Source organism: Snodgrassella sp. ESL0324, assembly GCF_013344955.1.
GTDB lineage: Bacteria > Pseudomonadota > Gammaproteobacteria > Burkholderiales > Neisseriaceae > Snodgrassella > Snodgrassella alvi.
The window spans coordinates 460,135-554,030 of the sequence record NZ_JAAEDS010000014.1 but is presented as its reverse complement, the minus strand read 5'-3'; the positions used below and the strand labels follow the sequence as shown (position 1 = coordinate 554,030).

Annotated in this window: 88 protein-coding genes, 2 tRNA genes and 1 other RNA gene (1 of these 91 running past the window's edge); 60 read left to right on the top strand and 31 right to left on the bottom strand. The window is 42.8% G+C overall.

Features of this window, described 5'->3' with window-relative positions:
- Positions 1-208: 208 nt before the first annotated feature.
- The 6 genes from GYY70_RS09595 to GYY70_RS09570 all read left to right on the top strand — a co-directional run bounded on the left by GYY70_RS09595 (position 209) and on the right by GYY70_RS09570 (position 2,984).
- Positions 209-685, top strand: a complete 477-nt coding sequence (locus GYY70_RS09595; protein WP_174832176.1) for a hypothetical protein — start codon at positions 209-211, stop codon at positions 683-685.
- The gene (locus GYY70_RS09590; protein WP_041880597.1) at positions 685-1,017 is read left to right on the top strand and encodes a hypothetical protein; all 333 of its coding nucleotides are present in this window, start codon (positions 685-687) and stop codon (positions 1,015-1,017) included. Before GYY70_RS09595 ends, GYY70_RS09590 begins: the two co-directional genes overlap by 1 nt.
- 508 nt (positions 1,018-1,525) lie before the next feature.
- Positions 1,526-1,807 carry a BrnT family toxin gene (locus tag GYY70_RS09585; RefSeq protein ID WP_037393889.1) on the top strand — a complete coding sequence of 94 codons (282 nt, stop codon included), beginning with the start codon at positions 1,526-1,528 and terminating at the stop codon, positions 1,805-1,807.
- Entirely contained in the window at positions 1,804-2,016 is a 213-nt protein-coding gene (locus GYY70_RS09580; RefSeq protein WP_025330149.1) for a BrnA antitoxin family protein, read from the top strand. The genes GYY70_RS09585 and GYY70_RS09580 overlap by 4 nt, the downstream gene beginning before the upstream one ends.
- A gap of 159 nt (positions 2,017-2,175) precedes the next feature.
- Complete coding sequence (locus tag GYY70_RS09575) at positions 2,176-2,649, top strand: M15 family metallopeptidase (protein WP_202984464.1); 474 nt, start codon at positions 2,176-2,178, stop codon at positions 2,647-2,649.
- Positions 2,649-2,984: a hypothetical protein gene (locus GYY70_RS09570; RefSeq protein ID WP_174832175.1), complete on the top strand. Its 336-nt coding sequence runs from the start codon at positions 2,649-2,651 to the stop codon at positions 2,982-2,984. Before GYY70_RS09575 ends, GYY70_RS09570 begins: the two co-directional genes overlap by 1 nt.
- A 175-nt stretch (positions 2,985-3,159) precedes the next feature.
- Here the strand turns inward: GYY70_RS09570 and GYY70_RS09565 are convergent, their stop codons facing one another.
- The 3 genes from GYY70_RS09565 to GYY70_RS09555 all read right to left on the bottom strand — a co-directional run bounded on the left by GYY70_RS09565 (position 3,160) and on the right by GYY70_RS09555 (position 4,868).
- Entirely contained in the window at positions 3,160-3,486 is a 327-nt protein-coding gene (locus tag GYY70_RS09565; RefSeq protein ID WP_174832174.1) for a hypothetical protein, read from the bottom strand.
- Between the two features lie 39 nt (positions 3,487-3,525).
- Positions 3,526-4,320 carry a polymer-forming cytoskeletal protein gene (locus tag GYY70_RS09560; RefSeq protein WP_174832173.1) on the bottom strand — a complete coding sequence of 265 codons (795 nt, stop codon included), beginning with the start codon at positions 4,318-4,320 and terminating at the stop codon, positions 3,526-3,528.
- 134 nt (positions 4,321-4,454) lie between these two features.
- The gene (locus GYY70_RS09555) at positions 4,455-4,868 is read right to left on the bottom strand and encodes a hypothetical protein (protein ID WP_174832172.1); all 414 of its coding nucleotides are present in this window, start codon (positions 4,866-4,868) and stop codon (positions 4,455-4,457) included.
- Between the two features lie 959 nt (positions 4,869-5,827).
- Here GYY70_RS09555 and GYY70_RS09550 point away from each other — a divergent pair.
- From GYY70_RS09550 to GYY70_RS09510, 9 genes are all read left to right on the top strand, one after another.
- A complete protein-coding gene (locus tag GYY70_RS09550; RefSeq protein WP_174832171.1) occupies positions 5,828-7,852 on the top strand; it encodes a prolyl oligopeptidase family serine peptidase in 2,025 nt (674 codons plus the stop codon).
- Positions 7,853-8,100: 248 nt separating this feature from the next.
- Entirely contained in the window at positions 8,101-8,340 is a 240-nt protein-coding gene (acpP, locus tag GYY70_RS09545; RefSeq protein ID WP_025331393.1) for an acyl carrier protein, read from the top strand.
- 95 nt (positions 8,341-8,435) lie between these two features.
- Positions 8,436-9,683, top strand: coding sequence for a beta-ketoacyl-ACP synthase II (gene fabF / locus GYY70_RS09540; protein ID WP_084551727.1), 1,248 nt, complete (start codon positions 8,436-8,438; stop codon positions 9,681-9,683).
- A 326-nt stretch (positions 9,684-10,009) separates the two neighbouring features.
- Positions 10,010-10,987 (top strand): NAD(P)H-dependent glycerol-3-phosphate dehydrogenase, encoded by a 978-nt coding sequence (locus GYY70_RS09535; protein ID WP_084563472.1) that lies wholly within the window; start codon positions 10,010-10,012, stop codon positions 10,985-10,987.
- A 94-nt stretch (positions 10,988-11,081) separates the two neighbouring features.
- The gene (locus GYY70_RS09530) at positions 11,082-11,414 is read left to right on the top strand and encodes a hypothetical protein (protein WP_025331390.1); all 333 of its coding nucleotides are present in this window, start codon (positions 11,082-11,084) and stop codon (positions 11,412-11,414) included.
- Complete coding sequence (locus GYY70_RS09525; protein ID WP_025331389.1) at positions 11,407-11,709, top strand: cell division protein ZapA; 303 nt, start codon at positions 11,407-11,409, stop codon at positions 11,707-11,709. Before GYY70_RS09530 ends, GYY70_RS09525 begins: the two co-directional genes overlap by 8 nt.
- Positions 11,710-11,715: 6 nt before the next feature.
- A non-coding RNA gene (ssrS, locus tag GYY70_RS09520) (6S RNA) lies at positions 11,716-11,895 on the top strand.
- 457 nt (positions 11,896-12,352) lie between these two features.
- Positions 12,353-15,799, top strand: coding sequence for a DNA polymerase III subunit alpha (gene dnaE, locus GYY70_RS09515; RefSeq protein WP_174832170.1), 3,447 nt, complete (start codon positions 12,353-12,355; stop codon positions 15,797-15,799).
- 311 nt (positions 15,800-16,110) lie between these two features.
- Positions 16,111-16,431: a GIY-YIG nuclease family protein gene (locus GYY70_RS09510; RefSeq protein WP_084551730.1), complete on the top strand. Its 321-nt coding sequence runs from the start codon at positions 16,111-16,113 to the stop codon at positions 16,429-16,431.
- A gap of 38 nt (positions 16,432-16,469) precedes the next feature.
- On the opposite strand, the gene GYY70_RS09505 is transcribed toward GYY70_RS09510, so the two are convergent.
- The gene (locus GYY70_RS09505) at positions 16,470-17,486 is read right to left on the bottom strand and encodes a L,D-transpeptidase (RefSeq protein WP_172338511.1); all 1,017 of its coding nucleotides are present in this window, start codon (positions 17,484-17,486) and stop codon (positions 16,470-16,472) included.
- A gap of 116 nt (positions 17,487-17,602) precedes the next feature.
- Between GYY70_RS09505 and rlmD the strand changes: the two genes are divergently transcribed.
- From rlmD to GYY70_RS09490, 3 genes are all read left to right on the top strand, one after another.
- Complete coding sequence (gene rlmD, locus GYY70_RS09500; RefSeq protein WP_174832169.1) at positions 17,603-18,916, top strand: 23S rRNA (uracil(1939)-C(5))-methyltransferase RlmD; 1,314 nt, start codon at positions 17,603-17,605, stop codon at positions 18,914-18,916.
- Between the two features lie 162 nt (positions 18,917-19,078).
- Positions 19,079-19,654, top strand: coding sequence for a YceI family protein (locus GYY70_RS09495; protein ID WP_174832168.1), 576 nt, complete (start codon positions 19,079-19,081; stop codon positions 19,652-19,654).
- 314 nt (positions 19,655-19,968) lie between these two features.
- Positions 19,969-20,415: a GNAT family N-acetyltransferase gene (locus GYY70_RS09490; protein WP_174832167.1), complete on the top strand. Its 447-nt coding sequence runs from the start codon at positions 19,969-19,971 to the stop codon at positions 20,413-20,415.
- Positions 20,416-20,511: 96 nt separating this feature from the next.
- Here GYY70_RS09490 and GYY70_RS09485 read toward each other — a convergent pair whose 3' ends face one another.
- Genes GYY70_RS09485 through GYY70_RS09465 form a run of 5 tightly spaced genes read right to left on the bottom strand, consistent with a single transcriptional unit; the run spans position 20,512 to position 23,332 of the window.
- Complete coding sequence (locus GYY70_RS09485; protein WP_084563478.1) at positions 20,512-21,273, bottom strand: peptidyl-prolyl cis-trans isomerase; 762 nt, start codon at positions 21,271-21,273, stop codon at positions 20,512-20,514.
- Positions 21,274-21,328: 55 nt separating this feature from the next.
- Entirely contained in the window at positions 21,329-22,195 is an 867-nt protein-coding gene (locus GYY70_RS09480) for a SurA N-terminal domain-containing protein (RefSeq protein WP_174832166.1), read from the bottom strand.
- 39 nt (positions 22,196-22,234) lie between these two features.
- Positions 22,235-22,510, bottom strand: coding sequence for a BolA family transcriptional regulator (locus GYY70_RS09475; protein WP_025331380.1), 276 nt, complete (start codon positions 22,508-22,510; stop codon positions 22,235-22,237).
- Positions 22,503-22,796 carry a YciI family protein gene (locus tag GYY70_RS09470; protein WP_037393371.1) on the bottom strand — a complete coding sequence of 98 codons (294 nt, stop codon included), beginning with the start codon at positions 22,794-22,796 and terminating at the stop codon, positions 22,503-22,505. The genes GYY70_RS09475 and GYY70_RS09470 overlap by 8 nt, the downstream gene beginning before the upstream one ends.
- Positions 22,796-23,332 (bottom strand): septation protein A, encoded by a 537-nt coding sequence (locus tag GYY70_RS09465; protein ID WP_174832165.1) that lies wholly within the window; start codon positions 23,330-23,332, stop codon positions 22,796-22,798. The genes GYY70_RS09470 and GYY70_RS09465 overlap by 1 nt, the downstream gene beginning before the upstream one ends.
- A gap of 431 nt (positions 23,333-23,763) precedes the next feature.
- On the opposite strand from GYY70_RS09465, the gene GYY70_RS09460 reads away from it, so the two are divergent.
- From GYY70_RS09460 to accD, 10 genes are all read left to right on the top strand, one after another.
- Positions 23,764-26,127, top strand: a complete 2,364-nt coding sequence (locus GYY70_RS09460) for a FimV/HubP family polar landmark protein (RefSeq protein ID WP_174832164.1) — start codon at positions 23,764-23,766, stop codon at positions 26,125-26,127.
- 468 nt (positions 26,128-26,595) lie between these two features.
- Positions 26,596-27,447, top strand: coding sequence for a tRNA pseudouridine(38-40) synthase TruA (gene truA / locus GYY70_RS09455; protein WP_174832163.1), 852 nt, complete (start codon positions 26,596-26,598; stop codon positions 27,445-27,447).
- Between the two features lie 37 nt (positions 27,448-27,484).
- On the top strand, positions 27,485-28,108 hold the full coding sequence (locus tag GYY70_RS09450) for a phosphoribosylanthranilate isomerase (RefSeq protein WP_174832162.1): 624 nt from the start codon (positions 27,485-27,487) through the stop codon (positions 28,106-28,108).
- A 706-nt stretch (positions 28,109-28,814) separates the two neighbouring features.
- Positions 28,815-30,017 carry a tryptophan synthase subunit beta gene (trpB, locus tag GYY70_RS09445; protein WP_174832161.1) on the top strand — a complete coding sequence of 401 codons (1,203 nt, stop codon included), beginning with the start codon at positions 28,815-28,817 and terminating at the stop codon, positions 30,015-30,017.
- An 18-nt stretch (positions 30,018-30,035) separates the two neighbouring features.
- On the top strand, positions 30,036-31,214 hold the full coding sequence (locus tag GYY70_RS09440) for an MFS transporter (protein WP_084548352.1): 1,179 nt from the start codon (positions 30,036-30,038) through the stop codon (positions 31,212-31,214).
- Positions 31,215-31,303: 89 nt separating this feature from the next.
- On the top strand, positions 31,304-31,579 hold the full coding sequence (locus GYY70_RS09435; RefSeq protein WP_025331370.1) for an ACT domain-containing protein: 276 nt from the start codon (positions 31,304-31,306) through the stop codon (positions 31,577-31,579).
- A gap of 9 nt (positions 31,580-31,588) precedes the next feature.
- Positions 31,589-32,950: a PFL family protein gene (locus GYY70_RS09430; protein ID WP_078475379.1), complete on the top strand. Its 1,362-nt coding sequence runs from the start codon at positions 31,589-31,591 to the stop codon at positions 32,948-32,950.
- Positions 32,951-32,953: 3 nt separating this feature from the next.
- Positions 32,954-33,106, top strand: coding sequence for a hypothetical protein (locus tag GYY70_RS09425; RefSeq protein ID WP_174832160.1), 153 nt, complete (start codon positions 32,954-32,956; stop codon positions 33,104-33,106).
- Positions 33,106-33,891: a tryptophan synthase subunit alpha gene (trpA, locus tag GYY70_RS09420; RefSeq protein WP_078475378.1), complete on the top strand. Its 786-nt coding sequence runs from the start codon at positions 33,106-33,108 to the stop codon at positions 33,889-33,891. The genes GYY70_RS09425 and trpA overlap by 1 nt, the downstream gene beginning before the upstream one ends.
- A gap of 67 nt (positions 33,892-33,958) precedes the next feature.
- Positions 33,959-34,831 carry an acetyl-CoA carboxylase, carboxyltransferase subunit beta gene (gene accD / locus GYY70_RS09415; protein WP_025331368.1) on the top strand — a complete coding sequence of 291 codons (873 nt, stop codon included), beginning with the start codon at positions 33,959-33,961 and terminating at the stop codon, positions 34,829-34,831.
- 108 nt (positions 34,832-34,939) lie between these two features.
- Here the strand turns inward: accD and GYY70_RS09410 are convergent, their stop codons facing one another.
- Both GYY70_RS09410 and GYY70_RS09405 read right to left on the bottom strand, forming a co-directional pair.
- Positions 34,940-35,287 (bottom strand): DUF488 domain-containing protein, encoded by a 348-nt coding sequence (locus GYY70_RS09410; RefSeq protein WP_174832159.1) that lies wholly within the window; start codon positions 35,285-35,287, stop codon positions 34,940-34,942.
- A gap of 218 nt (positions 35,288-35,505) precedes the next feature.
- Positions 35,506-36,360 carry a DsbC family protein gene (locus GYY70_RS09405; RefSeq protein ID WP_174832158.1) on the bottom strand — a complete coding sequence of 285 codons (855 nt, stop codon included), beginning with the start codon at positions 36,358-36,360 and terminating at the stop codon, positions 35,506-35,508.
- A 299-nt stretch (positions 36,361-36,659) separates the two neighbouring features.
- Between GYY70_RS09405 and GYY70_RS09400 the strand changes: the two genes are divergently transcribed.
- Together GYY70_RS09400 and GYY70_RS09395 are read left to right on the top strand one after the other, a co-directional pair.
- A complete protein-coding gene (locus GYY70_RS09400) occupies positions 36,660-37,457 on the top strand; it encodes a 3'-5' exonuclease (RefSeq protein ID WP_084548356.1) in 798 nt (265 codons plus the stop codon).
- A gap of 58 nt (positions 37,458-37,515) precedes the next feature.
- Complete coding sequence (locus tag GYY70_RS09395; protein WP_174832157.1) at positions 37,516-38,379, top strand: prephenate dehydrogenase/arogenate dehydrogenase family protein; 864 nt, start codon at positions 37,516-37,518, stop codon at positions 38,377-38,379.
- 81 nt (positions 38,380-38,460) lie between these two features.
- Here the strand turns inward: GYY70_RS09395 and GYY70_RS09390 are convergent, their stop codons facing one another.
- Positions 38,461-38,676, bottom strand: coding sequence for a hypothetical protein (locus GYY70_RS09390; protein WP_084563486.1), 216 nt, complete (start codon positions 38,674-38,676; stop codon positions 38,461-38,463).
- Between the two features lie 283 nt (positions 38,677-38,959).
- Here GYY70_RS09390 and GYY70_RS09385 point away from each other — a divergent pair, with 283 nt between their 5' ends.
- Entirely contained in the window at positions 38,960-39,370 is a 411-nt protein-coding gene (locus tag GYY70_RS09385; RefSeq protein WP_180214740.1) for an ACT domain-containing protein, read from the top strand.
- 292 nt (positions 39,371-39,662) lie between these two features.
- On the opposite strand, the gene GYY70_RS09380 is transcribed toward GYY70_RS09385, so the two are convergent.
- Entirely contained in the window at positions 39,663-40,166 is a 504-nt protein-coding gene (locus GYY70_RS09380; protein ID WP_084548358.1) for a phenolic acid decarboxylase, read from the bottom strand.
- Between the two features lie 121 nt (positions 40,167-40,287).
- Between GYY70_RS09380 and GYY70_RS09375 the strand changes: the two genes are divergently transcribed.
- Positions 40,288-41,163 (top strand): LysR family transcriptional regulator, encoded by an 876-nt coding sequence (locus GYY70_RS09375; protein WP_174832156.1) that lies wholly within the window; start codon positions 40,288-40,290, stop codon positions 41,161-41,163.
- Positions 41,164-41,212: 49 nt separating this feature from the next.
- On the opposite strand, the gene GYY70_RS09370 is transcribed toward GYY70_RS09375, so the two are convergent.
- Positions 41,213-41,677 (bottom strand): Lrp/AsnC ligand binding domain-containing protein, encoded by a 465-nt coding sequence (locus tag GYY70_RS09370; RefSeq protein ID WP_037474892.1) that lies wholly within the window; start codon positions 41,675-41,677, stop codon positions 41,213-41,215.
- A gap of 177 nt (positions 41,678-41,854) precedes the next feature.
- On the opposite strand from GYY70_RS09370, the gene GYY70_RS09365 reads away from it, so the two are divergent.
- From GYY70_RS09365 to metG, 9 genes are all read left to right on the top strand, one after another.
- Positions 41,855-43,111, top strand: coding sequence for a D-amino acid dehydrogenase (locus tag GYY70_RS09365; RefSeq protein WP_174832155.1), 1,257 nt, complete (start codon positions 41,855-41,857; stop codon positions 43,109-43,111).
- A gap of 257 nt (positions 43,112-43,368) precedes the next feature.
- Positions 43,369-44,427, top strand: a complete 1,059-nt coding sequence (gene alr / locus GYY70_RS09360; protein WP_078475424.1) for an alanine racemase — start codon at positions 43,369-43,371, stop codon at positions 44,425-44,427.
- A 119-nt stretch (positions 44,428-44,546) separates the two neighbouring features.
- Positions 44,547-45,704, top strand: a complete 1,158-nt coding sequence (gene dapE, locus GYY70_RS09355; protein ID WP_172338510.1) for a succinyl-diaminopimelate desuccinylase — start codon at positions 44,547-44,549, stop codon at positions 45,702-45,704.
- Positions 45,705-45,714: 10 nt separating this feature from the next.
- Positions 45,715-46,713 carry an ornithine carbamoyltransferase gene (gene argF, locus GYY70_RS09350; RefSeq protein ID WP_370521180.1) on the top strand — a complete coding sequence of 333 codons (999 nt, stop codon included), beginning with the start codon at positions 45,715-45,717 and terminating at the stop codon, positions 46,711-46,713.
- A 35-nt stretch (positions 46,714-46,748) separates the two neighbouring features.
- Positions 46,749-47,972 (top strand): multidrug effflux MFS transporter, encoded by a 1,224-nt coding sequence (locus GYY70_RS09345; protein WP_025331352.1) that lies wholly within the window; start codon positions 46,749-46,751, stop codon positions 47,970-47,972.
- 70 nt (positions 47,973-48,042) lie between these two features.
- Positions 48,043-49,119: a prephenate dehydratase gene (pheA, locus tag GYY70_RS09340; RefSeq protein WP_025331351.1), complete on the top strand. Its 1,077-nt coding sequence runs from the start codon at positions 48,043-48,045 to the stop codon at positions 49,117-49,119.
- A 63-nt stretch (positions 49,120-49,182) separates the two neighbouring features.
- The gene (locus tag GYY70_RS09335) at positions 49,183-49,788 is read left to right on the top strand and encodes a TIGR00730 family Rossman fold protein (RefSeq protein ID WP_174830618.1); all 606 of its coding nucleotides are present in this window, start codon (positions 49,183-49,185) and stop codon (positions 49,786-49,788) included.
- Positions 49,782-50,345: an SCP2 domain-containing protein gene (locus GYY70_RS09330; RefSeq protein WP_174832154.1), complete on the top strand. Its 564-nt coding sequence runs from the start codon at positions 49,782-49,784 to the stop codon at positions 50,343-50,345. Before GYY70_RS09335 ends, GYY70_RS09330 begins: the two co-directional genes overlap by 7 nt.
- Before the next feature lie 100 nt (positions 50,346-50,445).
- Complete coding sequence (metG, locus tag GYY70_RS09325; protein WP_174832153.1) at positions 50,446-52,503, top strand: methionine--tRNA ligase; 2,058 nt, start codon at positions 50,446-50,448, stop codon at positions 52,501-52,503.
- Positions 52,504-52,649: 146 nt separating this feature from the next.
- Here metG and GYY70_RS09320 read toward each other — a convergent pair whose 3' ends face one another.
- The 4 genes from GYY70_RS09320 to GYY70_RS09305 form a co-directional block, all read right to left on the bottom strand.
- Positions 52,650-53,936, bottom strand: coding sequence for a dicarboxylate/amino acid:cation symporter (locus GYY70_RS09320; RefSeq protein WP_078475366.1), 1,287 nt, complete (start codon positions 53,934-53,936; stop codon positions 52,650-52,652).
- A 334-nt stretch (positions 53,937-54,270) separates the two neighbouring features.
- Positions 54,271-54,347, bottom strand: a tRNA-Pro gene (locus GYY70_RS09315).
- Positions 54,348-54,429: 82 nt separating this feature from the next.
- On the bottom strand, positions 54,430-55,143 hold the full coding sequence (locus tag GYY70_RS09310) for an SAM-dependent methyltransferase (protein WP_174832152.1): 714 nt from the start codon (positions 55,141-55,143) through the stop codon (positions 54,430-54,432).
- Positions 55,140-55,730 carry a nucleoside triphosphate pyrophosphatase gene (locus GYY70_RS09305; protein WP_174832151.1) on the bottom strand — a complete coding sequence of 197 codons (591 nt, stop codon included), beginning with the start codon at positions 55,728-55,730 and terminating at the stop codon, positions 55,140-55,142. The genes GYY70_RS09310 and GYY70_RS09305 overlap by 4 nt, the downstream gene beginning before the upstream one ends.
- A 51-nt stretch (positions 55,731-55,781) precedes the next feature.
- Between GYY70_RS09305 and GYY70_RS09300 the strand changes: the two genes are divergently transcribed.
- The 8 genes from GYY70_RS09300 (at position 55,782) to fabG (ending at position 61,884) form a co-directional block, all read left to right on the top strand.
- Complete coding sequence (locus GYY70_RS09300) at positions 55,782-56,285, top strand: DUF177 domain-containing protein (RefSeq protein ID WP_174832150.1); 504 nt, start codon at positions 55,782-55,784, stop codon at positions 56,283-56,285.
- Between the two features lie 32 nt (positions 56,286-56,317).
- Complete coding sequence (gene rpmF / locus GYY70_RS09295) at positions 56,318-56,497, top strand: 50S ribosomal protein L32 (RefSeq protein ID WP_025331343.1); 180 nt, start codon at positions 56,318-56,320, stop codon at positions 56,495-56,497.
- Positions 56,498-56,660: 163 nt separating this feature from the next.
- Positions 56,661-57,188, top strand: a complete 528-nt coding sequence (locus tag GYY70_RS09290) for a phosphoribosyltransferase (RefSeq protein WP_174832149.1) — start codon at positions 56,661-56,663, stop codon at positions 57,186-57,188.
- Positions 57,189-57,197: 9 nt separating this feature from the next.
- The gene (gene plsX, locus GYY70_RS09285) at positions 57,198-58,217 is read left to right on the top strand and encodes a phosphate acyltransferase PlsX (RefSeq protein WP_174832200.1); all 1,020 of its coding nucleotides are present in this window, start codon (positions 57,198-57,200) and stop codon (positions 58,215-58,217) included.
- A 78-nt stretch (positions 58,218-58,295) separates the two neighbouring features.
- Entirely contained in the window at positions 58,296-59,258 is a 963-nt protein-coding gene (locus GYY70_RS09280) for a beta-ketoacyl-ACP synthase III (protein ID WP_174832148.1), read from the top strand.
- Between the two features lie 24 nt (positions 59,259-59,282).
- Entirely contained in the window at positions 59,283-60,146 is an 864-nt protein-coding gene (locus tag GYY70_RS09275) for a hypothetical protein (protein ID WP_084548368.1), read from the top strand.
- 38 nt (positions 60,147-60,184) lie between these two features.
- Positions 60,185-61,129, top strand: coding sequence for an ACP S-malonyltransferase (gene fabD / locus GYY70_RS09270; RefSeq protein WP_174832147.1), 945 nt, complete (start codon positions 60,185-60,187; stop codon positions 61,127-61,129).
- 11 nt (positions 61,130-61,140) lie between these two features.
- Positions 61,141-61,884 (top strand): 3-oxoacyl-ACP reductase FabG, encoded by a 744-nt coding sequence (gene fabG, locus GYY70_RS09265; protein ID WP_174832146.1) that lies wholly within the window; start codon positions 61,141-61,143, stop codon positions 61,882-61,884.
- A gap of 77 nt (positions 61,885-61,961) precedes the next feature.
- Here the strand turns inward: fabG and GYY70_RS09260 are convergent, their stop codons facing one another.
- The gene (locus tag GYY70_RS09260) at positions 61,962-62,912 is read right to left on the bottom strand and encodes a CysB family HTH-type transcriptional regulator (RefSeq protein ID WP_084551753.1); all 951 of its coding nucleotides are present in this window, start codon (positions 62,910-62,912) and stop codon (positions 61,962-61,964) included.
- 466 nt (positions 62,913-63,378) lie between these two features.
- On the opposite strand from GYY70_RS09260, the gene GYY70_RS09255 reads away from it, so the two are divergent.
- Complete coding sequence (locus GYY70_RS09255) at positions 63,379-64,107, top strand: OmpA family protein (protein WP_174832145.1); 729 nt, start codon at positions 63,379-63,381, stop codon at positions 64,105-64,107.
- A 410-nt stretch (positions 64,108-64,517) separates the two neighbouring features.
- Entirely contained in the window at positions 64,518-65,315 is a 798-nt protein-coding gene (locus GYY70_RS09250) for a hypothetical protein (RefSeq protein ID WP_174832144.1), read from the top strand.
- 220 nt (positions 65,316-65,535) lie between these two features.
- Here GYY70_RS09250 and GYY70_RS09245 read toward each other — a convergent pair whose 3' ends face one another.
- Complete coding sequence (locus GYY70_RS09245; RefSeq protein ID WP_174832143.1) at positions 65,536-66,213, bottom strand: phytanoyl-CoA dioxygenase family protein; 678 nt, start codon at positions 66,211-66,213, stop codon at positions 65,536-65,538.
- Between the two features lie 572 nt (positions 66,214-66,785).
- Between GYY70_RS09245 and GYY70_RS09240 the strand changes: the two genes are divergently transcribed.
- Positions 66,786-67,883 carry a DUF695 domain-containing protein gene (locus GYY70_RS09240; RefSeq protein ID WP_174832142.1) on the top strand — a complete coding sequence of 366 codons (1,098 nt, stop codon included), beginning with the start codon at positions 66,786-66,788 and terminating at the stop codon, positions 67,881-67,883.
- A 732-nt stretch (positions 67,884-68,615) separates the two neighbouring features.
- A complete protein-coding gene (locus GYY70_RS09235) occupies positions 68,616-69,815 on the top strand; it encodes a hypothetical protein (RefSeq protein WP_174832141.1) in 1,200 nt (399 codons plus the stop codon).
- Between the two features lie 91 nt (positions 69,816-69,906).
- On the opposite strand, the gene argG is transcribed toward GYY70_RS09235, so the two are convergent.
- The 3 genes from argG to ychF form a co-directional block, all read right to left on the bottom strand.
- Positions 69,907-71,259: an argininosuccinate synthase gene (gene argG / locus GYY70_RS09230; RefSeq protein ID WP_084586909.1), complete on the bottom strand. Its 1,353-nt coding sequence runs from the start codon at positions 71,257-71,259 to the stop codon at positions 69,907-69,909.
- A 40-nt stretch (positions 71,260-71,299) separates the two neighbouring features.
- Entirely contained in the window at positions 71,300-72,565 is a 1,266-nt protein-coding gene (tyrS, locus tag GYY70_RS09225) for a tyrosine--tRNA ligase (protein WP_174832140.1), read from the bottom strand.
- Positions 72,566-73,017: 452 nt separating this feature from the next.
- Positions 73,018-74,109 (bottom strand): redox-regulated ATPase YchF, encoded by a 1,092-nt coding sequence (ychF, locus tag GYY70_RS09220; protein WP_037393051.1) that lies wholly within the window; start codon positions 74,107-74,109, stop codon positions 73,018-73,020.
- Positions 74,110-74,371: 262 nt separating this feature from the next.
- Between ychF and GYY70_RS09215 the strand changes: the two genes are divergently transcribed.
- Positions 74,372-74,448 (top strand) — tRNA-Met (locus tag GYY70_RS09215).
- A gap of 230 nt (positions 74,449-74,678) precedes the next feature.
- Here GYY70_RS09215 and cysE read toward each other — a convergent pair.
- From cysE to sppA, 4 genes are all read right to left on the bottom strand, one after another.
- Positions 74,679-75,473 carry a serine O-acetyltransferase gene (cysE, locus tag GYY70_RS09210; RefSeq protein WP_025331328.1) on the bottom strand — a complete coding sequence of 265 codons (795 nt, stop codon included), beginning with the start codon at positions 75,471-75,473 and terminating at the stop codon, positions 74,679-74,681.
- A 29-nt stretch (positions 75,474-75,502) separates the two neighbouring features.
- A complete protein-coding gene (gene rng, locus GYY70_RS09205) occupies positions 75,503-76,999 on the bottom strand; it encodes a ribonuclease G (protein WP_174832139.1) in 1,497 nt (498 codons plus the stop codon).
- A 217-nt stretch (positions 77,000-77,216) separates the two neighbouring features.
- Positions 77,217-78,287 carry a quinone-dependent dihydroorotate dehydrogenase gene (locus tag GYY70_RS09200; protein ID WP_174832138.1) on the bottom strand — a complete coding sequence of 357 codons (1,071 nt, stop codon included), beginning with the start codon at positions 78,285-78,287 and terminating at the stop codon, positions 77,217-77,219.
- Between the two features lie 259 nt (positions 78,288-78,546).
- Entirely contained in the window at positions 78,547-79,506 is a 960-nt protein-coding gene (sppA, locus tag GYY70_RS09195; RefSeq protein WP_174832137.1) for a signal peptide peptidase SppA, read from the bottom strand.
- 445 nt (positions 79,507-79,951) lie between these two features.
- Between sppA and GYY70_RS09190 the strand changes: the two genes are divergently transcribed.
- Together GYY70_RS09190 and galU are read left to right on the top strand one after the other, a co-directional pair.
- Positions 79,952-81,601, top strand: a complete 1,650-nt coding sequence (locus GYY70_RS09190; RefSeq protein WP_174832136.1) for a dihydroxyacetone kinase subunit DhaK — start codon at positions 79,952-79,954, stop codon at positions 81,599-81,601.
- Between the two features lie 153 nt (positions 81,602-81,754).
- A complete protein-coding gene (galU, locus tag GYY70_RS09185) occupies positions 81,755-82,636 on the top strand; it encodes a UTP--glucose-1-phosphate uridylyltransferase GalU (protein ID WP_174832135.1) in 882 nt (293 codons plus the stop codon).
- 32 nt (positions 82,637-82,668) lie between these two features.
- Here the strand turns inward: galU and GYY70_RS09180 are convergent, their stop codons facing one another.
- Complete coding sequence (locus tag GYY70_RS09180; protein WP_174832134.1) at positions 82,669-83,664, bottom strand: RluA family pseudouridine synthase; 996 nt, start codon at positions 83,662-83,664, stop codon at positions 82,669-82,671.
- 565 nt (positions 83,665-84,229) lie between these two features.
- Between GYY70_RS09180 and GYY70_RS09175 the strand changes: the two genes are divergently transcribed.
- The 3 genes from GYY70_RS09175 (at position 84,230) to GYY70_RS09165 (ending at position 90,632) form a co-directional block, all read left to right on the top strand.
- Positions 84,230-86,989 carry an Rne/Rng family ribonuclease gene (locus tag GYY70_RS09175; RefSeq protein ID WP_174832133.1) on the top strand — a complete coding sequence of 920 codons (2,760 nt, stop codon included), beginning with the start codon at positions 84,230-84,232 and terminating at the stop codon, positions 86,987-86,989.
- A 518-nt stretch (positions 86,990-87,507) separates the two neighbouring features.
- Positions 87,508-88,605, top strand: coding sequence for a porin (locus GYY70_RS09170; protein ID WP_174832132.1), 1,098 nt, complete (start codon positions 87,508-87,510; stop codon positions 88,603-88,605).
- 878 nt (positions 88,606-89,483) lie between these two features.
- Positions 89,484-90,632 (top strand): porin, encoded by a 1,149-nt coding sequence (locus tag GYY70_RS09165; RefSeq protein ID WP_174832131.1) that lies wholly within the window; start codon positions 89,484-89,486, stop codon positions 90,630-90,632.
- Between the two features lie 179 nt (positions 90,633-90,811).
- Here GYY70_RS09165 and GYY70_RS09160 read toward each other — a convergent pair whose 3' ends face one another.
- Complete coding sequence (locus GYY70_RS09160; protein WP_084586671.1) at positions 90,812-91,375, bottom strand: DedA family protein; 564 nt, start codon at positions 91,373-91,375, stop codon at positions 90,812-90,814.
- Between the two features lie 90 nt (positions 91,376-91,465).
- Positions 91,466-92,104: an orotate phosphoribosyltransferase gene (gene pyrE / locus GYY70_RS09155; protein WP_174832130.1), complete on the bottom strand. Its 639-nt coding sequence runs from the start codon at positions 92,102-92,104 to the stop codon at positions 91,466-91,468.
- Between the two features lie 77 nt (positions 92,105-92,181).
- On the opposite strand from pyrE, the gene GYY70_RS09150 reads away from it, so the two are divergent.
- The gene (locus tag GYY70_RS09150; RefSeq protein WP_174832129.1) at positions 92,182-92,967 is read left to right on the top strand and encodes an exodeoxyribonuclease III; all 786 of its coding nucleotides are present in this window, start codon (positions 92,182-92,184) and stop codon (positions 92,965-92,967) included.
- Between the two features lie 226 nt (positions 92,968-93,193).
- Here GYY70_RS09150 and GYY70_RS09145 read toward each other — a convergent pair whose 3' ends face one another.
- Positions 93,194-93,896: the 3' portion of a sigma 54-interacting transcriptional regulator gene (locus GYY70_RS09145; RefSeq protein ID WP_174832128.1), read on the bottom strand. The gene runs 692 nt beyond the window's last position; only the last 703 of its 1,395 coding nucleotides appear in the window; its start codon lies off the right edge, out of view; its stop codon occupies positions 93,194-93,196.

Below are 93,896 nucleotides of genomic sequence, written 5' to 3'. Positions count from 1 at the left end.
GGGAATTGACCGGTATTCATCTGATTAAAGTGCGCAATGCCATCATGGAAGCACAGACATTCACACTGGAAAATGATGATATCTGGCAGTTTTTTACTGATACCTTGGATATTGATCAGGACAGGCTATTCCGGCTATGGGAAGAAGCTAAAAGCAACTATTAACTGATAACCGCTGAAAAGCGGTTTTTTTACGGAGTAAAGATGTCATGACAAAAGCAATTAAATGGTTGTACTGGTTACTGGACTTCCGGTTTTTACCGGACAGACTGCAGAACTGGCTGTTCGGTACCGGCACGCGAATAATCGAAGTACTAAACGGATTCGCTATGCTGGGGTTTGCGCTGGTGTTCGGCCTGCATGGTGACGAGATAATTAAGGAGGATTTATACGGCAAATTCCCGCATTTATACCCTAAGGTGTTTGTGACCATTTTAATTGTGGTTGCTATCGGGCAGTTATTTACTGCCTTTTGTCATTCCAGCCGCAGCAATATTCTGTCTGGGTGCTGCCTGCTGTGGTCGGCGTTGATTTGGTTTGTAATATCCGGTACCTTTATCGCTGCCTATCCGCCACTGTCCACAGGCATGACCACCTATCCGCTGATTGCCATCATATGCGCATTAGCCGGCAGGAATCTGATTAAAAACACCCAGCAGGCAGAAGATAAAAAAGGCGGGAAATAATGAATGAGGTTTTTACACTGTCCAACTGTTTCGCCCTTGCCGGCGGCTTTCTCGGCTCGCTGGTAGTATCTGATTATCGACGCTATGGGGTAATGCTCACTGTGACATTCATCATTATAGGCATGGTTTTTTCAGCTGCAGTAACAGAGTATTTCTTTACACAGGATCACCCGTGGCTGTTTGCCGGTGCCGGTGTATTTGCCGGAATGGCTTCTAAATCTCTGCTGGACGCATTCAAAGCAACTGCGCCTAAGCTGGCTAAAAAACTGATTAATGCTGTGTGTAACAGGGCGGAAAAGATAATCGGTGATACAGATGATAAGCAGAAATAGAGTGCCGGCTGGTGGCTAACTTGATTCTGTTACGCAATCAAATACTATGATGCCATAGGTTTGGGCACCACCCTAAATTTATAATTATCAAATAGTTAGGGGTAAATATGAGTGATTTGGGCACCACCCTGTTTCAGTATCAGATGTTATAGTGATTTGATTGTGTAACAGATTCAAGCCGGCTAAATGCTGGCTTTTCTATTGCAGCCTCAGAGCAGCTTTTTTACAGGACGTTTAATTATGGCTTATTTAACTATTACAAAGGAATTAATGATTTAACTTCCCAAATAACTTATACAAGGGAATACAATAGGCATCTTTAGTGTCGCCATTGGTGGGTATCATCATTTTGATGACCCCCACCTTTGATTGCTTGTTAGCTTTCTCTGTTGTGGCTGCCAAGTTAGCCCTATACCATGATGATATGAAAAAATCATCTTTATAAAAATTAACTATTTGTTGTATATTTAAAATATAAATATAATATATTTACAACTAAGGGGATAGAATGATTAATGGCTTTGAATGGAATCAGGAAAAAGCAGCAAGTAATATCAAAAAGCACGGCGTCTCATTTGATGAAGCTGTTACAGTATTTTGGGACGAAAATGCCTTGATAATAAATGATCCAGATCATTCCGAAGACGAAGATCGTTTCATATTGCTAGGAATGAGTGAGAATTTACGCATATTAGTGGTTATTCATTGTGAAAGAGGCAATACAATCCGTTTGATTTCTGCAAGAACGGCCACCAAGCAAGAACGCAAACAATACGAGGCACATTTATGAAAAAAGAGTACGATTTTAGTCAAGCAAAACGCAATCCGTATTCTGGACAGTTAAAGAAAACAATCACTATTCGGATTGATGAAGATAGTATTACTTATTTCAAAGATATGGCTGATGAAACCGGATTGCCGTATCAGGTTTTAATGAATATGTATTTAAAAGATTGTGCCGAAAATAAGCGCAAGCTTGATATTAAATGGACTAAGTGAATTTTTGGGAATTGAATAAGCTGCCAGCAGGCAGCTTTTTTATGTCAAAAAAATACCCTCAACACGGAGGAGTATTTGAGGGCTTTAAATGTATTAAAGGGGAAACATGATATTAATAATATATAAATAAATTTAAATAGTCAATACACAGCAGCCGTTATGGCTGCTTTTTTTATTTATGAAAGGTTAGATATGTACAAATTAGGCAATCGTTCTCTGAACAATTTACGCGATGTTGACGCCAACCTGGTTAAGGTCGTTAAGCGAGCCATTGAAATCACTAAGCAGGATTTTACCGTCATTGAGGGGAAAAGAAGCAAGGAACAGTGTTTCATCAATTACGGCAAAGGGCGCACGGCTAATGAATGCGTGAAAAAGGGAGTTGATCCGAAATACGCGCGGCCAAATGAAAGGAAGGTGACTTGGGTAAATACACCGCTGGCGAGTAAACACGCAAAAGGGTGTGCGGTAGATATTTATCCGTACCCTATCAATATGAAAGATAACGACCCGAAGAAATTCGCAGCAATTAACGAGGCTATGCAACAGGCAGCTAAGGAATTGGGGGTGAAAATCAACTGGGGCGGCAACTGGCAGAAAAGCAAGGATTTACCGCATTTTGAGGTGGTGTAATGAAAGAGATTAATTACGTGAGCGTTAGCGTACGAATTCTAGTCATTCTCATGCTGCTGTTCATTATTACCGCAATCGGACGTAAACAATACACGAAAGGCTATAACGCCGGTATAGAGGTAATGCAGAAAAAGCAGCAGGCTGAAGTAGCCAGACAACAGGCGGCACTTAATAAAGCCAGTGCTAACTATGAAAAACAGAAAGAAGTAAGCGAGGTGAAACAAAATGAACGTCAAACGCAGGTTACAAAAATTGTTAGGGTGCCTGTCTATACTAATGTTTGTCTGGACGCTTCCGGGGTGCACATCATCAACGAAGCAATCAGCAGTCGTTAGTCTGCCGGCTAACCTGACAGCACCATGCCCTGAGTTAAGCCCTTTAAACGGGACTACAGGCGCAGATGTTTTACCTTGGGCTGTTGGGGTAGTGGACAAGTATAACGACTGCGCAAGACGGCATAGCGCGCTAGTAAACGCGATTAAGTGAGATAAAGCCAGCTAATTGCTGGCTTTAAAAAACAACATTACCTTGATCGTCTACCCATATTTTACGTTTTTCTATTCGGGTTTCCTCGTGTACCTCAATAGGCTGGGATTCGAAATAAGCATTATATTCATCAATCTGACCCTCGCTACCCAATAGACGTTTCCAATGTATTACGAAATGCCTATCTTGTATTTTTACTATGGACGAGGTGACTTCATAGCCGTATTCTTCCTGAATATATCTATAACGAGTATATTTATTTAAGATTGTTATAAATTCATTTTCTGTTAAATTTACTTCTTCATCAATCCTTTCTAAAACTTCTTTTTCAAATTTTGTTATCTGTGCCATGTTAATCTCCTTAAAATTAAAGCCAGCAACTAGCTGGCTTTATTTATGTTCATCAGAACGCTTATAAGTAATCTTCCCTTTAACTCTACCACCATTAATATTTTCAATGGTGAAAGTGTTAACGTCTCCTCTAATCAATCCGCCATCGTTGATAATTTCATCAGCATCAACATCTCCATGTATCTGACCACCATTGATATTTTTAATTTTAATAGTGTTAATGTTTCCTTTTATTACTCCACCATTAATATTTTCAATTTTAATAGTTTTAACGTATCCCTGAATCTCTCCACTATCATTAATAATTTCATCAGCATCAACGTCACCGTGGAGATAACCGCCATTAACTTTAATAACATTAGCTTTAGTATTCCCGAAAATATGAGCAGAATTACGCAAGCTTATACTATTAGCTTTAATTTGTGAGTAAAGATATGCATATTCACCAAGATCAATCTCATCAGAATTTATAAAGTCTTTATTGGTGGAGGCCTCCCCATATTTGTTGACTGTTAATTTCCCATCTACCTTAAGACTTCCTTTGATATAAAAGAACTCTTGAGTAGAAATATCGCCCTTAATATGAACATCATTGGGGTAGAAAAGATTACCTATTAAATTATTAAGCTCTAAAGGTGGATAAGTGATAGGCAAGATATCTACCAACCATTCCCCAAGATTTCTATAATTGAACTTTTCGCATTGCTTTAGTACCTCTAAAGCTTCTCCACCATTAGGGAAATGCTGTTTAAAAGCTTGAAACCCATCTTTATAAGCCCCCACTTTTTCAATCCATTCTTGAGTAACTATAAATTCTTCTTTTTTAGCTTCCATTTTTATTCTCCAATAAAAAAGCCAGCTAATAGCTGGCATGTCTACTAATCCACACAAGCACACTTGTTTAAATGCGCTTGGATTGATTAGCTTGGTTGCAAAATTAAAGCCACTGTACAGTGGCTTTTCTAGTTCTAAGCTAAGGCTTGAGTTATTAGATTCGTTGCGTTTTTTAAGTCTTCACAAGTTCTATAAAGTCGACGTTTATTGTATAAATCCCGGTGCATTTCGTTATCAAAATCAAATTTTATTGAGTGACAATCGATATCTTGTCCATCCATATAAAGACCATACCAAACTTCACAATGTGATTCAGGTATAGATATGATGTAGTTTAGTTTTTCTGGATTTGATATATAGAAGTTATTTACGAATTCAATAGCTAGTTTAAAATCTTTATCAGTTGCATAAATTCTATGTGTTTTTAGCCAATATAGCTCAGTAGTAGTCCCTTTCCATGAATAAAGATGAAAAGGTGAGACATTCAAAAAGAAGTATAGTTGACCAATCTCTGGTGCCATTTTTAGGTATTTAAATTTTTTACTCATCTCAAATTCCTTTTAATGCGTATTATAAACCTTAATCAAAAAGCCAGCGGTTAGCTGGCTTGGGTTAGTTAATCAGGTTTAGTTAATCAAATTGGTATTGTCTGCTTTAGTAGTTGGCAGACTACGTACATCTTCAACCGTTGCGGAGATCACCACAGTTGAATTCTGGCAAGTTTTCTATCCTAGCATTGGGGAAATATCAAAATTAAAGTCAATCATTACCGTCCCAACCTTCAGAATAAATTGTGTTCATAATAAGCCTCTTTAGTTTCAGTGGAGATTACAATAACTTTAACTCAGTTGTGGTGATATTCACCACAACTGGAATTCGTGAATTACATTCAGTCGTTGTGATGTCCACAACAACTGGATTTTAGAAATTTCACCCAACCGTTGTGATTTCCCCAACGGTTGAATTCTACTAGTTTGATTCAGTTGTTATGATGTGTATAACGACTGAATTTTGTGAACTTCTCAGTTTATACATCTGGTACTATCGATTCATGAATGTATATACTATATATATAGTATATATAGGAGTAGTTCAAAAGGCTCCTATTGTGTGACAGTTTTGTGACACAAAATTAATTTAATATGTATTAATATGTTGTTTTATGTGTTTTCTGAAATTAAGCGGAAAGCCAGTAAATACGGGGATTGTGGCGATATTTGGCGATATAATGCGCCTTGTGTAAAATAGCCGCGTTGCTCGTTGTCGGCACCATATAAAAATTAACAATTTATATTTTGTACATCGTATATACGAATGTGTGTTGCTAGTAAAAGCATAATGAAATTATATTGTTGATTTTATTTAAATAATAGGGCAGCCTGTCTGGGCTGCCCTATTTGTTTATATTTATATCTGTATACCGTCTGATTCGTCCGGCCAGATAAACAGTCTGCTATATCAGAAGTGTTATATGGATTAAAAGATATAAATGATTGGAAAAATAAAGATGACAGATGCTGATCCTTTTGTGCATTTTGAAGACCTGGATAGTGAACTAACTCAGTCTTTTATTCAGCAGGCAGATGCAGCTGCTCAGGCTGAGTTTGCATCGAGTGATGAATATACAGCGGTGCGTGATGATATTGTGACAATGTTGCAGGATGAGCAGCAAATTCCTTTTTGTCAGGAACACCGTGCACGTATGTATCATTTTTATCAGTCAGCGGAATTTCCGAAGGGTGTGTACAGGGTATGTTCTGCGGCCAGTTATCGTGCAGGCTTGCCTGAATGGAAAATTTTGTTTTCAGTAGCTGATTTTGATTCTCTGCTTAACGATGATGTGTACTTACAGGGAGTGGCTCATTATGTGCAGGCACCGGAGCATGTATTAATCAGTCTGAGTGCGGGCGGATCTGATGCTGCTTATACAATTGAATTTAATCTGGCTGAGCGTAAAGTTGTCGAAGACGGTTTTCATTTTCCGCTCAGTAAAAGCATTATTAGCTGGCGTGATACTGAAAGCGTATGGGTATGTCCGGCCTGGGATGAGCGGCAGTTAACGCAGGCGGGTTATCCCAGACAAGTGTGGCTGATGCGCCGCGGACAATCTTTTGCAGAAGCACTGCCGATACTGGAAATGGCCGCAGAAGGCATGATGGTTAATGCCTGGCGTTATCTGGATAGCCAGGGCGCACCGATTGATTTACTTGAAGCAGCAGAAGGGTTTTATCACAAACAGTATTATCAGGTACTGGCTGATTTTAGTGTTAAGCCGCTGGGATTGCCGGATGATTGTGAATTGATGGGTTATCTGTACGGGCAATTGCTGGTGCAGTTACGCAGTGACTGGCAGCGGGCAAATAAATCCTATCCGGCCGGCAGTCTGGTGGCAGTGAAGTTGCACAAAGGTGAACTTGGTGCAGCTGAGCTGATTTTTTTACCAACTGAAACTCAGGCTATTGAAAATATTGAAACTACACGACGGTTTGTGCTGGTGTCCATACTGGATAATGTGCATAGCCGTTTGCTGGCGTGGCATTTTGCAGATAGCCGCTGGCAGGAAATTACTTTGCCGAATTTGCCGGAAGGTGCACTGGAAATTACTGATCAGCCGTGGGGCGGTGATGTGGTGTATCTGGCTATCAGTAATTTTCTTGAGCCTCTGACTTTATATACGCTGGATATACATCTGGGTGAGTTGTGTGTTATGCGCCGCCAGCCACGGCAATTTAATCCGCAAGGAATGCAGGTAAGGCAATTTAATGCAGTTGCAGCTGATGGCACATTTATTCCTTATTTTCATGTTGGTAAACAAATCGGTGAGGATACGCCAACAATTGTTTATGTGTATGGTGGTTTCGCTATGCCGCAACTGCCATATTATCTGGGCAGTATTGGCAGGCACTGGCTGGCCAGAGGCTATGCTTTTGTGCTGGCAAATGTCCGTGGCGGAGGTGAATTCGGACCATTATGGCATCAGGCTGCTCAAGGGATTAATAAACATATTAGTGTTGGTGATTTGCTGGCTGTGCTGCATGATTTATATAAACATCATCGAGCTGTGGCGGCACATACGGCGATACAGGGCGGCAGTAACGGCGGTCTGGTGGTAGCATCTGCTTTCTGCCGTGATCCGCAGAGTATGGGGGCAATGGTGTGCGAAGTGCCACTGACAGATATGTTGCGTTACCCTTATCTTTCAGCAGGTTCTTCGTGGATTGATGAATACGGAAATCCTGAAAATTCTCTGGAAAGACCGGCATTAAAGCTGCTTTCTCCTTATCATAATTTGGGTGATTTGCAACACTATCCGCCGGCATTGATTACTACTAACCGGCACGATGATCGTGTGCATCCGGCACATGCACTGAAATTCTATGCGCGTCTGCGGCAGCTGAAGCAGCGGGTATGGCTGGCAGCACCTGATACTGGCGGGCATGCCGGTGGCGGAACACAGGAAAATACAGCAGCGGAGCTGGCTCTGATTATGAATTTTTTATATAAAACTATTGTTAATAATGATTCAATATAAATCATATTGCTTGTCGCAAAAAATCAGGCTGTGCTAATATGGCTGCCGCTTGCTGTTAAATTTGCACTTGGGTGATAAGTAAAAGTGCGGTGAAAATCACTGAAAACCACGGAAAAGACGGCAAAAAACAATTTAAATGGAAAACTCTATTTTTATTAGGTACAATAATATCAACAACTAAAAAAGTTGATTTATTCAATTAACCCTGTCCGCACTTACTGCTGGGCAAAGAAAAGAAAGATCAGTCAATGGATAATAATATCGAACAACGTGTGAAAAAGATTGTTGCAGAACAATTAGGCGTGAGTGAAGCTGAAGTAAAAAATGAATCTTCTTTCCAGGAAGATCTGGGTGCTGACTCACTGGACACCGTTGAATTGGTAATGGCTCTGGAAGAAGCTTTTGGTTGCGAAATTCCGGACGAAGAAGCTGAAAAAATTACTACCGTACAACAAGCTATCGACTTTGTTGGCGCTCACTTGAATTAATTCCGTGTAGTGTTGGTCAAATTCAAATTCCTCTGTCGAAATAAGGCGCTTTTTTCGTCTGATTCGGTAGAGGTTTTTTTCTTACGAGCAAAATTATGAGTAAAAAAAGAGTAGTCATTACCGGCCTGGGTCAGGTATCTCCTGTGGGTAATGATGTAACCACAGCATGGCAAAATCTACTTGCAGGTAAAAGCGGCATTGGCACTATTACCCATTTTGATGCTTCGTCTTTAGTTTGCCAGATTGCCGGTGAAGTTAAGAATTTTGATGTAACTCAGTACATCAGCGCAAAAGAAGCACGCAGAATGGATTCGTTTATTCATTTTGGTGTAGCTGCTGCGATGCAGGCAATTGCAGATGCTGGGCTGGATGACATACCGGGGCTGGATAAAACCCGGGTGGGGGTGAATATCGGTGCCGGTATCGGTGGATTACCTGCGATTGAAGCAACGGCACGGACTGTTGTGGAACACGGGGCACGTAAAATTAATCCGTTTTTCATTCCCAGTTCTCTGATTAATCTGATTTCCGGTCATGTTACTATTCTTAAAGGCTATCAGGGACCGAGCTATGGTATGGTTTCAGCCTGTACCACCGGTGCGCACAGTATTGGTGATTCTGCTCGTCTGATTAAGTATGGTGATGCAGATATTATGATAGCCGGCGGGGCAGAGGCGGCTATTTGTGAGCTGGGTGTAGGTGGTTTTGCTGCAATGAAAGCATTATCAACCCGCAATGATGATCCGGCTACAGCATCCAGACCATGGGACAAACAGCGTGACGGTTTTGTGATGGGTGAAGGTGCCGGGGTAATGGTGCTGGAAGAGTATGAGCATGCACGTAAACGCGGTGCCAGAATCTATGCTGAACTAGTGGGTTTTGGTATGAGTTCAGATGCATATCATATTACTGCGCCCAATACTGAGGGGCCGGCACTGGGTGTGACCCGTGCTCTGACAGACGGTGGTTTAAACCCTGAAGATATTGATTATGTGAATGCTCATGGTACATCGACCCCGCTGGGTGATGTAAATGAAACCAATGCATTAAAACTGGCTTTGGGTGAGCATGCTAAAAAACTGGTTGTGAATTCAACTAAATCCATGACCGGCCATCTGCTGGGCGGTGCCGGCGGTGTGGAAGCGGTATATACAGTAATGGCTATTCATACCCAAAAATCTCCGCCAACAATCAATATCTTTGAACAGGATATTGAAGCGGGATGTGATCTGGATTATTGCGCCAATGAGGCGCGTGATTTGCCGATTCGTGCAGCTATTTCCAATTCGTTTGGTTTTGGTGGTACGAATGGTTCACTGGCGTTTAAACGCTTTGAGGATTAATCATTTTTAAATGTATTTTATGAGCACAGGTTGTCTGACAACAGGCAGCCTGTGTTTTTCTATTCATGCAGCTATGATTGAATTGAGCGGATTAATACCCGAAGTGCTCTTTGCAGACTGGTGCATGATGTGAATCAGCTGTATTCTGCTAATTTGGTACGGTATTTCAAGCAGCCTGAATCTGAGTTTTTGGATACAATATGTTTCGTTAAAGCTGTTTGTGCCGGTAATGAATGAAATGCTGTATTTGTAAGTTGTCTGGCTTCTGAAAGTATTGAGAAACAGGGTAGTTATCTGCTGATAGTTTGTTAAAGGGAATATTTGACATGAATATTGGTGTGCTGGGTGCCGGAGCGTGGGGAACGGCTCTTGCCATTCACTTTTCTCTGCATGCACACAAGGTCTGGTTATGGACACACAATATCCGGCATGTGCAGCAATTACAGCAGGAGCGGGTAAACAAACGGTATCTGCCTGATTTTGTTCTGCCGGAAAATCTTTCTGCTGTTGATGCATTTGCGCCGGCAGATTTAATCATTATTGCCACACCGGTATCTGCTTTGCGGGAAAGTGCCCGGAAGCTGGTTGAGGCCGGTATGGGTGAAGTACCTGTTATTGCAGCCTGTAAAGGATTTGAACAGCAAACCGGCTTGTTACCGCAACAGGTACTGGCAGAGGTTATGCCCGGGAATAACTGCATCGGTGTGCTGTCCGGACCAAGTTTTGCACAGGAACTTGCTCAGCAGTTACCTTGTGCTGTTACGCTGGCATCGGAAAATTTTGCCTGGATTCAGTCTCTGGCGGCTGCACTGAATAATACTGTTTTGCGTTTATATGCGAATGCTGATGTGATCGGGGCGGCAGTAGGCGGGGCGGTAAAGAATGTCATGGCTATTGCAACGGGGATTGCAGATGGTCTGCACTACGGGATTAATGCCAGAGTGGCATTAATGACACGGGGTATGGCAGAAATATCGCGCCTGAATCATGCTCTGGGTGGTCAGGCAGCAACGTTAATGGGTTTGTCCGGTATGGGGGATTTAATTCTTACCTGTACGGGATCACTGTCGCGTAATCGCCGGGTAGGTTTATTGCTGGCAGAGGGTAAATCACTGCCTGAAGCATTAACTGAACTTGGACATGTCGCCGAAGGTGTATATACTGTAGAAGAGGTTTGCAGGCAGGCAGATTCACTGGGGGTAGATATGCCGATTGCCAATATCCTGAAGCAACTGTTTCATGGTCGTACTGAAGTACAGGCAATGGCAGAAATTCTGATGGAAAGAGCGCCTAAAGCGGAATAATAATTATTTGTTATAACGAAAAATAACCGGATTAGCAGTATTGATAAAGCAGGTAATTCATGCTGCATTAATTAAGGACGGAAGCGGGTAGGGAATGGAAAATCAATTAGAACAACTGGAAGATAGTGTTAAGCGACTGGTAATACAATTCAATTCTCTTTTGGCAGAAAAACATCAGCTGACTCAGCAGCTGGCAACTGCGAAAGAACAATTACACAAACAAAATGAAGATTTTCAGTTAGAACGTGAACGGATACGTAGTCAGCATGAGAAGGAAAAGTTTCATTTACAGGAAAGCATGCAAACTACTATTGATGGGCTGATTGCTGAAAAGAACCGATATACTTCGGTAGTGAAAGCATCCAGTGATGAGCTGCGGCGGTTACTGCAACGGCTACCTCAAATGCAGGAGGATTTAAATGGATGAAATTCAACAGGTTCGTGTGGAAATTCTTGGTCGTCCTTTTAATATAGGCACGCCCAGAAGTGAACACGAAACGTTGATGCAGGCAGTAAAAATGCTGAATGAAAAAATTACTGCTATTCAGAGTTCCGGAAGAATTGTTGAAACAGATAAAATTGTAATTATGGCTGCGCTCAATCTGGCTCACGATCTGCTCAAACTGACCGTGCACGGAAATTTGGCAATTGGCGATTATGAGCGTAAAATGCAGGATATGATACAGTTGTGTGAAAGTACTCTCACACTTGTGGTAAAATAAAGTTTTCTTCCCCTGCGGTGTTCGTAAGGACATATATTCCTTTGAACCAATAATTCGCTTTTTTGGCGGTTGGGTAATGGTGGGCGTGAGCATTCCCTGTGAATGAACCCGAAGCCATTCGATACTGCCAGCCTTGTCCTAAAGGTTCAAGCGGATGGCGTCCAAACCGGCACCTGCGGGGGAAACTTTCTTAAACAGGCTGTCTGATGATTCAGGCAGCCTGTTTTCATTAGCCGATTTGCTGGATGTATCAGTTAGCTGCGTAACACTCGCTGAATTTCCAAGCTCCGGCGGCTCAGTTAAATGACAAAGGTTTTATGGGTAGTTTGGTGGCCGGATATATTTCTTTCAACTGTAGAAGTATGAATTAATGCTTTTTGGTCTGTATATTTATATTACTACCCGATTTACTACTGCTGAATAAACAACTAGCCATTTTTTAACCCGGATTATTGCTGTTTACTTGAACAAATCAGGTAAAATTAACGCTGTAATAATGCGCTTGTGCACTGGCTGATCCACTGAATGCTGTTATTTGTAATTTTCAGCATATCGCTCAGAAAGCTGAAAGTTCAGCCAGCCGGTTTTCTCTCTTTTTATTTCGGATAAACCAGATAACAATTGTTCTGGTATGAAAAGTACTATGTCCAAAAATTTTTCCTATGTTCCATTGCGTCTGCATACTGAATTTTCTATTGAAGACGGTATTGTACGGATTAAAGAGGCAGTTAAAAGAGCCAGTGCTTTGGGAATACCTGCATTAGGTATTAGCGACCTGATGAATGTATTTGGCATGGTGAAATTTTATAAAGCATGCCGTAATGCGGGAATCAAGCCGATTATGGCGGTAGACGTGCGTCTGGAGAATCCGGAACAGCCGGACAAGCCTTTTCGCCTGATGCTTGTGGTCAAAAATCATGCAGGTTATTTGCGTCTGAATGAGTTACTGACAAATGCTTATGTGGGTGAAGACCGCAATCCGCATCAGGCAATAGTACGTCAGCAGTGGCTGGCAGAAGGAGACAATACTGGCTTAATCTGTTTATCCGGAGCACAGTATGGTGAAATTGGTCAGGCTTTACTGTCACAGAAACCTGAGCAGGCTGCACAAGCTTTAATTAAATACCGGCAATGGTTTGGTGATGGTTTTTATCTGGAAGTGCAGCGTTTACCTGAGCGGCCGGAATGGGAGGCTGTGGTAGCCGGTAGTGTGGCACTGGCGGCTGAGCATCAGATAGCCGTGGTGGCAACCCATCCGGTACAGTTTATGGATACTGATGATTTTCAGGCACATGAAGCACGGGTTTGTATTGCCAGTGGATATGTACTGGCTGATAAACGCCGTCCGCATGATTTTGTGCCCAGTCAGTATTTTGTTACGCCTGAAGAGATGGCGGCACGTTTTACCGACATACCTGAAGCTTTATCCAATACGGTGGCTATAGCTCAACGCTGTAATCTGACGCTGACACTGGGGAAAAACTATTTGCCGCTTTTTCCGACACCGGAAGGGATGACGCTGGACGATCTGTTGGTTCAGCTGAGTAATGAAGGATTACGTGAGCGCATGTCATTTCTGTATCCGGATGAAACTGAACGGGCACAGAAAATGCCGGAATATCAGCAGCGACTGGATTATGAGCTGGGAATTATTATTCAGATGCAGTTTCCCGGTTATTTTCTGATTGTGCAGGACTTTATTAACTGGGCTAAGCAGAATGGCTGTCCGGTAGGTCCGGGACGTGGTTCTGGTGCCGGTTCGCTAGTGGCGTATTCATTGAAAATTACTGATTTGGATCCGTTGCGTTATAACCTGCTGTTCGAACGTTTTCTGAATCCGGAACGGGTATCAATGCCAGACTTCGATATTGATTTTTGTCAGGAAAACCGTGGTCGGGTTATTCAGTATGTACGCCATAAGTATGGTGTGCCTGCGGTCAGTCAGATTGTCACTTTCGGTACGATGTCGTCGAAATCTGTAGTACGCGATGTCGGGCGTGTGCTGGATTTACCGTTTGGTTTGTGTGACCGTTTGTCCAAACTGATACCGGTTGAAGCAAATAAACCACTCAGTCTGACAAAAGCAATGGAAGCAGAACCGCAAATCCGGCAACTCTTGCAGGAAGAAGAAGCTGAAGAGCTAATGACGCTGGCCCTGAAACTGGAAGATCTGACGCGCGGTCTGGGTATGCACGCAGGCGGGGTGCTGATGGCTCCGGGAAAAATTGCCGATTTTTGCCCGATTTATCAGGCAAGCGGTGATGATGCGTCTCCGGTTTCGATGTTTGATAAGGATGATGTTGAGCAGATTGGTTTGGTGAAATTCGACTTTCTCGGACTGCGCAACTTAACCATCATCGAAATGACGCAAAAATTTATTCTGGAAACCACTGGTCAGAAGGTTGATGTTAATCATATTCCGCTGGACGATGCAGAGACGTATGCCAGTATTTTTGCTAAAGGTAATACCACAGCAGTATTCCAGTTTGAGTCGGTGGGTATGAAGAAGATGCTGGTGACAGCACGTCCGACCAAATTTGAAGAAATTATTGCGTTTGTGGCTCTGTATCGTCCGGGGCCGATGGATCTGATTCCGGATTTTATCCGGCGTATGCATGGTGAGGAAAAAGTAGAGTATCTGCATCCCAATCTTGAACCGGTATTAAATTCTACTTACGGGGTAATGGTTTATCAGGAACAGGTAATGCAGGCAGCACAGGTTTGCGGCGGCTATACACTGGGTGGTGCCGATTTGCTGCGTCGTGCTATGGGTAAGAAAAAAGTTGAGGAAATGGTGAAGCATCGTGCCATTTTTGAGGCTGGTGCCGCTGAAAAAGGCATAGATAAGCAAACGGCCAATGAAATTTTCAATTATATGGAAAAGTTTGCCGGTTATGGTTTCAATAAATCGCATGCTGCGGCTTATGCTCTGGTGTCTTATCAGACTGCATGGCTTAAATGCCATTATCTGGCTGAGTATCTGGCCGGTACGATGTCCAGTGAATTGACTAACACGGATCAGCTGAAAATTTTTGTTGATGATGGTATTGAAAACGGAATTACTTTCCTGCCACCGAGTATTAACGAATCCTTTTACCGGTTTACCCCGAATAATAAAAAACAGATTCGTTATGCACTTGGAGCAATTAAGGGAACTGGCGAAGGTGCTGTAGAGGCCATTGTACGTGCGCGTGAAACAGGTGGTGCATTTACAGATTTATTCGATTTTTGTCAGCGAGTAGATCGCCAGCATCTGAATCGTCGTACGATTGAGGCTTTGGTGCGCGCCGGTGCCTTTGATGAATTGAATCCGAATCGGGCTCAATTGCTGGCCAATATCGGTCTGGCGATGGAGAATGCTGAACAGGTGGCTGCCAATGCGAATCAGGGCGGGCTGTTCGATATGGTTGAAGATGCTATAGAGCCTTTACAAATGGAAAAGGTGGCACCATGGTCACTGGCAGTAAAGCTGGCTGAAGAGAAACAGGCAATGGGTTTTTATTTTTCCGGCCATCCGTTTGAACCATATGCTGATAAAGTACGTGCACTGGTTAGCAGCAAACTGGCAACACTGAAACCATCTAATAATAAGCAGAAAGTAGCCGGTTTTGTTACTGGTGTCCGTTATATTATGGGAAAACGCGGCAAATTTGCTGTGGTGCAGCTTGAGGATGGTACCGCTAAACAGGAAGTTGTAGTAGCTGGGCAGGCGCTGGAAGAATACGGAGCCAGCCTGAAAGCAGATCAGGTATTAATTATGGAATGTAAAGTTGCTGTTGATGAATACAATGGCGGTGACGGATTACGTATCACTGCTGATGATGCATTCACGCTGGCACAAGCCAGCGCCCGCTATGCACGCAGTCTGCATTTACACATTACTGCGGATACTCCTGTCGGACAATTGGCCAGATTACTGGAACCATACCGTGAACAGCAGGCTCATGTGCCACTGAAATTTTGCTGCCGGCATCAGCAGGCATATGGTGAATTGCGTGCGGATAAAAACTGGCTTATCAAGCCTGAGGCTACCTTATTTGATGAACTGTATACCTTGCTTGGCGATGAGGCGGTACAGGTGAGTTTCTGAGTGTAAACCGAAAAATTGAGCGTATTTATGTACGATAAGTACCCTCTTGTCTGAATGCATGATAAAGATAATTATTTGAAGTTTTATGTGTTATTGGCAAATGTTAAAGAACATCGGCGAAGCGCGGCCGGGTGTTCGGCCTGTATTTAGTATCTGTAAAATTTGAAATTATCGGTTTTTGCTTAAAATTATATTATTTTATTGCTGTGAAATAAGTGTGTTTATTATTAACACTCTGTATATCATAATTTTTGCCGGAGTTTGGAATAACTGAATTTCAATCAGCCCGGGATTGCGGTTTATATTGAATTATGAAGCTGATTTTGTCTGCATCTGTTCTGAATGCATTACCACCCTTACCCCAGATAGATGCTGATTGGGCTGTCTATTTTTTATACTGTGCTAATGATACATTTTATTGCGGGATAACTAATCGGCCGTTAAAGCGCTGGCAGGCGCATTATGCGGGTAAGGGGGCAAGATATACACGCATGTATCCGCCACTTGAGATGCGTCTGATTTGCCGGAACATTACTAAAGCCGCTGCAGCACGATGTGAATATCGGCTGAAGCGGCTTAAATCTTCAGACAAGGCAGTTTTATGGCAATTGCTGGAAAATTATCTTCCTTAAAACTGAGTTTATATATCAGTTAAACTGCTAGTCCGATGTTACATCAGAGAATCAAAACCTTCATCGGATGAGGCAGGAATGGTTGTAATTGGAACCTTCTTTACTGATGTGGGTTGTTTTTTTGCAGGTGTGGTGGTTGGATGTAACGGAGTAATATTTTGTTGCTTAGGTGTTTCGTCCGTGTCCTCATCTACTTCAATACTACTGCTTTCCGGTGTGATTTCCTGTTTAGAATTGATATTGTCTGGATTAACGTTTTTGAATTCTACAGTTTCACCTTTACCGCTTGTCCACTGTAGTGAGCTCAGATTGCCGCTAACTTTGGTTTTGCCAGTACTGCAGGTAAGACAAATCAAAGTATTGGCCGGTTTGCCAAGAGCATTGTTTAAACGTTGCTGGTCAACCCGAAGCTGATGCTGTTCTGCCCATGAACTGATACTCTGGTTTAAGAGCTTTTTGTTCAGATTTCGTTTATTATAAGGATCACGATAAACGGCAATCCAGATATCATTTTGTTCATCTATATTAACTGATACCTGCTGGTAAATGACAGCAGCATCAGCTCCGCTTTGTACTGTTGCGGCAAAATCCAGTGCATTCGGGCTGCGTAAACGCACACAGCCATGGCTGCGTACTCCGGGCACACTGCTGGGTACATTGGTACCATGAATGCCAAGCCCTAGTCGAGGTTCACCAAGACGGACAAATACCGGTCCGAGTGGATTATTCGGGCCGGGTGGTACGGATTTCTGTACAGCTTTACCGCTAGCTGCCATTTCTTTCTGGATACTGAGCGGAACACTCCAGGTAGGCTTGTTTACTTTGGCACCAATTTTGTATTCACCCAGCGGTGTTTGTGTGCTGGCTTTACCTACAGTTATGGGATAAGTTTTAATTAATTTTCCGTCCTGAAACAGAAATAGCCGCAATTGCGGAACATTCAGGATAACTTGCTGTCCCTGACTGGGTACTGCGTAGTCAGGCATGGGAATGGCAGCATATGCACCTGTGGAGATAAGGGTAGTGGCCACTGCATAAAGTATTGGTTTTAACATTATTCTTAAAATCCAGTATGGCAATATGGATATAATCATAACGTAATTTGTCTGTAATGTGAGAAATTAAATACAATTAAATTTATTTAATTTCATTTCTGGCTTGAGGTTATAGCTTGGAACAACGATTTACAGCACAAATTACAGACTGGAATCAGGAAGGCCGCGGCGTTGCCCGGGTAGACGGTAAGGCGGTATTTATTGATGAGGCATTACCGGGTGAATTAGTAGAATGGCAGCCGGTGCGGATAAAAAAATCCTATACTGAAGGTAGGATTAGCCGAATACTGATGCCGGCTAATGCTCGTGTACAATCGCCTTGTGATTATTATGCTCATTGTGGCGGTTGTAACAGCCAGCATATCGAGTTTACTGCTCAGGTGGCACTAAAACAGCGTGCATGGCTAAGTCAGATGCGGCGTCTGGGTAAGGTTTTGCCTGATGAACTGATGCCGCCTGTCTATGGCTTAGCATGGCATTATCGCCAACGAGTGCGATTACATGCAGTCTATGAAAAAGGCCGGTTAAAGCTGGGTTTTCAAGCCAGACAAAGCCATGCAATTGTAGATATTGATTATTGTCTGGTATTACCTGAGGTAATGTCGAAAGCTTTAAAGCCAATTAAGCTTTTTTTACAAAACTGGTCTGCAAATACGGTTAAGGGCATTATGCTGCATCAGGGTAATGATGCTATTGCACTCACTATACAGGCTGATGAGTTAAACCAGACCAAACGTATGCAGATTGATGGTCTGCTGCAACAGTTACAGCAGCAAAGCGGTTATGTGTGGCAGTGCTGGTTACAAAAAGGTAATAAAACCACTTTAATATCTTCATCTGCGACTGCGGTTCTTGCTTATCGTCTGCCTGAATATCAAATTGAGATTCCATATCAGCCTGAAGATTTTACTCAGGTTAATCATGTGACTAATGCGCTTATGGTACAGCGGGCAATGCAATGGTTGCAGCCATGTGCCGGCGAGCGGATTATTGACTGGTTTTGTGGTTTAGGGAATTTTAGTTTACCGATTGCACGGATGCAGGCAGAGGTGCTGGGTATTGAGGGTGTTGCTGCTATGTGTCAGCGTGCTGCGCGTAATGTCAAGCATAATGGTTTGGCCAAACTTGTACGTTTTCAGCAGGCTAATCTTTTTGCTATGAGTACGCAGCGTCTGCGTGAGCTGGGTTATGCGAATAAATGGTTGCTTGATCCGCCACGTGCAGGTGCTCAGGCATTAATACAGTCTTTAAATGAAATTGAAGAACGGCTGTTACCACGCCGGATAGTTTATATTTCCTGCGATCCGGCTACTCTGGCACGAGACGCAGGTTTACTCGTTAAGCGCGGTTACCGTTATCGCGCCGGCGGTATTATGAATCTGTTTGCGCAAACAGCACATGTGGAGTCGATCGCTGTATTTGACTGGTAAAACAATAATAATGAAACAGGTAAAATTATCTGGTTAAAAGTAGATGAATATTCTGTAATTATTTCCTGATAAGAAATAATATTTTTACTCTTCGAGATGTTGTTATCTGGTTATTCACGTTAATATTGTTGCTGTCAGACAAATGTTTAGAGGTGTTTCTTCATGAATAAATTAGCCAGTATTTTGATGGCAGCGTTGCTGGGAATAACCGTGCCGGCTGTAGCTGCAAATTATAAAATCGATCCTTTGCATGCCAATGCCCGTTTTACACTTGATCACTTTGCAACCTCCAGTAATGTGGGTGGTTTTTATAATCTTAATGGTGAACTCCAATATGATGCAGGTGCGAAAACTGGCTCTGTAGATATAACCATCCCGCTCAGTACCCTGGATACTGGCCGCAGTGAGTTCACGAAACACCTGCAAAGCGAAGCTTTTTTTAATGCGGCAAAGTATCCGAATCTGCGTTTTTCTTCACACGACTGGATTTTTGATAAGCAAGGCAAAGTTAGAGCATTACGCGGCCAGCTGACTATGGTTGGACGAACTCATCCTGTGACATTACGGGCAACTAAGTTTAATTGTTATAAAAGCCCTATGACTCAGTCTCAGGTGTGCGGCGGTGATTTTGAGGCTATTATTGATCGCTCACAATGGGGGATCGATGAATATCTGACGGCCATGCCAGCCAGCCGGTATGTTAAAATTAATATTCAGATTGAAGCAGCCAGACAGTAAATTAATTGGGTAATTTACACGGATTATCTGTTTTAATAGCAGATAATCCGTTTGTGCTTTGCACAATACTCAGTTTTTAGCCGCACAGGTATTTAATATACCGGATTTGTAATACTTAACCGAGTGCATTTTGATTAAAAGGTTGCTTCTTTTGAAAATAATATTAGATCACAGAATGGATTTTAAGCTAGAAACAGGTGGAAAGCTGAAATGTTGATTCAAAGATTTGATATTGGTACTTTGTTAATATTATGATTAGGGTTATGGTGTGAATAATCAGATATTCGTTCTTAATGTAAAAGGTGGAAATCGTTATGTGGTGTATCAAAAAATTTAATGAACTTTCATCACACGATTTTTTTCATATTGCTCGCTTGCGTATCGATACTTTCATAGTAGAACAACAACGTATTTATCCTGAGCTGGATGATTGGGATTTGCAGGCTAAACATGTCTATTATCAGCGGGGCGGGCAAATACTGGCTTATGCGCGAATGTTTCTGGCTGGTGTTCACTTTACCTTTGGTCGGTTTGTGATACATCCAACGGTACGGGGTACCGGACTGGGTGATCAGCTGGTTAAGCTCATTCTGCATTACGCAAAAAATCATTATGCTGAATATCCGGTTAAAATTGAGGCTGACCGGCGAGTACTTAAATTTTATCAGCGGCATGATTTTCAGATACAGGGAACACCCTATATTTCTAATGGAATCCCTTACGTACAAATGCTGTATCAGCCAAAAAAAGCAACGGGCTGAACAGAGTCGGTTATTAGAACTTGTTTATCGCAGTGATTAATATTCTGGCAATAAAAAAACCGGTACGATTGTACCGGTTTTATTTTTCAGCAAAACTTATTGTTCATTCAGACTAATACCATTTTTTTGTAAAAGCTGATTAATTTGTTCCTGTACCTTTTGCTGTTTGGCCTGTTCACGCAACTGCTCTTTAATCTGATTAAATGCAGGTGCGTTAGGGGCCTGACGCATACCGGCTACTTTCAGCAGAAAAAAATGACCATCAATGTTGATAACATTAGGTGATATCTGACCATTCTTCAGCTGAGAAGCTAACTGAGCAAATTCAGGCGGCAACTGTTGCGGGTTCGTCCAGTTGCTGGCAGGAGCTTCCGGATTAACCTGTTTATACAGGGTTTCGTAAGCCAAACCTTTTTTCAGTTTAGTTAAGCCTTCTTCAGCCGCTTCTTTGCTTGGAAAAACAATTGGCAGTAAATTGATTTCCTGACTTACCTGCTCATATTGCCGGCGCAAATCACTGTCGTTGATTTCAGTTTTGGCAGCTAGATAATCCACATACTGGGCAGCATAAAATTGTGCCTGTACATTTTGCCATGCAGCCTGAGTATCAGGTTGTTTATCAAGCCCGGCCTTAATAGCTTCAGCTTTTAATATTTCAGCTGATTGCAGGCGCAAGGTGATTTCTTTCTGAATTTCTGCCTTATCCGGTGCCGGAGCATCTGGCTGAGTCTGCATCTGACGCTCAATCTGTTTCAGCATAACGTTAATACGCTGGCTGTCAATTTTGGGCGCATCTGCAAAAGCGAGCCCGGCCGCCATGATACTCAGCCCGGCCAGCCAAGGAATGCTTTTTTTCATGTTGAGTATTCCTTATTTTATCTTCTGATTAGTCAATCAAACCAGAGTTAAATTATTATTTGATTGTTGCATTTTTATAAAGCTGATCAATTGCCTGTGCTATTAAAGCGCTTTGCAGACGGCGTGACAGAACAGGCGTCATTTCTTTCTGACTCGGCAGTTTAACATTGCGCTTATCGTTTACATAGAATACAGCATATATATTGCTGTTACCCTGTACTGGTGTGGCAGTGTACTGACCTTTTTTCAGGTCTTTAATTGCGTTATAAACCGGAGTGGCACTTTCCTGTAAATCTTTAATGGCAACGTAACCTTTAGGAATGCCTCCGTTTTCGCGACCGGCAGGATCAATAGTGTATTCTTTAGCTACAGTGCTAAAGTTTTTATTCGCTTTTAACTGAGCAATGGCTTTATTTGCAGTATCAGCATCACGGGTAATGATTTCACCTAATTGTACTTCCTGTGTGCCGCTGTAATATTTGACCATGTCGTTATATGCATTACTTACATCCTGAGGTTTTACCGGGTTGTTTTTTGCCACGCTGGCCAGATAGGCCTGAGTCAGCAAATTGTCTTTAAAGAAAGACCATTCTTCTTTGAAACCCGGTTTTTTATCATCGCCCAGACGTTTAGCTTCAGCTTCAGCCTGACTTAATGCTTTCAAGTATTCAGGATCTTTATCGAGATTCTGGTTTTTTGCAGCCTGAATCAGCAAAATTCGGGTAATCAGGCGGTTGGTAATATTTTTACGCAATTCAGGGGAGTCCTGAATCTGATTCTGGCTTTCCTGTACCAGTATGGCTACCTGATTATCGACTTCTTTGCTGTCAATTTTGGTTCCGTTAACAGTGACTACTGTCTGGGCGGCAGCAAGACCGGTTAATCCAAACATAATGGCAGCAGCAATAAATTGTTTTTTCATGGTTAACTCTCTTTTAGTTTATGTAGATAAAGTAAATTATTATCTGGTTAAATATTCAATGTTTGTGCATGCCCTGATGCTTAAAGCATGAATGGTATTTGTTCTGAATAAATCTTCAAGTAATTGATGGATCTTACGCTGTCGGGCCAGGCGTGATAAACCGATAAAAGCATCGCTGACAATCAGCAGGCTGTAATGTCCGCCACCCCTGTGACCTTTATGTCCTGCATGTAAATGACTGTCATCGGTCAGTTCCAGTTGCTGCGGAGCCAGTATTTGCAGACGCGTTTGAATAATAGTCTGAATATCAGTCATTTGGCAGAATTTTTTTAAAAGGACGGATGAGAATTTCTTCAAATACTCCGGCATCAACATAAGGATCCTGCTCAGCCCATGCCTGAGCTTCATCCAAAGATTCAAATTCGGCAACAATCAGACTGCCGGAAAAATGGCTGTCGTCGTCCGGAAGGGGGTTGGGACCTGCCAGAACCAAACGGTTTTGTGCCTTTAGTTCTTCTAAACGCGCCAAATGTTTTGGCCGTGCTTTCATACGTGCTTCGTGACTGTTATCGGCATCAGTGGCCATTAACATAAACAGCATTACAACTCATCCTTTTTAGTATACTGACTAATATATACTGCTTGTCCAATAAGAAATAAAAATAATATGGTGGTACTGCCAAAGAGTTTGAAATTAACCCATTGTGTTAGAGTAAAGGTATAAGCCACCCAAAGATTAAGCGAACCCAGTGCCAGCAGAAATACTGCCCAGATATAGGTAAGTTTACGCCATGCAGGTTCAGGCATATTTATTTCTTTGCCAATGGTATTTTTCAGTACATTTTTACCACACAAATGTGAAATCATCAGACCGACGGCCATAACCCAGAACAGAACGGTCGGCTTCCACATAATGAAGTGCTCATTTTCTAAAATTATAGTCGCTCCGCCCAGTATGACGACCAGTAACAGACTAACCCACTGCATTGTTTGCAGGCGCCGGTATTTGAACAGGCACCACACAGCCTGAATAATACCTGCTGCGACGGCTACTTCGGTGGCAAGAATAATATTTTTAGTTAAGGTATAGGTAGCAAAGAAAAGAATGACTACCAAAAATTCAAATGCAGCTTTCATTATCAGGACTGGATATCTTTATTTTCCGGTTACGGGTTAAATTAAAGGTGACAGATAGTTGCCATGATACCCTGAGTTTTTACACTTGGCACGTGTTAAAGCAAGGTATTAAACAAAATTTAACTATTGTTGTATATTGGTTTCAGACCTTCCTGAGTGTGGTTCGTATGAAAATGTCCACAGATAAATACAGTTAGAAAGCAAATCAGGTACAGGTAAGTTGGCATTAAAGTGTCGCAAAAGCTATTATAGCGTGAGATAATATAAAAACAGGTTTAGTGAAAGTTAAACGCCAATTGCATTTATTTAAGTATACTTGTAGAAATTTTCATAATGAATAGGCACACGCCTGACGGCATTGGTGCATTACCGGTGAGGGTACGGGATTGAAAAACGCAAATAATTTAAAGATCATCGCACTGTCTTTATGTATGTTGGCCAGTGCACCTGCATGGGCAGGTCTGGGTAGCTTACAGGTTAATTCGGCGCTGGGAGAGCCGTTCTCAGGTAGTATTGTAGTAACTGGTGATGAAGCCAAAGCAGCATTACACGGGCGGCCTGCTGTTTCCGGAGCTCCGTTACAGGTGCGTGTATCAGCACAAGGACAGAATGCCGTAATTCATTTGCGCTCCAGTAAACCTGTGCATGATCCGATGCTGACTTTCAGTCTTGTTACCGGCAGTCAGGGGCGGCAGTATACTGCGTTGCTGGATCCGCCTGAACGCCATCATTCAGCAGGAAAAAATAAAGCAGCCGGCAAACATCATAAGCCTGTACATTCTGCACCAGTGCGTTCTGCAAGAGAAAAATCAGCAGCACGGGCAACTGTCGCACTGCAAAACGGTCTTGCTTCCGAAAATGCGGTAGTGAAATATAATGTCGATAATAATGAAACCTTGATGGATGTTGCGCGTAAGGTACGGCCGCAGGGACTGAGTTTAGAGCAGACAATGCATGCTATACAGGTTGCCAACCCGAATGCTTTTCGTAACGGTAATCCTGATTTGATGTATCGCAATATTAGTCTGGATATTCCTTCTACTTCACAGCTGAAAAAGTTATCCAAAGTACCACTTAAAACAGCTGTAAAACCGGAAGTGACACAAAATACAACACCGGCGGTAACAAAAGAAAAAGACAATCCCAAAGTAGCCGCTAATACCGGAAATACCGCCGCGTCGGAAGCTCAGACTAAAGAAAATACTGTTAAAGCAGAAACATCAGCAGCGTCTTCAGTTCCTGCTCAGGCTTCAGCCACTATTCAGGCTTCAGAAGTTGCTCAGGCTTCAGCTCCGGCTGCAAGTGCGGCATCTGTGGTGAAGGCAGTACCAGTACAGCCTAAGGTTAATACACAACCTGTTCAGCCTGCAGAAGAACCGGCTGAAGAATCCATGCTGCCTTCATGGTGGCCATATGCTCTGGCCGGTTTGGCCGGTGTTCTGTTAATTGCTGCCTTACTCTGGCAACGAAGCAGAAAACGCAACAGTATAGAATACAGTACTGAGTATGATGAAGATTACTCTGATGATGAAGATGATGATGTGGTATTTGAGACTGAACCTTCTGAAGTCACTCAGTCTACGTCTACATCTGTACCGGCTACTACAGCTAAAACAGCTGCGGCTGCTACAGCAGTAACGACTACAGCCAATGCTGCTGCAGATGACGACGACTGGTCGTGGCTGAATGATGCCGCTGCATCGGATCAACCGGCTCAGGCAGATAATAAATCTGCTCCTGCTAAGGAAGTACATTCAGAGCCTGTATCACAGGTGCCTGATAAAAAAGTAACAGAAGCCAAGCAGGAAGAAGACGATACTGACTGGCTGAATTTCAATTTCACTGATGATACACCTGCAACTAGCGCAGATACGGCTGCACCGTCATCTGCTGAACTGGATAGTAATGACGATTTATCATGGCTGGATCAGATTGATGAAACTGAACAGCCAGAAGTTCTGACCTCGCATGAACCGGTTGTTACAGAACCTCAGGAAGATGTGGCAGACAATACGGATTTTGAATGGGTAGTTGCAGAAGAGCAACATCCAGATGAATCTCAGGCTGAAGCACATCAGGATTTTGTGTTACAGGATAACGCATCATCAGACAGTGATGATTTACAACCGTCAGATATATCCTTCAGCTCTGATTTAGATGCCGTACAGCCCGAACAGCAGTCTAAACCGGCAGCATCAGAAGATGATTCATTAAATTCTCTGGCTGATTTGCAGTGGGATGAAGACTTTAAATTTGATGATGAATCTAAACAGGATAATTCTGCCCCTGAGGAAGTGCATTCTTCTATTGAGCAGACTTTGGCTCCGCATGATCAGCATGCATTTGCAGCAGAAGATGATGCTATTTCCACAGATATTGATTGGGATTCATTAGGAATAAGCGATGATTCCGATAATCAACCTGTTGTTGCTCCTGAGGCCGACACGGAAGAGATTGATATTCCGTCCATGGACTTTGCGCTTGAAGACGATAAATCTGAACCGGCACCAGCTGTTAATGCAACTGCTGCACCAACAGGACCAACCTCTTCATTTGCTACCGGTGATGGTGGGCAGGACTGGCTGGAACAATCAGCTGAACCTGAGCAGGTTGATAAACCTCTGACTCCTGAACAGCAGGCTATTCCATTACAAGCCAAGCTGGAACTGGCAAAAATGTATCTGGAAATGGATGATGCAGTTACTGCTCGTCAGACGTTGCGTGAATTGGTTGATGAAGCTAATGGCACGATACTGGCAGAGGCACAAAATCTGTTACAGCAATTAGGTGGCTAATTCTCCTTGCTTTGGTTGAATTGTCAGCTGCATTAATTTCTGTATTTGAAACACTAAATAGCCGAATTCTGTTTATGGAATTCGGCTATTTTATTTGTTGTAAATTTGCCGTATTTTTTAATATATTCCGTATATAAATTTCAGTTATTAATTGATTTTATTGCAGGTTATAAATTTGCTTTTAAGGTGTATCAGCTTATGAAACAAGCTGAATGTAACTGTTAAGAGATAGGATAGTGGTGCGTAATGGCGTGCAGAAACGGGCATTGCAGCCAGATAAAATCATTCTGAACTAATATATATTCTGATTTGACTGGCCTATTAATAATGTAAGCATTATATTATCAGGCTATTTTTTATTGCTGCTTTGCAATGAGCAATTACATAGGTTTCAAATATGAAGGCAGTTAACGGCTATGCGATAATAATGGGTGTGGTTGATGTGATTTATTTGGATTAGAAACAGGCATGGTTGCTAACAGAGAAGAAAATCAGGTAATTACGCATGAAGGTAGTTTGCCTGTACAGCGCTGGGCATTAACTCTGGCTTATGATGGGCGTGCCTTTCATGGCTGGCAAAAGCAGCCGGATGGTTTGTATACTATTCAGTCGGTTTTGGAAGATGCTTTGAGTTCCATTGCCGCTGAACAAATCAATGTTGTGGTAGCAGGACGTACCGATGCCGGTGTTCATGCAACGGGGCAGGTGGTACATTTTGATACATATGCGCTGCGAAGTGCCGAAGCATGGTTGCGCGGTACGAATACTGCGATGGATAAAAATATTCGTATTATCAAAGCACAACCGGTGGCTGCTGAATTTCATGCCCGTTTTGACGCATTCGGGCGACGTTATCGTTATATGCTTGAATCCAGCCGGGTACGTATGCCGCAACTGCGTGGTCGTGTCGGCTGGACTCACTATCCGTTGAATATGGCGCTAATGCGTGAAGCTGCGGCAATGCTGGTGGGAGAACATGATTTTTCCAGCTTCCGCTCCAGTGACTGTCAGGCTAAATCACCGGTAAAAACCTTATATAAATTAGACCTTGTCGGCAGCCCGGAATTAATGGCGATCGATTTTTATGGCAGTGCGTTTTTACACAATATGGTACGTAATATTGTTGGTGCTTTGGTGTATGTGGGTGCAGGTAAATTGAGTGTGGCCGGTTTTGCTCAGTTGCTGGCAGCCAGAAGCCGGCGGCTGGCACCGCCAACATTTATGCCGGACGGATTATATCTGACCGGTATTGATTATCCGCAGCAATGGGGTGTGGAAACAGCTGTTTTACCCGTATGGCTCTGGCCATATCTGGATTAATGCCAATATTGCGGGCAAGTTTGAAAAGGGGCCGAGGATGAAAATTCGAAGCAAGATTTGCGGGATGACCCGCGCTGAAGATGCAATACTCGCTGCCCGGCTTGGGGCAGATGCAATCGGACTGATATTTTTTTCTGGCAGTAAACGCTGTGTCTCTATTGAACAGGCGCAGGCAATTACTCAGTGTATACCTCCGTTTGTAACAGTAGTCGGGTTGTTTGTTAATGCTGCTACAACTGATGTACAGGAAGTGTTGAGGCATGTGCCTCTGGATGTACTGCAATTTCACGGGGATGAAAATGCTGAATTCTGCCGTCAGTTTCAGCGCCCGTATATTAAAGCAATAAGAGTAGGTGATACAGCTGATATTGAAGCTGCGGCAGCTACATATACAGATGCCCGTGCCTTGCTGTTTGATGCAGCTGTTGCCGGGCAGTATGGCGGTACAGGTCAGACTTTTGACTGGCAGATGCTGCCAGACAGGCTGGATATTCCATGGATACTTTCTGGTGGTCTGAAACCGGAAAATATTGCTTTGGCTATCAGACAAAGCAAAGCTATGGCTATTGATGTATCCAGTGGTGTGGAAGCATCGCCCGGAATTAAAGATGAGAAAAAAATGCGGGCTCTGATGGCTGCTGTTAATCAGTTTTTTGAATAAGTAATAATCTGATTTTATAATAAAAAATAAGAATTTTTATGCGGTATTTATTATTATTGCATAGAAATTGAAAGCAATATCTGCAAGTCTGAATTTTATTCAGTCTATTACTGAGCAATAAAAATATATTTATCAGGAAAATGTGGTTCTGGTTTTGAAGATGAAAAGCCGGAGAGTGAAATCATCCTGTTTGAATATTATTTTTGTACTCAAACCAATATGGCTGAAATGATTGAGCTTGTGGATATTCTGGTGCTGAAACTGGCTATTTTATGTTTTACTGACAGATTATCATAACAGACCCGATAAAAATAATACTAATCAGTATGAATGATTTGTTTTTTTCGGTTTAAAACAGAAGTATAAAAGCAAATTTTGCATAGTGATTCTATTTTCCCAGATTTTTATTGGAAGTAATGTCATTGATGCTGGCGCTAGATTATCTGACAGCCAGTATCGGTTTATTAAGATTAGGTTTTTTAAATGATGACATATATAACAATAAATATGTAATCAAAATTCATGTTGTTATTTTAAGCAGCTCTTATTTATAAAATTAATAACCTGCATTTTTTATTGGCACAGAAGCAGAACTCTTTTATTTATTCCGGATTAAGTATGGATAACGGGATAATGGATTTAAAAGGTGATAATATGACCGGATAGTTTTACTTTGCGGGTAAATTGTCGCTCAATGGAAAAAAATATGGAAAATTATCACTATCCTGACGAACAGGGTTTTTTTGGTGAGCACGGCGGGCTGTTTGTATCGGAAACACTGATTGCAGCTTTGGCTGAATTAAAACAGGTTTATTATGAAGCGAAAGCTGATCCGGCATTCTGGGCACAGTATCATGAGGATTTAAAATATTATGTAGGCCGTCCCAGTCCGGTTTACTATGCACGGCGCTTGTCTGACTATCTGGGCGGAGCGCAGATTTATCTGAAACGGGAAGATTTAAATCATACCGGTGCACATAAAATTAACAATACGATTGGTCAGGCTTTGCTTGCACAGCGAATGGGTAAAAAGCGCGTTATCGCTGAAACCGGTGCTGGTCAGCATGGTGTGGCCTCTGCTACGGTAGCCGCGCGTTTTGGTCTGGAATGTACTGTGTTTATGGGTACTGAGGATATCCGCCGTCAGGCACCGAATGTATACCGGATGAAGCTGCTTGGTGCTCAGGTGGTTGGGGTGAATTCCGGCTCATGTACGCTGAAAGATGCCATGAATGAAGCATTGCGTGAGTGGGTGGCACGGGTAGATGATACCTATTATATTATTGGTACCTCAGCCGGTCCGATGCCTTATCCGGAAATGGTGCGAGATTTTCAGTGTGTTATCGGAAATGAAGCAATACAGCAGATGCAGGAAGCTATCGGTCGTCAGCCTGATGTAGCAGTAGCCTGTGTCGGCGGCGGTTCGAATGCGATTGGTCTGTTTTATCCTTATATTAATGTGACTGAAACTCGTCTGGTAGGGGTTGAGGCAGGTGGTCTAGGCTTATCCGGTTCTCAGCATGCCGCACCTATCAGCTCGCACAGCCCGATGGGAGTATTGCACGGATTCCGGGGTTATCTGATGCAGGACGAAAACGGACAGGTGATGAATACTCATTCTGTTTCCGCCGGTCTGGATTATCCCGGTGTGGGTCCGGAGCATGGTCTGCTGCATGACATTGGCCGGGTTGAGTACGAAGCCATGGGTGATGAAGCTGCTATGGAAGCGTTTCATTTGCTGTGTCATAAGGAAGGTATTATTCCTGCACTTGAATCCAGCCATGCGCTGGCATGGGCAGTAGCCAATGCACCGAAAATGAGTCCGGATGAAGTCATTCTGGTGAATCTATCCGGCAGGGGGGACAAAGATATTAATACGGTTGCCCGGCTGGACGGAATTAGTCTGTAGTAAATATTTGTTGTATGTATGAATAAGAGTATTAAACTGTCTTCCGGTCAGATTTTTATGATGGCTCTGGCCATCGGTCTGGCCGTAGCCAGTAATTATTTTGTCTTTCCGCTGATAGAAGTAACTGCACGCTATTTTGGTATGAATGTTGCCAGTAGCGGCATGTTGATTACGCTGACGCAGCTTGCTTATGCGCTGGGGCTGATTTTTCTGGTACCGCTGGGTGATTTGCTCGATAACAAAAAGCTAATTGTATCGCTGTATGTTGTAGTGGGTATCAGTGCGCTGCTGATAGCATTTGCTCCTGATTTATGGCTGTTTATTGCCGGTCTGGTAATGGTCGGCGCCTTTTGTACGGTGGCTCAGGTGCTGATGCCGCTGGCCGCCAGTCTGTCAGAACCCGAACAGCGCGGGCGGGTAATCGGTACGCTGATGAGTGGGCTGTTACTGGGTATTCTGTTGTCACGTACTTTTTCCGGTATGGTTGCCCATTGGTGGGGCTGGCGTACGGTATATATGCTCGGTGCGGCAATGCTGCTGTTAATGGCACTGATTTTGCAATGCAAACTGCCTCATGTACAGCGTGAACACAGTACTCTGGGTTACTGGAAAACGCTGGTATCGGTTTGGTCGTTATTATGGCGTACACCGTTATTGCGGCAGCGTGGTGTGCTCGGGGCGCTGGATTTCTGTTTGTTTTCAGTGTTGTGGACACCATTGACGTTATTGCTCAGCCATGCACCTTATCATTTCAGTTTGAGTACAATTGGTTTATTTGGTTTATTTGGTGCGCTGGGGATTTTTGGTTCCAATGTAGGTGGCTGGGCTGCGGATAAAGGCCACACTTATGCGATGACAATAGTTTGTGCCTTACTGTTTTTGCTTAGCTGGTCACTATTGTATGCCGGAGGGGTGCATTTATGGGCATTGATCGGCGGGGTAATTTTGCTGGATTTTGCGATTCAGGCATTGCATATCAGTAACCAGTCGCTGATTTATCGTTCTGATCCGGCGCTCAAAGGCCGGATTACTTCCGGTTATATGAGTATGTATTTTATCGGTGGTGTACTCGGCTCACTTGCTTCTGCTATGGCTTATGCACATTATGGCTGGAACGGGGTTTCGTTGCTGGGCGGAGGAGTGGCAACACTGATTTTACTGTGTGCATTATTCTTTAAATGTGAACGTATATCTTAAATCTGTGCTGCTGAACTGATCTGGCTGCCGGCTGGCGACGGATTAGTTTCTGTGGTTGGTAATAATTATTATTGTGAATAGGATTATTTATGTCTAATCATGCTGTGATGACAGTGATTGGTAAAGACCGTATTGGTATAGTTGCTGAGGTAGCCACGCTGCTGGCAGAGCATCAGGTTAGTATTGTGAATATCAGTCAGCAATTAATGGATGATTATTTCACTATGATTATTCTGCTGGATGCGGAAAAATGTACTTTACCGCGCTTAGAGTTTAGTAAATTTCTGGATAGTGAAGGCGAAAAACGAGGATTGCACATCCGTGTGCAGGATGAAGCATTGTTTAATGCCATGCACCGGATTTAGGAGTTATTTATGTCTTTTTCTATTCAGAATAATGAAATTCTGGAAACTGTACGAATGGTATCTGACCAGCATTTCGATGTGCGTACGATAACTATTGGCATTGATTTGCATGATTGTATTGATACAGATATCAAGCGCCTGAATGAAAAAATTTATGCCAAGATTACCCGTGTCGGTAAAAATCTGGTACAGACGGCAACTGAGCTGTCGGCTAAATATGGTGTACCAATTGTGAATCAGCGCGTTGCTGTAACACCTATTGCTCAGATTGGTGCTGCCACCGGTGCTGATTCTTATGTATCGATAGCACAGACACTGGATAAAGCGGCAAAAGCCATTGGTATTTCGTTTATCGGCGGTTTTTCTGCATTAGTGCACAAAGGAATGAGTGCTGCTGATGAGATATTAATCCGATCAATTCCTGAGGCTATGGCCTGCACAGATGTCGTATGCAGCTCAGTAAATATCGGTTCTACCCGTGCCGGCATTAATATGGATGCTGTACGGCTGATGGGCGAAACCATCCGCCAGACTGCGGCAATCACCCCGGAAGGTTTTGGCTGTGCCAAACTGGTAGTTTTTTGTAATGCAGTGGAAGATAACCCGTTTATGGCCGGTGCCTTTCATGGTGCGGGAGAAGCGGACTGCGTCATTAATGTCGGTGTATCCGGACCGGGCGTGGTATGTGCTGCGTTGCAGAATACACAAGGGCTGTCCCTGACCGAAGTTGCCGAGCTGGTGAAAAAAACCGCATTCAAGATTACTCGTGTGGGTGAACTGATCGGCCATGAAGCCAGTAAAATGCTGGGTATTCCGTTCGGTATTCTGGATTTGTCTCTGGCACCTACTCCGGCAGTGGGGGACAGTGTTGCCCGGATTCTGGAAGCGATGGGGCTGAGTGTCTGCGGAACGCACGGCACGACTGCGGCGCTGGCATTACTGAATGATGCTGTGAAAAAGGGCGGTATGATGGCTTCCAGCGCAGTAGGCGGATTAAGCGGTGCGTTTATTCCGGTATCTGAAGATGAAGGTATGATAGCAGCGGTAGAAGCCGGTGTGCTGACGCTGGATAAACTGGAAGCTATGACGGCGGTGTGTTCGGTCGGGCTGGATATGATTGCTGTACCGGGCGACACTCCGGCCAGTACATTGGCGGGAATTATTGCTGATGAAGCTGCTATCGGCCTGATTAATAGCAAAACTACAGCAGTGCGGGTGATTCCGGTTACCGGTAAGGATGTCGGTGATTACGTAGAGTTTGGCGGTTTACTCGGCCGAGCTCCGGTTATGCCGGTGAAATCCGGTTCCTGTGAGGTATTTATTAATCGTGGCGGACGGGTACCGGCACCGGTGCAGTCAATGAAAAATTAAGGGATGTGCTGTACCGCATGGTATGATGCAGGCTATGATAATCAGCACTGGCAGTGTTGCAGGCAGATAAAATCTGGCTGTCCGCGGGAGCGGCAGGATGATGGCTGGCTGAATCAATACACTGCTAAAGTGTTCGGAAATGAGTTGAGAACATAATGAGTAGAATTCAACATACGTTTGAGCAGCTGCATGGACGGACTGCTCTGGTATCGTATATCACTTGTGGTGATCCGGATCTGGCTACAACAGTACAGCTGATGAAAACGCTGGTAGCCAATGGTACAGATATTATTGAACTGGGTGTGCCTTTCTCTGATCCGATGGCCGACGGACCGGTGATTCAGTCAGCTGCCGAGCGTGCTTTACGCCAGAATGTGTCTCTGAATGATATATTTCAGGTGGTCAGACAGTTCCGGCAGGAAAATCAGACGACACCAGTGGTGCTCATGGGTTATCTGAATCCGGTTTATCATATGGGTTATGAACGTTTTGCCAGTGCTGCTGCGCAGGCTGGTGCGGATGGTGTGCTGACAGTAGACTGTCCGGCCGAAACGATTGATGATTTGCATGAGCAGCTCAGGAAATACGGGCTGGACTGCATTTTTCTGATTGCCCCTACTACCACAGATGAGCGGATTAAACTGATTGGCAGTAAGGCCAGTGGTTTTGTTTACTATGTATCACTTAAGGGAGTGACCGGTTCATCACAGTTGGATACGGCCGAAGTTTCGCGTAAAATTGATCATTTACGCCAGTTTATACAGGTGCCTATCGGTGTGGGTTTTGGTATTCGCGATGCCGACAGTGCCCGCCGTATCGGAGCAGTAGCGGATGCCGTAATCGTTGGCAGCCGCTTTGTGCAGACAATAGCCGAGCATACTGGTCATGAGGCCGAAGCTCTGGCTCCTGTTGTCGCCGAGCTCAGACAGGCTCTGGAATAATCTGTGTAACATCCTAATTCTGTATGGCGGCCTGTTCCGGCTGCCGGCAATAACCGGGAATAAAAGAATGAGTTGGTTAGATAAAATCCTGCCGCCTAAGATTAAGAAAGATGCAGCGGTTAAATCCGCAGGTATCCCTGAGGGATTGTGGCAGAAATGTCCGTCCTGTGCGGCAACTTTATATGCCACGGATTTGAAAAAGAATATGGAAGTGTGCCCGAAGTGCGGATATCATAATCCGGTGTCAGCACGGGAACGTATCAGTATGATGCTGGATGAAACCAAACAGTATGAAATTGGTAAAGACATTAAACCAGTTGATATTCTCAAATTCCGTGACAGCAAGAAATATACTGACCGCTTAAGTGCTGCCCGTAAGCTGACGCAGGAAGATGATGCGCTGCTGGTGGTACGCGGAACCATGAATGGTGTACCTGTGGTTGTGGCCGCTTTTGAATTCAACTTTATCGGCGGTTCAATGGGTTCTGTTGTGGGTGAGCGCTTTGTTCGCGGCGTACGTGAGGCGGTAAAACATAACTGTACCTTTATCTGTGTGGCCGCTTCAGGTGGTGCACGCATGCAGGAAGGTCTCAATTCATTAATGCAAATGGCTAAAACCTGTGCTTCATTACATTTGCTTGCTGATAAATCACTGCCTTTCATATCAGTATTAACCAATCCGACTATGGGCGGTGTGTCTGCCAGCTTTGCGTTTATCGGTGATGTTGTTCTGGCTGAGCCGAATGCTCTGGTTGGATTTGCCGGTCCGCGGGTGATTGAACAAACTGTACGTGAAACTTTACCGGAAGGCTTCCAGCGTTCGGAGTTTTTACTGGATAAAGGGGCAATCGATCAAATTGTTGACCGGCGCGAATTAAAAGATCGAATTGTTCGATTGATTGGTTTGTTACGCTCAGAAGCCAGTGCGGATGCCGCCTGATACAGTTTGTATCTGTATAATCGAATAATGGTTATAAAAATGCCCTGATATGTTTTTCAGGGCATTTTTATTGATAGAGACTAAAAGGATACATCAGTTAATTTTGAGCTATGCCTGTAACTGTGCCAGTAATACCGGTACATGGCTGTGGGCAATATCTTTGGCTGCCGTGAGCAGCCATAGTTGCTGATGCTGCTCATGCAGTTGCTTCAGTGTGCGCAATGCTTCCTGTTGTTGTGGCAGGCTGAGTTCCTGCTGATACAGCCGGCAAAATTCCTGATAATGATTTTCAGGATTCTGGTGCAGCCATTTTCTGAGCTGGCCGGACGGGGCAACAGCTTTAATCCACTCAACTCCGCTTAGTCTGATTTTGCTGATACCGCGTGGCCACAGACGGTCTATTAATACTGACGGCTGCTGATGCTGATAGGTATATACACGTTGAATGTTATACATGGCGATTGATCTTAACTCTATAAATTATCAATCATAATTTTCAATATCTGTATCGGCAAGCATGGCAGTGTACCAGTAGCAGAATGGGTAGGCTGATGTGGTAAAAAACTAATAATCAATATCGGCCGGTGTCATGGTTCCAATGTAATAATCCGTATTGTGTATCGTAACAGAAAATTAAAAAGCAGCCGGTGCGGCTGCTTTTTCTATGAATAATGCTATTTCTGATTTTTATTCAGTTCCTGCTCTAACTCATTTTTAAGCATTAGCCCTGAAATGGTTTTGCCATTCGGGAAGACCAAAGTAGGTGTGCCATCAAAGCCATATTTATTTCCCAGTTTTATGATGTCAGCTACCGGATTATCACAATTGGCAACAGCAGCAGGTTCTTTGCCCTTGCGCATCCACTGAGTCCATGCGGTTGTACGCTCTTTCTGACACCATATCTGCACAGCCTTTTTCTGTGCATTTGGATGTAAATCAGGTACCGGCATCAGGAAAGTATAGACAGTAATATTGTCTATCTGGGCAATTTCTTCTTCGAGTTTTTTACAGAACGGGCAGTCAGGATCGGAGAATACAGCCATTACTCGCTGACCACTACCGCGAACCTCTTTAATTGCTTTTTCTAATGGCAATTCTTTAAAGTCTATTTTGGACATATCGCTGACTCGCTGTTCGGTAAGATTTTTCCGGTGTTCCAGATCAATCAGATTGCCAATCATAACATAGGCAGCATTTTCATCAGTATAAATAATCTGATTGCCGGTAATTACTACTTCATAAATACCTTGTAACGGTGTGGTATATACACCCTGTATATTTAATTCAGAACCCTTGAGCATTTTGCTCATTTTACTGGCCAGATTGGCATTTATTTTTTTACTGATTTCCGCATCAGCAGGGCGACCTGCGTCAGTTACATTATTGGCTGCTGATACAGATGCAGTTGTATTACCTGAGGCCGACTTTGCCGCAGAATCAATATTATGTACAGGTGTACCGTCGCATGAAGCAATTAGCGGTATGGCCAGTAGGGGTGCAAGCCATTGCCATAGATAAGATTTTTTCATATTGAAATTCTTTTTCTGTCTGTTAATGTATGCCCTGACTGAGAAAGGCATAAAAGTATCCAAGTGGGAAGTTTTGCTATTTTATCGCTAAACAGGATAAATCCGGCAGAACGCCAGACTAGCTGAAAACAACGAAATCTATAGTCTGTTTTATCTGCTTTTATGCAAGGCCTGTCCGGCTACGCGTTAGTATAAAGCAATCATGTTATAAGTGTAATGTTGTTTTGTAGTTAAACGGCTGGCGCAGCCAGTGGCTTCATGCCACAATACTTATCCGATAATTAATATGAATTCTTGCTATGACTCCGATTTTGGCTTTCGACATAGAAACTGTGCCGGATGTAGCCGGCATTCGTGTTCTGAATCATTTGCCGGCAGAGGTCAGTGATGCTGATGTGGTGGAATTTGCCTTGCAGCAACGACGAGCCAAAACCGGTAACGATTTTATGCAGCTGCATTTGCAGCAGGTAGTGGCTATTTCCTGCTGTATGCGCTGGGGGACGGATAAAATTCATGTGGGCAGTATCGGAACACCGGAAGACAGCGAAGAAACTTTAATTGCACGTTTTTTTGAGCTGATTGAAACTCATACACCTCAGCTGGTGAGCTGGAACGGTGGTGGCTTTGATTTACCAGTATTACATTACCGTGCTTTGATTTATGGCATCAGTGCGGCTCGCTACTGGGATATGGGCGAGGGTGATTTTGGCGACAGCCGAGATTTTAAGTGGAATAACTATATCAGCCGCTATCATGCACGCCATTGTGACTTAATGGATTTACTGGCTTTATATCAGTCCCGTGCCTGTGTACCTCTGGATGATATGGCCAAACTATGCGGCTTTCCGGGAAAGCTGGGTATGGACGGTAGTAAAGTCTGGGCAGCTTATCAGCAGGGCGAGCTGGCACAGATCAGGCATTATTGCGAAACCGATGCAGCCAATACTTATTTAATGTATCTGCGCTTTAATCTGTTACGCGGTTTTCTGGATGCAGACGAATATGAGCAGGAAATCCGTTGTCTTAAAGGTTATCTGAGTACGCAACAGGCAGCGCACTGGCAGGAGTTTCTGAGTGCATGGGGCAGATCGGTCTGATTATCAAAACAAATAAGCCGAAAACTGAAATGATGATTTGTATGAGATGTTTTCTGAGATGAATATGCGCAGGCTGGTGCTGGTCGGAGTGGGGCTGATTGGTGGCTCTCTGGCACTGGATTTAAAACGTGCCAGACTGGTTGCTGAAGTAGCCGGCATTGATATCGATGCCGATAATCTGACTCGTGCACTGGAACGGCGGGTAGTTGATTATACCTATACGCAGATTAATGCAGAGAGTGTGGCAGAAGCCGATATGGTGCTGATAGCCACTCCGGTGAATACTTTACCGGCAATTTGCCGTCAGCTGGTTCCCTATTTATCTGAGCATTGTATTGTTACTGATGTGGGCAGTACCAAGCAGCTGGCATTAAAAGCCTTTGCTGCTGAATTACCACATCATTATCCGCGCTGTGTGGCCGCTCACCCGATTGCCGGTTCAGACCGGCATGGTGCACTGGCGGCGCAGTTTGGTTTATTTGCCGGAAAAAAATGTATTGTTTGCGCTCATGAACAGCAGGACGAAGCTGCATTACACACAGTTGTTGCTATGTGGCAGGCTGTACAGGCGCAGATTTATCATCTGGATGCGGCACGACATGATGCAATTTTTGCCGCTGTCAGTCATTTACCGCATATGCTGGCTTATGCATATGTACACCAGTTGGCCGAAGCAGCAAATGCCGATGAATTGTTGCAATTTGCCGGCAGCGGGTTTCGGGATTTCACTCGCATTGCAGCCAGTAATCCGCAGATTTGGACAGATATCTGTCTGGCTAATCGTCAGGTACTGGCTGGTTTACTCCAGCAGCAACAGCATGAACTGGCATATTTACAGGAATGTCTGCAACAAGGGGATGCACAAAAGTTGACTGCTTTTTTTGCAAAAGCACAGAAAATACGCGAAGACTGGCATAATTAGTATTTATAAACCGAAGTCAGCGGTAGTGTTGTCTGATGACGGTTTGGTTTGGACTAAGTTATGGTTAGATAAAGTGTTTTTTTATGCTTTTTGCGGGAAAAGATATGTGCAGTTAATGAATTTTGCGGTATTTTTAATTAAAATAACTATATTTTGTCGAATTAATACAAAATATGACTTGCTATGCATGCGTAGTTGAGGCATAATTCGCTTCGTTAAATCAGCTCCTAGTTGGTTTAACAGTTTCTCCTCTATTTCTCCTTTGTAGACTTGGCGCACACTTAATCGTGTGCGCATTTTTTTATCCTTTTTTCTTTATGTTAATGGAATTTTAAATCTGATGGTCTGTATTAGTATTTTTTTGATGGCTGAGTAAATAAATATAGTCTGATGTGTAGTTGCTTTCAGCTTCGGTGACAGAATTATTCATAATGGCTTGAGTAAGTGAATTTGCCAGACAGATACTGGTAATCAAAGGTATTCGGTGCTGTCATGCAAATAGAATTAATGCTAGGATAAATTTTTTTGACCAATTTAGTCATTAGATGACCGGTCTGATTGTTTCTGAGGATACTTTGATATGGACGCTAAAATCTCTGGTGAAAGTAATCTGCAAATTTTGCTGCAATCTGCTTCACCGCAGCATAATCCGGGCAAATATGTATTTTGTACTGTACAGCAGCCTGCATCAGCATTACTGACCGCTGCTGTGGCGATTATGCAGGAAAACGAAGGTACTACACTGGTTTTACCGCAGGCAGTTGCTGATGAATATCAGCAGAATTATGAATATATTGCTGGCTGGATTACATTAATGGTGCATTCTTCGCTGGCTGCTGTCGGGCTGACTGCTGCATTTGCGCATGCACTGGCACAACAGAATATCAGTTGTAATGTTATAGCCGGTTATTATCATGATCATATTTTTGTAGCTGATGATGATGTGCAGCAAGCTTTGGTTATTCTGAATAATCTGGGTCAGGCATCATAGTTAGCTTATGCGATAGATAAAACCATGAATGATGATGTTCAATAACGGTGTTGGTGGTTTTGTTGAGCGGAGAAAGAAAATAATTTTGACTGTTTCTATGCTTTGCTGAAACTAAGTTCAGGTATTCAGGGGCTTATCAGTACGTATAATTTTACCGGTCAGCAAAAAAATAACCATGCTAAGTGTTAACGCTACTATAGTTGTCTTTCTGTATTTAAAAACTGGGATTTTTGCAGAATAAACAGAACAGGGCAGACAATTTATTGTTTGCCCTATGGTTCAGGATAAGTACTTAATGGTGATGCGGAAAGTCTGCCGGTAATTCACTGGCCGGACAGTTAATAACGTTTTCATCATTTTCGCCACAATCTTCAATAAAAGTAATGGTGGCAAATTCGTCAATAACTTCTGTCGGATAAACCGGGCCTGCTTCACGATAGGCTTCCATTTGTGCAATATGCTCGTTCTGGAAACAAACAGTATGTTCGGGATTATTCATTACCCAGCGCGGGAAAAAGATGGTGCCGTGAAATAATTTGTCTTCCAGATTGATAATCAGGCTGACATCTGTACCGGTAGGTTCTGTCCATGAAATTTTATATACGCCGGCTGCTACGCGTACCAGATAAACTTTCTGATCTTTTACCCAGCGGTTACCCACCAGACCGCTATGAATACGATAATCGATAGTGGTGGCATTTTTAACATAAACTTCGTAGTTCCAGCCATTGTCGTAGGTATAAACCAGATGTTTACCAAGAATGTTACTTAAATCGGCAGTATCAAATGCAGGCATTTTTTCACCTTTTGAATTGTAGTTAATCTGAATAAAAACAAATGAAGTGTAAACCTGTATTTATCTGATGAATAACGCTAATATTGGTTTAAACTGTTCCAAAATTTCGATTGATTAAGTAATGAAAACAACGCTGGAGCAATGGCAGTTATTGCAGGCCGTAGTCAGTTACGGCAGTTTTGCCCGTGCTGCTGAAGCTTTTAATCGCAGCCAGTCTTCGCTAAGTTATCAGCTGACGCTGATGCAGGAACGTCTGGGGGTAACGCTATTAACTATAGTCGGCCGTCGTGCAGAACTGACGGCATCCGGACAGCAGTTGCTGGCACAGGCATTACCACTGTTACAGGGATTTGAAGCACTGGAAAATCGTTCACGGGCTCTGAAACGCGGTGAGCGGGCAAGATTAGACTTGGTAGTAGACAGTATTTTTCCTAAATATCGCCTGTTTTCAGCATTGCGCTGTTTTCAGCAGGCTTATCCGTCTACTCAGATACATCTCACAGAGGTGTTGCGCAGTGAAAATTGTGCTGTTTTACAACAGCGGCAGGCGGATGTTTATATTATCACCCCAAGTGCTGAGATGATGAGGCAGGGTAAGTTATTGCTGGAGGTGAATTTTGTAGCAGTTGTGCGGCATTCGCACCCTTTACTGGATTTACCGGCACCATTGAGTCAGGATGTTCTGATGCGTTATCCGCTGATTGAAATTGTTAGTCGTGAACAACAGCAACTGCCTTACAGGCAGATTACTGCATCTGAAAACTGGACATTCACCACGATTGAAACAGCTATTGAGGCAGTCAGTCAGGGGGTGGGTTATGGCTGGCTGCCGGAAGAACGGATTAAAAATCAACTGGCCTGCGGAGAATTAAAATTATTGCCATTGCGCCAGGGTATGCGCCGTGCAACGCCGGTTTATTTATTTCTCAATCAGGATGAAGAACAGCTGGATGATGAAACTGCATTACTGGTAAAGTATATTCAGGATGCTGAATAAGTATACAGCTGCGATGTAATGTAGTACCGGACATAATGCAGCCGAAGATTTATTCCAGATGCAACATCTGCTCTTCTTTTACTTCTTCCATAACAACATAACTGCGGCTTTCGGCTGCTGCCGGCAACTGTAACAGAATGTTACCCAGCATATTGCGGTAAGCGTGCATATTCGGCAGGCGAACTTTTATCAGGTAGTCGTATTCACCGGAAATCAGATGACATTCGAGCACATGCGGAATAGTCAGAACTTCACGCCGGAAGTCTTCAAAAATATTGCCGGATTTAGAGCGCAGTTTGATTTCAACAAATACCAGCAGGCTCTGATTCAGGGCGCGAGGATTGAGGCGGGCGTGATAGCCGGTAATAATGTTTTCCCGCTCCAGCCGCCGTACCCGTTCGGTAACCGGTGTGGTGGAAAGGCCAACCTTATCGGCCAGCTCGGTCATGGTCATCCGGGCATTTTTCTGAAGCAGGGACAAGATTTTCATGTCCACTTTATCTATATGGTGCATGGTTTTTGATAGTTTGAATGTGAGTATTTATTAAAATACTCCATTTTTTTGTTTAAATAAAGTGAAATTCACTATCAGGCTTTGTTTACACTAGGGAAAGTAACTGAATTAAGATATTTGTGAAATTTGTGGTTAAACCAATAGGTTATTCCGGTTAAGTACCAGAGAGAGGATATTATGAAAGTGCTGATTATGGGAGCCGGTATTGTGGGGGTAAGTACTGCATGGTATCTGGCTAAAGCAGGACATGAAGTCACTGTGCTGGAGCGCGCTGATCAGGCTGCAATGGAAACCAGTTTTGCCAATGCCGGTCAATTATCATATGGTTATACCACTCCGTGGGCAGCACCCAATATTCCGGCCAAAGCATGGAAATGGCTATTTAAAGAACATTCCCCTTTGTTGTTTCGTCCTGATGGCAGTCTGTTTCAGCTGCAATGGCTCTGGCAGATGTACCGTAATTGTAATGCCCGAAGCTATGCCACCAATAAAGAACGCATGGTGCGGATTTCCGAGTACAGCCGTGCGATGTTACAGCAATTGCAGGCAGAAGAAAATATTCAGTTTGAAGGTCGCAGCAAAGGTACTTTACAGATTTTCCGTACAGAAAAAGAGGTTATCGATTCCCGTTCCGATGTAGCTGTTTTACAGGAATTCGGTGTGCCTTTACAGGAGCTCAGCAGTGTTGCCGAATGTGTCCAATACGAGCCTGCACTGGCACATATGACCGGAAAGCTGGCCGGTGCCCTGTATTTACCACAGGACGGCACGGGTGACTGCCATTTATTTACTACTGAGCTGGCCAGAAAATGTGAAGATCTCGGTGTAAAATTCCTCTACAGGCGTGCTATTACTGAAATACAGCAGGATAAATGCAGTATTAAGGGTGTTATGGCCAATGGTCAGTACTTTACTGCCGACCATTATGTTTGTGCTCTGGGCTGTTTTAGTCGCAGTATGCTGAGCGGACTGGGAATTAATCTGCCGGTATATCCGGTTAAAGGTTACTCACTCACTATTCCGATTACCGATGAAGCAAAAGCACCGGTTTCTACTGTGATTGATGAAACTTATAAAGTGGCAGTAACGCGTTTTGATAAACGTATCCGTGCCGGTGGTATGGCTGAGTTGTCTGGTTATCGTATTCATCTGAACCCTAAACGTAAAGCAACACTGGATTTGGTGGTGAATGATTTATTTCCGGATAGCTGCCGGACTTCGGAAGCTTTTTTCTGGAGCGGTCTGCGCCCGATGACACCCGACAGTACGCCGATTATTGGCGCCAGCCGTTTTGTGAATTTGTCTATCAATACCGGACACGGTACGCTGGGCTGGACAATGGGGCTGGGTTCGGGAAGAATTCTGGCTGATTTGATTAGTGGTGTTAAACCGGAAATTGAAACCAGTGATTTATCGCTGGCTCGTTATGTTTAAGCAAGTTCAGAACGATTCGGGTAAATTTTGCTCTTATCGGCGCTTATTTTGTCCCGTTTGTCAGGGCAGACAGAAACGGTAAAATTTTTTATCATAATATTAATATATTATTAATTTATCTGATACGGCTGGCAGTTATGGTGATATATGAAATTCAGATAGAGATAATGATAAAATTTTATTACTGAAAGCTGTTGCTGCATGGCGGCTTTGCTTAAATAATGAAATTTGATAATCAGGATAACAGGGGAGCAATGATGCGTCCGTTAGTTGCGCAGATTCGTTTGAATCACTTGCGTGATAATTTTCTGGCTTTAAAGCAGATGCATGGCGGCGGCAAAATGCTGGCCGTGGTTAAGGCCAATGCTTATGGACATGGCGCTGTGCGCTGCGCGCAGGCACTGGCTGATATAGCTGATGGTTTTGCAGTGGCCTGTATCAGTGAGGCAGTGCAGTTGCGTGAAGCAGGTATACAATTACCGATCATCATGCTGGAAGGGGTTTTTGCTGCTGAAGAATATGCGCTGGCAGACCGTTACCAGTTGTGGCCTGTAGTAGGTAATTTATGGCAGCTGGAAAGCTTACTGGATTATGACTGGCAGAAACCGGTAACAGTCTGGCTGAAAATGGATTCCGGTATGCACCGAACCGGCTTTTTCCCTCATGATTATGCACCTGCCTTTCAGGCTCTGATTCAAAGCAGTAAGGTAGCTGATGTGGTGAAAATGACCCATTTTGCCTGTGCAGATGAGCCGATGAAAACCATGACGGCTGAACAGATTCGTACTTTTGAGCTGACCTGTGCCAATTTGCCCGGTGAGGTAAGTCTGGCTAATTCGGCTGGCATAATGGCCTATCCGCAAACACAGTGCGGCTGGGGACGGGCGGGGCTGGCACTTTATGGTATTTCGCCGATGGGTGGTGCTGATAGCCGTTTCAAGCCGGTAATGCGGCTGGTAAGTAAAGTATTCGGAGAACGGGTTTTGCAGATGGGAGAACCGATTGGTTATGGTGCCAGTTATGTCACTACCCGTTCAACTCGTGTCGGGCTGGTGGCCTGCGGCTATGCAGACGGCTATCCGCGCCGTGCGGCAACAGGCACACCGGTGGCAATTGACGGGGTACGCAGTTGTGTTCTCGGTCGGGTTTCCATGGATATGATGACAGTTCAGCTGGATGACCACCGGCAGTCACTCGGCAGTGAAGTGGAATTATGGGGTGATGTTGTTAATGTAAATGAAGTAGCCGCCGCCGCCGGAACCATTTCCTATGAGCTGCTGTGTAATGTTAAACGTGCTGAAATGGTGTATGAATAAATGGTATGGATTGTCAATTATTGGGTAAATGTTTGGCAAGACAGAAAAATTGGTTTATAAAGATGTAATATGTTCTCAGGCAGCCTTTCAAGCTGCCTGAAGTTATTTTTTTTGAGTTTATGATAATGGAAATAGAAACACTGAAACTGGCCAAAGATTTGATAGCACAGCCATCTGTCACACCGGATGATCATGGTTGTCAGCCGTTGCTGATGAGCCGTCTGACAGCACTGGGATTTAATATTGAAACCTTCAGATTCGGGGAAACGGATAATTTTTATGCTGTTTACGGCCGGCAGGGGCCGCTGGTTTGTTTCGCCGGTCATACTGATGTGGTACCAACCGGCGATGAAAGTCGCTGGACTTCGCCTCCGTTTACACCTGCAGAGCGTGATGGATACCTGTATGGGCGTGGTGCTGCCGATATGAAAAGCAGTATTGCAGCTTTTGTGACTGCTTGCGAACGCTTGCTGGCTCAGCAACCTGAATTGCCGTTGCGTCTGGCTTTGCTGATTACTTCTGATGAAGAGGGTGACGGGCACGATGGTACCAAACGTGTGGTCGAAGTTTTAAAAGAGCGGGGAGAGCATATTGATTACTGCATTGTGGGTGAGCCTACGGCAGTTGATACACTGGGTGACATGATAAAAAACGGACGACGTGGTTCTTTGTCGGGTACGCTGCAGGTGCACGGACGCCAGGGACACATCGCTTATCCTCATCTGGCTGCCAATCCGGTACATCTGGCTGCTGCGGCACTGGCTGAGTTAACTGCCACGCACTGGGATGACGGAAATGCTTATTTTCCGCCTACCGGATTTCAGATTTCCAATATTCATGCTGGTACAGGCGCTACTAATGTAATTCCCGGAGAGCTTACCGTACAGTTTAATTTCCGGTTCTCAACGGAATCGACAGCGGAAAGTCTGCGCCGGCAGGTACATGCCATACTGGATAAATATAATTTAAACTATGATTTGCAGTGGGCTTTGTCCGGAGAACCGTTCCTGACCGCTGCAGGACGTCTGACTACGGTAGCACAGGCCGCCATTGAGCGTGTTTGTGGTGTGAATGCTCAATTATCTACCACAGGCGGTACGTCAGACGGTCGCTTTATTAAGGCTATCGCCAGCGAATTAATAGAACTGGGTCCGGTTAATGCCACGATTCATCAGATAGATGAGTGTGTGGATATTGCCGCAATAGCTCAGTTATCGGCTATTTATGAGAATATGCTGCAACAGCTGGCACAGGCTGATTTTACTCATGCTGCATAAGGAGAAACTAATGGGGATGCTGAAACAGAAACATTTTTTAAAACTGCTGGATTATACGCCGGCAGAAATTCAGACGCTGCTTGATCTGGCTGCCAGCCTGAAAGCTGAAAAGAAAAATGCAGCGGAGCAGCCGCGTCTGACTGGTAAAAATATTGCTCTGATATTTGAAAAAACATCTACCCGTACCCGTTGTGCTTTTGAAGTGGCTGCGCATGATCAGGGTGCACATGTGACTTATCTGGACAGCAGTGGCAGCCAGATCGGGCATAAAGAAAGTATCCGTGATACTGCACGGGTTCTGGGGCGCATGTATGACGCGATTGAGTATCGTGGTTACGGACAGGAAATTGTCGAGCAGCTGGCTGAATATGCCGGTGTTCCGGTGATTAATGGTCTGACCAATGAATACCATCCGACGCAAATGCTTGCTGATTTGCTTACTATGAAGGAAAACAGCAAAAAGCCCTTGAATCAGATTGCCTATGCTTATGTGGGTGATGCCCGTTACAACATGGGTAATTCTTTGCTGGTTGCCGGGGCCAAAATGGGTATGGATGTACGTATTGGTGCACCGCGGGCTTTCTGGCCGAATGACGCTCTGGTAGAACAGTGCCGCTCAATTGCAAAGCAGACCGGTGCACGGATTACATTAACTGAAGATGCAGCCGCAGCTGTTAATCAGGCTGATTTTATTCATACCGATGTCTGGGTATCAATGGGAGAAGCGAAAGAAACCTGGAAAGAACGGATTGAGCAGCTCAGACCTTACCGCGTTGATGCCCGTCTGATGGCTGCCAGCAATAATCCTGAAGTGAAATTCATGCATTGTCTGCCAGCAATTCATAACCGCGATACTCAGGTAGGACAGTGGCTTTTTGATGAGTTTTCTCTGGATGGCGCCGAAGTAAGTGAAGAAGTATTTGAAAGTGTTGCTTCTATTGTTTTTGAACAGGCAGAAAACCGGATGCATACCATTAAAGCAGTATTGGTAGCATTATTAACTACCTGACCGGGGCAGGCCTGTAGTAAATGGAAAGAATGGTTATGAAAACATCCCCCAATCAGTTACCTATTAATCCGCATTATCTGGCATTATTGTTGTCAGTGATGGTGGCTATTATGCCGTTTTCCACAGATATTTATTTATCTTCTGTACCGGAAATGGCGACTTCTTTACACGCACCGATTGATCAGATTGAACGCAGTCTGGCCAGTTTCATGTTTGGTGTTGCGCTCGGACAATTGCTTGGGGGGGCAATATCCGATATTAAGGGGCGCAAAATCATTGCTATGATTGGTCTGAGTGTCTATCTGGTGTCAGCTATTGCTATTGTCTTTATTCACTCAGCCGGAGAATTGCTGTTCTGGCGCTGGATTCAGGCACTGGGCGGCGGTATGGCCACTGTTACAGTTGGTGCAACTGTACGTGATTTCTTTCATGGCAATGAAGCCGCGAAAATGTTTGCCACCATTGGTATTATTACTCTGGCTGCACCACTGGCTGCGCCCATGCTGGGTACAGCACTGGCTGCTCTTGGCGGCTGGCGGGTTATCTTTATATTTCTGCTGGTATATGCTCTGGCCGTACTGATTTGCGTATGGCGGTTTATGCCACAGGTTAAAATGGATATTCAGCCATTGGATAGCAAAGTTTTTCGCAAGATAAAAGAAAATTTTTCAGTGGTTTTTCATGAACGCGAAGCGTTGGGATTCATGTTTTTTCAAACTGCTGCTTTTGCAGCTATGTTTGTATTTCTGACTGAATCTTCCTTTTTGTACATGAATATATATGGTCTTAGCCCGCATCAGTATTCATGGGCCTTTGGTGCCAATGTGATTACTATGATGCTGTTTAACCGGGTAACAGCCTATCGTCTGCGTACTACGCCGGCTCGCAACATTTTGCTTGGCGGTGTGCTGTTGCAGTTAAGCTGTAATTTATTATTAACCATTGTGGTATGGAGTATGGATCGTCCGCCTTTCTTCCTGTTACTGTTGCTGATTATGTTTTCAATTGGTTCACAGGGTTTGATTGGTTCCAATACTCAGGCGTGTTTCATGAGCTATTTTCGTAAAATCGGCGGCAGTGCCAATGCTGTACTGGGAACAATGCAGTTTCTGATTGCCGCTACTGTAGGCTGGCTGACTACACTGCTGCATAATGGTTCGACACATGTGATGCCGACAATGATGCTGATTTCCACCAGTTGTGGTGCCGTATTATTATGGGCTTTATCACATACCGCATGGCAAAAAAAACATAAATAATAACGGGCAGCCCGCAGTAGGCTGCCTTTTTCTTGTTTTTCTGAATAAACTATTAATAACACTACTAATTATGTCTGATAACGATAAACTCAAACCACACCGCGATGCTATAGACCGGATTGACAGTGAAATTCTGCGTTTGTTAAACCAGCGAGCCACTCATGCTCAGGCCATTGGTACATTAAAGGGGGAAGGCATAGTGTACCGTCCTGAACGTGAAGCAGTTGTTTTACGCCGGATTCAGGAACAAAATCCGGGGCCGCTGTCCGGTCAGGCAGTTGCCCGTTTACAGCGGGCGATTATGAGTGAATGTCTGGCACTGGAACGACCGTTAACTGTCGCTTATCTCGGACCTAAGGGTACATTTACCGAACAGGCTGCTATTAAACATTTCGGTCAGGCTGCACAGACACATCCGTGTACTTCAATTGATGAATGTTTCCGTCTGGTCGAAGCGCAGCAGGCCGATTATGTAGTGACACCTGTCGAAAACTCTACTGAGGGGTCGGTGGGGCGCAGTCTCGACCTGCTGTTAACCACACCTTTAAAAGCTTGTGGTGAAGTCAATCTGCGCATTCATCATCAGCTACTGCGTGCTGTAGCATCGCAACAGGATATCACTAAGGTTTATGCACATGCTCAGGCACTGTCGCAATGCCGGAACTGGCTGGATAAAAACCTGCCGGAGCAGGTAGCCCGGATAGCTGTTGCCAGTAATGCAGAAGCAGCACGACTGGCTGCCGCAGACAGTAGTGCAGCGGCCATTGCCTCAATGATGGCTGCCGATTACTATCAGTTGCAGATACTGGCTCAGAATATCGAAGACGAACCAAATAATACTACCCGTTTTCTGGTATTAGGGCGGAATATCACGACCAGCAGCGGTAAAGATAAAACGTCACTGGTAGTGGCTGCTCCCAATAAAGCTGGTGCCATGCATGATTTACTTCAGCCTTTTGCAGATCATCAGGTATCTATGACAAAACTAGAAAGTCGTCCCAGCCGCGGTGGTTTGTGGGAATATGTGTTTTTTATTGATATCGAAGGTCATCAGCAGAATGAGGATGTGGCAGCTGCATTGGCTGTCTTGCAACAGCGTTCAGCTTTTCTGAAAATAATTGGTTCTTATCCGCAGGCTGTGATTTAAATGCAAAGTTAATATTTATCTGAAGCAGATACCATTGACTGCTGGCATGGAGATAAAACAAATATGAAAAATATTGTTGTATATTGTGGTTCTAATCTGGGGCAGAACAAAGCTTATTTCGACGCAGCTCAGCAGCTGGGACAGGAAATGGCTCAGCAGGGATACCGTCTGGTTTATGGTGGCGGCAATATTGGTCTGATGGGTACGATTGCTACTGCTGTACTGGAGCATGGTGGTGAAGTTATTGGTGTTATTCCGAGTTTTCTGAAAAATCTGGAAGGTGCGCATCCGGGGTTAACCGAATTGTATGAAACCACCAATATGACCGAACGCAAAAATAAAATGATTGAACTGGCTAACGGCTTTATTGCCATGCCCGGCGGACTGGGAACTTATGAAGAACTGTTTGAAGTTCTCTCACAAGCTCAGCTGAAACTGCATCCTCATCCGATAGGAATTCTGAATGTAGCCGGTTTCTTTGATCCCTTAATTCAAATGCTGCAAAATACAGTCACTGCCGGTTTTATGCCGCCGGAAAACATGGATTTACTTTGTCTGTCTGCCAAACCAGCGGAGCTGCTGGAACAAATGCGCCTCTGGCAGCCGCGTGATGCAGTTAAATGGGTAACTCCGCAATGGGCGCAGCAAACCAGAGAAACTTTATGCTGACCTTAGCTGTTCTTAATCACCTTATCCAGCAGAATGTGGAACTTAAAGTGCGCTGGCAGCAATACCGGCAACGGGTTGTAGCGCTGGTGTTGCCTATGCTGACTCTTAAAGGGCGCATTGATGATCAAGGATTCTGGCAGGAAGATTCTGCAGAAGCTGAAACCACCATTATTATCGCTCCGACAGCTCTGACTAAAATGCTCAGTGGTGTACAGCCGGGAGTGGGTGACGTACAAATTACTGGTGACCGTACCCTGGGTATGGCGATTTTGCCGCTTATACAGGCATTGCAGTATGACTGGCGTGACGATCTGGCCAGACTGCTTGGTGATGCTGTGGGCGGAAAAGTGGCGCTGGAACTGGAGAGTCTCTATCAGCAAGGCTGCGCTATTGGTCAGAATATTGCAGCACAGGTTGCAGATTATGCACAGGAAAGTGATGCGATTGTGGTCGGGCAGAAGCAATTACAACGTTTTTCTGCTCAGGTCGGGACATTACGTGATGATACAGCCCGACTGGCCGCCCGAATTTCTCGCTTGCAGCAGAAAACTGACTAATACTCCGGCACGTGAGTGGTTTATGAGCCGTTACTGTAGCAGAGAAACGGCTCTGGTATAATTTCAACGATTTTTACTAGATTCTAACGATACATCAATCATGACAAAACAACGCAAAATACTGGTTACTTCAGCCTTGCCCTATGCAAACGGTAATATTCATCTGGGACATATGGTTGAACATATTCAGACTGATATCTGGGTGCGTTTCCAGAAAGCCCGCGGACATGAATGCTATTACGTCTGTGCAGATGATACGCATGGTACACCGGTCATGCTGGCGGCACAGAAACAGGGAATAACACCGGAAGAAATGATTACTCAGGTACGTCAGAATCATCTGGCTGATTTTACCGGTTTTGGTATCGGCTATGATAATTATTACAGTACGCACTCACCTGAAAATGAAGCTTTATCACGCAGCATTTATCTGGCGTTAAAAGCCAATGGAAAAATTGAAAGCCGTACTATTGAGCAATTATTTGATCCGGAAAAGAATCTGTTTTTGCCCGATCGTTTTGTTAAAGGTGAATGTCCGAAATGTCATGCACAGGATCAGTATGGTGATAATTGTGAAGTTTGCGGCACTACTTATAGTCCTACCGAACTGATTAAACCGTATTCTGCTATTTCCGGCGCTACTCCTGTGCTGAAAGAATCTGAGCATTTCTTCTTTAAACTCGGAGAATGTGCGGATTATCTGAAACAGTGGACTGCCGGCAGTACCCAGCTGAAAAATGGTCGTGAGCAGCCGCATTTACAGGCAGAAGCCCTGAATAAAATGAATGAATGGTTGCAGAATGATAGCCTGAGTGACTGGGATATCAGTCGTGATGCGCCTTATTTCGGCTTTGAAATTCCGGATGCTCCCGGTAAATATTTTTATGTGTGGCTGGACGCACCTATCGGCTACATGGCATCATTTAAAAACCTGTGTGAACGTCTGGGTATTGATTTTGATCAGTGGTTCTGTGCAGATACTGATACTGAAATGTATCATTTCATCGGTAAGGATATTTTATATTTTCATGCATTATTCTGGCCGGCTACTTTGCAATACGCCAATCTGCGGGCACCAACAGGCATATTTGCACACGGTTTTCTCACGGTAGACGGACAGAAAATGTCCAAATCACGCGGTACTTTTATCACAGCCCGTTCCTATCTTGAGCAACGACTGAATCCCGAATGGCTGCGTTATTATTTTGCAGCCAAACTCAATAGCAGAATTGAAGATCTGGATTTAAATCTGAATGATTTTATCGCCCGGGTTAACAGTGATTTAGTTGGTAAATACATAAATATCGCCGCACGTGCTGCCGGATTCATCAGCAAACGCTTTCAGGGAACACTGGCTGATGTTAGCAATAGCGAGCTATTGCCACAGCTACAGGCACAAAGTGAAAATATTGCTGCCAGCTTTGAAGCACGTGAGTATGCGCGTGCCTTACGTGAAATCATGGCATTAGCTGATGTGGTCAATGAGTATGTCGATGCCAACAAACCATGGGAGCTGGCGCGACAGGAAGGACAGGAGACACGTTTACAGCAAGTATGCAGTGAACTGATTAATGCTTTCCGTATTCTGACCGTATATATGTCACCAGTATTGCCTAAGCTTGCTACAGAAGCAGCCGCTTTTCTGAATGTGGCGCCATTAAGCTGGGCTGATAGTACAACCTTATTACCTGCCGGTCATCACATCAATGCATATCAGCATCTGATGCACCGGGTGGAACAGAAACAGATTGATGACCTGATTGCCGCGAATCAGCAGAATATTCAGACAGTTGAGACTGCTGCTGAAACAAAGTATGAGCCTGTGGCAGATACAGCTTCATTTGATGACTTTATGAAAATCGATATGCGTGTTGCCAAAGTGCTGACATGCGAAAAAGTCGAAGGCAGTAGCAAACTGCTCAAATTTCAGCTTGATCTTGGTTTTGAGCAGCGCACAATATTCTCTGGTATTGCCGCCAGCTATCCTGAACCAGAAAAACTGGCCGGAAGAATGGTCATTGTGGTAGCCAATTTTGCGCCGCGTAAAATGGCAAAATTTGGCATGTCTGAAGGGATGATTACTTCAGCTGCCGGTAATGGCAAACTATTTTTACTGGATGTGGATAGTGGGGCTGAACCGGGTATGAAAGTCGGCTGATTATTTTGCTGAAAAACCAGACCAGCTAATATTGCTGGTCTGGTTTTTTTATTTATGAATTAAAAAAGTGATGAGATGGTTAATCTCATCACTTGGTATAAGGAAATCAGATTTCTGTAAGCAGAATTTTAAGCTGTATGAAGTGCTTATTTCAGTACTTCATGTAAACGTTCTTCATCAAGGCTTTTTTCCCAGCGCGCAACCACAATAGTGGCACAGGCATTACCTACCAGATTAGTCAGAGCACGACACTCAGACATGAATCTGTCAATACCCAGAATCAGCGCCATTCCTTCCACCGGTACAGAAGGTACTACCGATAAGGTCGCAGCCAGGGTGATAAATCCTGCTCCTGTTACACCTGCGGCGCCTTTTGAACTTAACATGGCAACCAGTAACAGCAGTATTTGCTGTTCCAGTGTCAGGTCAATATTACATGCTTGTGCAATAAATAATGCCGCCATGGTCATGTAAATATTGGTACCGTCCAGATTAAACGAATAACCGGTTGGTACTACCAGTCCGACAATTGATTTCTTGCAGCCGGCTTTTTCCATTTTCTGCATCAGTGTAGGCAGGGCGGCTTCAGATGAGCTTGTACCCAGTACCAGTAACAGCTCTTCCTTAATGTATTTGACCAGCTTGATAATCGAAAAACCGTTATAACGGGCTACAGCACCCAGAACAATCAGAATAAACAGAACGGAAGAAATATAAAAAGTCAGAATCAGATAGAGCAGATTACCAATAGAACTAATACCGTATTTACCTATGGTAAAAGCCATAGCGCCAAATGCACCTATCGGGGCTGCACGCATTAGAATAGATACCATTTTGAAAACGGGCGCCGATAAATCCTGAAAAATATTAATCAGCGGGCGGGCTTTTTCACCAATCAATGCCAGTGAAATACCGAACAGAATAGCAATAAACAGAGTTTGCAGAATATTGCCATTAGTTAGCGGGCTCATGGCGGTAGTCGGAATAATATCCATCAGAAAACCGGTCAGGCTGGATTCATGGGACTTCTGCACATATTCGTGTACCTTGGCACTTTGCAGTGAGCTCGGGTCAATATTCAGACCATGTCCCGGCTGGGCAATATTGGCCACAACCAGCCCGATAGCCAGAGCCAGAGTAGAGAAAGTAAGAAAGTAAACCATAGCCTTGCCGGCGACCCGCCCCATGGTTTTCATATTGGTCATCTCGGCGATGCCGGTTACCACTGTAAGAAAAATAACTGGGGAGATGATCATTTTCACTAATTTGATGAATGCATCACCTAAAGGTTTCATGCTTTCGCCAACAGTAGGGAAAAAGTTGCCAAGTAAGATACCAATAATAATGGCAATAATTACCTGTACATATAGGATCTGATACCAGCGCTGTTTTTTCGGTGGTGGATTCATTTCCTCAATTTCGAGTGGTAACATGTTTACCTTTCAATGGGTTGTGTTTAAAGGCTACAGTTTTTTAACGTTATTATGTAGTAGGATGTAACATAATTGGCTGATTATAAAGCCTACATAACTTAACAGAAAAGCATTATTAATTACTAAATGACAGTTATAAGCCGGATTAAGTTGCGAAATAATTTTTTTCTTTATAAAAATAGATGGTTAAATTGAATATAATTATAGTTTACAATCATATTTTTACAGAAAAAAATAATCACTATTTCCTAGTTTAAAGTAATTTCATTTAATATAATTTATTTTTTTATAAAAAAACCGTTTGCCTGAAATTAAGCAAACGGTTTTTAAAATATGGTCGGAGTGAAAGGATTCGAACCTTCGACCCCCTCGTCCCGAACGAGGTGCGCTACCGGGCTGCGCTACACTCCGAAAGAAGTTGTGCATTATAGGCAGCGACGAGGACATTGACAAGAGTGAAGCGCAAATTAATTTCAAAAAACATCAGTTACAATTATCCGGCATAAATAACGAACAGACATGGTCTTTTTTTCAGCGGTGGCAATGCCGGCATTTTTCGCCATGCTGCTATATTCTGACTAATAATAGTTTGGGTCGGCATAGTTAAATCTGCGGCAATACACAAACGGGTTTCAGAATGTAAAGTCGCAATAGCGTCAGCCAGTAAAACATCATTACGGTAAGGAGTTTCAATAAAAAGCTGGGTTTCATTTTCCTGTCGTGAGCGCTTTTCCAGAGTATGCAAACATTCAATACGTGCGTTTTTTTCAGCAGGCAGATAACCTTTGAAAGCAAAACACTGTCCGTTGGCGCCAGAAGCCATCAGAGCCAGCATGATACTGGACGGTCCCACGAGCGGCATTACAGTGAACCCGGCCTGATGTGCCAGCGCCACCAGTTGGGCTCCCGGGTCTGCGACAGCCGGACAGCCTGCTTCACTAAGTAATCCCATGTTGCGACCGGCCTGCAAAGGTTGCAATAATTTAGCGATATCCTGTTCAGGAGTGTGTTCATTCAAAGTGCGCAGATTCAGCTCACGAATCGGTGTTTGCACACCGAAAGCTTTTAAATGAGCCCGTGCTGTTTTTTCTGCTTCAACAACAAAGTCGGTCAGGTTAACAATGCATTTTTGTTCATGCGCAAGCAGACAGGGTGTATCTGCATTTCCCAGTGGTGTCGGGATAAGATAGAGTATAGGACTGCTCATAAAATATTTATTCCTTCTGCCAGCAAAAAATCCACCAGACGAAAAACCGGTAAACCAATCAGTGCATTCGGATCGGTGCTTTCGATGCGTTTAATTAGTAAAGCGCCCAATCCTTCACTTTTTGCCGCGCCGGCACAATGTACAGCATCCGGTTCACGATTCAGATAATGCTTAATCTGCGCATCAGTCAGTGAACGCATCATGACGCGTGTTTCATCAATATGCTGATGCAGGCGGTTTTCAGCAGCATTCAGTACCGTAAGTGCACTGTAAAATATCACTTGCTGACCACTCAAATAGTGTAACATCTGTTGTGCTTTTGTTACGGTTAGTGGTTTGCCCAGTTGCTGCCCGCGACATAGCGCAACCTGATCGCAACCAATAATCAGAGCATCCGGATAAAGACTGGCTAGAGAGTATGCTTTGCCGCTGGCCAGACGCAACGCTGTTTGTGGTGCGGTTTCAGCAGAAAGTGGCGTTTCATCAAAATCAGGTTTAACCGCGTCAAAAGGGATGTTTAACTGCTGAAGTTGTTGCTGGCGAAAACGGGAGCTGGAAGCCAGAATCAACTTTTTCTCTCTTGGCATAAGTGCGAACTCATTGACATTATAAAGTTTAAATTATATCATCCGCCGTTTATGTTAGACCCTATTTTGATTGATACGGCCACGTTCACACGTGAACAGCAGCAACGCAGCGGTCAATTGCAGCTTCAGGCACTTGACCGGCGGGTTTGGTCGCATGAACTTTTAGCGCAACGCGAAGGCATTATCCGGTATCAGGTTTGCGGTGGTATTGACCGCTGGCAGCGTCCTTTTCTCGATATCAGTGTGGAAGGTCAGCTGGAACTGGTGTGTCAGCGCTGTTTACAGGCTGTTTCCTGGGCGCTGAATGACCAGTCGCATGTGGTGCTGTTTACCAGCGAACAGTTGCTGGACGAGGCCATGGCCGCTGATGAAACACTTGAAGGCGCGGTATGGAGTGCAGAATATAATCTTGCTGCACTGCTGGAAGACCAGATTTTAATGGCCATTCCGGTTGCACCGCGACATGAAGACTGTGATCACACTCTGGCAACCCAAACCAATCAAGAATCAGGTAATCCTTTTGCCAGACTGGCAGGACTGAAAAGCGGCCACTAACGAATTAACTTACATTACCCAGGAGCTTTAACATGGCAGTACAACAAAACAAAAAATCACCTTCAAAACGTGGTATGCACCGTTCACACGATGGTCTGACCGCTGTACAGGTTTCTACTGATACCACTACCGGTGAAGTACATTTGCGTCACCACATCTCTCCAAACGGTATGTACCGCGGACGTAAAGTAGTCAAAGCCAAAGGTGAATAATTCACACCTTTGATTATTCAATACGTATGAAAGCCAGACATTGCATCTGCAATCACTGGCTTTTTTGTATCCAATATTAGCAGGGTAATTATCCTGCTAAAATAAACTGCTTCCACTTTCCCGGCAGCCTCAATGGCCTGCTTTACACTGACTCGGGTTTCCCATGAAAAAAATCTGGTATAACTACGAAGACATACATCGTGCCATTAAACAGCTGGCAGAAAAAATTCAGAAATCAGAGCATTCATTTGATGCAATGATCGCTATCGGTGGTGGTGGATTTATTCCGGCACGTATATTGCGTAGTTTTTTGAATATTCCTGTATATACCGTTACTTTGTCTTATTATGATGTTAACGACTGCCCGACTGACCAGCCGCAGAAAATACAGTGGACCAATGGTTTTGACGAAAAATTAAAAAACAAAAAACTACTGATTGTTGATGAAGTGGATGACAGCCGGGCTACGCTCGAATACTGTATTCGCGAATTACAGCATGAAGGATTCCAGCATCTCGGGGTAGCAGTACTGCATGAAAAGCGCAAACCCAAAAAAGGGATATTGCCGGCAGGTTTACCTTTTTATAGTGCAATACAGGTTGATGACTGGTGGATTAACTATCCTTGGGATGCGCTTGATATTGATGAGCACTACGAGCATGTTGCAGCCCAAGCTACATCAGAGGCATGATCTATGACCCTGAAAACCATTGCTGTAGATGCCATGGGCGGCGATTTCGGTCTGGATATAACCATTCCGGGGGCGCTGACATTTTTACAGCAGCAAACTGACGCAGCACTGATTCTGGTTGGTGATGAAGTCAAAATCAGAAATGCATTAAATAAAGCTAATGCTTCCATGGAGCGGATTACCATTTGTCCGGCCAGTGAAGTGGTAGGCATGGATGAAGAACCGACTTCTGCGCTCAAGAATAAAAAAGATTCTTCGATGCGTGTGGCTATTAATCAAATTAAAGAAGGCCAGGCACAGGCAGCTGTATCAGCCGGCAATACCGGTGCACTGATGGCAACTGCCCGCTTTGTATTGAAAACCATTGACGGTGTTGATCGTCCGGCAATTGCTAAATTCCTACCCGGCCGCAATAATCATATGACACTAGTGCTGGATCTGGGTGCCAATGTCGATTGCAGCAGCACCCAGCTTTTGCAGTTTGCTATTGTTGGTAGTCAGCAGGTGGCGGCACTGTTTCCTGAAAATACGCAACCAAGAGTAGGTTTACTCAATGTCGGTACTGAAGACATTAAGGGTAATGCAGCTGCTAAAGAAACTCATCAGCTTTTACGACGCAGTGATCTGAATTTTGTCGGCAATGTTGAAGGTAATTCTATTTTTACAGCTGAAGTTGATGTGCTGGTAGTTGATGGTTTTACCGGTAATGCAATGCTCAAAAGTATCGAAGGAGCGGTGAAATTTGCCGGTTCAGTTGTTAAAGAAGAGTTTACCCGCAGCTGGTTTAATAAACTGGCCGCATTAATTGCGTTACCAACATTAAAGGGGTTTAAGCGACGTCTTGATCCGCGGCGTTTTAATGGTGCCATTTTTCTGGGATTACGTGGTGTCGTAATTAAAAGCCATGGCGGTACGGATGCTACAGGTTTCTGTTTTGCCCTGCAGGAAGCTTATAAAGCCATTAAAGCAGACTCAATTACAAAAATTCAGGCCGGTGTTGCGCGTCAGCTGGCTGTTATGGAAGAATAAATCACCTTGTTGCAAAGGCAGACAAGTTAAATGACTTTGTTTAAAATATGCCCTTTGCCGTAAATTAAAGACTATGCCATGCTGAATGCCCATATTCTGGGTACAGGCAGTTACCTGCCTGCACGCCGCCTGACTAATGATGACCTGAGCAAATTTGTTGATACCTCGGATGAGTGGATTGCAACGCGTACCGGTATCAAAGCGCGTCATATTGCTGCAGAAAATGAACAAACCAGTGATATGGCTGTTTCTGCAGCACAGATTGCGCTGGCCGATGCAGGTATTGATGCAAACGAAATTGATCTCATTATTGTGGCTACCTCAACTGCGGATATGACATTTCCTGCTACTGCCTGTATTGTGCAGAATAAGCTGGGTATTTCCGGCTGTCCGGCATTTGATGTTCAGGCAGTTTGTGCCGGATTCATGTATGCAATGGCTACTGCCAATGCTTATATTAAAAGTGGCATGGCCAGTAAGGCACTGGTTATCGGCGCGGAAACGTTCAGTCGTCTGCTTGATTGGAATGACCGGCGTACCTGTGTGTTGTTTGGTGATGGTGCTGGTGCAGTTATTCTGGGTGCTTCCGAACAGCAAGGCGGTATCATCCATACCAAATTACAGGCTGATGGTAATTACAGTCATATTCTGCAAACACCGGGAAAAATTGCAGCAGGTAAGATTGAAGGTTCACCCTATCTGTATATGGACGGGCAGGCTGTCTATAAGTTTGCAGTAAAAGCGCTAGCCAATATTGCAAAAGAAGTCATTGATCAATCCGGTTTACAACCGTCTGATATAAACTGGATTATTCCGCATCAGGCCAATCTGCGCATTATCGAATCTACTGCACGCCATCTTGGTGTATCAATGGATAAAGTTATTGTTACCCTTGCTGAGCAGGGCAATACATCTGCTGCCTCTATCCCGCTGGCACTGGATGAAGGAATTAAATCCGGTCGGATTAAGCGTGGCCAGACCTTGTTGCTTGAAGGTATCGGAGGTGGTTTTGCCTGGGGTGCAGTTACCTTAATATATTAATAATATTCCTATCAGGATCGGATTATGCTATCTCAATCTGCGTTAGTCAATATGTATCCGGTTGTAATGTCGCCCAGTCATGACGGGCGGTATTTTGGTAATTATGTACAATCATTGCTGGCTTTAGTTGCTGAGCATACCAGTGCAGGTTTTCCTATACAGGTATTTATGCATCAGGGTGAAAGTCTGATAACCCGTGCACGGAATAACTGTGTAGCAGAATTTCTGTCACATCCGGAATGGACGCACTTATGCTGGATTGATACTGATATCGGTTTTTCACCGGAAGCTTTTCAGCGTCTTCTGCTGGCAGATCGCGATATTGTTGCAGGTGTCTATCCGCTCAAGCGTGAGTCATGGCCGGAAGAAGGTATTCCTGCGCATATGACCCAGCAGCAGTTTAATGCTGCTTATACTCGCTATACCATTAATATCAGCCAGGCAGATACTAATCATGAGGTGCATGTACAGGTAGATGATGAAGGCTTTATTGAGTTGCCGGAAGCACCGACCGGATTTATGGTTATCAAGCGGGAAGTATTTATCCGGCTGATGGAAGCTTATCCTAAGCTGCAATATCATCCTGATTCTATCGGTGTTGCTGATAGGGGATATCACTATCGTTTTTACGATTGTCTTATTGATCCGGTGACGAAGCGTTATTTATCTGAAGATTTTAGTTTTTGCCGCTTATGGAATCAGTTAGGCGGTAAGATTTATATTGATGCACACTCTGATCTGACCCATATGGGTAACAAAATCTACCAAGGGCCTTTTGCCCAGTCACTGGAAGCTAATCTTGCTTACGCAATAGGTGCCCCGGCAGGTGCCAAAATGTTTCTGCATTACGAACAGCCATTACAGACCAATCAGTCTCCGGCACAATAATTGTCCGGACATTAGTTTTATTCAATTCAAGGAAGATCATGAGTATTGCTTTTTTCTTTCCCGGACAGGGGTCACAAAGTCTCAATATGATGTCCGGCTTTAATGATATGCCGGTTGTTAAAGAAACATTTGAACAGGCATCAGAAGCACTTAATCAGGATTTATGGACATTGATGAACGGGGAAGACAGCACAGCCCTGAACGAAACCGTTAATACTCAGCCCCTGATGCTGACAGCCGGTATTGCCACATGGCGTGTATATCAGCAATTGCATGGTCAGTTACCTGTGATGCTGGCCGGACACAGTTTAGGAGAATATACTGCGCTGGTCGCTGCCGGCAGCCTGGCATTTCATGATGCTGTGAAACTGGTTCGTCTGCGTGCACAATTAATGCAGGAAGCTGTACCGGCCGGAGAGGGTGCCATGGCCGCAATACTGGGACTGGATGATGATATTGTGCGTCAGGTATGTTTACAGGCACAAAATGAATTATCCGGTACAGTGGCCGAAGCCGTAAATTACAACTCACCCGGTCAGGTGGTGATTGCCGGGACTGCTGTTGCCATTAATCGTGCCTGTGAGCTTGCTAAAACTACCGGAGCCAAGCGTGCACTGCTGTTACCTGTATCCGTGCCTTCACACTGCTGTCTGATGAAACCAGCTGCAACCAAACTGGCTGCGGCCATGGAGCAGATTAATATTTCAAAACCACAAATTCCGGTATTGCATAATGTTGATGTTGCGGTGCATTCAGAACCGGAAACAATTAAACAGGCTCTGGTACAGCAGTTATATTCACCTGTGCGCTGGACTGAAACAGTAAGCAAACTGGTAGCTGACGGAATAACAGACTTTGCTGAATGCGGTCCGGGTAAAGTGCTGGCCGGACTGGCTAAACGGATTGATAAGAGCGCCAGTTGCGTTGCATTAACCAGTGTGCAAAGCATAGAAAGTTTTATTGCTGCACATGCTGAGAGCTAAAGGAATAAGTTATGAATCAGGATTTAACAGGTAAAATTGCGCTGGTAACTGGTGCTACCCGTGGAATTGGCGCCGCTATTGCCCGTTTTCTGGCAGAAAAAGGTGCTAAAATAATTGGTACAGCTACTTCTGCTGCAGGTGTGACCAGTATCAATGAAGCACTGGCTGATTTTGGCGGAGAAGGGCGGGAATTACGTATCGCTGAAGAAAATAGTATTGAAAATCTGATTGCCGACATTGAAAGTAATATCGGTAATATTGCCATACTGGTTAATAATGCCGGTATTACCCGTGATAATTTGCTGATGCGCATGAAAGAATCAGAATGGGATGAAATCATGCAAATTAATCTGAAATCTGCCTTCCGTGCCAGCAAGGCAGTCACCCGCAGTATGATGAAAGCACGCTGGGGCCGGATTATCAATATAACCTCTGTAGTCGGTTTTATCGGTAATGCCGGCCAGGCTAATTATGCTGCAGCCAAGGCTGGATTAGTCGGATTCAGTAAATCAATGGCGCGTGAAGTGGGCTCGCGCGGGATTACCGTAAATTGTGTAGCTCCTGGTTTTATCGAAACCGATATGACAAAAGTTTTACCGCAAGAGCAGCGTGATTTTTTTGCTGGGCAAACGGCATTGAATCATTTTGGAACTGTAGAAGATGTGGCCGCCGCAGTTTTGTTTCTGGCCAGTGAAGAAGCTCGTTACATTACCGGACAAACACTGCATGTGAACGGTGGAATGCTGATGCCCTGATATCAGTTAAAGTATTTACAAAGCCATTTTTATCATCTGATAAAAATGGCTTTGTTTTGTATCGGGGATAAATACTATTAAATTGAAAAATCTTCTTCGTAAGAAGAATACAGGGCAGATTCAATCCGCGACCGTGTTAACCCAGGAGCGAATAAGGCCAGAAACTCATAGCCAAAACCACGCAGATAAACATCCTGTCTGAGTATTATCTGGATAAAGGAAGGTTCAAACAGATGTTCTGCACTAATCTGCTGTAAACCTTCATCTTGTTTACTGTCAAAAGCCATGGTGGCCAGCAATCCGATACCCAGCCCCTGAGCAACATAAGTTTTAATGACATCCGTATCGGCTGAAGCCAGTTTAACTCTGGGTAACTGATAGCCTTCCTGAGTAAAAGCACGGGCGATTTTAGATTGTTCAGCGAAAGCAATATCATAAGTGATGAGCGGATAAGCTGTTATGTCTTCGAGCCGTAATGGCCGCTTTAAATCAAGCAGAGGATGATTATCAGGAACTACGATACTGCGATTCCAGGCTTTACAGCTCAATTTGCGTAATTCAGGATGCTCACTTTCCATTTCCATACCAATGGCAAAATCTACTTCTCCCTCCAGCACCATATGACTAATGGCTTTAGGGCTGGCTGTATGGATGCTCAGCTGTACCTGCGGATAACATTCAACAAACGCTGAGATAATTTTTGGCAGAGCATATCGGGCCAATGTATGTGTGGTGGCAATGGTCAGGGATCCAATATTCTGGTCGGCAAATTCTGTACCAATACTTTTAATATTCTGTACTTCACGTAAAATCCGCTCGGCAGTTTCCAGAACAATTTTTCCCGGAGCTGTCACTGCAACCATGCGTTTTCCATGACGAACAAATAATCGTACGCCTAGTTCTTCTTCCAGCATGCGTATTTGCTTGGAAATACCAGGCTGAGAAGTAAACAGTACTTCCGCTGCTTCTGAAACATTCAGATTCTGACGATAAACTTCAACTGCATAACGTAACTGTTGCAGCTTCATAGTATTTCAGCCCCTTTTAGGTTTGGAGTTTTTAACTGTCGCTCAAATACAACAAAAAAGCTTCTTTATCTGCATCATAACTCAATTTACCCATTCTGACATGGAACACTTTCACTCTAAGCTTAACATTTTTACACGTTAATCCACCTGTAGCAGACCCTTAAGATAATAGAAGCTTGCTTGTTGTTTTCATGCAACTTAATTAGGGTAAGGATGTGAATTTAGTTGTAAATAAGTGACACAAAGCTATTTTTTAGGCATCATGCACAGATAGGAAGCGGGTCGTCTAGCAGCTTCGCCTTGGTAGTTTGCATATTGACAGTTTATGCTGCGGTTTTTTATAGTATAGACTTGATTTACCAAGCTACCCGCCCGGTTTGAGCGGCCTGTAAATGGTATTTGTGTTTTGATCAGACGAATTTCAGGCTGAATCAGCACATAACAAATTTTTTGATGAGGGAATAACATGACCAAACAGCTAAAATTGAGCGCATTGATCGTTGCTATGGCTGCTTCAACTGCCGCTTTTGCCAATGGTGTTGTACCGGGTGCCGACTGGACCGGTGAACCTGCTGGTGCTTACAATGGCTATACTACCAGCTCTGCTCCTGAAAAAGGAACTGGCGAAATTATCGTCACCCGCGAAAATGGTGCCGATGGTACACCTGAATGTGTGAAAAACCGCTTTAACAATGATAATGAACCAACTCTGGGTAACAATTGTGGTCACCCAATTGCACAGGCTGCTCCTGAAACACCCAGATTTGTTGATGAAACATTATCTCTGTCTGCTAACTTCCTGTTTGGCTTTGATAAATATACTCTGCGCTCGGAAGCAATCGAAACTCTGGATAATTTGGCTACCCGTCTGGCAGACAGCAGCGTACAGGTTGTACGTGTTGAAGGTCATACCGACTTTAAAGGTTCAGATGCTTATAATCAGACTCTGTCTGAGCATCGTGCTAACACTGTTGCACAGTATCTGGTTTCTAAAGGTGTTCCTGCTGGGAAAGTTTCTGCAGTCGGCTTGGGCAAATCTGAAGCCCGCATGACTGAAACTTGTCAGCGTGAAGTTGCTAAATTAGGCAAGAAAGTTTCAGCTGCTAAGAAACGTGCTGCTTTGATCGAATGTATTGCACCTGATCGCCGTGTAGACGTAAAAATCCGCACTCTGGTATCTAAAAGAGTTAGATAATTCTTCTAATTTTATATTAATGAAAAACCCTGCTTAAAGCAGGGTTTTTTGTGCCATTAAAAATTTTAAGGAACTCAGGAAACCTGTATTATTTTTTGTATAGAAAACTGATATTTTTATTTGACAATAATAGGTTGGATGAGCTGGTATCAATTTAAAAATCATCAGAATTGTGCTACTTTGAAACATTCAGATAAGTGAATAATTATTAATAAAGTGTTAATATGCATGCTGGTAAAAATAAACTAATATTGATATGAATTATTTGTTCATTATTTCTATTAGTAACGGTTTATCGAATATGCAATTAGTATATAAATAAAATAAAAATGGCATATTCATATATAACTAACTAAACATTAAATCTATTTAATGATAAGTATTCTGTAAAATATAAAATCATTTCATCTATGAAATTTTTTAAATTCCTGTTTTTAATTTTATGCTGTAATTTACTTTTTGCCTGTACTGCACAGTTTCAGCGGGTTCCTAATGCTTCGGGTGAAAAAAAACATGTATCAGTAAAGTTTCAGCGACAAAATACTGCGCCACAGACAGGAGTAGTATTGGTTCAGCCAATGGATTTACAAAGCGGTGATATTTTATTTTCTGCCGACTCAAGTCTCAATTCCCGTGTTTTGCGCTTGTTTGGTAATACTTCGGTTAGCCATGCATTTCTGTATTTAGGAGATGGAGAAATAGCAGAAGCCGTGGGTGGTGGTGTGCATATTATGTCTCTGGCTGAAAGCGTTGATGAAAGTCCGTTACTGGCCGTTTATCGCCATCCGCAGCTGAATGATTTACAGGCTGAAAAAATCCGTGAATTTGCCAGAGCAGAGGCTGGCGGGAAATATAATTATATGGGGATTATCAAGCAGACACCTTATACAGTTACCCGTAAAGTGTGTGAATTGCCAGTTATTCCGCGAGCTTTTCGCCATTTGTGCCTGAATACCATGGCTGTAGTACAGGTAACGCCTTTTTCTTCAGACCGTTACTTTTGTTCGCAACTGGTTGTCGCTGCCTATAATTATGCAGGATTGCCTTTAACCAAAACGCCGGCTGAATGGGTTGCTCCCGGGGATTTATTGCATATGCGTGCCGGTGATATCCCTTCAGTTGTACCAGTATATCCATTACAGTATATTGGTCATTTACGTTGTAAAACCTCTTTATGGCAGCGCAATTGTTCCCTAGCAGATATCTGATATTGATAAACTTCAGATATCTGCCTAATGTATCAAACAGCAGGATATGATTAAATTATTGATTAAATAAATTAGGTAAATTAAAACATGTTTGAATTAATTTATTAATAATAAATATGTATTTTTTGCTTTCAATAGATTTAATTTATTATAAAAATTAATAGTATTCGTTTTTGAGATTAGTTTTATATATGAATCCTGAGTAGTTCTGCTGAGAGAATCAAATACAGAATTGAAAAGGAATAATTTCAGCCAAATCTCCGGGCGCATATAAAAAGTGTAGTACACGTCTGCCATTAGTCTGAATAGCTTTTGACGAAGAATGCACAATAAGTGGTCGCATGATAACAGCTCCTCCTTTAGACAGGGTGCATTCCTGCTCGCCTTTTTGGTCTCGAAGCTGTGGTAGCGATGATTCATTGATTCTTCCATATTCATGAGTACCGGCAACTACTTTGAGCGGACCATGCTCATGCTGGCAATCATCTATGTGTAGCCTCACAGCTACCAGTTGCTGCATATATTGTGCCGGCGGTTGTACAAATAACATATTTTGTTTATGTGACCAGCCGGTAAACTGAGTATCAGAAAACTGATGTCTGACTGCTATGCTTAAATCCTGATGTAAAGGTACCTGCCAGTTTTTATCAGCTGATTTTTTGAATAATGTGCATTGGATAGCCACCGGGTTTATTGGGAGCAAGGAAGTAAGCTGAGTATTATTTTTCAAATTGTTAGCAAGTATCTGACACCATGGTTGTGTCAGAAACTCACGACTGCCAGCAGTAGTTAAATTAATCTGTTCTAATTGTTGTTCTATATCTGTTAGTTGCTGAGGAGTAATTAAATCATTGATAACAGCATAACCATTATGTTCAAAATAATCACGTATCTTCATTATATTTTCCGTTTGTATCTGTTTATCTGAATTAATATTAATATCTTCTAATTTTATTAGGATTAGGTAGATCCTATTTATAGGATAATATATTGATATTTTCAATTATTTATTTAAAATGATTTATTTGTAATATTTATCTATACTATAGTTTTTCAAGGTAAGCAGAATATATACTCCTTACAATAGTCAATTTTTTTCTTAATAAAATTAAATTGATTAATTTCTGTATCTCATAAAATAGCCCCAGACACTATATCAAGTTTTTATGCTGTTATGTCAAAGATTGGTAGTGCTAAGCCTGTCAAAATATGTGCTTATGTCTTCATATGGCTACAAAACTTGAATTTATCTGTATTTTTTGCTCGTTTGTGGATTGAATTCAGTCAAGTATATGATTTATAGATATTATAAACTATCATTCATCATTAAGATATTGTATAAATGAAAATTTATTTATAACCTGATGTATATCATAAAAATTATGATAAAAGAAAAATATGACCAATTTTTAACTTATACTCAGGCACTTATTTGGTATGGTTTTTATCAATCAATTAAGGGGAAGCTTTATGTTTTTTAAAAAATTCTGGAGAAAAAAATCAAATTCTGATATTCAATCAGTACAAGATAAACCAATCGCTCAAGATAAGATATCTCTCGCTATTCAAACATTCTGGACACAGGTAAAAGCATCTGAGCAGACATTTAATACGCTAGAGCCAATCTCTATCATGGAAAATCTCAATAATCTTTTAATAGATAATCAATTAAATGTTATTGTTGAGCTTACACGAGGAGATAAAAAAAATCATAAAATAATTTTTACGGCTGAAGGCCGAATTGAGCAGTTTGAGCTGGTGATACGAATCATTAAACATGCACCGGATCTGAATTTTTTTGAAATAGAAGCGTTTAGGACGCGGGTTGAAAATTTGGATGCATTCTCTATAACGCATCATGATCATTCTTTTTCATTGAGCCCGGCTGATTTATTGATTTATCATCATGAAGAATATCGTAAAGTCTCTTTGGAAATTGCGTTTGGTAAAACTATTCCTGAAGAGATGAAGCAAATCGCCCAGTCGACTGTATTTATCTTGCTTGATCATGCATTAGGAGAATATGATTTTGCTATTAAAATCGGGTGTGTCAACTTTTTAGAAATTCCTAAAGAGGCAACCGCTGTACCTCTTAATGAATTTGTAACGGTGTTTGATCAGTTATGGCAAGATAAATTAAGGCATACAGGTATTTTTCCTCTTTCTGATAAAGAAGATAGATGGAATGTATTTGAAATCAGTGATCAAAATGATCCTGATAACAAAAGACTTGTGCAAAGAAATGAGACAGCCGATGTATTGGTAGGTGATTTCAATTATTGCTATGCTTTAACTATAACAGCCTATGTGGATAGTAAGGAAAATTTATCTCTGGTTTATGAGCTAGAAGATACTATTAATCCGGCTCTACGATTTAATAAACAGGGCATTCATTGTCAAAATACATTTTATCAGGGCGTAAGAACCATGTTATGGTATGTGCAGGATAAACAATCAGCTATCGCATTGGCACAACGTCTGGCAGACCAGTATAGAACCCTTTCAATTAAAATTGAGTGCGAATTTGATCCGGGCTGGTCACAATATTTAAGTTGGGTAGAAAAATGAAGACAACGATATTTTAATTCATAAATATTTTTATTTTTCTATTAGTTAGCTGCTTTATATTTGTCCTCTTATCAATAAAGGATAAATTAACAAATATCCTTTTTTATAAGATACAACCAGATACTATTCTGATTAATTTTTTAGTAAGTATATAAATAATAACGGGATATATAACTTAGCTGTGAATAATTTAAAACGGTATAGCATAACCGGAAGTATGAATTATTCTGTATATTCAGTGTATCATCTGATATTTCTCGGTCAATAAAAGTAATATTTAAGTACTTTCTCAGCTTCAAATTTTTTATTAGAATTTATAAAAATATCACAAAATGTGAACTAATCAAGTTTGGCTGTTCGGATAAGCTGATATTTTTTATAAACAGATTTTGCAGTTATAAAATAAATTATAAAAAATTGAGTAGTACTGCTTTAAGTATAAAATTGTATTGAGCCAATTCGGTAAGTTCTTTTAGAATGGTGAATAGTGCCAATTACAAATCAATATCAGAGCCGTACTAATGGTTCACGATTAGCTACTTTTTTATATTAATCATATATACATGACTGTTTTAAACTGCTTATTTGAATAATAAAATACTTTGTTCAGTAATATTAAAATCTTAAGAGTAAAATGGTAATTTATATATAAATAAATTATTATTTGATTAATCGATAATAGATGCTGAGTTCTATCTAATAAAGAGGAAGATATGAGGGAGAAGTGTCAATATGATTAATTTATATACGCTTTTACATATTAGTATAACTGCTACTGATGAAGAAATCCGTTTAGCATTGAAAAAAGCAGCAGATGAACAGACTCTGGATTGGGAAAAATGGCAAAACTGTCGCAAAGTATTGCTTAATCCTGAATTACGGGAAAAATATAATGCTAAATTGATTAAAGAAAATCCACAGTTAAAGCATGAAATAATTTTTTCATCTCGTTTACCAGAATCTGTTGAAACTAAAGAGGAGGAATCTGAGTATTATAAGCAGCCAGTTCAAGAAAATCATCAGCCGGAGCAGACCTTTACAATCAAGATACCTTTTCTGGCATTAAATAGAAAGCTAATACCCATGTTTAATCCTGATACAGGTAAGATGAAAATAGCCTATACGGGATTTACTGCGGCACCCATTATATTAGCTTTTTTTACTCCTTTACTGGTTAAAGATATACGTGGTACGTTTTACTGGTTTATATGGTATGTAATTGCTAGTTTTCTTGGTGTTCAAATAAATTTGCCCAGATTCTCAGTAATCCTGTTTATTATTATCATGTGTTTTTATTACTGTAATCGGTACACAAAAAGTTTACTTAAACAGGGTTTTAAATTTTGTGGGTCAATAGAGCAAAATAATCGTGCAGCCAGATTTTTAAAGATTGAATTAAATTTAGCTAATACAGTAAGTAATGTTAAAGTCGATCAGGTTAAAGAAGGTATTTTTGATAAAATAATCAGATTATTTATTCTTTTTCCTCTCGCAATATGTTGTTTAGCGATACTCAAGCTGCTTATTAGCCTGCCTTTTACTATATGGTATTCTCTGCACAATCCGACCGGCGATACAGCAGGTAATGTTATTAATGAAGAAAGTCAAAGTGATGCAGGGGAGGATAAATATCTTGGGCAGCATGAAAGTATAAGCATACCTTTTGATGAGCCTAATACTACTTATACTTTAATATGGCACCATAAAAAAACTGACGGCTTGGTTGAAGCTGTTTCACGACGAGTAGGAGTTAGCGGAACAAGCTATAGTAAAAAAGAAATTAACTGTGAGGAGCACAGTTCGCGTTATCTAGGAGAAGGAGATAGTATTGAAGAGGCATTGATTTTACGACCTGATGATCATTTAACATATGCTGATTCAGGTTCAGCCGGGGCTACTATAGATACAGTTTGTTCTTTGATAAGTAATTAAATCATATTATTTATTGTTGCAATTTATTTTTGAATAAAATAAAAAACCGGATAATAAATTAGTATTATCCGGTTCTAGAAATGATAGATTTTTATAAGATATCTTTTTTATCAGTTAACTGAGGTAGCAGTGCATCCTGACTTACTGATAACAGTCCACTCTGAGTATATATACCCAGTTTATTACGGGTATCGATAATATCCAGATTACGCATGGTAAGCTGGCCGATACGGTCAGCAGGGGAAAAGGCAGCATTATCTACTTTTTCCATGCTTAACCGCTCCGGCTGATAAGTAAGATTGGATGATTCGGTATTGAGAATAGAGTAATCATTACCGCGGCGTAATTCCAGCGTAACTTCACCGGTAATGGCTTTGGCTACCCAGCGTTGCGCAGTTTCACGCAGCATAAGCGCCTGTGAATCAAACCAGCGTCCCTGATACAGCAGTCTGCCCAGACGCAGACCATTAATGCGGTACTGTTCAATCGTATCCTCGTTATGGATGCCGGTAAGCAGGCGTTCATAAGCAATATGCAGCAATGCCATTGCCGGTGCTTCATAAATACCGCGTGATTTAGCCTCAATAATACGATTTTCAATCTGATCTGTCATGCCAAGACCATGTCGGCCGCCAATACGGTTGGCTTCCAGAATCAGCTCTACCGGATCATGGTATTCAACACCATTTAAAGCTACTGGTACACCTTCTGCAAATCGCACACTTACTTCTTCAGCCGGAATGGTTACCTGTTCATCCCAGAAAGCCACGCCCATAATCGGCTGTACGATTTTCATGCTGCTATTGAGCATTTCCAGATCTTTAGCTTCATGGGTAGCACCGAGCATATTGGAGTCGGTTGAGTAGGCTTTTTCAACAGACATTTTATAGTCAAAACCCTGAGCAATCAGAAACTCAGACATTTCATGCCGTCCGCCCAGTTCATCAATAAATTGTTGATCCAGCCATGGCTTGTAGATGCGTAAAGCCGGATTAGTTAACAGCCCGTAGCGATAAAAGCGTTCAATATCATTGCCTTTATAGGTGGAACCATCACCCCATATATGTACATCATCTTCTTTCATTGCGGCTACCAGCATTGTGCCGGTAACAGCCCTTCCCAGCGGAGTAGTATTAAAATAAGGCATACCACCCGTATGTACATGGAATGCTCCGCTTTGTATTGCAGCAATACCTTCATGCGCCAGCTGTGTGCGACAATCAATCAGGCGGGCTTTTTGAGCTCCGTATTCGAGTGCTTTTTGCGGAATAGCATCATAATCATCTTCATCAGGCTGTCCCAGATTAGCCGTATAGGCATAAGGTAAAGCGCCTTTCAGTTTCATCCAGAGTAATGCTGTAGAGGTATCCAGCCCGCCGGAAAAAGCAATGCCGACTTTTTCGCCAACGGGCAGGTGTTGCAGAATAGTGCTGTGGTTACTCATATTAACTCCCTTGAGTGATGTATTTGCAAAATATGAAAATTTATTGCCATACCAGTAGTGCATGGTTGCGTTTACCGCGCCGCAAAATGGTGTAGTGCCCGAAGCGTTTGTCATCGCTGCAGAATACGTAATCAGCACTGTCAATTTTTTGCCCGTTAACCATGACTGCTCCCTGACTGATAAAGCCGCGTGCTTCATTATTGGATTTGGCCAGTGACGCAGTAGTTAAGGCCTGCACGATATTGATGGATTCGGTAACCGGAAATGCAGGTAAGCCATCCAGAGATAATTGCTGAAAATCGCTTTCAGTAAGTGCACTCTGATCTTCGGCAAACAGGCTGGCAGAAATACGCTGTGCTGCAGCCAGAGCTTCTTCACCATGAATCAGGCGGGTCATTTCCTCTGCCAGAATGCGCTGTGCCTGTGGCTTGCTGCCACTGGCCTGATCGCTGGCTTCAATAGCCTCTATCTCTGCCACACTGAGGAAAGTAAAATATTTTAGGAATTTATATACATCCGCATCAGCAACTTTTAACCAGAACTGATAGAACTGGTAAGGAGAGGTTTTTTCTGCACTCAGCCAGACTGCACCACCTTCGGTTTTACCAAATTTAGTTCCGTCAGCTTTAGTCACCAGTGGTAGTGTCAAACCATAAACGGTAGCCTGATGCAGCCGGCGGGAGAGGTCAATCCCTCCGGTGATATTACCCCACTGATCCGAACCGCCGATTTGCAATACAGCACCGTGGCGGCGATACAGTTCAGCAAAATCGTAACCTTGGAGCAGAGCATAGGCAAATTCGGTAAATGAAATACCTACATCATCACGGCTTAGACGCTGTTTTACTGACTCTTTGTTCAGCATGGCATTTACAGAAAAATGTTTGCCGATATCGCGCAGAAAATCCAGACAATTCATGCTGCCGAACCAGTCAAAATTATTTGCCATAATGGCAGCATTGTCACCACTGAAGCTAAGGAAAGGTTGTAGCTGCGCGCGTATCTTGGCTACCCAGTTCTGCACGGTTTCTAAAGTGTTGAGCGAACGTTCCTGTGCCTTGAAGCTTGGATCACCAATCATACCGGTAGCACCTCCTACCAGCGCGATTGGTGTATGTCCGGCCAGTTGAAAGCGGCGTAAAACCAGAATAGGTAACAGGTGACCGATATGTAGACTGTCGGCTGTCGGGTCGAAACCGCAGTACAGAGTAATTTTCTTTTCGTTTAATAATGTATCAAGGGCCTGTGCATCAGTGGTTTGAGCTATCAGGCCTCGTTGCTGTAAGTCGTGAACAACGCTGGTCATGGTTGGATTTTGTTCTTTCAAATTAAATAAATTGGCTAAAATTAAGTTTGTCTGGCTCAGACTGCTCATAAAAACAAAATAGCAATATCATATTTTTGCTGGTTTCGGGTGATTAGTTTGTTTTACCGCCTAATAATAATGATGCATTATTTTACACGATTTGTTTATTGCTGCATTTGTGGTTGTAATAAATAGATAATTCATTAGTTTGGTAGTGGGCGGAAATACTTTTTCAGTTTCTGTTTATAAATTGGTATGATGATATTTATAATAGGTAAATCATATGGATAACCAATATTAAAGCTGATATTTATTGGTTGCCGGTAGATGGTTTAGATAACCGAACCGAGAGGATTCGATATGTCAGGCTAAAAAATAAATTTATTATTAACCGGAATGCATAAACCAGCCACATTCCGGATGGGAATATAGCTGGTTCAAGAGATTAATGGTTATACGTTAAACAGGAAATGAATTACATCGCCATCATTTACAATGTATTCCTTGCCTTCAGCACGCATTTTACCGGCCTCTTTAGCTTTGGCTTCACCTCCGCAGGCAATGAAATCTTCGTAAGCAATAACCTGAGCACGGATAAAACCACGTTCAAAATCGGTATGAATAACACCGGCAGCCTGAGGGGCTGTATCGCCTTTATGGATAGTCCATGCTCTGACTTCCTGAACGCCGGCAGTGAAATAGGTTTGCAAACCGAGTAAGTCGTAGCCGGCGCGAATCAGTCGATTCAGACCCGGTTCTTTTAAACCCATTTCTTGCAGAAATTCGGCTTTATCAGCCTCATCCAGATCGGCAATTTCGCTTTCCATTGCTGCACATAGTGCAACAACAGGTGCATTTTCCTGTGCCGCCAGTTGTTGCAGACGTTCCAGATGCGGGTTGTTATCAAAGCCGTCTTCAGCTACGTTGGCTACATACATTGCCGGTTTTACAGTAAGCAGACATAAAGGTTTAATCAGTGTTAGCTCATCCTGATCGAGTCCTGCCGAGCGTACGGGTTTACCTTCAAGCAGATGTTGTTGTAAGCGTTCCAGAATGGCTACCAGTTTTTGTGCTTCTTTATCACCGGATTTGGCTTTCTTGCTTTCGCGTATGATAGTTTTTTCTACACTGGCTAAATCTGCAAGTGCCAGCTCGGTACCAATGACTTCAATATCCGAAATCGGATCTACCTTTCCAGAAACATGCACAATGTTATCATCATCAAAGCAGCGCACAACGTTTACGATGGCATCAGTTTCACGGATATTGGCGAGAAACTGATTACCCAGACCTTCGCCTTTACTGGCTCCGGCTACCAGTCCGGCAATATCGACAAATTCAACGATGGCCGGCTGGGTTCGTTTGGGATTAACGATTTTAGCCAACTCTTCCATACGATCATCCGGCACTTCAACAATACCGACATTAGGCTCAATAGTACAGAAAGGATAATTGGCAGCTTCAATACCAGACTGGGTAAGGGCGTTAAACAGGGTAGATTTACCTACATTGGGCAAACCCACAATGCCACATTTCAAACTCATGATATTCCTTGAAAACAGGCGATATTTAAAAATGGCTGAATTGTATCATAAAGCATGCAGATACCTGTGCCAAACCGGTAAAACACTGTGTTATTCCCCTTTAAATACGCATTTATCGCTCTTTAAACGCCAGATAAATACCATATGAATTGAAGTCATATAAAATGATTTATAAAAACAATAAAATAAAAAATTTTTCTTTTTGAGTACTTGCATAATCAGAAAAATGTCGTATAATTGCGTCTCTCTTGAAATGAGATACGGCGAATTAGCTCAGTCGGTTAGAGCAGAGGAATCATAATCCTTGTGTCCGGGGTTCGAATCCCTGATTCGCCACCAAATAAATCGCAAACTCTGGTTGAGTTTGCGTTTTTTATTATCTATGTAATTTTATGCGTATAGCATATAATTTGATTGTCCTGACAGTTTTCTGCGCAGATGTTTTCCGGATTTATTAGTAAACTGTAAAATACAGGCAGCTGTTTATTTAGCTGCCTGTGATCTTAAATACGTATTTATGTTGAATTTTCTGGTTAACATTAACTATTGTGTACTTCTGTTTATTCAAATTAAATTCTTTGATCCATTTCCTGAGCAGGACTTTCATGATTATCTGTTTTGCTGATAACGCGCGCTGGTACACCTACTACTGTTGAATATTCCGGAACATCATTAACTACGACACTGCCGGCACCTACTTTGGCGCAGGTATGTACACGAATATTGCCTAATACAGAGGCATTGGCTCCGATCATGACACCGTCACTGATTTTCGGATGCCTGTCACCGCTCTGTTTACCGGAGCCACCCAGAGTAACACCGTGTAACAGTGAAATATTATTACCCAGTACCGCTGTTTCGCCAATAACCACACCCGTACCATGGTCAATCATAATTCCATAGCCCATTGAAGCAGCTGGATGAATATCAACTCCTAATACTTCGGAAGCACGATTTTGTAAAAAATAGGCTAGAGTATGGCGATTCTGTTGCCAGAGCCAGTGGTTAATGCGATGGGTCTGTATGGCGTGAAAACCTTTGTAATACAATAATGGTAAACTATAGGTTTCACAGGCAGGATCGCGTTCATAATAGGCAACAATATCTGCCAGAGCTGCATGAATAATAGAAGTATCCTGATGTAAGGCCTCCAGATAAATCTCGAATAATGCGCGCGCATCCATTACAGCACTGGACATTTTGGTAGATAGATGAAAGGCCAGCATGCGGGCAAAATTTTTATGGCGTAATACACTCAAGTGCAGAAAGCTGGCCAGTATAGGTTCATTGCTGACTGCTATTTCGGTTTCATGACGAATGGTTTGCCACAGGTTTTCAGCCTGAGCAGCATCAGGTAAATTCATATGTTTAATTTCTCGTTTGCAGATTAAATTTATTGAATCACAATATCATATTGTTCCTGAGTGTAAGTGGTTTCTACTGCCAGAGCAATCGGCTTGCCAATAAAATCACTTAGCATTTTCAAAGCATCGGCTTCCTCATCCAAAAACAAATCTATGACGCTGGGAGAGGCCAGTATGCGCAGTTGCTTAATATCAGGACGACGTGATTCGCACACTATTTCACGCAAAATTTCATAGCACATAGTTTGTGCTGTTTTGATGCGACCGCGCCCCTGACAGGCAGGGCAGGGTTCACACAGTATCTGGGTCAGATTTTCCCGGGTACGTTTGCGTGTTAGCTCTACCAGACCTAAACTGGTAAAACCGTTAAGTGTAACGCGGGTACGGTCGTAGGCCAGCGCTTGTGCCAGCTCGGTCAGAATTTCCTGCTGGTGTGTTTCGTTGGTCATATCGATAAAATCAATAATGATAATCCCTCCCAGATTACGTAAACGCAGTTCACGTGCAATCACATGGCAGGCTTCCAGATTGGTTTTAAAGATAGTTTCTTCAAAATTGCGTGCACCGACAAAACCACCGGTATTGACATCAATAGTGGTCATAGCTTCTGTCGGCTCAATAATAATATAGCCGCCAAAATCCAGATTCACCCGTGGTTGCAGGGAACGGTTAATTTTGGCTTCAATATTGTATTTTTCAAATAACGGACAATCATCCTGAAATAATTGCAATTTATCCAGCGCACCCTGAGAATAATTCGTGGCAAATTCGTGCATGCGTTGATAATGGCTGGTTGAGTCCACAATAATGTGATTGATATTGTCACTGTACATATCACGCAATACACGTAAACTCAGGGGTAAATCCTGATACAGTAATGTTTCAGGCGGGCAGGTTTTTGATAGTTGCTGAATATGCTGCCATCGCTTGGTCAGATAATTGATATCAGCCTGCAATTCTGCATCAGTCGCATTTTCGGCACTGGTACGGATAATATAGCCATGAGCAGCATCCGCCGGTAACAGATTTTCCAGCCGTTCACGTAACTGGTTGCGTTCCTCTTCGTCTTCAATACGCTGTGAGATGCCGATATGCTCATCCTGAGGCAGATATACGAGAAAACGGCCTGCCAGTGATATCTGCGTAGACAGACGTGCGCCTTTAGTATTAATCGGGTCTTTGATGACCTGTACAACAATTGGCTGTCCTTCATGCAGCGTGTGTTCAATACGCTGAATCTGCTCTGGTTGCTGACGCTGCTCGAGTACATCAACAATATGCAGAAAAGCGGCACGTTCCAGTCCGATATCAATAAAGGCGCTTTGCATACCGGGTAATACACGGCGCACCACACCCAGATAAATATTGCCTACCAGACCATGGCCGCAATTACGTTCGATATGAATTTCACACAACGTATTTTCTTCCATTACGGCTACTCTGGTTTCTTGCGGAGTAATATTTACCAGTACCGTTTCAGCCGGCCGCTGAATATCCTTCGGCAGCGATATGTCGCTGTTATGCATGATGGAGCTTTCAATTTAATCAAATCACTTTGTGCAGTCTCCATCTGTACAGATAAAAACTGTACAAAGTAATCTGGTCTGTTTGTATAGTGCGATTGACATCATAGCGCAGGCAAGAGTTTCCTGCCAAACGCAGTTGCATACAGTTGTCTGGCAAAGTAGTCTGCAAATAAATATAAAACTTAAATTTGTAGTATTTACTGTAATAGCGGATACATTATTTTAACTGTGAGCAGCTCTTGATACATTCGGCAACTAACCGGGGACCTCGAAAAATCAGACCTGAATACAACTGGATGGCGGAGGCACCAAGGCGGATTTTTTCTGCTGCATCTGTACCAGTCGTAATGCCACCTACACCGATAAGCGGGATTTGTGTATTAATGTGTGCAGATAACTGATTCAGAACGTAATTACTCTGTGTCTGTACGGGATAACCAGACAACCCGCCGGCTTCCTGAGCAAATTTATGCGTACCCAAAGGAGTTTTGTCTATAGTAGTATTGGTGGCAATAATTCCGTCTATTTGAGTATTCAATGCAACCTCTGCAATAGCTTCAATTTGCTCTTCATCCAGATCGGGAGCAATTTTGATGGCAATAGGCACATAGCGGCTTTGCTGAGTAGCCAGCTGGGCCTGACGGTTTTTCAGGTGGTTTAATAATCTGTCCAGCTCTCCGGCACTTTGCAGACTGCGTAAATCACGTGTGTTGGGTGAAGAAATATTAACAGTGACATAACTGGCATGCGGATAGGCTTTTTCCAGACAAATCAGATAATCATTCACTGCTTTTTCAATCGGTGTGGCAGCATTTTTGCCAATATTAATCCCCAATATACCGCGATACCTGCTATTTGCAATATTATTGATTAAAGTATCAATACCATAATTGTTAAAGCCCATACGATTAATAATTGCCTGTTGCTTTGGTAATCTGAATAACCGCGGCTTAGGATTGCCTGCCTGAGGTAGTGGTGTCACAGTGCCTACTTCTATAAAACCAAATCCCAGCATAGCAAGTGCATCAATATATTCACCATTTTTATCCAGACCGGCAGCCAGTCCTACAGGATTGGGGAGCGTTAGTCCCATCAGTGTTGTGGTATTGTTAATATTGTTGTCAGGAAAAATACCATTGGTATTTTTCTGCATGAATGAGAAGCCTGGTTTGCATCCCAGTAAAAAACCACAATGATAACGATGTAACCATTGCAGCGATTTTAATGTCAGGTAATGGGCTTTTTCAGGATCCAGTCTGAATAGCAATGGTTTAATAATAGGATACATGATATTGATGATTGAAAAAGGAAGAAATATTATAACCAACAACACTATCAATTCGGGTGGAAAATAATCAAATTCGGTATGTGTAGGTGAATAAATTATTTAATTGCTGCCGATAAATATTTTATGTTTTATAACAATAGCCTCTTCATCTGATGATATATAACAATATACCCGTTTATGGTTCTGTAATTCAGAGCAGAAAGCATAAACGGGCATGATAATCAGAATATCTGTTAATTAGTGTGGTTATTGACAGATATCACCATGGTTTATCAGCCATACCCTGAATATTTTGCTGTAATGTGCTGCCTATGCTTCGTCCGAAGCGCTTCCAGTTGGTTTCATCAGTGTAATCTATCAGTTCCGGAGCTTTAATAACATCGCGGGCAACTGTGTAAATATTGCCAAAATCATCTACTAGTCCGACTGCTTTAGCTTCTTCACCGGTATAAGCACGACCGCTGAATATGTCCGGATTATCAGCAACTTTTAATCGGTCACCACGCCCCTGCTGCACCGCCTGAATGAATTGCTTATGAATACTGCTTAGCATTTGTTGCCAGATTTCTGCCTGTTCCGGGGTTTCCGGCACAAATGGATCACCCATATCTTTATTGTTACCGGCTATTTTTACCCGGCGTTTAATTCCAAGTTTGTTGATCAGACCTGTAAAATCAAAACTGCTGCCAATAACACCGATACTGCCGACAAGGCTGGACGGATCTGCATAAATTTTATCTGCGGCACTGGCAATATAGTAACAACCGGAGGCACACATATCCTCAGTTACAACATATAAAGGTATCTTCGGATGTTTTGCTTTCAGATGCCGGATTTCTTCATAGGCAATACTGGAAATGACCGGTGAACCGCCCGGACTGTTGGCACGAATGATAATGCCTTTAACATTTTTATTCTTATAGGCTGTTTTAAGGCTTTTACGTAATAACTCTGCCTGATTATTCTCGCTGCTGATCACACCACTCAGATCAATGACCGCTGTGTGCGGGCTATTAGGTATTGAGCTTCCCATCGCTGCTGTAATGATAAAAATAATAATGCATAGCCAGAGTAACCGCCAGACCCAGCGCCAGATTCGATTGCGCCGTTGTTCGCGGTATACCTCAAGTAACAGCTTCTCCAGCATATTGCGTTCCCAGCTGCTATTTTTTTCAGGATTGCCATTTGTCGACCCTGATCCATTAATTTTGATTGTCATTTGGTTTATTCTCTGCTATTAGTCTGTGTCAGTCTATCCTGCTTCTGTCAGCACTGTTAATTCTATAAAGTGGTTTATATCTGAAATTAAACCGGAATCTAATTATATCTGAATTAATATTTGTCTATGTTCTTATTGTTTAAGAATTCGGGTCAAGCTTTATCTGTATGAGTGTCTAAATTATAATAGCGCAGCTATTAGCCGGAGCAAGTTAAATCAGACGATAATTAATAAGCTGAAACAATAGAGTAAAGGAAATTGTTGTACTACATCCGGTACTGTATTTTATAGATAAATTTAAACATTGTATCGAAACTGAAGCTGAGTCTGTTGGTACTGATATCTGTATATTTCGAAGGATGAAATCGATTAGTCTGTTTAATGTGCTTTGTCTGTATTCAGCATCATTCATGTTTGTTATTTTGTAATTAAAACTTGGAAAATCATGTCCAGATTCTTTTTTAACGATCGTAAACAACTGGTTAATGAAGCGATTGAGGGTTTAATTATTTCCGCACCTGAAGGTAACCTTGTCAGGCTGGATACGGACCCGGCAATTCGGGTAGTGATGCGTAAAGACTGGGATAAAAGCAAAGTAGCAGTTATTTCCGGCGGTGGTTCCGGTCATGAGCCCGCACATGCCGGTTTTATTGGCAAAGGTATGTTAACTGCAGCAGTGTGCGGAGATTTATTTGCTTCGCCCAGCGTCGATGCGGTATTTAGCGCAATTATGGCGGTAACGGGAGAACAAGGTTGTTTGTTAATCGTCAAAAATTATACCGGAGACCGGCTGAATTTCGGACTTGCGGCAGAAAAGGCTAAAAGTCATGGGATAAATGTGGAGATGGTTATTGTTGCAGATGATATTTCTCTGCCGGAAAACAGACAACCCCGCGGTATTGCCGGTACGGTACTGGTGCATAAGATAGCAGGTTATGCGGCAGAGGAAGGTAAATCCTTATCTCAGGTACGCGAGATAGCACAGCAAACCTGTGACAATCTGTATAGCTTAGGTGTAGCCATGCAGACCTGTAATTTACCGGACTATACAGAAGAAAGACGAATTAAAGCCGGACAGGTCGAACTTGGTCTGGGTATTCATGGCGAACCGGGTGCTTCAATAGAGGATACGCACAATAGCAAAATACTGATCGATACACTGGTTCAGACATTATCAAAATCAGCCGGAGCGGGCCGTTTTGCTGTTTTAATTAATAATCTGGGTGGTGTGTCTGCGTTAGAAATGGCCGTACTGACACGCGAGCTGGCGCATTCAGCTATTAGTAAACAGACAGATTTACTGATTGGTCCTGCGTCACTGGTAACCTCCTTGGATATGAAAGGTTTTTCACTTTCGTTGCTTAAGCTGAACGATTACTTTAGTAAGGCACTTAATGCGCCCGTAGAAACACAGGGATGGCAGAAACCCGTAGTTTTACAGCCACTAAAAACCGTAGTATGTGAAACTGAATATAAACAGTCAGTTTATATTCCATCCGAAAATGCCCGGATAGCAGAATATATTACTGTCATTACTGATACTTTGATCCGGCTGGAAAATCGGCTTAATGCTCTGGATGCAAAAGTAGGTGATGGCGATACTGGAAGTACATTTGCTCATGCTGCTCATGCTATTGCCTCGCAGCTGGCACAACAACACTTACCGTTAAATGATTTGCCTCAACTGTTGTTGTGCATTGGCGAGCGACTGTCTGTTGTTATGGGTGGTTCAAGCGGGGTATTAATGTCTATATTTTTCACCGCAGCCGGTCAGAAATTACAGACAGGCGGTACGCTGGCAGAAGCATTATTAAACGGGCTGGCACAAATGAAACATTATGGTGGTGCAGATATAGGTGACCGAACTCTGATTGACGCATTACAACCGGCGTTAGAGGCATGGCAGAACCGGGATTTTTTTGCCGCCATACAGGCAGCCAGAGAGGGAGCAGAAAAAACTGCTGGTATGCATAAAGCCGGAGCAGGGCGTTCATCTTACGTTAATCAGCAAAATCTCGCCGGTGTGCCTGATCCGGGGGCAGTGGCAGTAGCTGAAGTGTTTACTGCACTGGGTAAGTTACAGATTAAACTGTAAGATGAAGGTTAAAGTGTTTAGATAATACTTATAACTTGATTTTGATTCTGAATAACAAACAGGCAATAAGTATGAAATGTTTTATATTAAATTAAGCTGGTAATTTTTTGTTTTAAAATAATATATTTAAACTATTTGATAGGATTGAATTAGATGAAAGCAGTGATTCCTGTAGCAGGATTGGGTACACGTATGTTACCGGCCACAAAAGCTATTCCAAAAGAAATGCTGACTGTGGCCGATAAACCATTAATTCAATATATCGTTCAGGAATGTGCTGCTGCAGGAATTAATGAAATTGTTCTGGTTAACCATGCATTTAAAGCGGCAATTGAAAACCACTTTGATACAGCATTTGAGTTGGAAACACAGTTGCAGAACAAAGGTAAAATGGTTTTATTGGATGAAATCCGAAACGTATTACCTCGTGGAATGCAAATAATACAAGTCCGTCAAAGTGAAGCTAAAGGTTTGGGTCATGCAATGCTGTGTGCTCGTTCAGTTATTGGTGATGAACCATTTGCTGTTTTACTGCCAGATGTGCTGATAGATGAAAAAGCCTGTAATCTGGCTACAGATAATCTGGCTGCAATGCTAGAACAGTTCCGGACTACGCAGCGCAGCCAGATTATGGTTGAACGTGTACCGATGAGTGAAGTTAATAAATACGGTATCGTTGATTGTAATGGTCAGCAGGCTGACTCTGGAAACAGCATCAGGATGAGTGCCATTGTTGAAAAACCTTCAACAGAACAGGCTCCGTCTGATCTGGCTGTGGTTGGTCGTTATGTACTTTCAGCCGGTATCTGGTCTGAACTGGAAAAAACACTGCCCGGTGCAGGAGGCGAGATTCAGCTTACTGATGCCATCGCCGCCCTGATGCAGCAGGAAGCTGTAGATGCTTTTGTGATTCAGGGTTATTCACATGATTGCGGTAACAAACTTGGCTATATGAAAACTTTTATTGAATATAGCCTGCGTCATAATCAATGTGGTACCGCACTCAGACAATGGCTGCAGCAGCAAGCATTTTGATACAGGCAGATACAGACAGATATAAACATCGTTTACATTTTGCTAGAGGTTTCTGGCAAATGATTCAGGAATAGTTGCAGATCATCCGGTAAAGGAGCGGTAAGCTGTAAAATATCGCCACTAACCGGATGAGTCAGCGTTAATTCAGAAGCATGTAAAAACATTCTTTTCAGCCCGGCTTTTTGCAGGCGCTTATTTATCTGATAATCACCATAACGCTCATCTCCGGCAATAGGGCATAACTGTGATTGCATATGGACACGTATCTGGTGGGTGCGGCCTGTTTTAAGTGTTGCTTCCATTAGTGTTAATGCTCTGATGCCCATATGGTGTAATTGTTCGCCTGCATAACGTTGCAGTATCCGGAACTGTGTATGTGCCCGTTGTCCTTCCTGAGTATTACCGGCGATACGTACCATTTTTTCCCCTTGTGCACCGGTATATTTCAGCAGTGGAAGTTTAACTTGTCGTATATTTTCCGGCCAGTTGCCAATGGCCAGGGCCAGGTACACTTTATGCGGATGATTCTGGCGGATTGATTCATGCAGTTTGACCAAAGCACTGCGTTTTTTGGCTATCATCAGCAAGCCGCTGGTATCTTTATCCAGCCGGTGAACCAGCTCCAGATAACGGGATTCAGGGCGGGCGCGGCGCAGCTGCTCAATGACGCCAAAGCTAATACCACTGCCGCCATGTACAGCAATACCTGCTGGTTTGTTAATCACAAGTAATACATCATCTTCATAAACAACCGTAAATTCCTGAGCAGGAATAGCTAAAGTTGTTGCGGATGCGTGTCTGGCCGCAATGCGAATAGGAGGTAAACGGATCTCATCATTGGTCTGAATCCGGTCTGTTCCTTTACAGCGTTTTTTGTTCAGCCGGACTTCCCCGCTACGGATAATGCGCTGAATATGACTTTTCGGTACTCCTTTTAATTCCCGTATTAAATAATTATCCAGTCTCTGACCGGCACTTTCTGCACAGACAGATAAAAACTGCACTGAATCTTTGCTTAAAACCGTCATATTGCTTATAATCCGTAAGCTTTTATAAATAAATAAAAGTCATCAGTGGTCATGACCAAATATCGTATTGGCAGACTGAACTGAACCAAAAATGGCCGCATTTTGCCCGAAGCTGAAAAAGTGCCTGAAAGCGCAATTTGGCTGTAAATAATGAAATGTTAACGTATTTACCGGAAAAACGCACTGTTGCAGGCGTATTTCCCCGTGTTGCTGACCAGCCGTCAGCAGCAAGGGTTAGTGATTAAGTTTGACTCCATCAGGTGGCAAGCCACGGCTTCAGACGTGATCAGGCAGGACAAAACCTGAAAACGCAGCCGCTAATGTGCCCGAGCACCTGACAGAATAACAGAAGAATGGCTACCCCAGTTAAGTGTCCAATCCATACTGATCGGATACCGGACACACCCTGTTTAGCAGGAATTATGATGCTGAATGGCGGATATGATCTTTACACCTTCTTTATGATGAAAGCCTGTTTAGTTTGCCGCGAATGACTTAATCGGGCAAGGCTATGGGTGTCAAATACTAATTACAACGCCTCGTCAGTGCACACAACGAGGTTTTCATGAAACGAATGTTATTCAATGCTACACAGGCGGAAGAGCTGCGTGTGGCTATTGTGGATGGGCAAAGTCTGCTTGACCTTGACATCGAAACGCTGGGGAAAGAACAGCGTAAAGGCAATATCTATAAAGGTGTCATCACCCGTATCGAACCTTCTCTGGAAGCATGTTTTGTAGACTATGGCACAGACCGTCATGGTTTCTTACCATTTAAAGAAATCTCACGCAGCTATTTTCAGAATTATGAAGGTGGCCGTGTCCGGATTCAGGATGTACTTTCAGAAGGTATAGAAGTCATTGTACAAGTGGAAAAAGATGAGCGCGGTAATAAAGGCGCAGCTCTGACCACTTTTATCAGTCTGGCCGGACGCTATCTGGTACTGATGCCGAACAATCCGCGTGGCGGCGGTGTTTCCCGCCGTATTGAAGGAGAAGACCGGCAGGAGCTCAAGCAGGCAATGAGTGAGCTTGATACACCGCGCGGAATGAGCCTGATTGCACGTACAGCCGGTATTGGACGCAGTACGGAAGAATTACAGTGGGATCTTAATTATCTGATTCAGTTGTGGCGGGCAATTGAGCAGGCGGCGCAGCAGCATAGTGAGCCTTACCTGCTGTTTATGGAAAGTTCCTTACTTATTCGTGCCATTCGCGATTATTTCCAGCCGGATATCGGGGAAATCCTGATTGACTCTCAGGAAGTGTATGATCAGATTCGTGAGTTTATGTCTTATGTGATGCCCGCCTATATTAACCGGTTGCGGCATTATACCGATCATATTCCGCTGTTTTCCCGTTTTCAGATAGAGCAGCAGATTGAGTCTGCGTTTTCGCGTGAAGTTGCTCTGCCATCCGGTGGTGCTATAGTTATCGACCACACCGAAGCATTGGTATCCATAGATGTTAACTCTGCCAGAGCAACCCGTGGTGCGGATATTGAAGATACCGCTTTCAAAACCAATATGGAGGCTGCTGAAGAGGTTGCACGGCAGATGCGTGTGCGTGACCTGGGCGGACTGGTAGTTATTGACTTCATTGATATGGAGAACAGTAAAAATCAGCGTGATGTAGAAATTACTCTGCGTGAAGCGCTGAAAAAAGACCGTGCCCGGGTACAAATGGCTAAATTGTCCCGCTTTGGTTTAATGGAATTATCCAGACAGCGCCTGAAACCATCATTGGGAGAAAGCAGTCATACCATCTGTCCGCGCTGTGCCGGCACTGGCTTTATCCGAAGTATTGAATCAACTGCATTACACATCCTGCGTATCATTCAGGAAGAGTCAATGAAAGATAACACCGCCGAAGTACGGGTACAGGTACCGGTGGATGTGGCTACTTTTCTGCTGAATGAAAAACGTGCTGAACTGTTTGGTCTGGAAGAACGCCTGGATGTATGTGTATTGCTGATTCCGAATATTCATCTGGAAAATCCGCATTACAGCGTGACCCGTGTACGTACCGATAATGTGGAAGAAAATACCGTTCCCAGCTACCATCAGGTACAGGAACCGGAAAATATAGGCGAACTGCCTTTTTCTATTGGTCAGAATAAACCGGTTAAGCCAGAGGCGGCTGTTAAAGGAATTCATCATACTCAGCCTGCTCCGGTTATTGAGAAAACTGCTACAGGTAAAACTGAATCAGCAGGTATGTGGAAAAAACTGACTGGCTGGCTGGGTAATCTGCTGGGTGGAAAAGCGGTTGAATCTGCTGCATCAGATCGAACGGTAGCAGAAAAAACTGTCAAAACCACGCATCAGAAAAAAAATCAGAAATCACAGACACAGGAACGTCGTCAGGCACGTGCTGGCCGGTTGGCTAAAAATACTGATTCAGCCTCCAAAGGTAATAGTACCAATAACAATAAAGTATCAACTGATCCGGCAATAACTAACCGGTCAGCCAGTGAGAATCGTAACCGGCGTGAAGAAAAGCGTGCTGACAGATATGCAACGGCACAGGCAGATATGGTAGCTGATTCAATTCAGGAACAAAATACTTTTAAACAGGAGCAGAATACCTCGCGCAGACGACGTCAGCGGACATCAGGCAAAAATGAAATGCCTGTGCAACATGCTGATATAATTAATCCGGTTGATGAGGCTCAGGTCGGAGATCCTCTGATTATTACTCTGACAGATACCGGATCGAAAAATGAACGGCATAAAGCACGGCATGATAAAAACAGCCGTCGACAGAATGGTAAGAAAAAACGCAACTACATTGTTTCTGCCAGAAAAATAAGTAGAAATATTGATATTGCTGCTATTACTGCGCAAATACAGTTAACTGCTGAGCATGTACTCAATCCTGAAAAAGATATTCATCGTATTAGTATTTATTCAGCGCAACCGAATACGTTGAGTGAAACTCATGATGTAATCGTGCAAAATGCAGTCGCACAGGCAAAGCTGGCTATTACACATGTGCTGGCGCAGTTAGAAACTGAGCAGCAATTATCTGCTGTTGATAAAGCAGATATTGTCGGTACTGAAACTATTATTCAGACTCAGGAGGCAATTACAACTGAGTCTGAATTAATGAATACCAGCACAGATGCAGATATCAGTTTGTGCCGTATTGCTGAACAAGGCGGGCTGATACTGGTTGAGACCAGTGCGGATAAGACAGTTTTAACCGGTAATGATGCAGAACCGGTTCCTGGGAAGCCTAAACTGCGGCGTAAAGATATTATGCTTAGCAAGACGGATGCTGCTGTGACACCGGCTGCCTTGGAACAGGTTGAAACCAGAGCATAGACAGATGTGCGCGCTTTTGATAGATAAATGATTAGTATTTCGTTTGTATGAATACCATCAGCGCTTCTGAGAAAATATCATTCTGAATTAAGAGTAATATTTATAATTTATTAATTAATCTGTACAGTACTGGTAACCAATTAATCAGCTATTGGAATGTATTTTGCACAGGTGACAATGAGTTACCTCTGATACAATAGCTGCTCGGACTGATTATTTAATTCAGTTATTGTGTTGAAAAAGTACAACACTTTTTAAAACTGAAAATATTTTATTTTAATGGATTATTTTTTATATAATTCATTGAATTTAATTGAAAATATTGTTATTTACCTATTATTTGCCGCAGCAGGATTGGTCAAAAGTGTTGTGTGTTTGCAAATGAATTTGTTTTTTTGCAACTAAAGCATTATATTGACAGCCATGAAATCGCTAATGCGGCGATTAATGCAAAACTTTAAAAGCTCTTCATTAGGTTTTTGAAGTTTGTTTTTTCGACATAGAAAAGGAATACAGCAATGAAAAAAACCCTGATTGCTTTGGCTTTGACCACTTTGCCGGTTGCCGCTATGGCTGAGGTTGTTTTGTATGGCCAAATGAAAGCAGGCTATGAAGTTTCTTCTACTAAAACCAGTGGCGAAACCCGCGGTCCGTACCAGAATGGTATTGGTGACTACGGTTCACGTATCGGTTTCAAAGGTTCTGAAGACCTGGGTAACGGTCTGAAAGCTATCTGGCAGGTTGAATCCCGCATTCATTTGGGTAATAGCAATGGCGGATCTGATGGCTGGGCTAACCGTGACTCTTTCTTAGGTCTGGAAACTAAATACGGTACTATTCGCGCCGGTCGTATCAGCAATCAGATGAATGCTAATATGGATATTGTTGATGCTTGGGAATACAACAATCAAGCATTGGGTCTGGGTAAATTCACCCGTACTGATGCCCGTTATGTAGGTATCGCTTACGATTCTCCGGAATGGGCTGGCTTCAATTTTAATTTATTGTACTCTCCGCGTGATAATGTAAACGGTGGTGATCGTCCTGCTGAGTACGCAGCCGGTATCGGTACTGGTGAGAAATACAGCCTTGGTTTGAACTACCAAAACTCTGGCTGGTTTGCTAAATACGGTTTTGACTACCTGAAAAATTCTGCTGTTAAAACTGATGATGACGGCACAACAGATCTGAAAGATGGTCAGGTACACCGTGTTGAAGGTGGTTATGATGCCAATAATTGGTTTGTAGGTGTTGGATATCAGTACACTAAAAACACTACTTCATACTACAGAGGTTTAGGTGAAGCAAGTGTTGGTAGCATTGGTGACCACAATTTAACTGAAGACAACCAGGGACAGGAAGCAGCTCTGACTGTTGGTTATCACTTTGGTAACATTTTCCCGAAAATTTCCTATGCTCATGGCTGGGATGTGAAAATTAACGGTGACAAAGAGAAAAACACCAAATACGATCAGATTGTGTTAGGTGCTGATTATGACTTCTCTAAACGTACCACTGCTAACGTACAGGCAGGCTGGTTGCGTGAAGGTAACGGCGAAGGCTTTGGTAAAGACAAAACTACCGCTGTCGGCGTTGGTCTGAAACACACATTCTAATTAGTGTTTAATTCTTACTGATTAGTATTTGAGTCTGATCCCTGATTGAAGAATAGTTTAGTTTGTTCTTCAGTCAGGGATTAATTTTTTAACAATATAAATAAAATGCTATCCCAAATTATTTAACAGCAGGTTCTTCTGCATTTCATTCTCGGTATTCCTTTCAGAATTTCAATACGAATACATCAAAACCTAATGATTAATGTTATATCCGAATAAATCATTTTTAGATAAATATGTATGGAAATACTCTGATAAATTATTGATACAGAAACAACTAAATAGAAATTATTATTTTTATAAAAAATATAGATATTGATATTACTGAATTATTATATTGTGATGAGTATATGCTGATATAAATTATTATTTAAATTCAAGAATTATTTGTAATTAAGTTCAGAAATCAATGAGAATTCAAAAAATAAACCATATAAGAATATTGATATTTATCTTAACAGTACTGGTTTAACTGAATACAAGTAAAAAATGGTTTATCAGTATTGTGGTTCCGGTCAAGGATATTTATAAATTAATTCTCCGGTTGTTGTAAATGACTTTTCTATACAATTCTTTTCTGAAAAATAAAAAATGTATTTTTAATATTTAGTAAAGTGAATTGGTGTTTTTTTTAGTCAATATTATTTTAGTATCTAAAAATATAATCAGCATTTAAATACATTTCTAATATTTATTTTACCTATTCTTTAATGTGGAAAATTACCTGAATCAATAATTAGAATCAGTGGTTTGCTTTTTTATTACCCGACCAGTATATTCCGCACACTCGTCGTAATGGCGATTGATGTAAAACTTCAAAAGCTCTTCATTTGGTTTTTGAAGTTTGTATTTTTGACGTTGAGACTAGGAATACAGTAATGAAAAAAAACCTGATTGCTTTGGCTTTGACCACTTTGCCGGTTGTTGCTATGGCAGATGTTGTTTTATACGGCCAAATGAAAGCAGGCTATGAAGTATCTTCTACTAAAACCAGTGGTGACAGCCGTGGTCCGTACCAGAATGGTATAGCTGATTATGGTTCACGCATCGGTTTCAAGGGTTCTGAAGATTTAGGCAATGGTCTGAAAGCTATCTGGCAGGTTGAGTCTGCTATCCATCTGGGTAACAGTAATGGTAAAGCTGATGGCTGGGCTAATCGTGATTCTTTCATTGGTTTTCAGTCTGAATTCGGTACTGTTCGTGCCGGCCGCATTAGTAATCAGATGAAGGCCAATATGGATACAGTAGATCCATGGGAATACAACAATGAAGTGCTGGGTTTAGGTAAATTTACCCGTACCGGTCAGCGTTATGTAGGTATTGCTTACGATTCTCCGGAATGGGCCGGTTTCAAATTTAATGCATTATATTCTCCGCGTGATAATGTAAATGGTGGGGATCGGAACAGTGAGTATGATTATGGTATGGGAGCAGGCGATAAATACAGTATCGGTCTGAATTATCGCAATGCCGGATATTTTGCAAAATATGGCTTCGATTATCTGAAAAATTCAGCAGCTATAATTACTGAATCCGGTAACACTAAATTAAAAGACGGTCAGGTACATCGCGTTGAAGGCGGCTATGATGCTAATAATCTGTTTGTAGGTGTAGGTTACCAATATACCAAAAATACCAGCTCTTATTTCAATGGTTTAAAAGGTGCTTCTATTCCTGTAGGCGTAAATGAGCAGGGTAATTTAATCACCATGAATGTTGGTGATCATAATGTAACCTGGGGTAATCAGGGACAGGAAGCGGCTCTGACTGTTGGTTACCACTTTGGTAATATTTTTCCGAAATTCACTTATGCCCATGGCTGGGACATTAAGCTGGATGGCGATAAAATGAAAAATACCAAATACGATCAGATCGTGTTAGGTGCTGATTATGATTTCTCTAAACATACTACTGCTAATGTACAGGCTGGCTGGTTGCGTGAGGGTAACGGCTACAATGAACTGAATGAAAGCAGAGGTAAAAATAAAACTACTGCATTTGGTGTTGGTCTGAAACATACTTTCTAATCAGGCTTTGTTAGCTGATTTTTATAATAAACCCCGCAGCAGCGGGGTTTATTTTTTATATCCGGTAAATCCAACCAGTTAATTATTGAAATAAAATACATCTGTATTTTGTATCTGCAATCAGATTTGCATAATTATTTAATTACTGATTTTGCTTAAAAGCCGTTTTTGTTTCTGTTTTATTTATTACGATGCCGTTTGATATACCAGTATATCAGCAAAGCAAATACAGCTACTATCAGAATAACAGCAAAGAGCAGTTTCGTGTATTGCTGAAACTCTGCAAACAGCCATTGCGCTGATTGTCCGAACAGATAACCAAAACTAACGATAATGGTTGCCCAGAGTAAAGCGCCCAATGCATTAAATAACAGAAACCGATGGAATGTTACTTTACTCATACCGATGGCAATCGGGCCGGCAATACGCAAACCATACATGAAGCGTACTCCGATAATAATGACAGAGCTGTGTTTACACAGCAAACGATCAGTTTTGGCTACCATCGGATCCAGTTTAGGGAAATGCTGCAATAGGTGTTTACCATAATAACGGCCGAGCAAAAAACATATCTGGTCACCCAGCATCCCGCCGGCTGCCGCACACAGGATTGAAGGCACAAATAATAAATAGCCTTTGTGTACGAAAAAGCCGGCCAGGGTCAGTATGGTTTCACCTTCAAGAATGCTGCCGATAAATATAGCCAGATAGCCATAGTGATTCAGTAATTGCTCAACATTCATCTGTTTAATAGGGTTAGAAAGAAATCATTTGTTAAACATAATGTTGTTTGAACCGTTCTGGCAATCTGTTTTGCCAGAACCAGACAAAATTTACACGCCATATTGTTTGCGGTAATCTGCTACCGGCTGGCGATAATCAGCCAGTGTTGAGTCATTTTCTAATAACAGCAGTAAATCTTCCAATGTGGCAATGGCTGTTACCGGTATTTGATACTGTTGTTCGACTTCCTGAACGGCGGATTGATTTCCCTGACCTTTTTCCATGCGGTCAAGTGCAATGGCTACACCTGCGGTAACCGCGCCTTCACGCTGAATGATGGCAACCGATTCACGTACGGAAGTACCGGCTGAAATAACATCATCTATAATCAGTACACGACCTTTAAGCGGTGCACCAACCAGTACGCCACCTTCGCCATGGTCTTTTGCTTCTTTACGGTTATAGGCATATGGTACATTACGCCCTTCTTCCGCCAGCATCATGGCTGTTGCTGCGGCCAGAATAATGCCTTTATAGGCCGGTCCGAACAGCATATCAAATTCAATACCGCTGGCAAGAATCGAGCGTGCATAAAAACGTGCCAGTTGCAGAATACTATAGCCATCGTTAAACAGTCCGGCATTGAAAAAATAAGGTGATTGTCTGCCGGCTTTGGTTGTGAACTGGCCAAATTTTAAAACATGCTGTTGCAGAGCGAAGTGCAGAAAATTCTGACGGAAATCAGACATAATGATCCTTAATGGTAAAATGGCTAGATTAAAAATTTTAAGATGTAAATTTTATCATTAATCGAAAGGACATGCGGATGCGCATTATTTCAGCCAATGTAAACGGAATACGTTCAGCTACCAGTAAGGGTTTTATTGATTATCTGGCGCAGGCACAGGCTGATATTGTGTGTGTTCAGGAATTAAAAGCCCAGGAAGCGGATTTGACGGAGCAGATGAAGCATCCGCTGGGCATGTATGGTGCGTGGCATACCGCAGTGAAACGCGGCTATAGTGGTGTGGCAATTTACAGTAAACAGCAGCCTGATGATGTGCAAATCGGCTTAGGATGGGAAGATTTTGATCATGAAGGCCGCTATGTACGTGCTGATTTTGGCAAGCTCAGTGTTATTTCAGTATATCTGCCGTCTGGAAGCAGTTCGGAAGAGCGGCAGCAGGCTAAATTCTGTTTTCTGGATAAATTTTTACCGGTTCTGCGCGAATTGCAGGCCTTACAGCGCGATATCGTAATCTGTGGCGACTGGAATATAGCGCACCAGAATATTGATTTAAAAAACTGGCGCGGCAATCTGAAAAATTCCGGTTTTTTGCCGGAAGAGCGTGAATGGCTGAGTCAGATTATCAATGAGCTTGGCTGGGTGGATATCTGGCGTACGCTGTATCCTGAGATTCCCGGTTATACCTGGTGGAGCAATCGCGGGCAGGCTTATGCCAAAGATGTAGGCTGGCGTATTGATTATCAGATGGCTACGCCGGCACTGGCTGCCTGTGCACAAACTGCTACGATCTATAAAGAAGAAAAATTTTCTGATCATGCGCCTTTGATTGTTGATTATGACTATCAAATAAAGTGCTCGAAGTAATGCAATTGGTTTTCGGCAGTCATATAACAATCTGAACAGCGGGTAGGGCAGCATGCTTTATCCGCTTATGATAAATTCTATTTTCCATCGCTATCATTAATTGCATTCGCGTAAAGCATTCAGTAAACGCCTGTATATTGATTGTCTGATGGTAGGCTGATATTTGCCGTGGTAATAAATATGGGAATATCAGTAGCAAGTATTCATAGAACTGAGTTAATGTGATTTAATTAATAGTCTCTATAATCTCGTATTCCTGCATTTTATATAATAATGTTCTTTTGCTGACGCCTAGAGAGCGGGCAGTATTTTCCCGGTGACCGTTATTCAGCCTCAATTCATTAATGATTAATTCTTTTTCATAAATTTTGACTTTTTCTTTTAAGGTAGCACCAAGCTGTTCATCCTCACTAAAATCAGGATGAAAATCAGGTGTTTTTTTATGAGCAATAATTTGTGCAGGCAAATCTTGCGGATAGATAAATAGTCCGTTAGACATGACTACTGCATGTTCGATGGCATTAGACAATTCACGCACATTGCCCGGCCATGGGTATTGATTAAGTACTTCTACCGCACTAATCGAAAAATCCAGTAACTCCTTATTATTTTCATGGCAAAACTGATTGGCAAAATAGCGCGCCAACAGCATGACATCATTTTTCCGGTCGCGTAAGGGTGGTAAGCTTAATTCCATTACATTCAGTCTGTAGAATAAATCTTCGCGGAATTCACCAGTGCTGATCATATCCTGAAGGCTGCGATTGGTAGCGGCAATCAGCCTGAAATCAGTTTTAATTAATCTGCTGCCACCGATTGGTTCGAATTCTCTTTCCTGGATTACCCGCAGAAGCTTAACCTGAAGATTGGTTGACATTTCAGCTACTTCATCCAGAAAAAGTGTCCCCTGGTGTGCCCGCTCAAATAAA

Bases quoted from the DNA above. Each gene is read 5' to 3' on its own strand.
- GYY70_RS09595 (WP_174832176.1), top strand. From the start codon at position 209: ATGACAAAAGCAATTAAATGGTTGTACTGGTTACTGGACTTCCGGTTT.
- GYY70_RS09590 (WP_041880597.1), top strand. From the start codon at position 685: ATGAATGAGGTTTTTACACTGTCCAACTGTTTCGCCCTTGCCGGCGGC.
- GYY70_RS09585 (WP_037393889.1), top strand. From the start codon at position 1,526: ATGATTAATGGCTTTGAATGGAATCAGGAAAAAGCAGCAAGTAATATC.
- GYY70_RS09580 (WP_025330149.1), top strand. From the start codon at position 1,804: ATGAAAAAAGAGTACGATTTTAGTCAAGCAAAACGCAATCCGTATTCT.
- GYY70_RS09575 (WP_202984464.1), top strand. From the start codon at position 2,176: ATGGCTGCTTTTTTTATTTATGAAAGGTTAGATATGTACAAATTAGGC.
- GYY70_RS09570 (WP_174832175.1), top strand. From the start codon at position 2,649: ATGAAAGAGATTAATTACGTGAGCGTTAGCGTACGAATTCTAGTCATT.
- GYY70_RS09565 (WP_174832174.1), bottom strand. From the start codon at position 3,486: ATGGCACAGATAACAAAATTTGAAAAAGAAGTTTTAGAAAGGATTGAT.
- GYY70_RS09560 (WP_174832173.1), bottom strand. From the start codon at position 4,320: ATGGAAGCTAAAAAAGAAGAATTTATAGTTACTCAAGAATGGATTGAA.
- GYY70_RS09555 (WP_174832172.1), bottom strand. From the start codon at position 4,868: ATGAGTAAAAAATTTAAATACCTAAAAATGGCACCAGAGATTGGTCAA.
- GYY70_RS09550 (WP_174832171.1), top strand. From the start codon at position 5,828: ATGACAGATGCTGATCCTTTTGTGCATTTTGAAGACCTGGATAGTGAA.
- acpP (WP_025331393.1), top strand. From the start codon at position 8,101: ATGGATAATAATATCGAACAACGTGTGAAAAAGATTGTTGCAGAACAA.
- fabF (WP_084551727.1), top strand. From the start codon at position 8,436: ATGAGTAAAAAAAGAGTAGTCATTACCGGCCTGGGTCAGGTATCTCCT.
- GYY70_RS09535 (WP_084563472.1), top strand. From the start codon at position 10,010: ATGAATATTGGTGTGCTGGGTGCCGGAGCGTGGGGAACGGCTCTTGCC.
- GYY70_RS09530 (WP_025331390.1), top strand. From the start codon at position 11,082: ATGGAAAATCAATTAGAACAACTGGAAGATAGTGTTAAGCGACTGGTA.
- GYY70_RS09525 (WP_025331389.1), top strand. From the start codon at position 11,407: ATGGATGAAATTCAACAGGTTCGTGTGGAAATTCTTGGTCGTCCTTTT.
- dnaE (WP_174832170.1), top strand. From the start codon at position 12,353: ATGTCCAAAAATTTTTCCTATGTTCCATTGCGTCTGCATACTGAATTT.
- GYY70_RS09510 (WP_084551730.1), top strand. From the start codon at position 16,111: ATGAAGCTGATTTTGTCTGCATCTGTTCTGAATGCATTACCACCCTTA.
- GYY70_RS09505 (WP_172338511.1), bottom strand. From the start codon at position 17,486: ATGTTAAAACCAATACTTTATGCAGTGGCCACTACCCTTATCTCCACA.
- GYY70_RS09495 (WP_174832168.1), top strand. From the start codon at position 19,079: ATGAATAAATTAGCCAGTATTTTGATGGCAGCGTTGCTGGGAATAACC.
- GYY70_RS09490 (WP_174832167.1), top strand. From the start codon at position 19,969: ATGTGGTGTATCAAAAAATTTAATGAACTTTCATCACACGATTTTTTT.
- GYY70_RS09485 (WP_084563478.1), bottom strand. From the start codon at position 21,273: ATGAAAAAAAGCATTCCTTGGCTGGCCGGGCTGAGTATCATGGCGGCC.
- GYY70_RS09480 (WP_174832166.1), bottom strand. From the start codon at position 22,195: ATGAAAAAACAATTTATTGCTGCTGCCATTATGTTTGGATTAACCGGT.
- GYY70_RS09475 (WP_025331380.1), bottom strand. From the start codon at position 22,510: ATGACTGATATTCAGACTATTATTCAAACGCGTCTGCAAATACTGGCT.
- GYY70_RS09470 (WP_037393371.1), bottom strand. From the start codon at position 22,796: ATGCTGTTTATGTTAATGGCCACTGATGCCGATAACAGTCACGAAGCA.
- GYY70_RS09465 (WP_174832165.1), bottom strand. From the start codon at position 23,332: ATGAAAGCTGCATTTGAATTTTTGGTAGTCATTCTTTTCTTTGCTACC.
- GYY70_RS09460 (WP_174832164.1), top strand. From the start codon at position 23,764: ATGTTGGCCAGTGCACCTGCATGGGCAGGTCTGGGTAGCTTACAGGTT.
- truA (WP_174832163.1), top strand. From the start codon at position 26,596: ATGGTTGCTAACAGAGAAGAAAATCAGGTAATTACGCATGAAGGTAGT.
- GYY70_RS09450 (WP_174832162.1), top strand. From the start codon at position 27,485: ATGAAAATTCGAAGCAAGATTTGCGGGATGACCCGCGCTGAAGATGCA.
- trpB (WP_174832161.1), top strand. From the start codon at position 28,815: ATGGAAAATTATCACTATCCTGACGAACAGGGTTTTTTTGGTGAGCAC.
- GYY70_RS09440 (WP_084548352.1), top strand. From the start codon at position 30,036: ATGAATAAGAGTATTAAACTGTCTTCCGGTCAGATTTTTATGATGGCT.
- GYY70_RS09435 (WP_025331370.1), top strand. From the start codon at position 31,304: ATGTCTAATCATGCTGTGATGACAGTGATTGGTAAAGACCGTATTGGT.
- GYY70_RS09430 (WP_078475379.1), top strand. From the start codon at position 31,589: ATGTCTTTTTCTATTCAGAATAATGAAATTCTGGAAACTGTACGAATG.
- GYY70_RS09425 (WP_174832160.1), top strand. From the start codon at position 32,954: ATGTGCTGTACCGCATGGTATGATGCAGGCTATGATAATCAGCACTGG.
- trpA (WP_078475378.1), top strand. From the start codon at position 33,106: ATGAGTAGAATTCAACATACGTTTGAGCAGCTGCATGGACGGACTGCT.
- accD (WP_025331368.1), top strand. From the start codon at position 33,959: ATGAGTTGGTTAGATAAAATCCTGCCGCCTAAGATTAAGAAAGATGCA.
- GYY70_RS09410 (WP_174832159.1), bottom strand. From the start codon at position 35,287: ATGTATAACATTCAACGTGTATATACCTATCAGCATCAGCAGCCGTCA.
- GYY70_RS09405 (WP_174832158.1), bottom strand. From the start codon at position 36,360: ATGAAAAAATCTTATCTATGGCAATGGCTTGCACCCCTACTGGCCATA.
- GYY70_RS09400 (WP_084548356.1), top strand. From the start codon at position 36,660: ATGACTCCGATTTTGGCTTTCGACATAGAAACTGTGCCGGATGTAGCC.
- GYY70_RS09395 (WP_174832157.1), top strand. From the start codon at position 37,516: ATGAATATGCGCAGGCTGGTGCTGGTCGGAGTGGGGCTGATTGGTGGC.
- GYY70_RS09390 (WP_084563486.1), bottom strand. From the start codon at position 38,676: ATGCGCACACGATTAAGTGTGCGCCAAGTCTACAAAGGAGAAATAGAG.
- GYY70_RS09385 (WP_180214740.1), top strand. From the start codon at position 38,960: ATGGACGCTAAAATCTCTGGTGAAAGTAATCTGCAAATTTTGCTGCAA.
- GYY70_RS09380 (WP_084548358.1), bottom strand. From the start codon at position 40,166: ATGCCTGCATTTGATACTGCCGATTTAAGTAACATTCTTGGTAAACAT.
- GYY70_RS09375 (WP_174832156.1), top strand. From the start codon at position 40,288: ATGAAAACAACGCTGGAGCAATGGCAGTTATTGCAGGCCGTAGTCAGT.
- GYY70_RS09370 (WP_037474892.1), bottom strand. From the start codon at position 41,677: ATGCACCATATAGATAAAGTGGACATGAAAATCTTGTCCCTGCTTCAG.
- GYY70_RS09365 (WP_174832155.1), top strand. From the start codon at position 41,855: ATGAAAGTGCTGATTATGGGAGCCGGTATTGTGGGGGTAAGTACTGCA.
- alr (WP_078475424.1), top strand. From the start codon at position 43,369: ATGCGTCCGTTAGTTGCGCAGATTCGTTTGAATCACTTGCGTGATAAT.
- dapE (WP_172338510.1), top strand. From the start codon at position 44,547: ATGATAATGGAAATAGAAACACTGAAACTGGCCAAAGATTTGATAGCA.
- argF (WP_370521180.1), top strand. From the start codon at position 45,715: ATGGGGATGCTGAAACAGAAACATTTTTTAAAACTGCTGGATTATACG.
- GYY70_RS09345 (WP_025331352.1), top strand. From the start codon at position 46,749: ATGAAAACATCCCCCAATCAGTTACCTATTAATCCGCATTATCTGGCA.
- pheA (WP_025331351.1), top strand. From the start codon at position 48,043: ATGTCTGATAACGATAAACTCAAACCACACCGCGATGCTATAGACCGG.
- GYY70_RS09335 (WP_174830618.1), top strand. From the start codon at position 49,183: ATGAAAAATATTGTTGTATATTGTGGTTCTAATCTGGGGCAGAACAAA.
- GYY70_RS09330 (WP_174832154.1), top strand. From the start codon at position 49,782: ATGCTGACCTTAGCTGTTCTTAATCACCTTATCCAGCAGAATGTGGAA.
- metG (WP_174832153.1), top strand. From the start codon at position 50,446: ATGACAAAACAACGCAAAATACTGGTTACTTCAGCCTTGCCCTATGCA.
- GYY70_RS09320 (WP_078475366.1), bottom strand. From the start codon at position 53,936: ATGTTACCACTCGAAATTGAGGAAATGAATCCACCACCGAAAAAACAG.
- GYY70_RS09310 (WP_174832152.1), bottom strand. From the start codon at position 55,143: ATGAGCAGTCCTATACTCTATCTTATCCCGACACCACTGGGAAATGCA.
- GYY70_RS09305 (WP_174832151.1), bottom strand. From the start codon at position 55,730: ATGCCAAGAGAGAAAAAGTTGATTCTGGCTTCCAGCTCCCGTTTTCGC.
- GYY70_RS09300 (WP_174832150.1), top strand. From the start codon at position 55,782: ATGTTAGACCCTATTTTGATTGATACGGCCACGTTCACACGTGAACAG.
- rpmF (WP_025331343.1), top strand. From the start codon at position 56,318: ATGGCAGTACAACAAAACAAAAAATCACCTTCAAAACGTGGTATGCAC.
- GYY70_RS09290 (WP_174832149.1), top strand. From the start codon at position 56,661: ATGAAAAAAATCTGGTATAACTACGAAGACATACATCGTGCCATTAAA.
- GYY70_RS09280 (WP_174832148.1), top strand. From the start codon at position 58,296: ATGCTGAATGCCCATATTCTGGGTACAGGCAGTTACCTGCCTGCACGC.
- GYY70_RS09275 (WP_084548368.1), top strand. From the start codon at position 59,283: ATGCTATCTCAATCTGCGTTAGTCAATATGTATCCGGTTGTAATGTCG.
- fabD (WP_174832147.1), top strand. From the start codon at position 60,185: ATGAGTATTGCTTTTTTCTTTCCCGGACAGGGGTCACAAAGTCTCAAT.
- fabG (WP_174832146.1), top strand. From the start codon at position 61,141: ATGAATCAGGATTTAACAGGTAAAATTGCGCTGGTAACTGGTGCTACC.
- GYY70_RS09260 (WP_084551753.1), bottom strand. From the start codon at position 62,912: ATGAAGCTGCAACAGTTACGTTATGCAGTTGAAGTTTATCGTCAGAAT.
- GYY70_RS09255 (WP_174832145.1), top strand. From the start codon at position 63,379: ATGACCAAACAGCTAAAATTGAGCGCATTGATCGTTGCTATGGCTGCT.
- GYY70_RS09250 (WP_174832144.1), top strand. From the start codon at position 64,518: ATGAAATTTTTTAAATTCCTGTTTTTAATTTTATGCTGTAATTTACTT.
- GYY70_RS09245 (WP_174832143.1), bottom strand. From the start codon at position 66,213: ATGAAGATACGTGATTATTTTGAACATAATGGTTATGCTGTTATCAAT.
- GYY70_RS09240 (WP_174832142.1), top strand. From the start codon at position 66,786: ATGTTTTTTAAAAAATTCTGGAGAAAAAAATCAAATTCTGATATTCAA.
- GYY70_RS09235 (WP_174832141.1), top strand. From the start codon at position 68,616: ATGATTAATTTATATACGCTTTTACATATTAGTATAACTGCTACTGAT.
- argG (WP_084586909.1), bottom strand. From the start codon at position 71,259: ATGAGTAACCACAGCACTATTCTGCAACACCTGCCCGTTGGCGAAAAA.
- tyrS (WP_174832140.1), bottom strand. From the start codon at position 72,565: ATGACCAGCGTTGTTCACGACTTACAGCAACGAGGCCTGATAGCTCAA.
- ychF (WP_037393051.1), bottom strand. From the start codon at position 74,109: ATGAGTTTGAAATGTGGCATTGTGGGTTTGCCCAATGTAGGTAAATCT.
- cysE (WP_025331328.1), bottom strand. From the start codon at position 75,473: ATGAATTTACCTGATGCTGCTCAGGCTGAAAACCTGTGGCAAACCATT.
- rng (WP_174832139.1), bottom strand. From the start codon at position 76,999: ATGCATAACAGCGACATATCGCTGCCGAAGGATATTCAGCGGCCGGCT.
- GYY70_RS09200 (WP_174832138.1), bottom strand. From the start codon at position 78,287: ATGTATCCTATTATTAAACCATTGCTATTCAGACTGGATCCTGAAAAA.
- sppA (WP_174832137.1), bottom strand. From the start codon at position 79,506: ATGACAATCAAAATTAATGGATCAGGGTCGACAAATGGCAATCCTGAA.
- GYY70_RS09190 (WP_174832136.1), top strand. From the start codon at position 79,952: ATGTCCAGATTCTTTTTTAACGATCGTAAACAACTGGTTAATGAAGCG.
- galU (WP_174832135.1), top strand. From the start codon at position 81,755: ATGAAAGCAGTGATTCCTGTAGCAGGATTGGGTACACGTATGTTACCG.
- GYY70_RS09180 (WP_174832134.1), bottom strand. From the start codon at position 83,664: ATGACGGTTTTAAGCAAAGATTCAGTGCAGTTTTTATCTGTCTGTGCA.
- GYY70_RS09175 (WP_174832133.1), top strand. From the start codon at position 84,230: ATGAAACGAATGTTATTCAATGCTACACAGGCGGAAGAGCTGCGTGTG.
- GYY70_RS09170 (WP_174832132.1), top strand. From the start codon at position 87,508: ATGAAAAAAACCCTGATTGCTTTGGCTTTGACCACTTTGCCGGTTGCC.
- GYY70_RS09165 (WP_174832131.1), top strand. From the start codon at position 89,484: ATGAAAAAAAACCTGATTGCTTTGGCTTTGACCACTTTGCCGGTTGTT.
- GYY70_RS09160 (WP_084586671.1), bottom strand. From the start codon at position 91,375: ATGAATGTTGAGCAATTACTGAATCACTATGGCTATCTGGCTATATTT.
- pyrE (WP_174832130.1), bottom strand. From the start codon at position 92,104: ATGTCTGATTTCCGTCAGAATTTTCTGCACTTCGCTCTGCAACAGCAT.
- GYY70_RS09150 (WP_174832129.1), top strand. From the start codon at position 92,182: ATGCGCATTATTTCAGCCAATGTAAACGGAATACGTTCAGCTACCAGT.